This window comes from Chryseobacterium sp. LAM-KRS1, from assembly GCF_013184525.1.
GTDB lineage: Bacteria > Bacteroidota > Bacteroidia > Flavobacteriales > Weeksellaceae > Chryseobacterium > Chryseobacterium proteolyticum.
Genome location: NZ_JAAOIZ010000006.1, coordinates 1 through 115,343 on the forward strand (window position 1 = coordinate 1; position 115,343 = coordinate 115,343).

109 protein-coding genes and 1 tRNA gene (1 of these 110 running past the window's edge) are annotated in these 115,343 nt (G+C 35.6%); 56 read left to right on the top strand and 54 right to left on the bottom strand.

Going from position 1 to position 115,343, the window contains the following annotated elements:
* Window positions 1-325: 325 nt before the first annotated feature.
* The gene (locus tag G9C87_RS17435; protein ID WP_172283524.1) at window positions 326-1,954 is read right to left on the bottom strand and encodes an acyl-CoA carboxylase subunit beta; all 1,629 of its coding nucleotides are present in this window, start codon (window positions 1,952-1,954) and stop codon (window positions 326-328) included.
* Window positions 1,955-2,414: 460 nt separating this feature from the next.
* On the opposite strand from G9C87_RS17435, the gene G9C87_RS17440 reads away from it, so the two are divergent.
* From G9C87_RS17440 to G9C87_RS17450, 3 genes are read left to right on the top strand one after another with little or no spacing between them, the layout of a single operon-like run.
* On the top strand, window positions 2,415-3,293 hold the full coding sequence (locus tag G9C87_RS17440; protein ID WP_172283526.1) for a DMT family transporter: 879 nt from the start codon (window positions 2,415-2,417) through the stop codon (window positions 3,291-3,293).
* Window positions 3,294-3,306: 13 nt separating this feature from the next.
* A complete protein-coding gene (locus G9C87_RS17445) occupies window positions 3,307-4,389 on the top strand; it encodes a PorV/PorQ family protein (protein WP_172283528.1) in 1,083 nt (360 codons plus the stop codon).
* Between the two features lie 10 nt (window positions 4,390-4,399).
* Complete coding sequence (locus tag G9C87_RS17450) at window positions 4,400-5,155, top strand: hypothetical protein (protein WP_172283530.1); 756 nt, start codon at window positions 4,400-4,402, stop codon at window positions 5,153-5,155.
* A 111-nt stretch (window positions 5,156-5,266) separates the two neighbouring features.
* Here the strand turns inward: G9C87_RS17450 and G9C87_RS17455 are convergent, their stop codons facing one another.
* Window positions 5,267-5,836: a fasciclin domain-containing protein gene (locus G9C87_RS17455; RefSeq protein WP_172283532.1), complete on the bottom strand. Its 570-nt coding sequence runs from the start codon at window positions 5,834-5,836 to the stop codon at window positions 5,267-5,269.
* 254 nt (window positions 5,837-6,090) lie between these two features.
* On the opposite strand from G9C87_RS17455, the gene G9C87_RS17460 reads away from it, so the two are divergent.
* Together G9C87_RS17460 and G9C87_RS17465 are read left to right on the top strand one after the other, a co-directional pair.
* Window positions 6,091-6,660 carry an RNA polymerase sigma factor gene (locus tag G9C87_RS17460; protein ID WP_228457043.1) on the top strand — a complete coding sequence of 190 codons (570 nt, stop codon included), beginning with the start codon at window positions 6,091-6,093 and terminating at the stop codon, window positions 6,658-6,660.
* Between the two features lies 1 nt (window position 6,661).
* Entirely contained in the window at window positions 6,662-7,480 is an 819-nt protein-coding gene (locus G9C87_RS17465; RefSeq protein WP_172283534.1) for an anti-sigma factor domain-containing protein, read from the top strand.
* 71 nt (window positions 7,481-7,551) lie between these two features.
* Here the strand turns inward: G9C87_RS17465 and uvrC are convergent, their stop codons facing one another.
* Both uvrC and G9C87_RS17475 read right to left on the bottom strand, forming a co-directional pair.
* A complete protein-coding gene (uvrC, locus tag G9C87_RS17470) occupies window positions 7,552-9,342 on the bottom strand; it encodes an excinuclease ABC subunit UvrC (protein WP_172283536.1) in 1,791 nt (596 codons plus the stop codon).
* Between the two features lie 89 nt (window positions 9,343-9,431).
* On the bottom strand, window positions 9,432-10,196 hold the full coding sequence (locus G9C87_RS17475; protein WP_172283538.1) for a hypothetical protein: 765 nt from the start codon (window positions 10,194-10,196) through the stop codon (window positions 9,432-9,434).
* A gap of 123 nt (window positions 10,197-10,319) precedes the next feature.
* Between G9C87_RS17475 and hutH the strand changes: the two genes are divergently transcribed.
* The 4 genes from hutH to G9C87_RS17495 all read left to right on the top strand — a co-directional run bounded on the left by hutH (window position 10,320) and on the right by G9C87_RS17495 (window position 14,420).
* Window positions 10,320-11,807: a histidine ammonia-lyase gene (hutH, locus tag G9C87_RS17480; protein ID WP_172283540.1), complete on the top strand. Its 1,488-nt coding sequence runs from the start codon at window positions 10,320-10,322 to the stop codon at window positions 11,805-11,807.
* A gap of 10 nt (window positions 11,808-11,817) precedes the next feature.
* Entirely contained in the window at window positions 11,818-12,234 is a 417-nt protein-coding gene (locus G9C87_RS17485) for a DUF2059 domain-containing protein (protein ID WP_172283542.1), read from the top strand.
* Window positions 12,224-12,790: a GNAT family N-acetyltransferase gene (locus tag G9C87_RS17490; RefSeq protein WP_306614587.1), complete on the top strand. Its 567-nt coding sequence runs from the start codon at window positions 12,224-12,226 to the stop codon at window positions 12,788-12,790. Before G9C87_RS17485 ends, G9C87_RS17490 begins: the two co-directional genes overlap by 11 nt.
* Window positions 12,791-12,935: 145 nt before the next feature.
* Window positions 12,936-14,420, top strand: coding sequence for a S8 family peptidase (locus G9C87_RS17495; protein WP_172283544.1), 1,485 nt, complete (start codon window positions 12,936-12,938; stop codon window positions 14,418-14,420).
* Between the two features lie 107 nt (window positions 14,421-14,527).
* Here G9C87_RS17495 and ygiD read toward each other — a convergent pair whose 3' ends face one another.
* Together ygiD and G9C87_RS17505 are read right to left on the bottom strand one after the other, a co-directional pair.
* A complete protein-coding gene (ygiD, locus tag G9C87_RS17500; RefSeq protein ID WP_172283546.1) occupies window positions 14,528-15,355 on the bottom strand; it encodes a 4,5-DOPA dioxygenase extradiol in 828 nt (275 codons plus the stop codon).
* A gap of 76 nt (window positions 15,356-15,431) precedes the next feature.
* Window positions 15,432-15,944, bottom strand: a complete 513-nt coding sequence (locus G9C87_RS17505) for a YceI family protein (protein WP_172283548.1) — start codon at window positions 15,942-15,944, stop codon at window positions 15,432-15,434.
* A gap of 451 nt (window positions 15,945-16,395) precedes the next feature.
* Between G9C87_RS17505 and G9C87_RS17510 the strand changes: the two genes are divergently transcribed.
* The 3 genes from G9C87_RS17510 (at window position 16,396) to G9C87_RS17520 (ending at window position 20,756) form a co-directional block, all read left to right on the top strand.
* Complete coding sequence (locus tag G9C87_RS17510) at window positions 16,396-18,534, top strand: S9 family peptidase (RefSeq protein WP_172283550.1); 2,139 nt, start codon at window positions 16,396-16,398, stop codon at window positions 18,532-18,534.
* Window positions 18,535-18,571: 37 nt separating this feature from the next.
* A complete protein-coding gene (locus G9C87_RS17515; RefSeq protein ID WP_172283552.1) occupies window positions 18,572-19,642 on the top strand; it encodes an acyltransferase family protein in 1,071 nt (356 codons plus the stop codon).
* A gap of 88 nt (window positions 19,643-19,730) precedes the next feature.
* Window positions 19,731-20,756: an LLM class flavin-dependent oxidoreductase gene (locus G9C87_RS17520; protein ID WP_172283554.1), complete on the top strand. Its 1,026-nt coding sequence runs from the start codon at window positions 19,731-19,733 to the stop codon at window positions 20,754-20,756.
* A gap of 44 nt (window positions 20,757-20,800) precedes the next feature.
* Here G9C87_RS17520 and G9C87_RS17525 read toward each other — a convergent pair whose 3' ends face one another.
* Genes G9C87_RS17525 through G9C87_RS17535 form a run of 3 tightly spaced genes read right to left on the bottom strand, consistent with a single transcriptional unit; the run spans window position 20,801 to window position 25,544 of the window.
* The gene (locus G9C87_RS17525) at window positions 20,801-21,247 is read right to left on the bottom strand and encodes an STM3941 family protein (RefSeq protein WP_172283556.1); all 447 of its coding nucleotides are present in this window, start codon (window positions 21,245-21,247) and stop codon (window positions 20,801-20,803) included.
* Window positions 21,248-21,297: 50 nt separating this feature from the next.
* Window positions 21,298-24,336: an AAA family ATPase gene (locus G9C87_RS17530; RefSeq protein ID WP_172283558.1), complete on the bottom strand. Its 3,039-nt coding sequence runs from the start codon at window positions 24,334-24,336 to the stop codon at window positions 21,298-21,300.
* Window positions 24,333-25,544 (bottom strand): exonuclease SbcCD subunit D, encoded by a 1,212-nt coding sequence (locus G9C87_RS17535; RefSeq protein ID WP_172283560.1) that lies wholly within the window; start codon window positions 25,542-25,544, stop codon window positions 24,333-24,335. Before G9C87_RS17535 ends, G9C87_RS17530 begins: the two co-directional genes overlap by 4 nt.
* Window positions 25,545-25,756: 212 nt before the next feature.
* On the opposite strand from G9C87_RS17535, the gene G9C87_RS17540 reads away from it, so the two are divergent.
* On the top strand, window positions 25,757-26,005 hold the full coding sequence (locus tag G9C87_RS17540; RefSeq protein ID WP_172283563.1) for a VF530 family DNA-binding protein: 249 nt from the start codon (window positions 25,757-25,759) through the stop codon (window positions 26,003-26,005).
* Window positions 26,006-26,112: 107 nt separating this feature from the next.
* Window positions 26,113-26,613 carry a peptidylprolyl isomerase gene (locus tag G9C87_RS17545; protein WP_172283566.1) on the top strand — a complete coding sequence of 167 codons (501 nt, stop codon included), beginning with the start codon at window positions 26,113-26,115 and terminating at the stop codon, window positions 26,611-26,613.
* A gap of 59 nt (window positions 26,614-26,672) precedes the next feature.
* On the opposite strand, the gene G9C87_RS17550 is transcribed toward G9C87_RS17545, so the two are convergent.
* Together G9C87_RS17550 and G9C87_RS17555 are read right to left on the bottom strand one after the other, a co-directional pair.
* Window positions 26,673-27,050 carry a YchJ family protein gene (locus G9C87_RS17550; RefSeq protein ID WP_172283569.1) on the bottom strand — a complete coding sequence of 126 codons (378 nt, stop codon included), beginning with the start codon at window positions 27,048-27,050 and terminating at the stop codon, window positions 26,673-26,675.
* A gap of 112 nt (window positions 27,051-27,162) precedes the next feature.
* The gene (locus tag G9C87_RS17555) at window positions 27,163-29,304 is read right to left on the bottom strand and encodes a M3 family metallopeptidase (RefSeq protein WP_172283571.1); all 2,142 of its coding nucleotides are present in this window, start codon (window positions 29,302-29,304) and stop codon (window positions 27,163-27,165) included.
* Window positions 29,305-29,536: 232 nt separating this feature from the next.
* On the opposite strand from G9C87_RS17555, the gene G9C87_RS17560 reads away from it, so the two are divergent.
* The gene (locus G9C87_RS17560; RefSeq protein ID WP_172283574.1) at window positions 29,537-30,352 is read left to right on the top strand and encodes a head GIN domain-containing protein; all 816 of its coding nucleotides are present in this window, start codon (window positions 29,537-29,539) and stop codon (window positions 30,350-30,352) included.
* Window positions 30,353-30,355: 3 nt separating this feature from the next.
* On the opposite strand, the gene G9C87_RS17565 is transcribed toward G9C87_RS17560, so the two are convergent.
* The 5 genes from G9C87_RS17565 to G9C87_RS17585 form a co-directional block, all read right to left on the bottom strand.
* The gene (locus G9C87_RS17565) at window positions 30,356-32,242 is read right to left on the bottom strand and encodes a monovalent cation:proton antiporter-2 (CPA2) family protein (protein WP_172283585.1); all 1,887 of its coding nucleotides are present in this window, start codon (window positions 32,240-32,242) and stop codon (window positions 30,356-30,358) included.
* An 8-nt stretch (window positions 32,243-32,250) separates the two neighbouring features.
* Window positions 32,251-32,772: an NAD(P)H-dependent oxidoreductase gene (locus G9C87_RS17570; RefSeq protein WP_172283587.1), complete on the bottom strand. Its 522-nt coding sequence runs from the start codon at window positions 32,770-32,772 to the stop codon at window positions 32,251-32,253.
* 191 nt (window positions 32,773-32,963) lie between these two features.
* Window positions 32,964-33,770 (bottom strand): TPM domain-containing protein, encoded by an 807-nt coding sequence (locus G9C87_RS17575; RefSeq protein ID WP_172283589.1) that lies wholly within the window; start codon window positions 33,768-33,770, stop codon window positions 32,964-32,966.
* A complete protein-coding gene (locus tag G9C87_RS17580; RefSeq protein ID WP_194304275.1) occupies window positions 33,751-34,179 on the bottom strand; it encodes a TPM domain-containing protein in 429 nt (142 codons plus the stop codon). The genes G9C87_RS17575 and G9C87_RS17580 overlap by 20 nt, the downstream gene beginning before the upstream one ends.
* Entirely contained in the window at window positions 34,179-34,787 is a 609-nt protein-coding gene (locus tag G9C87_RS17585; protein WP_172283591.1) for a LemA family protein, read from the bottom strand. Before G9C87_RS17585 ends, G9C87_RS17580 begins: the two co-directional genes overlap by 1 nt.
* Before the next feature lie 73 nt (window positions 34,788-34,860).
* On the opposite strand from G9C87_RS17585, the gene G9C87_RS17590 reads away from it, so the two are divergent.
* Both G9C87_RS17590 and G9C87_RS17595 read left to right on the top strand, forming a co-directional pair.
* Window positions 34,861-35,361 carry a dihydrofolate reductase gene (locus G9C87_RS17590; RefSeq protein ID WP_172283593.1) on the top strand — a complete coding sequence of 167 codons (501 nt, stop codon included), beginning with the start codon at window positions 34,861-34,863 and terminating at the stop codon, window positions 35,359-35,361.
* A gap of 68 nt (window positions 35,362-35,429) precedes the next feature.
* Entirely contained in the window at window positions 35,430-36,002 is a 573-nt protein-coding gene (locus G9C87_RS17595) for a tetratricopeptide repeat protein (RefSeq protein ID WP_172283595.1), read from the top strand.
* 69 nt (window positions 36,003-36,071) lie between these two features.
* Here G9C87_RS17595 and G9C87_RS17600 read toward each other — a convergent pair whose 3' ends face one another.
* The 3 genes from G9C87_RS17600 to G9C87_RS17610 form a co-directional block, all read right to left on the bottom strand.
* Complete coding sequence (locus G9C87_RS17600; RefSeq protein WP_172283597.1) at window positions 36,072-36,704, bottom strand: trimeric intracellular cation channel family protein; 633 nt, start codon at window positions 36,702-36,704, stop codon at window positions 36,072-36,074.
* Between the two features lie 82 nt (window positions 36,705-36,786).
* Entirely contained in the window at window positions 36,787-37,260 is a 474-nt protein-coding gene (gene coaD / locus G9C87_RS17605) for a pantetheine-phosphate adenylyltransferase (RefSeq protein ID WP_172283599.1), read from the bottom strand.
* Window positions 37,261-37,262: 2 nt separating this feature from the next.
* Window positions 37,263-38,255 carry a D-alanine--D-alanine ligase gene (locus tag G9C87_RS17610; RefSeq protein WP_172283601.1) on the bottom strand — a complete coding sequence of 331 codons (993 nt, stop codon included), beginning with the start codon at window positions 38,253-38,255 and terminating at the stop codon, window positions 37,263-37,265.
* 156 nt (window positions 38,256-38,411) lie between these two features.
* Between G9C87_RS17610 and G9C87_RS17615 the strand changes: the two genes are divergently transcribed.
* The 5 genes from G9C87_RS17615 to murI all read left to right on the top strand — a co-directional run bounded on the left by G9C87_RS17615 (window position 38,412) and on the right by murI (window position 43,726).
* Window positions 38,412-39,521, top strand: a complete 1,110-nt coding sequence (locus G9C87_RS17615) for a PASTA domain-containing protein (RefSeq protein ID WP_172283603.1) — start codon at window positions 38,412-38,414, stop codon at window positions 39,519-39,521.
* Window positions 39,522-39,592: 71 nt separating this feature from the next.
* Entirely contained in the window at window positions 39,593-40,657 is a 1,065-nt protein-coding gene (locus G9C87_RS17620) for an RluA family pseudouridine synthase (protein ID WP_172283605.1), read from the top strand.
* Window positions 40,658-40,708: 51 nt separating this feature from the next.
* On the top strand, window positions 40,709-41,659 hold the full coding sequence (locus G9C87_RS17625; protein ID WP_172283607.1) for a type IX secretion system membrane protein PorP/SprF: 951 nt from the start codon (window positions 40,709-40,711) through the stop codon (window positions 41,657-41,659).
* A 50-nt stretch (window positions 41,660-41,709) separates the two neighbouring features.
* A complete protein-coding gene (gene hemW / locus G9C87_RS17630) occupies window positions 41,710-42,834 on the top strand; it encodes a radical SAM family heme chaperone HemW (RefSeq protein WP_172283617.1) in 1,125 nt (374 codons plus the stop codon).
* Window positions 42,835-42,895: 61 nt separating this feature from the next.
* Window positions 42,896-43,726: a glutamate racemase gene (murI, locus tag G9C87_RS17635; RefSeq protein ID WP_172283619.1), complete on the top strand. Its 831-nt coding sequence runs from the start codon at window positions 42,896-42,898 to the stop codon at window positions 43,724-43,726.
* A gap of 57 nt (window positions 43,727-43,783) precedes the next feature.
* On the opposite strand, the gene G9C87_RS17640 is transcribed toward murI, so the two are convergent.
* The gene (locus G9C87_RS17640; RefSeq protein ID WP_172283620.1) at window positions 43,784-44,383 is read right to left on the bottom strand and encodes a nitroreductase family protein; all 600 of its coding nucleotides are present in this window, start codon (window positions 44,381-44,383) and stop codon (window positions 43,784-43,786) included.
* 84 nt (window positions 44,384-44,467) lie between these two features.
* Between G9C87_RS17640 and G9C87_RS17645 the strand changes: the two genes are divergently transcribed.
* Window positions 44,468-44,815, top strand: coding sequence for a winged helix-turn-helix transcriptional regulator (locus tag G9C87_RS17645; protein WP_172283622.1), 348 nt, complete (start codon window positions 44,468-44,470; stop codon window positions 44,813-44,815).
* Here G9C87_RS17645 and rsmD read toward each other — a convergent pair.
* The 4 genes from rsmD to G9C87_RS17665 all read right to left on the bottom strand — a co-directional run bounded on the left by rsmD (window position 44,812) and on the right by G9C87_RS17665 (window position 47,192).
* The gene (gene rsmD / locus G9C87_RS17650) at window positions 44,812-45,390 is read right to left on the bottom strand and encodes a 16S rRNA (guanine(966)-N(2))-methyltransferase RsmD (RefSeq protein ID WP_172283624.1); all 579 of its coding nucleotides are present in this window, start codon (window positions 45,388-45,390) and stop codon (window positions 44,812-44,814) included. The genes G9C87_RS17645 and rsmD overlap by 4 nt on opposite strands.
* A 69-nt stretch (window positions 45,391-45,459) precedes the next feature.
* Window positions 45,460-46,176, bottom strand: coding sequence for a DUF3822 family protein (locus G9C87_RS17655; RefSeq protein ID WP_172283626.1), 717 nt, complete (start codon window positions 46,174-46,176; stop codon window positions 45,460-45,462).
* A gap of 18 nt (window positions 46,177-46,194) precedes the next feature.
* Window positions 46,195-46,689, bottom strand: coding sequence for a Smr/MutS family protein (locus G9C87_RS17660; RefSeq protein WP_172283628.1), 495 nt, complete (start codon window positions 46,687-46,689; stop codon window positions 46,195-46,197).
* Between the two features lie 8 nt (window positions 46,690-46,697).
* Window positions 46,698-47,192, bottom strand: a complete 495-nt coding sequence (locus G9C87_RS17665) for a metallophosphoesterase family protein (protein WP_172283630.1) — start codon at window positions 47,190-47,192, stop codon at window positions 46,698-46,700.
* Window positions 47,193-47,294: 102 nt separating this feature from the next.
* Here G9C87_RS17665 and G9C87_RS17670 point away from each other — a divergent pair, with 102 nt between their 5' ends.
* Together G9C87_RS17670 and G9C87_RS17675 are read left to right on the top strand one after the other, a co-directional pair.
* Window positions 47,295-48,839, top strand: coding sequence for a serine hydrolase (locus G9C87_RS17670; RefSeq protein ID WP_172283632.1), 1,545 nt, complete (start codon window positions 47,295-47,297; stop codon window positions 48,837-48,839).
* Window positions 48,840-49,329: 490 nt separating this feature from the next.
* Window positions 49,330-50,130 (top strand): aspartyl protease family protein, encoded by an 801-nt coding sequence (locus G9C87_RS17675; protein WP_228457044.1) that lies wholly within the window; start codon window positions 49,330-49,332, stop codon window positions 50,128-50,130.
* 42 nt (window positions 50,131-50,172) lie between these two features.
* Here G9C87_RS17675 and G9C87_RS17680 read toward each other — a convergent pair whose 3' ends face one another.
* Window positions 50,173-51,222 (bottom strand): T9SS type A sorting domain-containing protein, encoded by a 1,050-nt coding sequence (locus G9C87_RS17680; protein ID WP_172283634.1) that lies wholly within the window; start codon window positions 51,220-51,222, stop codon window positions 50,173-50,175.
* A 213-nt stretch (window positions 51,223-51,435) separates the two neighbouring features.
* On the bottom strand, window positions 51,436-51,912 hold the full coding sequence (locus G9C87_RS17685) for a SixA phosphatase family protein (protein WP_172283636.1): 477 nt from the start codon (window positions 51,910-51,912) through the stop codon (window positions 51,436-51,438).
* 114 nt (window positions 51,913-52,026) lie between these two features.
* Between G9C87_RS17685 and ruvX the strand changes: the two genes are divergently transcribed.
* The 5 genes from ruvX (at window position 52,027) to G9C87_RS17710 (ending at window position 55,559) form a co-directional block, all read left to right on the top strand.
* Window positions 52,027-52,443 carry a Holliday junction resolvase RuvX gene (gene ruvX, locus G9C87_RS17690; protein ID WP_172283638.1) on the top strand — a complete coding sequence of 139 codons (417 nt, stop codon included), beginning with the start codon at window positions 52,027-52,029 and terminating at the stop codon, window positions 52,441-52,443.
* Window positions 52,440-53,012 (top strand): peptide deformylase, encoded by a 573-nt coding sequence (gene def / locus G9C87_RS17695; RefSeq protein ID WP_172283640.1) that lies wholly within the window; start codon window positions 52,440-52,442, stop codon window positions 53,010-53,012. The genes ruvX and def overlap by 4 nt, the downstream gene beginning before the upstream one ends.
* An 80-nt stretch (window positions 53,013-53,092) precedes the next feature.
* Window positions 53,093-53,653: a DUF5606 domain-containing protein gene (locus G9C87_RS17700; RefSeq protein ID WP_172283642.1), complete on the top strand. Its 561-nt coding sequence runs from the start codon at window positions 53,093-53,095 to the stop codon at window positions 53,651-53,653.
* 251 nt (window positions 53,654-53,904) lie between these two features.
* Window positions 53,905-54,678 carry a nucleoside triphosphate pyrophosphohydrolase gene (mazG, locus tag G9C87_RS17705; protein WP_172283644.1) on the top strand — a complete coding sequence of 258 codons (774 nt, stop codon included), beginning with the start codon at window positions 53,905-53,907 and terminating at the stop codon, window positions 54,676-54,678.
* Window positions 54,678-55,559 carry an SdiA-regulated domain-containing protein gene (locus G9C87_RS17710; RefSeq protein WP_228457045.1) on the top strand — a complete coding sequence of 294 codons (882 nt, stop codon included), beginning with the start codon at window positions 54,678-54,680 and terminating at the stop codon, window positions 55,557-55,559. The genes mazG and G9C87_RS17710 overlap by 1 nt, the downstream gene beginning before the upstream one ends.
* A gap of 187 nt (window positions 55,560-55,746) precedes the next feature.
* Here the strand turns inward: G9C87_RS17710 and G9C87_RS17715 are convergent, their stop codons facing one another.
* The gene (locus G9C87_RS17715) at window positions 55,747-59,463 is read right to left on the bottom strand and encodes a metallophosphoesterase (RefSeq protein WP_172283646.1); all 3,717 of its coding nucleotides are present in this window, start codon (window positions 59,461-59,463) and stop codon (window positions 55,747-55,749) included.
* 26 nt (window positions 59,464-59,489) lie between these two features.
* Here G9C87_RS17715 and G9C87_RS17720 point away from each other — a divergent pair, with 26 nt between their 5' ends.
* Entirely contained in the window at window positions 59,490-60,668 is a 1,179-nt protein-coding gene (locus tag G9C87_RS17720) for a Pycsar system effector family protein (RefSeq protein WP_172283648.1), read from the top strand.
* Window positions 60,669-60,774: 106 nt separating this feature from the next.
* On the opposite strand, the gene G9C87_RS17725 is transcribed toward G9C87_RS17720, so the two are convergent.
* The 17 genes from G9C87_RS17725 to G9C87_RS17805 form a co-directional block, all read right to left on the bottom strand.
* Entirely contained in the window at window positions 60,775-63,075 is a 2,301-nt protein-coding gene (locus tag G9C87_RS17725; RefSeq protein WP_172283650.1) for a GAF domain-containing protein, read from the bottom strand.
* A 74-nt stretch (window positions 63,076-63,149) separates the two neighbouring features.
* Complete coding sequence (locus G9C87_RS17730; RefSeq protein ID WP_172283652.1) at window positions 63,150-64,529, bottom strand: NADH-quinone oxidoreductase subunit N; 1,380 nt, start codon at window positions 64,527-64,529, stop codon at window positions 63,150-63,152.
* Window positions 64,530-64,650: 121 nt separating this feature from the next.
* The gene (locus tag G9C87_RS17735) at window positions 64,651-66,144 is read right to left on the bottom strand and encodes a NuoM family protein (protein ID WP_172283654.1); all 1,494 of its coding nucleotides are present in this window, start codon (window positions 66,142-66,144) and stop codon (window positions 64,651-64,653) included.
* Window positions 66,145-66,146: 2 nt separating this feature from the next.
* Window positions 66,147-68,060: an NADH-quinone oxidoreductase subunit L gene (gene nuoL / locus G9C87_RS17740; protein ID WP_172283656.1), complete on the bottom strand. Its 1,914-nt coding sequence runs from the start codon at window positions 68,058-68,060 to the stop codon at window positions 66,147-66,149.
* Between the two features lie 3 nt (window positions 68,061-68,063).
* Window positions 68,064-68,393, bottom strand: coding sequence for an NADH-quinone oxidoreductase subunit NuoK (gene nuoK, locus G9C87_RS17745; RefSeq protein ID WP_172283658.1), 330 nt, complete (start codon window positions 68,391-68,393; stop codon window positions 68,064-68,066).
* 4 nt (window positions 68,394-68,397) lie between these two features.
* Window positions 68,398-68,895 (bottom strand): NADH-quinone oxidoreductase subunit J, encoded by a 498-nt coding sequence (locus G9C87_RS17750; protein WP_172283660.1) that lies wholly within the window; start codon window positions 68,893-68,895, stop codon window positions 68,398-68,400.
* Window positions 68,895-69,452, bottom strand: a complete 558-nt coding sequence (locus G9C87_RS17755) for a NuoI/complex I 23 kDa subunit family protein (RefSeq protein WP_172283662.1) — start codon at window positions 69,450-69,452, stop codon at window positions 68,895-68,897. Before G9C87_RS17755 ends, G9C87_RS17750 begins: the two co-directional genes overlap by 1 nt.
* A 138-nt stretch (window positions 69,453-69,590) precedes the next feature.
* Entirely contained in the window at window positions 69,591-70,652 is a 1,062-nt protein-coding gene (nuoH, locus tag G9C87_RS17760) for an NADH-quinone oxidoreductase subunit NuoH (protein WP_172283664.1), read from the bottom strand.
* 93 nt (window positions 70,653-70,745) lie between these two features.
* Window positions 70,746-71,744: a 2Fe-2S iron-sulfur cluster-binding protein gene (locus G9C87_RS17765; protein ID WP_172283666.1), complete on the bottom strand. Its 999-nt coding sequence runs from the start codon at window positions 71,742-71,744 to the stop codon at window positions 70,746-70,748.
* Between the two features lie 41 nt (window positions 71,745-71,785).
* A complete protein-coding gene (locus tag G9C87_RS17770) occupies window positions 71,786-72,667 on the bottom strand; it encodes a hypothetical protein (RefSeq protein ID WP_172283668.1) in 882 nt (293 codons plus the stop codon).
* Window positions 72,668-74,026, bottom strand: coding sequence for an NADH-quinone oxidoreductase subunit NuoF (gene nuoF / locus G9C87_RS17775; RefSeq protein WP_172283670.1), 1,359 nt, complete (start codon window positions 74,024-74,026; stop codon window positions 72,668-72,670).
* Window positions 74,027-74,038: 12 nt separating this feature from the next.
* Entirely contained in the window at window positions 74,039-74,548 is a 510-nt protein-coding gene (gene nuoE, locus G9C87_RS17780) for a complex I 24 kDa subunit family protein (RefSeq protein ID WP_172283672.1), read from the bottom strand.
* 105 nt (window positions 74,549-74,653) lie between these two features.
* Window positions 74,654-75,877: an NADH dehydrogenase (quinone) subunit D gene (nuoD, locus tag G9C87_RS17785; protein WP_172283674.1), complete on the bottom strand. Its 1,224-nt coding sequence runs from the start codon at window positions 75,875-75,877 to the stop codon at window positions 74,654-74,656.
* A gap of 71 nt (window positions 75,878-75,948) precedes the next feature.
* The gene (locus tag G9C87_RS17790; RefSeq protein WP_172283676.1) at window positions 75,949-76,443 is read right to left on the bottom strand and encodes an NADH-quinone oxidoreductase subunit C; all 495 of its coding nucleotides are present in this window, start codon (window positions 76,441-76,443) and stop codon (window positions 75,949-75,951) included.
* 6 nt (window positions 76,444-76,449) lie between these two features.
* Window positions 76,450-77,010, bottom strand: coding sequence for an NADH-quinone oxidoreductase subunit B (locus G9C87_RS17795; RefSeq protein ID WP_172283678.1), 561 nt, complete (start codon window positions 77,008-77,010; stop codon window positions 76,450-76,452).
* Window positions 77,011-77,104: 94 nt separating this feature from the next.
* A complete protein-coding gene (locus tag G9C87_RS17800) occupies window positions 77,105-77,476 on the bottom strand; it encodes an NADH-quinone oxidoreductase subunit A (protein ID WP_172283680.1) in 372 nt (123 codons plus the stop codon).
* A gap of 482 nt (window positions 77,477-77,958) precedes the next feature.
* Window positions 77,959-79,089 (bottom strand): GNAT family N-acetyltransferase, encoded by a 1,131-nt coding sequence (locus G9C87_RS17805; RefSeq protein WP_172283682.1) that lies wholly within the window; start codon window positions 79,087-79,089, stop codon window positions 77,959-77,961.
* A gap of 107 nt (window positions 79,090-79,196) precedes the next feature.
* On the opposite strand from G9C87_RS17805, the gene G9C87_RS17810 reads away from it, so the two are divergent.
* Entirely contained in the window at window positions 79,197-79,907 is a 711-nt protein-coding gene (locus tag G9C87_RS17810; RefSeq protein WP_172283684.1) for a zinc metallopeptidase, read from the top strand.
* Here the strand turns inward: G9C87_RS17810 and G9C87_RS17815 are convergent.
* From G9C87_RS17815 to rbfA, 7 genes are all read right to left on the bottom strand, one after another.
* Window positions 79,904-80,506, bottom strand: a complete 603-nt coding sequence (locus G9C87_RS17815; protein WP_172284173.1) for an IMPACT family protein — start codon at window positions 80,504-80,506, stop codon at window positions 79,904-79,906. The two genes, G9C87_RS17810 and G9C87_RS17815, sit on opposite strands and share 4 nt — an antisense overlap.
* A gap of 97 nt (window positions 80,507-80,603) precedes the next feature.
* Window positions 80,604-81,632 (bottom strand): bifunctional diaminohydroxyphosphoribosylaminopyrimidine deaminase/5-amino-6-(5-phosphoribosylamino)uracil reductase RibD, encoded by a 1,029-nt coding sequence (gene ribD / locus G9C87_RS17820; protein ID WP_172283686.1) that lies wholly within the window; start codon window positions 81,630-81,632, stop codon window positions 80,604-80,606.
* A 60-nt stretch (window positions 81,633-81,692) separates the two neighbouring features.
* On the bottom strand, window positions 81,693-83,495 hold the full coding sequence (locus tag G9C87_RS17825; RefSeq protein WP_172283688.1) for a DUF349 domain-containing protein: 1,803 nt from the start codon (window positions 83,493-83,495) through the stop codon (window positions 81,693-81,695).
* A gap of 75 nt (window positions 83,496-83,570) precedes the next feature.
* Window positions 83,571-84,308 (bottom strand): shikimate dehydrogenase family protein, encoded by a 738-nt coding sequence (locus G9C87_RS17830; protein WP_172283690.1) that lies wholly within the window; start codon window positions 84,306-84,308, stop codon window positions 83,571-83,573.
* Between the two features lie 61 nt (window positions 84,309-84,369).
* Window positions 84,370-86,157, bottom strand: coding sequence for an endonuclease (locus G9C87_RS17835; RefSeq protein ID WP_172283692.1), 1,788 nt, complete (start codon window positions 86,155-86,157; stop codon window positions 84,370-84,372).
* A 49-nt stretch (window positions 86,158-86,206) separates the two neighbouring features.
* The gene (locus G9C87_RS17840) at window positions 86,207-87,412 is read right to left on the bottom strand and encodes an ABC transporter permease (protein ID WP_172283694.1); all 1,206 of its coding nucleotides are present in this window, start codon (window positions 87,410-87,412) and stop codon (window positions 86,207-86,209) included.
* A gap of 3 nt (window positions 87,413-87,415) precedes the next feature.
* The gene (rbfA, locus tag G9C87_RS17845) at window positions 87,416-87,775 is read right to left on the bottom strand and encodes a 30S ribosome-binding factor RbfA (RefSeq protein ID WP_172283696.1); all 360 of its coding nucleotides are present in this window, start codon (window positions 87,773-87,775) and stop codon (window positions 87,416-87,418) included.
* Between the two features lie 91 nt (window positions 87,776-87,866).
* On the opposite strand from rbfA, the gene mce reads away from it, so the two are divergent.
* From mce to map, 12 genes are all read left to right on the top strand, one after another.
* On the top strand, window positions 87,867-88,265 hold the full coding sequence (gene mce / locus G9C87_RS17850) for a methylmalonyl-CoA epimerase (RefSeq protein WP_172283698.1): 399 nt from the start codon (window positions 87,867-87,869) through the stop codon (window positions 88,263-88,265).
* Between the two features lie 62 nt (window positions 88,266-88,327).
* Window positions 88,328-88,401, top strand: a tRNA-Ile gene (locus G9C87_RS17855).
* A 307-nt stretch (window positions 88,402-88,708) separates the two neighbouring features.
* Window positions 88,709-89,122 carry a hypothetical protein gene (locus G9C87_RS17860; protein WP_172283700.1) on the top strand — a complete coding sequence of 138 codons (414 nt, stop codon included), beginning with the start codon at window positions 88,709-88,711 and terminating at the stop codon, window positions 89,120-89,122.
* 554 nt (window positions 89,123-89,676) lie between these two features.
* Window positions 89,677-90,789 (top strand): hypothetical protein, encoded by a 1,113-nt coding sequence (locus G9C87_RS17865; protein WP_172283702.1) that lies wholly within the window; start codon window positions 89,677-89,679, stop codon window positions 90,787-90,789.
* Window positions 90,790-90,794: 5 nt separating this feature from the next.
* The gene (locus G9C87_RS17870) at window positions 90,795-92,330 is read left to right on the top strand and encodes a hypothetical protein (RefSeq protein ID WP_172283704.1); all 1,536 of its coding nucleotides are present in this window, start codon (window positions 90,795-90,797) and stop codon (window positions 92,328-92,330) included.
* A 1-nt stretch (window position 92,331) separates the two neighbouring features.
* Entirely contained in the window at window positions 92,332-94,071 is a 1,740-nt protein-coding gene (locus G9C87_RS17875) for a hypothetical protein (protein WP_172283706.1), read from the top strand.
* Window positions 94,059-95,120 (top strand): DNA adenine methylase, encoded by a 1,062-nt coding sequence (locus G9C87_RS17880; protein ID WP_172283708.1) that lies wholly within the window; start codon window positions 94,059-94,061, stop codon window positions 95,118-95,120. The genes G9C87_RS17875 and G9C87_RS17880 overlap by 13 nt, the downstream gene beginning before the upstream one ends.
* A gap of 594 nt (window positions 95,121-95,714) precedes the next feature.
* Window positions 95,715-97,007, top strand: a complete 1,293-nt coding sequence (locus G9C87_RS17885) for a hypothetical protein (protein ID WP_172283710.1) — start codon at window positions 95,715-95,717, stop codon at window positions 97,005-97,007.
* Window positions 97,008-97,018: 11 nt separating this feature from the next.
* A complete protein-coding gene (locus G9C87_RS17890) occupies window positions 97,019-97,603 on the top strand; it encodes a DUF6705 family protein (protein ID WP_172283712.1) in 585 nt (194 codons plus the stop codon).
* A 195-nt stretch (window positions 97,604-97,798) separates the two neighbouring features.
* Window positions 97,799-98,386 (top strand): DUF6705 family protein, encoded by a 588-nt coding sequence (locus G9C87_RS17895; protein WP_172283714.1) that lies wholly within the window; start codon window positions 97,799-97,801, stop codon window positions 98,384-98,386.
* Window positions 98,387-98,411: 25 nt separating this feature from the next.
* The gene (locus G9C87_RS17900; protein ID WP_172283716.1) at window positions 98,412-99,104 is read left to right on the top strand and encodes a hypothetical protein; all 693 of its coding nucleotides are present in this window, start codon (window positions 98,412-98,414) and stop codon (window positions 99,102-99,104) included.
* A 306-nt stretch (window positions 99,105-99,410) separates the two neighbouring features.
* Entirely contained in the window at window positions 99,411-100,175 is a 765-nt protein-coding gene (gene map / locus G9C87_RS17905) for a type I methionyl aminopeptidase (RefSeq protein ID WP_172283718.1), read from the top strand.
* A gap of 89 nt (window positions 100,176-100,264) precedes the next feature.
* Here map and G9C87_RS17910 read toward each other — a convergent pair whose 3' ends face one another.
* Window positions 100,265-102,445 (bottom strand): outer membrane beta-barrel family protein, encoded by a 2,181-nt coding sequence (locus G9C87_RS17910; protein WP_172283720.1) that lies wholly within the window; start codon window positions 102,443-102,445, stop codon window positions 100,265-100,267.
* A gap of 196 nt (window positions 102,446-102,641) precedes the next feature.
* Window positions 102,642-103,127, bottom strand: a complete 486-nt coding sequence (locus tag G9C87_RS17915; RefSeq protein WP_172283723.1) for a DUF4822 domain-containing protein — start codon at window positions 103,125-103,127, stop codon at window positions 102,642-102,644.
* A 133-nt stretch (window positions 103,128-103,260) separates the two neighbouring features.
* Here G9C87_RS17915 and G9C87_RS20955 point away from each other — a divergent pair, with 133 nt between their 5' ends.
* The 6 genes from G9C87_RS20955 (at window position 103,261) to G9C87_RS17945 (ending at window position 107,339) form a co-directional block, all read left to right on the top strand.
* Window positions 103,261-104,166: a helix-turn-helix domain-containing protein gene (locus G9C87_RS20955; RefSeq protein WP_172283725.1), complete on the top strand. Its 906-nt coding sequence runs from the start codon at window positions 103,261-103,263 to the stop codon at window positions 104,164-104,166.
* A gap of 69 nt (window positions 104,167-104,235) precedes the next feature.
* Complete coding sequence (locus G9C87_RS17925; protein WP_172283727.1) at window positions 104,236-104,886, top strand: HD domain-containing protein; 651 nt, start codon at window positions 104,236-104,238, stop codon at window positions 104,884-104,886.
* A gap of 48 nt (window positions 104,887-104,934) precedes the next feature.
* Complete coding sequence (locus G9C87_RS17930) at window positions 104,935-105,357, top strand: ester cyclase (protein ID WP_172283729.1); 423 nt, start codon at window positions 104,935-104,937, stop codon at window positions 105,355-105,357.
* 165 nt (window positions 105,358-105,522) lie between these two features.
* The gene (locus G9C87_RS17935) at window positions 105,523-106,173 is read left to right on the top strand and encodes a hypothetical protein (protein ID WP_172283731.1); all 651 of its coding nucleotides are present in this window, start codon (window positions 105,523-105,525) and stop codon (window positions 106,171-106,173) included.
* 57 nt (window positions 106,174-106,230) lie between these two features.
* Window positions 106,231-106,554 (top strand): hypothetical protein, encoded by a 324-nt coding sequence (locus tag G9C87_RS17940; RefSeq protein ID WP_172283733.1) that lies wholly within the window; start codon window positions 106,231-106,233, stop codon window positions 106,552-106,554.
* Window positions 106,551-107,339, top strand: a complete 789-nt coding sequence (locus G9C87_RS17945; protein ID WP_172283735.1) for a TatD family hydrolase — start codon at window positions 106,551-106,553, stop codon at window positions 107,337-107,339. Before G9C87_RS17940 ends, G9C87_RS17945 begins: the two co-directional genes overlap by 4 nt.
* Before the next feature lie 97 nt (window positions 107,340-107,436).
* On the opposite strand, the gene deoD is transcribed toward G9C87_RS17945, so the two are convergent.
* A complete protein-coding gene (gene deoD, locus G9C87_RS17950; RefSeq protein WP_172283737.1) occupies window positions 107,437-108,147 on the bottom strand; it encodes a purine-nucleoside phosphorylase in 711 nt (236 codons plus the stop codon).
* A gap of 311 nt (window positions 108,148-108,458) precedes the next feature.
* Between deoD and G9C87_RS17955 the strand changes: the two genes are divergently transcribed.
* The 6 genes in view from G9C87_RS17955 to G9C87_RS17980 are tightly spaced (each overlapping or abutting the next) and all read left to right on the top strand, a layout consistent with a single transcriptional unit that may run on beyond the window.
* On the top strand, window positions 108,459-109,109 hold the full coding sequence (locus tag G9C87_RS17955; protein WP_172283739.1) for a hypothetical protein: 651 nt from the start codon (window positions 108,459-108,461) through the stop codon (window positions 109,107-109,109).
* On the top strand, window positions 109,106-110,239 hold the full coding sequence (locus G9C87_RS17960; protein WP_172283741.1) for an AAA family ATPase: 1,134 nt from the start codon (window positions 109,106-109,108) through the stop codon (window positions 110,237-110,239). The genes G9C87_RS17955 and G9C87_RS17960 overlap by 4 nt, the downstream gene beginning before the upstream one ends.
* The gene (locus G9C87_RS17965) at window positions 110,212-110,955 is read left to right on the top strand and encodes a hypothetical protein (protein WP_172283743.1); all 744 of its coding nucleotides are present in this window, start codon (window positions 110,212-110,214) and stop codon (window positions 110,953-110,955) included. The genes G9C87_RS17960 and G9C87_RS17965 overlap by 28 nt, the downstream gene beginning before the upstream one ends.
* Window positions 110,946-113,330 carry a hypothetical protein gene (locus G9C87_RS17970; RefSeq protein ID WP_172283745.1) on the top strand — a complete coding sequence of 795 codons (2,385 nt, stop codon included), beginning with the start codon at window positions 110,946-110,948 and terminating at the stop codon, window positions 113,328-113,330. The genes G9C87_RS17965 and G9C87_RS17970 overlap by 10 nt, the downstream gene beginning before the upstream one ends.
* Window positions 113,320-114,981 (top strand): APC family permease, encoded by a 1,662-nt coding sequence (locus tag G9C87_RS17975; RefSeq protein WP_172283747.1) that lies wholly within the window; start codon window positions 113,320-113,322, stop codon window positions 114,979-114,981. Before G9C87_RS17970 ends, G9C87_RS17975 begins: the two co-directional genes overlap by 11 nt.
* Window positions 114,974-115,343, top strand: partial view of a tetratricopeptide repeat protein gene (locus tag G9C87_RS17980; RefSeq protein WP_172283749.1) — the 5' end (the start) only. The gene runs 650 nt beyond the window's last position; only the first 370 of its 1,020 coding nucleotides appear in the window; it begins with the start codon at window positions 114,974-114,976; its stop codon lies off the right edge, out of view. The genes G9C87_RS17975 and G9C87_RS17980 overlap by 8 nt, the downstream gene beginning before the upstream one ends.

The window sequence follows — 115,343 nt, forward strand, 5'->3', positions numbered from 1 at the left end:
GAACACAGAAGTTAAGCCCACCAGCGCCGATGGTACTGCGACAAGCGGGAGAGTAGGTCGCCGCCAGTTTTTATTAAAAGTCTCATACATGAATTTGTATGAGACTTTTTTGTTTTATATCTATACCTATACATATCTATACCTACTATACCACACCATAGCAATAAAAGATAAATGATCATTGATGAATGATAAAAGATCATCCATCAATGATCAATCATCAATCATTCTTTATCAGTTATGAACGATAGCTGGCTAATAAATACAAAAAAGCCCTACTTTTTTCAAATAGGGCAATAAATATATATTGAAAATTGTATCATTATCACACCTGTATTACTCCCAAATTAAATTTCTCCGTTATAGGGGAATGATTAGCAGCTTCAATACCCATAGAGATCCATTTTCTGGTATCTGTAGGATTAATGATGGCATCAGTCCATAATCTGGCTGCAGCATAGGTAGATTCGGTTTGTTTTTGATATCTTTTGGATATGCTATCTAAAATTTCATTATGCTCTTCTTCACTGATTTCTTTTCCTTGTTTTTTTAATGTTGATTCCTGGATTTGAGCTAAAACTTTTGCAGCCTGAGCTCCCCCCATTACGGCAAGATCGGCCCATGGCCATGCAACAATGAGTCGCGGATCATATGCTTTTCCACACATTGCATAATTTCCTGCTCCGTATGAGTTTCCGGTAATCACAGTAAATTTAGGAACTACAGAGTTGGCTACTGCATTCACCATTTTTGCCCCGTCTTTAATAATCCCTCCATGCTCTGATTTGGATCCTACCATAAATCCTGTAACATCCTGTAAAAAGATCAAAGGAATTTTTCTCTGATTACAATTAGCGATAAATCTTGTAGCCTTATCTGCAGAGTCGGAATAAATAACTCCTCCAAACTGCATTTCTCCTTTACCACTCTTTACTAACTTTCTCTGATTGGCCACAATTCCCACGGACCAGCCATCTATTCTTGCTGTAGCACAAATAATAGTTTTCCCGTAATCTGGCTTATATTCATCGAATTCAGAATTATCTACCATACATTTAATAATATCCAATGTATCATATTGTTCAGCTCTTGAAGCTGGCATTATCCCAAAAATGTTTTCAGGATTTTCTTTCGGTGGAAAACTTTCAATTCTGTCAAAACCTGCTTTTTCAGTACTTCCAATGGATTTCATGATATTTTTAATCCTGTCTAAAGCATCTTTATCATCTTTTGCTTTATAATCTGTAACTCCTGAAATAGAACAGTGCGTAGTTGCTCCGCCCAGAGTTTCATTATCGATACTTTCACCAATGGCAGCCTTTACGAGATAGCTTCCTGCGAGGAAGATAGAGCCTGTTTTATCAACGATCATTGCCTCATCACTCATAATGGGTAGATAAGCACCACCGGCCACACAGCTACCCATAACAGCAGAAATCTGTATAATTCCCATAGAACTCATTTTGGCATTGTTTCTGAAAATTCTTCCAAAATGTTCTTTATCAGGAAATATCTCATCTTGCATAGGCAAATAAACACCTGCTGAATCTACAAGGTAAATAATGGGAAGTTTATTTTCCATAGCAATTTCCTGCGCTCTGAGATTTTTCTTTCCGGTAATTGGAAACCAGGCACCTGCTTTTACAGAAGCGTCATTCGCTACAACAAGGCATTGTCTGCCCGAAACATAACCAACGACAACCACTACACCTCCTCCGGGGCAGCCTCCATGTTCCTCATACATCTCATAACCTGCAAATGCTCCCACTTCTATGGAATCTGCATCTTTATCGAGAAGATAATCAATTCTTTCTCTTGCAGTCATTTTTCCTTCTTCACGTAACTTTTGAAGTTTTTTCTCTCCACCTCCTTTTTTTATTTCGGCAAGTAAACGATTTATTTCGGATAATTTTAATCTGTTTTGATCTTCTCGTTTGTTGAATTCGATATCCATAAAATTATAATTTTTTACGCCTAAAGATACTATTTTTAAAGAGAATATAAATTTTATTAAAACACGTGTTTAATAGTTTGGTTTACAGAAAATTGTGAAATATTTAACAAGAAATTATTTTTAATTAATTGATATTTTTTCTAACTTTACGTAAGAGTATTGAGGAGTATTATTGCTCTTTAATTACTCTGTTCCTAGTTTATTTTTTTAATAGTTTATTATTTGAAAGCCCCGAAAGTTGTCCAAATTTTCGGGGTTTTTTGTATCTGTATTTTGCGGTTAGATATATTAAGATTTTTTTGATCTTCTCATCATTAAATATGATTCTTCATGAAGTTTAGTAAATGAAAATGGGAGTTTATTATAATAATATCTGTTTTTCTTATTCAAATCTATTTTTTATGAAAGGAATTGGAAATGCTATTTGTAAATTTGCATTTTAAAAATTTAAAGGTAGGTTATGCATAAATTAGCACTTTTCAGATTGCATTTAATAATTTTTTTATGGGGATTCACTGCAATCTTAGGGAAACTGATTCATGCCAATGCTCAGATTCTGGTTTTCTACAGAATGCTATTTGCCGCGATATTCCTATATGCTTACATAAGAATTTATAAAAAGGAAAGTATAAAAGTCTCAAAGAAAATATTTTTCCAATTGGCGGCGATTGGTACTGCAATGGCGGCCCATTGGTTTTGTTTTTTTTATTCCATTAAAGTTTCGAATGTTTCTATTGCATTAAGCTGTTTATCATTATCTACTCTTTTTGCGTCAATATTAGAACCTATTATTTTTAAAAGAAAAATAGATATTTCGGAAGTTATCATGGGAATTGTTATCGTGGCTTGCATCCTGCTGATTTTTAAAACAGAGTTTCAATATAAAGAAGGGATACTTTTTGGTGTCTTGTGTGCTATTTTTGGGACGATATTTTCCGTTTTCAATGGTAAGATGTTTGGGAAAACAAGTTCAGGGAATATTATTTTTTATGAAATATTCTGTGGATGGTCAGTTTTATTGATATTTTATTTATTTTCAGGGCAAATTTTTCAAATGAACGAAATAAACTACAGGGATTTGGCGTTAATATGCTTGTTAGCAAGTGTTTTTACCGCTTTTCCAATGTTGGAATCAGTGAATCTGATGAAGTATATTTCTCCTTTTACACTTATTTTAACAGTTAATTTAGAGCCAGTTTACGGAATTATACTAGCTTTTTTTATCTTTGGCGAATCGGAGCATATGAGCCCTATATTTTATATAGCATCATTGGTGATGATATTAGCAATTATAGCTAATGGGCTGATAAAAGCCAGAAAACAAAAAAAAACTAATTAAGCATCAAATTTATATGATGAAAAAATATCTACTATTCCTATTTTCTTTAGCATTTGGATTTTTTCAATCTCAGATCATTAGAAAATATTCCAATGAATTTTTAAATATAGGGGCAGGAGCAAGAGGCCTGGCGATGGGTGGAGCAGTTATTTCCAATCAGGATGACGTTTATTCTCCCATGTGGAATCCTGCAGGTCTTATGTCTATCGAAAGAGACTGGCAAGGAGCTGCGATGCACGCCGAATACTTTGAATCTATAGCAAAATATGATTATCTTGCCTATGCTAAAGTGATGGAAGAGGGAGTTTTCGGAGTCTCAGTAGTGAGATTAGGGGTAGATAATATCCTGAATACGACTCAAATGATCGATTCTGAGGGAAATATTGACTATGACAAAATCACCAAGTTTTCGCAGTCAGATTATGCTGCTATTCTGTCCTATGCATTTCATCCTGGCGGTAACACAAAATTGGATGTGGGTGTTAATGCCAAGATTGTTTACAGGAATGTAGGGAAATTTGCCAGCGGATATGGATTTGGTTTTGATGTAGGGGCAATTTATAAAGCTGATAATGGATGGAAATTTGGGGGAATGCTTCGTGACGCTACCACCACCGTTAACTTTTGGAGCATCAATCAGAAGGAGTTATCAACAGTTGTGAACGGAGAAGAGTTTAACCCTGCTCCAAAAGATAAAATGGAGCTTACTATGCCTAAACTTAATGTAGGAGCAAGTAAAATGTTTGAAATCAACAGCAGCGTTTATGTTTTACCGGAAGCCGGAATCAATGTGGATTTCGCTAAAACTGCAGCTTTAATTTCCACAGATTTTGCTAGTATAACCCCATATGCAGGAGCGGAATTGGGATATCAGAAAATGATTTTTGTACGTTTGGGAGTGAATCGTTTTCAGTCTATCACGGATATTGAAGATCTGAAAAGAAAGGTTTCTTTTCAGCCGAGTGCAGGTTTGGGAATCAGATACCGGGGACTTACTCTCGACTATGCTATTACTAATTCAGGAATCGGAGGATCGAATTTTTATTCCAACTTTTTTTCTCTTAAATTAGATATGGGAACATTTAGAAATGATTAAAAAATAAAATATGAAAAAGGGATTATTTGCTATATTGACAGTTTGTTCGATACTTGCGTTCGGACAAAAAGTATCTGACTATAAGTATATTTCTATACCTGAAAAATTCAGCACTTTTAAAGAAAGTTTCGATTTGGATATTGCTTTGGCGAAAGCTTTAAAAGGTAAAAAATATGTTGTTCTTCAGGGAAGCCGGGAGCAATGGCCTGCTGAAGCAAAAGAAAATCCTTGTAATATTGTAAATGCTGATGTCATTGATGATAGCGGGTTCTTAAGAAATAAAGTGATCGTTCAGTTTAAAGACTGTCATGATAAGGTATTACTGACCGGTAAAGGAGCATCAAATATTAAAGATTATAAAGAGGGATTTCAGGATGCATTAAAACAAACTTTTGTTTCTATTCCTGTTTCTTATCCAACGATAATAGCTGCTCCGGCTGAAACGAAGACCAATGAGCAGGTGCAGGTTGCTTCAATTCAGGATAACACTAATACAGCTTCATCAACAGGAAGTTCTGTAAACAAATATAGTAACGGAGCAGTAACCCTACAGAAAATTCAGATTGATAACAGTCAGTTTATACTTGTGAAATCGGATAGCTCTGTTCCTTATGCGACTTTTAAGGAAACAACAAAAAAAGAGGTGTTCAGAGTGAAGCTTGCAAATGGAGATAATACTATCGGTTATTATGAAAATGGAAACATTGTAATAGAAATTCCTACCGGAAATGGTAGTTATTCTAAAGATGTTTATGCAGGTAAATAAGAAAATGTAAAAACTTCAGAGGTTTTTAGGAAACTACATAAAATAAGTAACCCCTTACCAAAATAAAAATAGGTGAGGGGTTATTTATTAAACCATAAAAAAAACTAAGAATTAAGGCATCAGAACCGTATCTATTACATGGATAACGCCATTAGACTGATTAACATCTGCTATAGTAATTTTTGCACTGTTCCCTTTCGCATCTTTTACATAAAGGTCTTTGCCTTTTGTCCAGAAAGTAACATCTTCTCCTTCCACCGTTTTCATCATACTTTTTCCATTTCCTGCTTTTACAGCGGCCCAAATTTCCTTAGCATTAAACTTTCCTGCAAGTACATGATATGTCAGAATTTTAGTAAGCATTTCTTTATTCTCCGGCTTAACCAGGTTTTCAACTGTTCCTTTTGGAAGTTTAGCAAATGCCGCATCTGTAGGCGCCAGTACAGTAAATGGACCAGCTCCTTGTAGGGTTTCCACTAATCCGGCAGCTTTTACTGCTGCTACCAGTGTTTTGTGATCCTTGGAATTAACAGCGTTTTCAATGATATTTTTGGATGGATACATAGCGGCTCCACCTACCATTACTGTTTTTTCTTTCATCGTTTGTGCAGTTACCGTTCCGCTAAATGCGAATGATAATACAACCATTCCGAATACTGCGATTTTTGATCTTGTGTTCATTTCTTTGATTTTTTTAATTAAATAGTATTTGATTTCTTGTTATGATCATTTACGACATTCATCTTGTTTTAGATTTAAAGATTTTTATTTTTTTAGTCGGAAATAAAAATCCAAACAAACAGAACTAATGAAAAAATATGGATCTGTAGGAATTGATTTTAATATACCTTTCATATTCTTGTAATTTGTTAATTTCATATACGATGTAAAAGAACTTTTAGATTTTTGTTATTATATGTTTTATTTTATTACATTTGAATCGAAAAATATTCGCTATTAAAACAAACTATTCGGAGGAAGAACTTATCGTTTTATTGAAGGATAAAAACGAAGCTGGTTTTCATTATTTGTATGACCATTATTCCGGTGCACTATATGGTGTAGTACTTCGAATCGTACAATCAAAAGAATATACTGAAGAAATTATTCAGGATGTTTTTGTGAAAATCTGGAATTCTATCCAACAGTATGACACCAGTAAAGGAAGATTCTATACGTGGATGATCAATATTGCAAGAAATACAGCGATCGATTATCTAAAATCTAAAAGTTTTCAAAACGAATTAAAAAACCAACCAATTCCGGATTTCGTATATAACAGTGCTGAACTTTCTACCACAAACAATACCTCTGATTTTATTGGCTTTAATAATGTGCTTGAAAGTTTGGAAACTGATAAACAGGAACTTATTGATCTGGCTTATTATCAGGGATACACACAGAATGAAATATCTGATAAATTGAAAATACCCCTGGGTACGGTAAAAACGAAGATGCGGAATGCATTAATAAAATTAAAGGATTTGTTAAAAGATTATCAATAAATTGAACACTAAGGAATACATATCATCCGGAATTATAGAATCTTATATTCTAGGACTTGCTTCTCCCGAGGAGGCAGGCATTTTGGAGTGTGTGATGAAAAATAATGCTGAAGTAAAAGCTGCTTTTGATGAAGCACAAAAAGTACTAGAGGATCTGGCAACTGCTCAGGCTGTTGCCCCACCTAATGAGTTAAAATCTAAGATTTGGGAAAAGATTCAAAAAGAACAAACTTTTGAAAAAATTACACCTGCAGCGCAGCCAACGCAGCCTGTCGGAGATTTAACAAATGGATCGAAAGAAATTGCAAATACAAAAAATAATATCTGGAAAACTTATGCAATCGCAGCTTCGGTCTTATTTTTAGTAAGCCTTACCGGAAATTTGTTTTGGATGAATAATCAGTCTGAAAGCAAAAAAGAGATCGCAAAATTGGAAACTGAAAAACAATCTAAAGATGCGGCTCTGCAAAAGATGAATGAAAAATGGACGATGATATCCAGCCCTGATATGCAAATGGTTATGCTAAAAGGAGTGGAAAAACATGCAGATTCCAAGGCAATGGTTTTTTGGGACAAAAAGACCAAAGAGGTCTATCTGAACGCAGAGGCTTTGCCTAAAGCTCCGGAAGGAATGCAATATCAATTATGGGCCATTGCAGACGGTAAACCCATAAGTGCAGGAATGTATACAGAAGAAAAAGATAGTAAAATTGCTCTTTCTAACATACCGAAAGCGCAGGCATTTGCTATCACCCTTGAAAAAGCGGGTGGAAGTGATGTGCCAACTATGGAAAACATGTACGTAATGGGAGGTGTATAAATACCTTCTGATCAAAAATAAAAGCGCTCTTTTGTAATGTAACAAAAGAGCGCTTTTATTTTTAAATTTTGTTAGTCGTTAAAATACTCCCAAATAACCTTGGCTTTACTTTTACCCAATATTTCCTCTAATGTTTCCAGGTTGGATTCTTTGATCCTTTTTACTGATTTTAATCTGGATAGTAATAGTTCAATTGTTTTTTCTCCTACACCGGGAATTTCTTCCAGTTCAGATTTGATGGTAGAGTTTTTCCTTCTGGTCCTATGATGCTTTACACCAAAACGGTGAGCTTCATCACGAACCCTTTGGAGGATTTTAAGAGTTTCGGATTTTTTATCCAGATATAATGGGATAGGATCTTCGGGAAAGAAGATTTCTTCTAGTCTTTTAGCGATTCCAATAATAGTAATCTTTCCGTAAAGACCTAATAGCTTTAAACTTTTTACGGCTGATGATAGCTGGCCTTTTCCACCGTCAATCAGAATAAGTTGGGGAAGGCTCTCTCCTTCGTCTACCATTCTTTTGTAACGACGATAGATCACTTCTTCCATAGTGGCAAAATCATTTGGACCCTCTACGGTCTTCGGATGAAAGATGCGGTAATCTGCCTTACTGGGTTTACCATCTTTAAAAACAACACACGCTGAAACAGGATTGGTACCTTGGATATTCGAATTATCAAAACCCTCTATATGTCTTGGCTCTACAGGCATTCGCAGTAGCTTTTGCATCTCAGCCATTATACGGTTGGAATGTCTTTCAGGATCTACAATCTGAACCTGTTTTAGTTTTTCCAAACGGTATTCTTTAGCATTTTTCTCGGAAAGTTCAACGATCCTTTTTTTATCACCAACTTTAGGAACAATAAGTTTTACATTAGGGATTTCAACGGATAAATGAAAGGGAAGCAAAACTTCTTTAGAGTCGGAACCAAACTTCTGACGAATTTCAATAAGAGCTTCTTCCAGAATATCCTCATCTGTTTCTTCAAGGATCTTTTTGATTTCTGTTGTAAAACTCTGGATTATATTTCCATTTCTGATCTTAAAGAAATTCACATAGGCAGCTGTTTCGTCGCTGGTCATTCCGAAAACATCCACATCGTCAATATTGGGATTGACAACGGTATTTTTTGCCTGATAATCTTCCAAAATATCCAGCCTTTCCTTGATGATCTGTGCATCTTCAAACTGCAGATTAGCAGCATGCTTCATCATCTGGTTAATAAGGTAATCTTTAGCTTTTCGGAAATCTCCTTTTATAATACCGCGGATGGAGTCAATCTTTTCATCATATTCTTCTTTGCTTTCCAACCCTTCACAAGGGCCTTCACAGTTCTTGATGTGATATTCGAGGCAGACCTTATATTTGCCATCTTCAATTTTAGTGGGAGCAAGATTCAGATTACAAGTCCTGAGCTTATAAATATGTTTTATGGTATCCAGTAGTATTTTTGCAGGACGAACTTTGGCGTAAGGGCCGTAATATTCCGAACCATCCTTAATGATGTTCCTCGTGAGGAAAATTCTGGGAAATGCTTCATTTTTAATGCAAATCCAAGGATATGTTTTATCATCCTTGAGCATTACATTGTAAAAAGGTTTATGCTCCTTGATCAGGTTGTTTTCTAATAGAAGCGCATCATACTCGCTATTCACAATAGTGGTTTCCAATCGCTGGATTTTTCCGACCATTATTTTTATCCTGTACCCCGATAAATTTTTATTGAAATAGGAAAGAACCCTTTTCTTTAGGTTTTTAGCCTTGCCTACATACAATAACTGTTCATTTTTATCGTAATAACGATAAACGCCAGGCTCAGAAGGTAAAGTTTTGAGTTGTAATTCTAAAGAAGGATTCATATAACAAAATTACGGAATCCATCCGGGATTTAAAAGAACAAAAAAGCTGTAGAATTTTCTACAGCTTTTGAAGTATTATGTAAGATATTTTATCCGTTGCTCATTTCAGTATACTCATTGACCAAAAAGCTAAAATAATCCCATTCAGCAGATTTCTTAGGATATTTTTTCATGAATTCTGCATTGTCACCGAAAAGAAAATCATAATTGTCTTCAAAGTCATCCTTATGCAGCCAAAGTACTTTATCTCCCTTTTTAATATAATAGGATTTGATTACACCACCTCCGAGCTGAGGAGAACCTCCAATTGAAAAACCTCCAGTTTCTTTGGCTCTGGGATCATAGTACACGGAGATGATTTCACTAAAATCAGGATTGATCAATTGCATCAGAAATTCTTTATCCTCTTTTTTATTTTTCAGTGATACTGTTTGATTGACAAAGTGAATTCGTTCGCCGGTTGTGTTTTTAGTTAATTTTTTAGTTCCGAAATTCCGGATATTTCCCATGTATTTAGCAACTTTTGCTATTTTTTCGACGTTGCTAGGATAGACATACATTTCGCTGATCTGCTCAGCATTGAAGACTTCGTTCTTTTTTGAAATACTGTCTTTAATAGAAACTTCGTAGATCTGTCCTTTTTTGGTTTCTATTTTACTGCAAAAACCTTTATGAGAGCTTCCATCTTTTAAAATAATAGTAGAGGTTTTTCTGGGAGATGGTGTATTAAAACCTTCGTTGAAAAGGTAAGTTTCCATCTTTTTAATTTGTTCTTTGGAGTATTTCACTTTGTCCTGTGCAAAGGAAGCTGTGCCCATAAGGCATAATGCAAATAGTAGAGTTTTAGATTTCATTGGTTATTTTTAACGGACGTAAAAATAGCAAATTAAATTACTTTCTGCCGAAAAAATTAACGCTGTGAAATTTAGCTTTTACAATAGTCGCTAAATGTGTAATTTTAAAGAAATTTTTTAGAAATGATATACGGTGTAGATATTTTCACTTTCCATGATGTATTGGAAATCTGTAAAAAACCCAATAAAGCAAAACTTAATAAAGCAGCAAAAGAACAAATTTTAAAATCCCAGAAAAATGTTCAAAAAATTGTTGAATCTGATCGATGTGTTTATGGGATTAATACGGGGTTCGGTCCTCTTTGTGATACGAAAATTTCAGCTGATGAAACAGCTCAGTTACAATATAATTTAATCATTTCCCACGCAGTTGGAGTTGGAAAACCTATTGATAAAGAATTTTCAAAGATTATGATGATTGCAAAAGTTCATGCATTATCAAAAGGATTTTCCGGTGTTTCTTTAGAGGTTATTGAAAGATTGATTCTGATGTTGGAAAAAGATATCATTCCTGTTGTCCCTGAACAAGGTTCGGTGGGAGCATCCGGAGATCTTGCTCCTTTAGCTCATCTTGTTTTACCATTGTTGGGTCTTGGACAAGTTTGGGAAGGTGATGCCATCTATGAAACTTCTGAAATTTTAGAAAAACATAATCTGGATCCTTTAGCTTTAGGGCCTAAAGAAGGGTTGGGGCTTATTAACGGTACCCAATTTATCCTGGCTCACGCGATCAAAGGATTGGAGAAGTTTGAATACTTATTGGACCTTGCTGATATGACTGCTGCCATGAGTCTTGAAGCTTACAGAGGCTCTGAAAGCCCCTTTAAAAAAGAACTTCACGAGATCAGACCTTTTGAAGGAAGTAAAAAAGTAGCAGCAAGAATGCTGAAATTCCTTAAGAACTCTGAAAATATGAAAGCACATGAGGATTGTGAAAGAGTACAGGATCCTTATTCTATGCGATGTGTTCCTCAGGTACACGGGGCAAGCAGAAACGCTTTTGAACACCTGAAAATGATGGTAGAAACCGAATTGAATTCTGTAACGGATAATCCGATTGTATTGAGCGCTGAGGAATCCATTTCAGGAGGAAACTTCCATGGTCAACTTATGGCTTTACCATTGGATTATGCAACTTTAGCTGCAGCTGAATTAGGAAATATTTCTGACAGAAGAAGTTATTTACTTCTGGAAGGGAAATATGGCCTTCCAAGATTATTGACAGAAAGCTCAGGACTGAATTCAGGATTTATGATTCCTCAATACACTTCTGCTGCTTTGGTTACAGAAAATAAAACACTTTGCTTTCCTGCATCAGCAGATTCTATTCCAACAAGCTTAGGACAGGAAGACCATGTTTCTATGGGAAGTATTTCCGGGAGAAAATTCAATCAGGTTCTTGGTAATCTGGTCAATATCCTATCTGTTGAATTGATGTTTGCAGCTCAGGGGCTAGAATTCAGAAGACCGGCTAAATGCTCAAAAATTATTGAAGAGAATTTTAGTATTCTTCGTTCCAAAGTAGCAAAACTGGAAGATGACAGATTAATCGGTAAAGATATGTTGGCTATTGCAGAATTAATCAATGATAGAAAGTTCATTGTGAATTAGTAGTGTGAGGATGAAGAGAATAATTGCCGTAAGTATTTTGTTTTTAGGAGTAAATACCTTTGCTCAAATAAAAGAAGCGAAAATTAAAGAACTCGTTGCTCTTACGGGAGGTGATAAACTGGCTTCCCAAGCAGTAAGTGAAAATATAGGAAAATATCAACAGGCATATCCGGGGGTACCCCGAAAATTTTGGGAAGAGTTTTCAAAGGAAATGAGTCCCGAAAAGTTTGCAGAAATTTATGTGCCGATTTACAATAAGTATTACACCGAAACGGAAATTGATGAGCTGATAAAATTCTATAATACGCCACTAGGAAAAAAAGTACTGGAGGTTATGCCATTGATTCTAAAGGAAAGTATGGAAGCCGGAAGAAAAATGGGAGAAGAAACATCCGCTGAACTCATGAAGAAAATAGATGCTGAATAAGGATATCGAAAATCTATTATGGCATCTTCAGGATATTAAAAAAGGCTTTCTGAATGGAAGCCTTTTTTATTTTTTCAATTCGTTATCTCTTATATTTGCTGAAAAAATAATGATTATAAAAAGAGTAGATTCCTCTGATATCGATTTCCAGAATCTGGTGAAGTTCCTGGATGAAGATCTTGCTATTCGAGACGGTAAGGATCATGCTTTCTACCATCAATTCAATGGAATTGATCTCCTTAAAAACTGTATTGTAGTGTATGTAGACAGTATTGCAGTTTCCTGTGGTGCCTTTAAGATCTTTTCTGAAGATACGGTTGAAATCAAAAGAATGTATACGAGCCCGATGCAAAGAGGAAAGGGACTAGCCGGAAAAGCATTAACTGAATTAGAAACCTGGGCTAAAGAGTCCGGTTTTGATAGATGTGTTTTAGAAACCGGAATTATGCAGCCCGAAGCGATTGCTTTATATGAAAAAATGGGTTATAAAAGAATACCAAATTACGGACAATACATTGGAATTGAAAATAGTGTCTGTTATGAAAAAGAGATATAGAAAACAAGGGTATGTAAATCCTGGTTTTACTTTATTACAGGATGATTTGAGAAAATTAATATTCGGGAAATAGTAAATTAATATTCAGGGAATTACAATTCACGATAAAGTGTTATATTGGTGATACCAATCAAAAGTATAACATATGAGAAAAAATGTATTTTACCTTTTAGTCTTATTTTTCTTTATCGTATCATGTAACAGAGAAAGTATCCAAAATGAAACTTCCGGTCTTGAAGCTTATCAGAAAGATCCTCTGACAGCAAAACAAATTAACGCGGAAATCAATCAATCCATTAAAAGTAAAGGTTCCTTCAATTGGAGCCAGACTTCAGATCACTTCCTCTGGAGCGCCGTCTTTCGTGGAAACAGGATGGTATCCATTGGATTTGGTTCTTCCAAAGATGACTTCGATAGAAGTAAATCTCCTAACAGCAATGAAATAGAGAAAGAGCTCTTATCTGTCATCAAAAAGTATGAAGGAAAAGATGAAAGAGGATTTCTTCTTCTTTCTGATCAGTATCTTAATCAGATGGATGTTATAATTGAGAAGCAGGAAACACTTACTGAACTCAGAAAGATGAAAACTATCAGATATCTGGAGCCTGCAGATTATCATTATTTTGAATATGAAGCAGCATATAATACAAATGCAAAATCTTCAGGGAGCGGTTCTTCAGGATGTGGCTTTTCTTCAACAACACTCAATACAGCTGATTATACAAGCACAACCCCAAGTGCAAAAATTCCATGGGCTTTTACAAAACACAGTATTCCGAATGCCTGGAATTACAGTACCGGCGCGGGTATAACTATTGGTTTGATTGATACCGGAGTTTCCCCTGAGCAAACCTTGTTGGGAAATAGTTTTAATAACGGAGCATCTTCAGGAAGAACCATCAGTAAATTCGGAGTTTATAACTCAGATGGTTCAGCAGATCAGTGTGGTCACGGAACAAAAATGGCTTCTGTAATGACTGCGCCAAGAAATAATGCCGGATTACCTGTAGGGGTAGCTTATAATGCCAATCTTATCGCATACAGGGCAGCAGAAAATGTTGTGTTGGAAACCTCAAGTGAACAAACTGCTGTTAAAACTGCTTTTACTGAGCTAGGCAATAACAATAACGTAAAGATTATCTCAATGTCGATGGGACATATATTTTCTGTGGGAAAAATTGAGGATGGTGTAAAATATGCCTACTCTAAGGGAAAACTTATTTTCTGTGCAGGGGGGACGTCAACAAGCTTTACCAATTTTGTGGGGGTGATATTCCCTGCCTGGATGCCGGAGACCCAAGCAATAACAGGAGTAAAGGAAAATACTTCCAATAAAAAATGTGATGTTTGCCACTCCGGAAGTCAAATTGATTTTACATTTCAGATGGAAAGATCTTCAGGAAGTAATGTTCCGGTATTGAGCTATTATAACGGACAGTCTGACTATGTAGGAGGATCTTCTGTTGCAACTGCGGCAACTGCCGGTATTGCAGCTTTAGTCTGGTCAAAAAATCCATCATGGACGAGAGAGCAGGTACTTACAAAAATGAGGCAGTCTGCTACTTACTATCCAAATCCGGATTCCAGTTATGGTTATGGGAATATCAATGTTCTCAACGCGGTTCAATAACTCATATAGGATAATAAAAAAAGGAAATATCCGAAGATATTTCCTTTTTTTATTTTTGAAAGTATACACTTAAAACCAGACTGTTTTAAAGTTAAAAATACTATAATTTATCCCACTCTTACACTTGTCATACTTAGTGACCCACCTATCAGCTCGTCATTGAATAGGCGAAGTTCTTCAGAAGAATCTTTTAATCCTAAAGTATAGATCAGAGGTAAATAATGATCTGGTGTTGGGACAGCATATTGTAAAAAAGTACCTTGTTTCTGATAGTCAATTATGTTTTGAAAATTACCATCTAGGAGCCAGTTGTTGGTTTTTTCCCTGGCTTCAATTGCCCAGTCCCAGCCCGCACCCACCGTATTGATGTTTTGCCAGTCGATCAATCTCAGATTGTGAACTATATTTCCGCTTCCGATAATTAGGATGCCTTTTTCCCGCAGTTTATTCAACCGTTTTGCGAGATCAAAATGATATTGCGGAGGTTGAGTGTAGTCGATACTCAATTGAATAACCGGGATGTTTGCATCAGGGTACATATGCTTAATTACAGACCATGCACCGTGATCTAATCCCCAATTGTGATCTTCTAATACCACCGAAGGAGCTAAAAGTTCAATAGTTTCTTTTGCCAATTCAGGACTTCCGGGAGCTGGATATTCTACATCAAACAGTGCTTTCGGAAAACCTCCAAAATCATGAATGGTTCTTGGCATATCCATAGCCGTTACGTATGTACCTTGAGTATACCAGTGAGCAGAAATACATAGAATAGCATTGGGAGCTGGAATTTCACTAGCTGATTTTCTGAACCCCTGAACAAACTGATTTTCTTCAATTGCATTCATGGGAGAACCATGACCCAGAAATAATACGGGCATTCTCTCTGTGTTATTGAAATGGTCACTGATGTTTTGTAAATCGTTGAGGTTCATAATGGGGTTTTTAAAAAAGAAAAAGGTTCAAGGTTTTTAGAAATCCCTGAACCTGATTATAAGTATTATGATACAATTATGCTTGCTTTACAAACTGTAGTTCACCAGCTACTTTTACCTCATCGCTCACCATTACACCTCCTGCTTCAAGAGCTGCATTCCAGTTTAAGCCGAAGTCTTTTCTGTTGATTTTTCCTTCAAAAGAAAAACCAGCTTTTGTATTACCCCATGGGTCTTTATTGATACCCCCGAAATCTACATCCAAAGTTACAGGCTTTGTGATTCCATTGATCGTAAGATTTCCGGTTATATCTCCATTCAATGCCTGAGACTCAAACGTAATGGTAGGGTTTTGCTCAGCATTGAAAAATTCTTCAGACTTTAAATGGTTATCTCTGTCTACATTGTGTGTTGAAACAGAATTGGTTTGAATCGTTGCACTGGTTTTAGCATTAGAAAACGTATCATCATCAGCTTCGATTTCTGCATTGAAATTAGTGAAGCTTCCTTTAATACTGGAAATCATCATGTGTTTTACTTTGAAAGTAATTTCACTGTGTGCCGGGTCTAAATTCCATTTTGTTGCCATTGTGTTGTATTTTTTATTTGTTATTTATATTGCAAATGTACATGAAGGCTTAAGTAGAAACCATTGATATAGGATAAGAAATGAAGTTTCTTTTGGAGCTGTTTCCCGCTATCCATTTTTACTCCTCGCTCCAATTCTGTTCCATACCCTTGCTGCGGGGTAATCATTACTATCGGGGCTATGGTTATCCCTTTTGATTACCATTTAGTATTAAAAATGCTATCAAGATATTTTTCACAAAAAACAAATCCGATATCGTGCTTGTGAATTAAACTTACAGAACTTTTTTTCTATTCTTATTCATAATCGTATTACTCCTTCATTAATTTCCATATTAAGGTAAGAAATTATTCACTTAACATGATTATATCATTTTATGAATGTTTTTAATTTAACATTTTCTTAACGGCTGACTTTTATTTCTTATTTTTGATGGATTCAATTTTATATAATGAAATTACATAAGTTTACTTTACTGATGGTGGTTTTGGGCGGTTCTTTATATGCTCAGACCCAAAAATTTACAATGGCGGAGGCTGTAAATGGGCTAAGAACAAATCTGGCAGTTAAAAATATTTCTCAATTTTCATGGTCTGAAGATGGCAAATCATATATTCAGGCCGTAAAAGGAGGGTATTTAATTACGGATTTAAAAAACAATAAGCAGGATACCCTTATTTCATTGAATCAGCTAAACAAACAATTCTCTTCAAATAAGCTGAACGCGGTTCCACAGATTAAGTTTATCAATAATACCAATGCATATTTTAATGCCAATGACCAAATGTTCTGGGTGGAAAAATCCGGAAACGACTGGAAGGTAAAAAAAACTTCGGCACTGAATGAAAATGCTGCCAATGTAAAGGTTTTTGGAGATAATCAGACCGTGGCTTACACCGTAAAGAATAATCTTTATATTAACAGAAACGGAAAATCTGTTGCCGTAACCAATGATGCTGATGAAAATATCATTAACGGTCAGGCCGTTCACAGAAATGAATTTGGTATTGATACAGGAATTTTTCCAGCCCCTAATTCAGAATCTGTAGCTTTTTACAGAATGGATCAGACCATGGTTGCGGATTATCCCATTATCGATTGGTCTGTAACTCCTGCGGTGAATCATAATATAAAATATCCTATGGCTGGGAATACCTCTCATCAGGTAAGTCTTGGTGTTTATAATATCAAAAATCAGTCTACAACTTTTTTAAAAATTGACGGAGAAAAAGATCAGTACTTAACAGCGGTTACCTGGAGCCCGGATTCTAAATATATTTTTGTGGCTGTGCTGAACCGGGGACAGAATCATATGAAAATGAATCAGTATGATGCCGAAAGCGGAAATCTTGTAAAAACATTATTTGAAGAAACAAATGATAAATATGTGGAACCTCAGCATCCGCTTGTATTTTTTCCTAAATCCAACACTGATTTTATCTGGCAAAGTCAACGAACAGGATACAATCATTTATTTCATTTCAACTTGGAAAAAGGGTTGATCGCCCAGATTACAAAAGGAGATTGGTTGGTTACGGATATATTGGGCTTTAATGAAAAGAAAAAGGAAATCTTTTTTGTTTCAACAAAAGAAACCCCTCTTGAAAGACATTTGTATAAGATCAACTGGACAAACTTTAAAATGCAGAGACTGGATGATGCGGAAGGAATGCATACTGGAGTCCTGAGCAGTGATGGAAACTATTTATTTGATGTCTATACCAATGCCAATACACCCAGAGTCGGTAATATCATTAATACAGCAACTTTAAAATACAATAATGTTTTCACCTCTGAAAATACATTAAAGAACTATCAGCGCCCTGAAATCAAAAATGTGAATTTGAAAGCGGATGACGGAACTCCTTTATACGGAAAGATTATTCTTCCGACGAACTTTGATCCCAATAAAAAATATCCGGTGATTGTTTATTTATATAATGGTCCACACCTACAGCTGATTACTAATTCTTTCCCGGCTTCAGGAAATCTTTGGTATGAATATATGGCACAAAACGGATATATTATTTTTACTATGGATGGAAGGGGATCTTCAAACCGGGGATTAAAATTTGAGCAGGCTGTGTTCAGAAATCTGGGGACTACTGAAATGAATGATCAGATGAAAGGAGTTAATTATCTGAAGTCCCTGCCTTATGTAGATGCGGAAAGAATGGGGATACATGGATGGAGCTTTGGTGGATTTATGACTACAAGCTTTATGCTTCGTCAGCCTGACGTATTTAAAGTAGGAGTTGCAGGTGGGCCTGTTATCGATTGGAAGATGTATGAAATTATGTATGGTGAAAGATATATGGATACTCCGCAGGAAAATCCGGATGGATATGCAAAAGCAAACCTCTTGGACAAAGTCCAGAATCTGAAAGGTAAACTTCTTATGATCCATGGAGCACAAGATGATGTGGTAGTTTGGCAGCATTCTATTAAATTTATTAAATCTGCGGTAGATAACGGGGTTCAGCTTGATTACTTTGTATATCCTGGGCATCCCCATAATGTAATAGGAAAAGACAGGGTACATTTGATGCAAAAGATTACCGATTATTTTGATCAGAACCTGAAAAAGTAATCAAATTAACATACTAAAAACCACTTATTACAGTAGAATGAACTTTGAAAAAGGTAAGAGGATTCATTTTCATACTTTCGATTCACTAAGGTTTCTATCTTTTTTGCTGGTCTTTATACAGCATGCTCCTGTTCCGGAGGGTAGTATTTTACGATATTTTTCGAGAGGAGAAGTAGGAGTTTCTTTTTTCTTTGTATTAAGTGGTTTTCTGATTACGTACATTTTGATACTTGAAAAATTAAATAATCAGACAATTCCACTTAAAAAATTTTTTAAAAGAAGAATCTTAAGGATATGGCCATTATATTATGCAATGGTCATATTTGCTTTTTGTACACCATATATCATTAATTTTTTTCACCTGCCTTTTTCAAATAAGGGATATGAACCCAATTTGTTCCTTACGATTACATTTCTTGAAAATTACAAAATGATGTCTACGGGGATGCTTGCCAATGTTTCTCCGTTGCCGGTGATCTGGTCTCTTTGTGTAGAAGAGCATTTTTATATCATTTGGGGATGCATTATGTATTTTATTTCTTTAAAAAATATTCCGAAGCTTATTGTAGTTTGCATCTTCATTTCTTTTGTATCGAGGATTATTTATCACATGTTAGGTATCAGTTCACTGGATATATTTACCAACATCAGTTATTTTGCTTTTGGTGCTATTCCTGCCTATCTGTTTGTTTTTAAAAAGGATATCATCAGAAAATTGAGCATGATTCCTTCAATATACAAATATCTTTATTTTTTTATAGTTATTCTTGCCATAGCACTGCTTCCCGATATTATTTTCTTTAAACATATTCAGATAGGAATTATCATTTTTGGGATATTATTCTCTGTACTCATTTTATTTACATTGGGAGACCGGAATGTATTTAAAATCTCCGACCGTTCTATTTTTGGAAGGCTTGGAAAGTATACGTATGGTCTTTATCTTATACATACAATTTGCCTGGTCTTATTCGATAGAATCGGAAAAAAATATGATCTAAGTAATTATACAGTAATAATATCGGCACTTCTTTTCACCATATTTCTGGCCTATCTCTCTTATCATCTTTTTGAAAAGCAGTTTCTGAAACTTAAAAAATCAGTTTAATTTATTTTCTCTGCTTTTCGATCTTACCATTGATCAATGTTTTTGATTTTTGATTCCTGTAATTTTGATGTAAATAAAAAAATACAATATGGAATTAGGAATTGGAATGTTTGGCGACTTAGCTTTTGACCAGACAACAGGAAAATATAAAGATGCAGGAGTAAAGATCAGAGAAATTCTTGAGCAGGTAAAACTAATGGATGAGGTAGGAATTGATGTTTTTGCCATGGGAGAGCATCACCGCCCGGACTATGCAGTATCGTCTCCGGAAATGGTTCTGGCAGCAGCGGCAAGTATTACAAAAAATATTAAATTGGCTAGTGGTGTTACTGTTTTAAGTTCATCAGAACCTGTAAAAGTGTATGAAGATTTTTCAACATTGGATCTGATCTCTGACGGTAGGGCTGAAATATTTGTCGGAAGAGGAAGTTTTATAGAATCTTTTCCTCTTTATGGATATTCTCTTAATGACTATGATCAACTTTTCGATGAGAAATTGGAATTGTTATTAAAAATCAATTCTGAAGAGAATGTTACGTGGTCCGGAGAGCTTCGTGCACCTATGCACAATCAGACTGTATATCCAAGGGCAAAGAATGGAGGAAAGCTTCCTATATGGAGAGCCGTGGGAGGAACTCCGCAATCGGTTCTAAGCGCAGCAAAATTTGGAATGCCATTGATTGTGGCTATTATTGGAGGAATGCCGATACAGTTTAAAAATCTCGTGGAATTTTACAAGCAGGAATATCAGAAAGCAGGACATGATGTTTCCCAGATGCAGATTGCTATTCACTCTCATACTTTTGTGAGCGATGACCAAAAGGTTATTGATGGCTATTTTCATACTTACAAATCGCAGATGGACAGAATAGGGGCATCGAGAGGATGGGCTCCCTATACCAAAGCACAATATGATGGTGGGAGAAGCAAAGAAGGAGCTTTATTTATTGGAAGCTCGGATGAGGTATATGATAAGATTGCTTATATGAAGGAGATTTTTGGTATCACCAGATTTGTGGGACATATGGATGTTGGAGATCCGGAGCATAACGTGATGATGAAATCAATAGAATTGTTTGGTAAGGAAGTACTTCCGAAGGTCAAGCTATTATAAAAATAAACTCCATTGAATTTTCAATGGAGTTTTTATTTTTTAGTCTAGGAATTCACGGAATTTGTTTTGTAGTCATTCATAATTTCTGCCAGCTTTCCGGCAGACATTCCGTAAGTATCCGGAAAAGCTCCTGTCCTCGATTTTAGTTTAGAAATATCTATGTACTCAGAATCAAAATCAATCATTACCATATTGTTAATGAAAATTCTTTTAGTGGAAAAGCCATTAATAACATGCCAGGGGATGAAAGTCGACCTGAATAATGATCTCATCTCAAAACCCTTTCGGTCAACCCTTAAATAAGAAGAATTAGGAATAAGCATGATGACATTCACAATTACACAAAGCCCGAAAAAGATAATATTAGCAAGCCCAATCCAAAGGTTGGTGGTAACAATATAAAAGCCCATAATTACAAACAGTAAACTAATGATCAAAAGTATACTTTGCTTAAGCTTGCTGGGATAAAAAGTCACGGGAAGTTTCTCCATAATATTTCAAAAGTCAAATGTACTGCAAAAGGACTCAATAAACCTATATTTTAAAGCATTTCTATCAAACTTCCACGTTCCTCGTCTTTAACAATACTAAGTGATACCGGAATTTTTTCTTTAAGCTCTTCAACATGCGATATAATTCCAACAATCCTGTTTTCCTTTTGCAGTCCCATCAGTGTTTCAAAAACAATATTTACAGATTCCAGATCCTGGGTTCCAAAACCTTCATCTATAAAAAAGAAATTTTTATCAGCTTTTGTAGTAGCCTGTACACTTTCCGCCAATGCCAGTGCCAGGCTCAGAGATACCTGAAAAGCCTGTCCCCCGGATAAAGTTTTTACACTTCTCGATTTACCCTCGTTTAAATAATCAATAATTTCAAAATCATTGTTGTCATTAAGCTGCAAGCTTAGTTGATTTCTGGTCATTCTGTGGAACCTTACATTGGCATGATCACAAAGCTGTCTAAGATAGATGGAGGAAACATATTGAACAAATCCGGCTCCTTTAAACAGATTGGTCATTATTTTTAGATTATCGGACCGCTTTTGGAGTTCACTCAGGTTTTTAAGTAATGCCTCCTTTTTCTTATATTCTTTTTCCAGTCTTTCAATTTCGGAAGTTACTTTTACAACAGAATCATTAGCTTCCTTTAATTGCAGTTCAATGTCTTTCAATTGTTTCTCGGCAGCTTCAAATACCTCCTGATCATAAGAAAAATCCTTCAGCTTGATCTCCAGCTCCTGTATACCGTTTTTTAATGTTTCAAACTGAATACGGAATTGTTGGATTTGAGTCCTTGTTTTATGAACATCAATTTCGATCATCAAAATATTTTGGACGTCGGTAAGCAAACCAAAGCCTTGTTGCTGTAAAGCAACTTGTAATGCCTCTTCATTTAAGGATGTTTCTTTTGTTAATTCAGAAATTCGGATGTTTAATTGGCTCGCAATCGCTTTTTCTTCCGCGAGTTTGGGGACGATTTCTTTTTCCCGGTTGATTAAGGCTTGATATTCTTTTTCAACTGTCAGATTGGATTCAATTAATTTTTGGTGAAGCTTCATAACTTCTGAATGAGATTTATCCCGATAGTCATTCCAGTCCAGGCTCTTCAGATTGGATTGGTTCGTTCTGATCTGCTCCTCCTTCTTCGCCTCTTCTAGTTTGAATTCATCTAAAGCTTTTTTATATTTTTCAAGGATTTCCTGCTCTTTTTCAAAGGTTGTCCTTTCGTGTAAGATCTTCTGGTTAATTTCTTCAATTTGCTTTTCTATGGCAAAGGATTGTTGCCGTTTAAATTCGAAATCAGTTTCACTATCAGCACTAAATTCGTTCCATATGAATCTTTGAACATGGAGTTGACTTTCCTTTTGAAGCAGATCGAAAGATTCCTGTTCCGCCTTCAGCTGATCTTCAAAGATCTTTTTTCTATCCAGAATCTTTTCAATTTCTGCTATTTCTTTTTGGGTTTTGGAAATAGCATGATCATTTAATTGAATTTCTTCCTGAACTTCATTAAGCTCAGTATCGACATAATGAAATTCGATAATATGAGGATGTTCCAGAGAGCCGCAAAGAGGGCAGCTCTCCCCATCTTGGAGCTTTGTTGCAAAACGGGATAACTCCTTCTGAATCTTCAGGTGATCCAGTTTTTGCTGCAGATTTTTCCTTTTATTTTCTAAATTTTCTGTTTTGAGTTTGAAATCTTCTCTGAAATTTTCAGTATCAATTTTGTAAACTTTCAGATCATTAAGGATCTTAGAGATCAAATCCTGTTGATCCATCAGTTTTTGGCTTTGTTTCTGTTGCAGCTCTCTCAGGTTTCTGTTCTGGACAAACCAATTTCCGACGCTGACTAATACATTAGCCTCGATCTTTTGAGGCTTCAGCCTATCAGCTTCTTTAGTAAGGGTATTTATTGCTGATTGTCCAAGCTTTTGTTTCTCCTCAACTTCGAGAACTTTTTCAGCACCCTTTTGTGTTCTTTCCCGAAGTGTCTTAATTTCTTCGGAAAATTGTAGCATCTGTAAGATCAGGCCAAGATCATTTTCCTGGATTTTTAATTGATCTAAAGCATCAAATTGAGGTTGAAGAGCAACAAGCTTTTCTTTGATAAGGTTAAAGCTTTTTTCCGTTTCTTCAACAGACTTTGTCCGGATTTCCAACTCCTTTTGTCTCTCAGAAATTTCACCGGAAAGCTTCTTCTTTTCATTCAGTAAAGGATCGAAAATACGAAAGGCTGTATCATAAAGATCTGTTTTCTTTTCCAGCTCATCAATTTTTGCTTTCTCAGTTGAAATCTTTTCAAAATCTTCTTTTTTTTGACGTAAGTTTTCGAAGTCTGTTTTTAAAATTTTTAGCTGTTGATATTTTTCAGAAACTTGCAGGTGCTGTTTTTTTACGTCACTGAATTTTTGTTGTTCTGTTTTAAGATTTTCTTTTTGTAAACGTATGTGTTCCTCATCAATTTCCTCAAATCCTTTCAATTCACCCTGAAGCTGATCTAGTTCGGACCTGTTTTTGGCATTTAAATTCGAAACATTGTTTTGCAGGTCAAACCTTTGAAGATTGAAAATCTCTTTCATCATATTGGTTCTGTCTGCAGCACCTAATTCTAGGAACTCTTTAAACTGACCCTGAGGGATAATGATGGTTCTTTTAAAATTGGAATAGCTTAATCCGATAACTTTTTCTGCATCAGAATGATCGAGCGGGATCCATTTTTCATCTTTGTTTTCATAAAAAGTAACTGAAGAGGGCTTTACATCTTCAAATTTTTTTGAATTTCTTTTAAAATCCCTGGTTGCACGAAATAACTTATTTTCATGGTTGACGAAATCGAATGCTATATAAGAACTGTTGGATTTGAGATTCATCATATTGTAAGCTCGCTTATCCCGCATATTCAATCGTTCCGTTTCTCCATACAGAGCAAAAGAAATAGCTTCCAGTATCGATGATTTTCCGGAACCCACCGGACCAAAAATACCAAACAACCCGGCTTCCGTAAGGTTGGCAAAATTAATGGTCTGACGCTCCTGATAGGAATAGAGTCCTTCTATTGTTAGTTGAATTGGAATCATGACTGGGAATTTAAGATTTCGTTAAACAGGTTCATTAGTTCTTCATTAGCTTCCTGGCCAGCATTTTTAGACCTGAAATAATCTTTGAATAAAGTTTGTATATCCTGATTGAGATTAATTTCGTGCGGTTGGCTTTCACTAAAATCCTGATTTTTTACTTTAGGGATTAAGTGGATGATCCCTTGATGAGATTGGTAAATACGTTTTCTGTCCTCCGCTTTTAAAAAAGTATCGCTTTCCATGGTTAATTCGATCAGCATATCGGGATTTTCAAGCAACCATGAAACTGTCTTTTCGACAGAATCAAAAACCTTTCTTACCAATGGCTTGCCGGTTTTTAAAGCGATTCTTTCATAAGAAACCTCTTTACCCGGTTCTGCTTCGATGATATTTATATATTTTGTTTGCCCTGCTTCACTAAAACTATAGCATAAAGGTGAAGAAGAATAAACAACAGGTTTTTCTTTTGTTCCGATATTTTGAAAACTGTGTAGATGTCCTAAGGCCGTATATTGAATCTGGTCAGGAATAATATCTGAATAGATGAGGTCCGCGGCACCAATTTTAATGGGTTTCTCACCTTCGGGCTCTTCCAGAAGTTCTGCACCTCTTTTATTCATGTATAAATGAGCGCATAAAATATTAACACCATTCTCATCGCAAAATTCTTCTGCGAGCTTTTTCCAGCTTTCCGCTAAAATCTTATTAAGTTCTTCCTCTTTATTTTCACCAAAATATTCTTTTAACCGGATCTCATTGGCATAGGGAGTATGCATGATCCGAACAGGAAAGCTTATCTCCTTTAGGTGTAATTCAATCAATCCTTCAGCTGAATTTGAAATTTTAAAATTTTCTAATTCAAAGGGAGTTACTTTAGCCTTTGGATGACCTATTAAAATAATTCCACATTCTCTTGCAAGTGGATCCGGTGCATCAATTAAATTCGGAGAATCATGATTTCCAGAGATTGCAACGACCGGGCGCTTTCCATTTAATGATAAACGTTTTAAAGTCTTGTAAAACAACTCGACTGCTTCAACACTTGGGTTAAAATTGTCAAAAAGATCTCCGGCAACAATTATGAGATCTACTTTTTGGGCATCAGCTATTTGAACAATCTCATCCATTACCTGAACTTGTTCTTCCAGACGTGAAAACCGATCCAGACGTTTTCCTAAATGCCAGTCGGCAGTATGCAGAATTTTCATATCTCAAATGTAAGAAACAAAAAAGGGAAAGAGAAATTTAGAAAGGAATTCTATAATTTGAACAGGTTGATCTTACTTTTTTAGTAGAGGGGCTGATTACAAAATTATTTCTATTGTAAATTATGTCCCCGAATTAATGATTCATATAAAAGGTAGGTCAGGAATCCTCTTTCAAAATCTCACAGTATTATTAGTACTTTTGTAAAAAAAAGATGGAACAATCCAAAGACCCGCTGCACGGAAAAAGACTGGATACAATTCTTGAAGAACTTGTGGAATATTATAACGGATTTGAGAAGCTTGGAGAACAAATTAACATCAAATGTTTTACGGATAATCCGAGTATCAGCTCTTCTCTGAAGTTTTTAAGAAAAACGGACTGGGCAAGAGCTAAAGTTGAAAGTCTGTATCTCTTTGTATTGAGGCAGAAAAAAAGGGATCAGACAAGGGATAAAAACTAGAAAAACTCAATATGGATTGAAGATTTTCTCAGTACTTTTTCTGTAAATCAAAAGTAGTATATTTGTGCTGTTAATCGTGAAAGGACTCACGAAAAAAAGATAAAAATATGACAATCGAAAACAATCATGTTGTAGCTGTAAGTTATATACTTCACACTATCGAAGAAGACGGAAGTAAAATTCTTGTAGAAGAAACAACAGCAGAAAACCCACTTACATTTTTACACGGTGTAGGAATGATGATTCCAAAATTTGAACAAAATATCCTTGGTTTGAAAGCTGGTGATAAAGTATCCTTTACTATTCTTCCTGAAGAAGCTTATGGTGAAAGACAACCGGATGCCATTGCACAATTACCGATTGACATGTTTAAAGAATCCGGTGTACCTCCTGTAGGAGCTATTTTACCTTTGTCCGATAATCAAGGGAATAATTTTCAGGCATTGGTAGTAGAAGTTACTCCAGATGTTGTAATTGCAGATCTTAACCACCCTATGGCTGGAAAAGTATTAGATTTTCAAGTGGAAATTTTAAATACACGTCCAGCTACGGAAGAAGAGTTATCACATGGCCATTCTCATGGGATCGACGGAACAGATGTTCACTAAAAAATAAAAATGTCCGATTTTTTCGGACATTTTTTTTATAATCAGTTTAGCAAGTATTTTTAATCTAAAAATTCTCCGGAAACATAGTACCATCGATCGTGCATTTTCTGGAAAACAGAAAATTCATGATGAACTTGTGGATTTCCATCCTGATCAATGTAGTGGGCTTTAAATTCCACATGGTTTAAAGCAGGTGTCCGGATAATTTCAAGTTGTACCCATTCATTAATCTCTCCCCATTCCTGCAGATCTTTTTTATTGTGGTATTTACGTTTTCCGGGTAGAGTAGTTTCCATCAGATATTCACCATTGGGGATTGCGAAAGCCGAAAATCTGGAGCGCATTAATGCTTCAGCAGTTGGAGCATGCTTCTCTCCGGTGTGATGGGGTTTGCAACATTCAGCGTATAATTTACCCGAACAACATGGACAATTCATTTTTCAATTTTTTAAAATACAAAAATCACGATTTTTTATCATAATACCACAAATTTCACATTATGTATTTTACAAATAAAAAGCATTCATTAATTTGAATGCTTTTTAATTATTATTTAATAAACCCTCTGTTTCTCAATAAAGGTTTTATATCCGGATCATGTCCTGTAAAATCTCTGAATGCCTGGTTCAGGTCTACAGAGTTTCCTACAGAAAGAATGTATTTCCTGAAACGGTCTCCATTTTCTCTTGTTAAGCCGCCATTATTTTTGATCCATTCCCAGGCATCATTATCTAATGTTTCAGACCATAAATAAGCATAATATCCCGCTGAATATCCACCGCCCCAGATGTGCGCAAAATAAGGTGTATGATATCTCGGTGGAACAGTAGCCAGATTAAATCCATGCTTGGCAAGGGATTGTTTTTCAAACTCCAGGACAGGAATAAGCTGACTTTCATTTGTTACTGTGTGCCAATCCATATCCAGTTCTGCTGCCGAAACCAATTCGGTAGTCATGTACCCCTGATTAAAAGTTCCCGCTTTTTTGATCTTATCAACCAATGCTTGTGGGATAGGTTGCTTAGTTTCATAATGAAGGGCATAGTTTTTCAGAATAACAGGATCCAGAGCCCAATGTTCATTAATCTGTGAAGGGAATTCTACAAAATCTCTAGGGACATTAGTTCCGGAAAGAGAAGGGTACTTCTGGCTTGCAAACATTCCGTGTATTGAATGTCCGAATTCATGGAACATGGTAGAAACATCATCATAACTGATCAATGAAGGTTTACCGGGTGCCGGTTTCTGGTAATTGTAGCAATTTACAATCACAGGTTTTGTTCCTAAAAGGTAAGATTGCTCAACAAAGTTACTCATCCACGCACCTCCGTTTTTAGAATCTCTCGTGAAAAAATCAAGATAATAAATAGCAATTGATTTTCCGTCGTGGTCAAAAACCTCATATGTTACCACATCAGGATGATAGGTTGGAAGGTCAGTTCTTTTTTTGAATGTAAGCCCATAGAACTTTTCGGCAGCATAAAAAACTCCTTTTTCTAAAACTGTGGTTACTTCAAAATAAGGTTTGATTTGATTTTCATCCAGATCAAATTTTGCTTTTCTTACCTGTTCTGCATAGAAATTCCAATCCCAAGGCTCTACTTTAAAGCCTCCTTTTTGCTGATCGATAAGGTCCTGGATATCTTTTGCTTCACGTCTTGCAGTTTCTACTGCTGGAGTTGCAATCTGATTCATCAGTTTAGTAGCTGCTTCCGGCGTTTTAGCCATCTGATCCTGGAGTTTCCATTCTGCAAAGCTTTTTTTACCAAGGATCTGGGCTTTTTTAAGTCTTAGTTTAGCTAGTTTTTCGATAGTTTCCCTTGTGTCATTAGCATCTCCTTTTTCAGCTCTCAACCATGAAGCCTTGAATAGTTTTTCACGGGTAGCTCTGTTTTTAAGATTCTGTAATAGCGGCTGTTGTGTTGTATTTTGTAATGCTAATAAATACTTGCCGGGTTGTCCTGCTGTTTTTGCATCCGCTGCTGCTGCTTCAATTTCATCAGCAGAAAGGCCATCAAGTTCCTTTGCGTCCGAGAAGAAAACACCCCCCTGCTTTCTTGCTTCCAGTAATTTATTGGAGTATTGAGTGGAAAGCGAGGCCAGTTCCTGGTTTACTTGTTTTAATTTTTCTTTATCCGCCGCAGAAAGATTAGCACCAGCGATCTCAAAATTCTGCTTATAATATTGTAATAATCTCTTACTTTCAGAATCTAAACCATCCTCTTTAATAGATTGTATTCTTTTGTAAAGATTGTCATTAAGATACATTTTATCAGAGTGCGCTGCAAAAACCGGGGCGTATTCTTCATCCAGTGATTGTAATGTGGGATTCGTATTTGCGCTTGTTAAATTCGAAAATACAATCAGGGCTCTTTTTAATACCTCCCCGCTTTTCTCCAAAGCGACAATTGTATTTTCAAAAGTAGGTGTTGCCGGATTGTTTGCAATTTTAACAATTTCAGCATCATGCTGTTTTAATCCAAAATCAAAAGCAGGTTTAAAATCTTCATTCTTAATTTTATCAAATTCCGGAGCCTCATACTGAAGCTTACTTTTTTTCATAAATGGATTTGAAGAAAGAGAAGAATCTGGTACAGGAACTTCCTGTTGAGTATCGGTTTTTTTCATTGTAGTACAAGAGTAGTTAAATGCCAAGGCAGAAATTAATAATACCGATGAAATATTTTTCATAAAATTACTTATTATTGAAGCATAAAGATATTAAAAACTAAACTATAATAGCTGCTTTCCGGTAAAGTCTTTCCTGAAAATAACATGGTCGCAGAATTTAAATCAAAAATATAAGATTTTACCTTTGGTCAGTTTTAGGAATGTAATTAACTAAACAGTTGTAATATTTTTTATACTTTAGTTGTTATTAATATAAAAGAATACTAAAACTTAAATTAAAAAATTAATACATATGAAAACGACGACTCTTTTTATTTTTTCAACTTTAATAGCAGTGTCTGCATGTAATGAAAAATATGACAGGAAAAACAAGGAAAAAAGTGATTGGGTTTCAAAGGTAGTGGACAAAGGAAGCGGCCCTATCAGAGAGAAAGAATTTAAAGGCGAGTTCGATAAAATTGAGGTTTCTCAGGCTATTGATGCTGAGATTATAAAATCTGAAACTGAAAGAGTAGTGATCTCTGCACCAGAGAATCTTATTGATGAAATCCTTGTAGATAATACGGGTGGGAAACTTCATATCCATTATAAGCCGGGAATCAGAGTGATGAATCAAAATAATGTTACCGCTAAAATTTATGCCAAAGATTTTACCAAGCTTGACGCAAATTCTGCCGGAAAAATCACAGTTAAAGATAAATTTACCCAGGAGAAAACGGATATAGAAATTTCCAGCGCGGGAAGTGTTACCGGAGATCTGGAAGCGAATAATTTTGAAATTTCAGCGGGTAGCAGCAGTAGTTTTGAAGGGAAAATCTGGGCTGTTGACTTAGAAATTGATGCTTCTTCAGCTGCAAGCATCTCATTAACGGGGAAATCTAAAAATGCAAATATTACATCCTCTTCAGGAAGTAGCGTATCTGCAGAGCAGGTTCTTGCAGAAAATGTAAAAGCAGAAGCTTCCAGCGGAGCAAGCGTAGAGATAAGCGCTACATCCAAAATAGATGCTAATGCATCTTCAGGCGGAAGTATCGATGTTCACAAAAAAGGAAATGTAACTTCTGTAAATAAAGAAGAGAGTAGTGGAGGAAGCGTTAATATACACTAGATATTAATCTTCAGAATCCTCTTCTTCTTCTTCTTCAACGGATGAGGCACTTTCCCAATCTTTATTATCGAAACTAAGATTATCAAATGCCAATAGCTCCTCCTCTCTTTGGAGGAGTTCTTTTGTCGTAAACAGGAGCAGTTCATCTTCTTCTTTTATTTTTGCCAGCCTTCTGATAGATGCTTTATCTATGGCCATAAATCTCTGTCCGAGACGTCTGGCAGCATATTTTCTCATGCCTGTTTCATGAAGAACGTCTATAGCCATGTCTACAGCTGTGCCCAATGTTTCTCTGTAAATTTTATCAACACCTTTATTGAGATAGCTGTATGCATCAATTCTGTTTTTAGCTCTTACAAAAATTTTCACATCGGGATAATGCTCCCGGACAAGATCAGCAATAAACATATTATCATTAGGATCATCAAGGCAAAGGACCAGTATCTCGGCATCTTCAATTCCTGCCGCACGTAAAATCGGAATACGGGTGGCATCACCATAATAGACCTTAAAGCCATAGCTACGCAACAATTTTACCCGATCAGAATCTCTGTCCAAAACAGTTGCTGAAATCTTATTGGCTTTTAAAAGCCGTCCTACCGTACTTCCAAAGTGGCCGAACCCAACAATAATAATTTTCTTTTGTGCAACATCGCTCCCCAGAATATCAAAATCGTGATCAGTATCCGGTTCTTCTTTGATAAATTTAGGTGTGAAAAATTTGTCATTTACAATCAGAAGAAAAGGAGTAATACACATTGTAATGGCTGTTACTGCCATAAGTTGGTCATTTAATTCAGGACCGAGTAGGTAAAGATCAGATGCGTAATTTATAAGGACAAAAGCAAACTCTCCGACCTGAGAAAGGGCAAACGCATAAAACAGACTTTGAGGAGTGTCTATTTTAAAGAATTTTCCGATAGCATAGAGAACTATAAACTTTACGATCAAAACTGCAAAAACAGTAGTGAATATAAATAAAGGATCATCCTGGATGATATTGAAATTCATCGTTGATCCTACACTGACAAAGAAAACCGCGAGCAATAAACCTTTAAAAGGGTCGATCTGTGCTTCCAGTTCATGTCTGAATTCACTGTTTGCAAGCATGACGCCTGCAAGGAAAGCACCCAATGCCGGAGACAGACCAATGGCAACCATAAGTTCGGCAACCCCGATAACAAGAAATAGGGAAGAGGCTGTTAACAATTCGGTCATTCCGGATTTCGAAACATATCTTAAGAAAGGAACAAATACATACCTTCCCAACAGAATAAGGATTGCTACTCCAAAAAGTACCGTTGCAGCCTGTAGCCACTCAGGAAGTTTCTGAATAATCACCTGTATTTCATTGTTATGGTTTCTTGGTTTATAATGTGCTATTACAGGCAGTATGGCAAGAATGGGAATTACAGCAATATCCTGAAATAATAAAGTGGAGAAAGAGGCTTCTCCTGCTGTAGTTTTGAGGTTGTTCTTTTCCTGTAAGGTCTGCAATACAATAGCAGTAGATGACAAAGCGAAACACATTGCTACAGCAGTAGCCTGGTCTGCTCTCCATCCAACACTGATGAAAACCAGAATGAGCAGGGAGATGGTGAGAACCATTTGGGTTAATCCCAATCCTATAATCTTTTTCCGCATTTCCCAGAACTTCCTGGGTTCCAGTTCTAATCCTACTAAAAATAAAAGCATGATTACGCCAAACTCACTCGCATGCATGATATCATTGACATTCTTGCCTGTGAGCTTAAGTACGTAAGGACCAATAATGATTCCTCCTGCAATATATCCAATGACGGAGCTTAACCCAAATTTCCTGGCAAGTGGAACCATAATAATGGCTACACCCAGAAAAAGTAACGTGTTAATTGCTAAAGAAGATTCCATATATTATTTCATTGATTCAATAGTTCCATAAACTCTTTTTTATGAAGAATAATTTCCTTTTTCGTAAGCTTATTGGCTTCATAAACGATTTTAATATTTTTGATATTGGCTTTAAAAACATTTAAAGAAACAATTAATCCACTGATTAGCTCGTCAATCGTGTATTGATATGTTCCTGTTTTGGTAAAAGACCGTTCTTTCCCTCCTGTTGTGACCAGAATGTATACCTCTTTGCCTTCAAGGGGATTATATTCTCCTTCTTTAAGCCAGTCGCGATCAAAAACCTCATCAATCCATAATCTCAACAAAGGAGGCATTCCAAACCAGATAATCGGAAACTGAAAAATAAAACGGTCATAATTTTTCAGCCGTTTTCTTTCTCTAAAGGCAGCAATGTGAAAATCCGGATAATCTTCATAAAGATCACGAAGCGTGAAATGCTGATGACGAACATAGAAATTGATAAGCTCTACATTCGAGTTTGAATGTTCCAGATAAGGATGTGCAAAAACCACCAATGTCTTTTTCATAATCCTGTTTTCAGTAAATATATTAAAAAATTAATAGAAAAACGATAGTTTTTAAGAGGTTTTGTTAATTTATTAATACAAAAACTTAAATTTTTTATTAAAATAAAGCAATAAAATGTTCTTATTTTAGTGTTTTAAATAAAAAAAATCAGTCATTATATGGCTGATTTTATATTTTGTTAATGTGTATGTTACCACCCTCCGGATGCACCTCCTCCGCCAAAACTTCCACCTCCTCCGAAGCCGCCAAATCCACCTCCTCCGGAACTTCCGCCACCAAAGCCTCCACCGCCGAAGCTGCCCGGGAAAGGGAAGAATCCGCCAGGATAATTTCTGCGTCCTCTTCTGTTCAGGATTACATCGTCATCATCATTATTTCCGCCCCCACCTCCTCGGTTCCCGAAGAGAATAGCCAAAATAATAAATATGACGAAAGCAATGATAAGAACTCTCAATGCCTTTCCATTTCCTTCCCCTGTTGTTGGTTCATTTACAGGCTTAAATTTCCCCTGAACGGCTTCCATAATGGCTGAAGTACCGCGGTTTATCCCTTCATACCACAATCCTTGCCTGAAGTTAGGAGTTACAATATAATCCAGTATTTGTCCGGAAACTGAGGCGGTAAGATATTGTTCTACTGCTCTTCCCTGCTGTATAGACATCGTCCTGTCCTGAGTTGCTATAAGAAAAACAATTCCATTATCTACCCCTTTCTTTCCGATTCCCCATTTTTCACCAAACATTGTTGCCAGAAAATTGACATCTTCTCCTTTTGTACTTGGAATAATAATCACCTCAATTTCTGTAGATGTCGAATCTGCGAATTTGATCAGCTTATTATTAAGATCATCTTTTTCCTGTTGTGAAAGCAGGTTAGCTTCATCATATACAGGATATAAAACAGTTGGTTTTTTAGGAATGGTATATTGTGCTGATACAAAAGTGTAAAAGCAGATCAATAGAAATGAAAATACTGATTTAAGAGAACGTAATTTCATTGGGGAGTTCATTGGGATTTTCTCCTTCTACAGGAAAATATTTTTTTAATTCAATACCAGTCTCAAGAATGGCACTCTTCAAAGCTTTGTAATAATTTCCTTTGGCAAATTCAGAAGTTATATAGTCATGCAGGTGGTCCCAGAAATACTGATGTACTTTTTCATGAATTCCCGTATCACCAATAATGGTAAGGTATTTTTGTTCAAAATTAACATGGAAAAGTACTGCATTTCTATGCGTGGTTTTGTGCATACCAAGCTTTTTAAAAACTTCCAGCGCTGTTTGGGCATGCTGGGTTTCCGTATGGGAATCTATATGCACTCTGATCTCACCTGTAGAATTCTCTTCCGCAGACTGAATAGCTTCCACCAGGGAAGCTATTTGTTGATTTGTCAGGAAATTGCTCATTATTCAGAGAAAACTTCTGGTGCTTTATTAGCTCCGGCTTCTGCTTTGAAATAAGGTTTTTCTTTAAAGTTTGTAAAATTCGCCAAAATATTATTTGGGAAAGTTTTTATCGTAGTGTTATAATCTTTCGCAGCATCATTGAAATAAACCGTTTCAGATCTGATACTGTTTTCAATTGCGGTGTATTCTCTTTGGAAATTGATGTACTGCTGATCAGCCTTTAAATTAGGATATGATTCTACCACAGCCATTAATCTGCTTAAAGCTCCTGATAATTCTCCCTGTGCAGCCTGAAACTTCGCAAGGTCAGCTTCTGTCATATTGGTAGGATCAATATTTATGGAGGTTGCTTTCGAACGGGCCTCTATTACTTTGGTTAAAGTTTCCTGTTCAAATTTTGAATATGATTTTACCGTTCTTTCGAGGTTAGGAATCAGGTTGGCTCTTTTCTGATAAACAGTCTCTACATTAGACCATTTGCTGTCAACATTCTGTTCTTTTGTTACGAAATTATTATATCCGCTTTTTCCCCAGAAGAAGATTACGGCAACAATGATAAGGAGAGCAATGCCAATAGTTCCGGCGCTCAAACAGCCTTTATTTTTCATAGTTTATTTTTTTAAATTTTTTGTGCTAATCAAATATACAAATTATGTGCTAATTTTGTGGAAAATTATTTGAATGACAACAATTGTGGTAGCAATGGGGGAGAAAAATGAAATTGGTTTTAATAATCAGTTACTCTGGCATCTTCCGAAAGATTTAAAACATTTTAAAGATATAACTTCCGGACATCCGGTAATCATGGGAAGAAAAACCTATGAAAGCATCGGGAAGCCACTTCCTAACCGTACCAATATTGTTATTTCAAGAAAAAAAGATTGGTTTGAAGAAGGAATCCTGATCGTGGGCAGTATCAAGGAGGCTGTAAAATTTGCCAAGAAAATTGATGAGGAGATCTTTATAATAGGCGGAGGAAACATATATGAACAGACGATGGATGTTGCGGACAAGCTTGAAGTAACTTTAGTAAAAGCAGATCTTGAAGCGGATACCTTTTTTCCAAAAATAGATGGTAAAATCTGGGCAAAAACAAATGAAATTTGCCATGAAAAGGATGAAAAGAACCCGTATGATTTCTGTTTTCAAACGTTTGAGAGGATTAAAAGTAAACAGGATTAGAATTCTGACGGCTAAGTTCTAGCTTCTAACCTCTAAATTTTTTATCTTTGCACTTCTAAAATTGAATAATGAATAAATACATAAAAATTGTAATCGCAGCTCTTCTTATATTGGGTGGACTTGCCATGATGATTTTCACAAGAAATTTAGGTTGGGGAATTGTAATCTTTCTTCTTTCAGCTTTGCCGATCTTTCTTTTCTTTAAAAATGAATATATCCTTTTGGCTTTCTGGCAATTGAGAAAACAGAATATGGAAAAAGCTGTAACTTATTTAGACCATATCAGGAACTATCAGACACAGCTTCATAAATCTCAATATGGTTATTTCCATTATCTGCAGGGATTAACTCTGGCTCAGGAACATCCTACCAAAGTTGAGCCTTTAATGAGGAAAGCACTTGAGTACGGTTTAAATATGAAACACGACAGAGCAATGGCTACTTTAAATCTTGCTGCTTCTGCCATTTCTAAAGGAAGAAAACAGGAAGGGCAGAAATTATTGGAAGAAGCTAAAAGATTGGATAGTGCAGGAATGATGACAGATCAGATCAAAATGATGAAAGATCAGTTGAAGATGCCGACAATGCAGAAACATATGCATAACCCTAATATGAGACAAAGAGGAGGGAAAATAAGATAATCGATTCCTTACCATAAAAAATAAAGGCAGAAAGTTTACTTTCTGCCTTTTTATATTCTTTTGTATGATCTACATTTCCGAATTGTGGTCATATCCGTAGAACTTAGGCATCTGCCAGTGGTATTTTACCGCCAGTGTACGGATCACCACTATCAGAAGGATCGTAAAAATCTGGATAAAAGTGTAGGAAAGGTTAGAATATTTTGTCATTAGTAAAAAAGCAGCTCCGCCAAAAATACACGCTGTAGCATAAATTTCTTTTCTGAAGATCAGAGGTATCCTGTTGAGTAAAATATCCCGGATAATCCCTCCGAAACAACCTGTAATAGTTCCGAGTCCGATGCATATCAAAGGATGGATGTCTGCATTTAAACCTTTCTGGATGCCTATAATGGTAAATAAGCCGAGTCCCAGGCTATCAAAAATAAATAAGGTAACCTGAAAGTTTTTTTCAAAAGATTTAAAGACCATCGTAAATATGCTCGTCATAATAATAACAGCGCAGGTCAGCAAATCATGCATCCAGAATACCGGAATATCCAGAAGCAGATCCCTAACAGTTCCTCCTCCCACTGAAGTTACGAAAGCTATAATGAGAACTCCAAAAGGATCAAGTCGTTTTTGCATAGCAGCAAAGCTTCCCGACATCGAGAAGGAAATTGTCCCCAATACTTCTATGGCAAAATTGAACTGTTCGTGCATATATTTTGATTGATAGCTGATAATAGATTGATGATTCTTCCATAAGCAAATCCTTTACCATTTATCACTGATCAACCATTATTTATTTTTTTGTCTTCTCTACTCTTACCGCTTCAGGAACCAGAAGTTCATACTCTCCGTTGTGGTTTATGATTTCCCTTACAATGCTACTGCTGATAAAAGATTTTCCTGATGAAGTTAATAAAAATACGGTTTCAAGCTTCTTATGGGCCAAAGTTCGGTTGGTATGGGCAATTGCTTTTTCAAATTCAAAGTCTGCAGGATTTCTTAATCCGCGGATTATGTATTGTGCATTTTTTTCAAAACAATAATCAACAGTAAGGCCTTCAAAATAGTCAACCTCTACGTTGGGAAATTCTGCAACAGAATTCTGGATGAATTCCATTCTTTTTTCAAGCGGGAACATGTATTTCTTTTGGGAATTCTGTCCGATGGCAATAATTAATTTATCAAAAAGGGGAGCAGCTCTTTCTATAATGTCATAGTGACCTAGAGTAATAGGATCGAATGATCCCGGAAAAACAGCAATTTTCATAATTAGTTTGGTTTTTTCGCTAATGCTTTTTCAACTTCATTTCCACAAAGATCCATTATGGATATACCGTAATGTTTTGCCTGCTGTGGGAGAATACTTGCCGGAGAAAATCCCGGGTTTGTATTCATTTCGAGCATATAAGGAATGCCGTCCATCAATATATATTCACTGCGTGAAAAACCACTCATTCCTAAAGAGTCATAAGCCTTTTTTGAAATTTCTTCAACTCTTTTTGTTGTTTCTTCGTCAATTCTTGCAGGGGTTATTTCTTCTGAAGCACCTTCGTACTTGGCTTCATAATCGAAGAATTCATTGGTAGGAACAATTTCCGTAATCCCCAAAACAATTGTCTCTCCTTTAAAATCAATTACCCCTACAGATACTTCCATTCCATCCAGGAAGCTTTCTATTAAAATTTCATGATCTTCCTTAAATGCAACTTCTGTCGCCGGAAGTAATTCGGACTTTTCTTTTACTTTAGTAATTCCTAATGATGAACCGGATTGGTTAGGCTTTACAAATAGGGGAAGACCAAGATAGTCTACTATTTCATCAACATTGATATTTTCACCCTTTCTCAGATAAATACTTTTTGCTGATGGGATACCATATTTGGACAGAACTGCTAAAGTGTCCTTTTTATTAAAAGTTAAGGCACTCTGATAAAAATCACAACCCGTATAAGTTTGCCCTATAGCATCCCAGTAGGCCTGAAGTATGCCGTTCTCACCAGGTGTTCCGTGAATGATATTAAAGCATACATCAAACTTCAATTGTTCATTATTTTCCAATGTTACAGAGAAGTCTCCTTTATTGATCGGATATTCCTTTTCGTTCTGATCCAGAAAATACCACTTATCCTTTAAAACAACTACTTTATATACATCATACAGATTCCTGTCCAACGAATCATAAATTAATTGACCGCTTTTCAGGGAAACTACGTATTCATCAGAATATCCGCCCATAACTACGGCAACACTTTTTTTGCTCATAACCAAATAGTATCAATTAAGGCAAATTTAATCATTTTATGTAATGCAACAGGTGAAAATCCGAAATTTTGAAACCAAATATGAAATGTGATAAATAAAAAGTACATTCTAAAATTATTAGCTATATTTGCCATTATAATTAAAGTATTTTTAAGTATGCTTAAATCACTTTTCAACTGGAAAGTTTTACTGAATTTGTTAATAGCCATCGGTGTTTTTATAGGGTTGGTATGGCTTACATTTCGTTGGTTAGAATACCATACGAATCATGGTCAGGAAATTCCGGTTCCCAATGTTGTAAACAAATCCGTTCATGAGGCGGTAAAAATATTAGATGATGCCGGTCTGGGCTATGAAGTAGACAGTGCTGCTTATGATCCAAAATACAAACCTTTCCAGGTTTTAAAGATGTCTCCTACTCCTGGTTCCCATGTAAAGGATGGAAGAGCTATTTATCTGATCGTAAACCCGAGAAGCTGGGCTCCGGTTGCAATTCCTGATGTTATTAACAAATATTCAGGTCTGGCTTTCCAAAGGATAGATCAGGTAGGTCTGAAAGTGGGAGATACTATCTTCGAACCTAGCATCCAGAAAGATGCAGTACTTAGAATTTTATTTAAAGGAAACCCTATGAAACCAGGATCGCTGATTCCTAGGTTCTCAACGATAGATGTAGTAGTTGGTTCAGGACCCATGAGAAATATTTCTATTCCTAATGTAGTTGGCTTAACGGTAAAAGAGGCCAGAGCATTAATTACAAGAAGTATGTTTGAAGTAGGACTGGTAGAACATGAAGATGGAGGTAAAGATGAATCTGATATTATCTATTATCAGGATCCTGCTGCAGGAGATGTAAGAGATCAGGGAATGCAGATGGACCTCTGGGCAAGTAAAAAGACTCCGGCAGAATTGCGTTCCAAAATAGAAGAGCTGAACTCCGTATACCGTATGAAGGTAGATACTTCGTTGCCACCTATACAATATGAAGAAGTTCCTGTTCATCAGCAGCCTGTTTACGAACCAGTTCCTGTACCACCAGTGGTTCATAAAAAAATTGAACCTGCTAAAACGGAAGTTTCTAAAACTCCGGTTTCAAAACCTGCGACTGCTGATACGAAGCCGAAAACAACAACCGAAAGTAAACCGAAGAGTACAACAACCAATACTCCTGCGGGAAATAATAATGCTGGAAATAACAAAACAGCAACAAATGGTACACAACAACCAGCTCAAAAACCAAAGGCTAAGAAAGTTGTAGTAGAGTAGTTACCATTTATTATTAAAAATACAGGCTTCAACTTATCATGTTGAGGCCTTTTGTGTAAAAAATAAAAATCATGACAGAAGATAACGAGGATTTTTTTGATGAAGAATTATTGGATTCCAACAATATTGATATTGATGAGGAAAATAAAGGACTGTATGAGCATTTCAATATTACTGTCGATAAAAACCAGGAGCCTTTAAGAATAGATAAGTTTTTACTGATTTTCAGGCAGAATTCTTCAAGAAATAAAATTTCGCAAACGTGCAGAGCGGGTAATGTTGTCGTAAACGGAACTCCTGTAAAACAGAATTACCGTGTAAAGCCGGGAGATCAGATTTCTGTTCTACTGGCCCATCCTCCGAGAGAAAATGTAATTATTCCTCAGGATATTCCGATTAATATTGTTTATGAGGATGATGATCTTGTTGTTGTAGATAAAGAACCCGGAATGGTTGTGCATCCCGGATTTGGAAACTGGGATGGTACTTTGGTGAATGCTCTTGCGTTTCATTTTGCCAAAAATGGTGAGAAATCTGATCTGGATAGAGTAGGCCTTGTTCACAGGATTGATAAAGATACCTCGGGTCTACTGGTTATCGCCAAGAATGAATATGCATTAAGCTTCCTTGCCAAACAATTTTTTGACAGAAAGACCAAAAGATTATATTGGGCTTTTGTATGGGGGAACGTACAAGATGATGAAGGTACCATTCGGGGGCATATAGGGCGTCACCCAAAGAACAGGATGCAGATGTCGGTTTATGAGGACGGAAGCCACGGTAAGCATGCGGTTACGCATTATAAGGTTTTGGAAAGGTTCAGATATATGACCTGGGTAGAATGTAAACTGGAAACGGGAAGAACCCATCAGATCAGGGCTCATTTTAAACATATTGGCCATACGCTTTTCAATGATGAAAGATATGAAGGTCATACGCCTTTACGAGGAGTGAATTTACCTAAATATAAGCATTTTATTAAAAATGTTTTCGAAATCCTGCCAAGACATGCACTTCATGCACATACCTTAGGTTTTATACATCCTACCACTAAACAGGAATTGTATTTTGAAAGCCCAATGCCTCAAGATATGGCGGATGCTGTAAAAAAATGGAGAAATTATTTGGAAAACTAAAAATATATTGAGATTTTTTTTATATTTGTTGAATTGAAATCAAGATTTGTTATGAGAAAACTATATGCTATAGTGTGTTTGGCTCTTTTGTCAAATGCATACAAAGCACAAGAAACACTACCATATTATCAACAATATCTTTTGGATGGTGAGTTCCTGTTCAACCCGGCACAATACGGTAAAACAGATTATGTTCAGCTCAACCTCAATTATCAACAGCAATTTTCAAAATTTAATGAGTCTCCTAATGTGCAGTCAGTAGGGATCAATGCTAACATTTTTGATAGAGTTGGTGCAGGGATATCTGTTTTTAGAGATAGTAATGGTCCTATTTCAGCAGGAGGTATTACAGCGGGTGCTTCATATTTTATTCCGCTTAGTAGTGAAGGAGAGAGAAAAGATCAGTTCTCATTCGGTACCAGTGTTAGTTTTTACAATATGAATTTTGATTATACTAAAATCAATACTGAAGATGGGTATGATCCTTTATTGCAGGGTACGGAGAGTAATATTTTCATGGCATATGCCAACTTTGGTTTAGCTGCGACTTTTAGAAATATCTTTGCCGGAGTATCGGTTAATGATATTGCTTTGACGAATGACGAATCTATTGTGAATGGTCGTGAGCCTTCTCCTATCAAGTTCTTCTTAAACTTAGGATATGACTGGCATTTCGCAGATAATATGTACGTTACACCATCTGCATTAATCAATTTGAATACGAATTCTACAAGAACAATTGATTATAACTTGATGGCCACATTCTTTAATGATATCAATTCATTCTCTTTTGGGGTAAGTTACAGATCAGTTCAGAACAGATTTGATAACCAGCAATTAAGTATTTCACCACTAGTAAAAGTAAGATTCAATAAGTTTATGATCGGAGCAACTTATAATTTAGGTTTATCTGATATTCAGACTTATGGAGGAAACAGCTTTATGATCGGATTAGGTTATAACTTCGATAACTTTATTAATCATAGAGGATATAGATATTAATCAATTTAATTTAAATAAATTTGAGCTCTGAATTTTTCAGAGCTTTTTTTATGATTTATATTCACATTCCTTTTTGTAAACAAAAGTGTAGTTATTGTAATTTTCATTTTTCAACATCTTTACAGTCTAAAGATGAGGTGCTTTCTGCTATTAAGAAAGAACTTTTTTTAAGGAAAGATGAATTACATAATAAAACACTACAGTCGTTGTACTTTGGTGGCGGAACACCTTCAATCCTATCAGGAGATGAGATCAATTCAATTGTTGATGAGGTATTGAAGTATTATAGTTTTGAAAAGGATATAGAAATTACTTTGGAAGCCAATCCGGATGATCTGGATAAGACCTTCCTGAGTGATCTCTCAAAATCACCGGTTAACCGATTGTCAATCGGAACGCAAAGTTTTTTTGATGATGACCTTAGGTTGATGAACCGTGCTCATAATGCTTCACAGGCAGAGGATTCTATTAAGAGAGCACAGGATTTCGGTTTTGAAAACCTGAGTATTGATCTGATCTATGGATCTCCCACTTCTAATTTGGAAATCTGGAAAGAAAATCTGAATAAAACAATTGCCCTGGATGTTCCTCATATCTCTTCTTATGCATTGACCGTAGAGCCTAAGACGGCATTGAACGACTGGATTTTGAAAGGGAAAGTGGCTACACCAAAAGAAGAAGAGCAAAATAAAGAGTTCTACTATTTGTCAGACTTTTTAAAAGACAATGGTTTTGATCATTATGAGGTATCTAATTTTGCTAAACCAGGATTTTATTCAAGGCACAACTCGTCTTATTGGAAGTATAAAGAATATTTGGGACTAGGACCCTCAGCCCATTCATATAACGGAGCTGATGTGAGAAGCTGGAATATCGCAAATAATCAGCTTTATGTAAAGAAGCTGAATTCAAATTCTTTGGCTAAAGAAACTGAAATTCTATCGCAGGAAGACCAGTTTAATGAGATGATCATGATCGGATTACGGACGATATGGGGAGTGGACCTGGATAAACTGAAGAATAAGTTTTCTCCTGAAATAGTTGAGAAATTTGATCAGGAGATTAAAGAAAAGATAGCTGACGGCATACTTGTTATTGAAAATAATCATTTGAAAATACCGGAAAAGCACTGGTTTATGGCGGATGGAATTGCCTCAGATCTATTCCTGATTTGATTGTAAAAGTTTGATGTAATACTGGTGAAATTCATTATTTTTGTATAAAATTTCAACTCTTTTGAAAACAAAGAAACAAGATTATTCGCATCTTTCGGCTAAACAACCTATCGGAATTTTTGATAGTGGTGTAGGAGGTTTAACCGTTGCTAAAGAAATTAAAAGGCTTCTTCCTCATGAAGATCTTATTTACTTTGGTGATACCAAGCACCTTCCTTACGGAGAAAAGTCTCGTGAAGCTATTATAGAATACTCTACCAAAATCACAAATTTTTTATTGGAGCAGAATTGTAAAGCAATTGTTATCGCCTGTAATACGGCAACAGCAAATGCTCTTAATGAAGTGATGCAGACAGTTGCCGGAAGAGTTCCTGTTATTGATGTTATTAATCCGGTTGCAGAGAAGGTATCTTATGAGATCCACACCAATGTTGGCGTGATTGCTACAAAAGCAACTGTGAATTCAGGGCTGTACAAAAAAAGTATAAGAAAGCATAATAAATGGATAAAAGTGGATGAGTTGGCAACTCCATTGCTGGTTCCTGCCATTGAGGAAGGATTTAAAAACCATCCGATTACACATGCGATCATTTACAATTATTTAAGCAATAACAAGCTAAAAAATATTGAAACATTGATATTAGGTTGTACACACTATCCCCTGCTAATCGATGAGATCAAGCAATATTACGGAAACCGTGTTCGTGTTATTGACTCTCCGAATATCGTGGCGAGCCATTTGAAAATTATTCTTGATAAATACAATCTTTTAAACGATCTGAATGCCAAGCCAAGTTATCACTTTTATCTTTCGGATCTGACGAAGAATTTCGAAAAGATATCCAAAAAGTTCTTTGGTAAAAGTATAGACCTGGAATTGAAAGTATTATAATATAAAAAGCTGTTACAAGGAATGTAGCAGCTTTTATTTTAATCAACATTTAAAAAGTTATAGTTCTACTATTATTTTTTCTGATTTCAGTCTTTTCTTAGAGGTGATTGTCGGTTGATTAGTGTCCGTTCCGGATCTTTCTCCGATAGTGACAGCAAATAGAGTTTCATAAAGATCATTCTTCAGGATATTATCGTATTTATCCGTTTCAATTCCTTCCATAGGAGTGGAATCTATTCCCATTTCGGCGCATGCAGCAAGCAATACACCAAGAGAGAGATATACCTGATGGGCTAACCAAGCCCGTATTGCAATGTCACCTTTAGGTTTTACCATCGTTTTATAGTAATTAATTGATCCTTCAGGTAAATTTTCCTGAATTTGCTTTTCAAAATCTTCAACGTTTTTCAGCACCTGGAAGACAATGAGTTGACTGCTGTCCAATACTTTCTCCTTATTAAAATAAGAAGCTTCAGCCAATTGTTCTTTTATTTTCTGATTATTTACAAAAATAAAATTCCATGGCTGGCTGTTGATAGAAGAAGGGCTCAGGTTGAGGATTTCCTTTAATTCAAGAATTTGTTCTTCGCTTACTTTACCTTGTGGATTATACTTTTTCACAGTATACCTGGTTTTCATTTTGGTTAAAAAATTCATAATTTTGTACTATATTTTTTATAGTTGCAAAACTAATTTAAGTTTAATAAATTTGCAAGAACGGTCAAAAAGGATAGTAGTAAAATGTATACAATAGATAATAAAACGTACCCGTGTTGTACAAGTATCACCATGAAGTTTATTGGTGGGAAATGGAAAGCAGTGATTTTATACCATCTTATTGAGGGGGCAAAAAGATATAATGAGATCAGGAAAGATATTCCTACCATTACGGAAAGAACATTAAGCCTTCAATTAAAACAATTGGAGGAAGACGGTATTATCAGTAGAAAGGTTTATACGGAAAAACCACCGTTAGTAGTGGAGTATGCCTTAACTGATTTTGGAAAGACGCTTCTTCCTGTTTTGAATGAAATTACAAGATGGGGAGACGAAGCGATCGCCAATTCCAAAAAAATAACCAGGAATTAGAGTTCCTGGTTTTCTGTATCTGATTGAGTTGGTTCAAAAAAGCTGAAACTTACGTTTCCATATTTTCTGGTATCTATAAGATTCAGGTGTTCAAATTTTAAGCGGCTCTGATGCTCTATAATAAGAACTCCGTTTTCTTTCAGGTATTTATTGTTTAATACCAAAGAGATGATTTCATAGTATTTCTTCTCTTCAGTTTCAAAAGGAGCATCGGCAAAAACAATTTCAAAAGATTTTTTATTTCTGAATTTCTTGAGCCAGTCCACCACGTCCCCTCTTTGCACATTAACCTGTAACGACATGTCCAGTTCGGATGCCGTAGAATTAATGAAGCTTGTATGTTTGGGGTTCATCTCTACAGAAGTTACATCCTGACAGCCTCTGGAGGCAAATTCTAATGAAATAGAGCCTATTCCTGCAAAAAGATCAAGAACAGAGATCGATTGCATATCATATTTATTTTCCAGAATACTGAACAGAGCTTCCTTTGCAAAGTCAGTAGTTGGCCTTACATCAAAGTTTTTTGGGGCGGCAATTTTTTTGGCTTTCCATCGGCCGGAAATTATTCTGTACATGTTGTTAGATGTTAGATTGTTGGTAATGGATGCAATGTCAGGTAAGACCTGGCGTCTGCAACCTGTGACCTAATTAAGTATAAAATTCTTATTAGGAACGTTATCATATACAATTTTCAGGTTCTTTACGAATTTTTGTAATTCAGAAATGAATGTTTCATTTTCAGTGGTTTCACCATAAGCATAGAAGTTGGTTTCATTGATCCCAAATCCTATTTTACTTAATGTGAACATTACAAAATAAAGAAAATCAACCTCAGAATTAACATCCAGATTATTGTATAAGATCAGTTTTTTATTATCAAGGGCAAAAAATTCACATTGGTTATGATAAAGGTTAATGTGGATTTCTTTATTGTTTTTATGGCTGATTGAATTCAGGAATTTTTCTCCTGAAAAATTAAAGTGAACGGGAACGGCCAGCTCCTTTATCTTTTTATAAAAGTTTTTAGGAAAAGTATAATAGAACTGAATCCTGAACTTTTTATTAAGGGACAGCATCAGCTCTTCATTGTCCTTATCCACAGGAGCATTGAACGCAATAAGTTCATATCCCGCCTCATGTTCTGAAAATCCTTCAGGCATAAGGGTAAAATGGTTCAAGGCTGAAATGACAGAAATCTCATCGAACCTTTGCTTTATTAAAACTTCATCCAGTTTCTCAGCGATAAAATTTTTAGGAGACTCTTCATTAACGAAATAAGATTTCTCTTCCAAAATGCTTTTATTCCTCGCAATTTGGTAGATTAATCCGTCTTTTGTAAAAAGTAAATTAAGTACGTTCATATTTCTATTGCTGCAAATTTAGTGAAATTCTACCATTACCGCACCTGATTGATGGTGAAGTATTTCCTTATTGTAAAAATCCAGATCGGCCTGGCTTTCTAAAACATCTAAAACCATCCTTTGCAGAACACCGTCTCCAATGCCATGAACAATCTCCAATCGTTTAAGATGATTTTTCCGGCAGAAGCTCAAAGTATCGATTAATTTTTCCTTTTGGAGGAAAAGTCTCTCGAATCCGTCATAATCATTTGGGTTTTTAACGAGGTTATGAAAATGCAGGTCGAGAACCATATGATTTTTCTGATGTTTCTTTGAAGTGATTTTTTGGGGTTCAGCCTTTTTTACCACTTTTATATTATCATATAAGGAAGCATTTTTCGGAACCAGCTTTTCCTTTGGATACTGATGGGTAAAACCATATTCATCTTTAAGAACAACAATATTTCCTTTTACGGAAGTTATAACCCCGCTTAAATCTTCATCTACCACAGAAACCTGATCTCCAATCTTCATATGTATTTCTATTTTGGACCTAATTCAATAATTTCCAGATCTTTTACTTCTTCACCATCGACCACAAAACGCATCATTGTTCTCACTTTGTGCCACCCCTGTTTTCCGCATGCCCCCGGATTAAGGTGAAGTAAATTATTTTTTGCATCAAACATCGCTTTCAGAATATGAGAATGTCCTGAAATAAATAGCTTAGGAGCTTTTTCTCCAATTTCTTTTTTAGCTATTGCGGTATATTTTCCGGGATAACCTCCGATATGGATCATAAGAACTTCCAGATTCTCACAGAAAAACCTGTTTGCCTCCGGAAATTCGGACCGGATTTTTGCATTATCAATGTTTCCGTAAACGCCTTTTAGTGGACCGATTTTCTCAAGTTGTTCGATCACTTCAAGACTACCGAAATCACCACAGTGCCAGATTTCATCAGCGTCTTTGGCATATTCCAGGATCCTGTCATCAATATAGGAATGAGAGTCGGAAAGAAGAAGGATTTTAGTCATTATCTTACATTTTCTTTCAGGGATATTCTTCGTGTTTAAAATAAAGTTCAAATTTACTTAATAAATGTCGAATTGATTAACTTTGAGAAAATTTAAAAAATAATGAAACAGAAAATTTCTTTTTTCATTTTTCTTTTGACAGTTGGCTTGATGAATGCACAGGTTGAAGAAAAAAAACTGGATGAGCTCATTCAAAATACCTTAAAAACTTTTGATGTTCCGGGAATGTCCGTTGGAGTGATTAAAGATGGACAATTGATCTATTCGAAAGGATTCGGAGTTCGTTCTTTGGCTTCAAAACAACCCATGGACGAAAATACCCTTGTAGGAATTGCTTCAAATTCTAAGGGATTTACCTGTACGGCACTGGCAATTCTGGCAGACGAAGGAAAACTGAGATGGGATGATAAGGTTTCAAAATACCTTCCTGAATTCCAGATGTATGATCCGTACGTTTCTCAAAATGTAACCATCAAGGATCTGGTAACTCACAGGGCAGGATTAGGATTAGGACAGGGAGATCTCATGTTTTTTCCGGAAGGAGGAAGTCTTACGGTAAATGATATCGTCCATAATGTAAGATATCTGAAACCTGAAAATCCTTTCAGAACAACGTTAGATTATAATAATATCATGTTCATTGTTGCAGGGGAGGTTATCCACAGGATTTCCGGATTAAGCTGGGCAGATTTTATTGAGCAAAGAATTATGAAACCTGTCGGTATGAACTCCAGTTTTGGAAGCTATAACAGGGCAAAAGGGGTAACCAATAAGATTGATGCCCATGCTCCGGTAGATGGAAAAGCAATTGCTGTTCCCCACGACTGGAATGAAACAGGAAATGCAGCCGGAGGGATTATGAGTAATATCAAAGATATGACGACCTGGGCCCAGTTCTTATTAAATAATTTCACAACGAAAGATGGAAAAAAACTGGTTTCTGATAAACAGGTACAACAGTTATGGAGTCTGCAGATACCTGGTGGGGTAGCCCCTAAAAATCCTTATGATACAAGTTTTTACGGATATGGAATGGGATGGTTCCTGAGTGATGTTAAAGGACATAAACAAATTCAGCACACAGGATGGCTGATCGGCACCGTAACCCAGTTTACATTGATTCCGGATATGAAATTAGGGATTGTCGTTTTAACCAATCAGCAGTCCGGAGCAGCTTTTAATACCGTGACCAATACTTTAAAGGATTCTTATCTGGGAATTGCAGACCGGAACTGGCTCAAAACATACGGGGACAGAATGGCTAAAATGAATGCTGAATACGATAAACAAAAGAAGGAAGCTTTTGAAAAATCCGAAACATTTAAAAAGAATAAAAACCTACAGCCAAAAGCAGAACAGTTTGTTGGAAAATATAATGATATCTGGTTTGGGGATGTAGAAATTACCCAGCAGGGAAATGCTTACAGAATCACATGTGAAAATTCTCCGAGATTAAAGGGAGAATTGCTTCCTTATTCCAACAATTCTTTCATTATCAAATGGGATGATAGAAGTTATGATGCAGATGCGTATATTATCTTTAATTATGATGAAAGCGGGAAGGCTGAATCCGCAAGGCTAAAAGCTATTTCCGATGTGACGGACTTCAGTTTTGATTTTGATGATCTGGATTTGAGAAGAAAATAAACAGGTAAATTCTGGAAAGTGTATTTTAAAGTGCTTGTAACGAATTGTTTAAATAGAAAGACTGATCACAAGAGCTAATAAAAATACCATGAAAAATAAAATCTTTTATACAGTAGTTTTTACATTGCTTTTCATTCTGTCAGGATGTAATACTTTTTTAAGAGCACAAAAAAAAGTTTCAGTTCTGAAAGCAAAAAATGAAAATGCAATCATCTTCGATGGTACAAATGTGAAAATAAATTGAAAATTAGATCCGAATATTCGACCAGATATTTACTATGTAAATGTACCTTACAAAAAAAGCAAGATAAAACTTGTTACAGATCAAGGGGAGATTAGTTTCAAGACTCAATATGGAGAAAGTCATGATGTAATAGTATTACTTAATGATAAGGACAGTTGTTTTGTTCGGATCCTGGCAAAAGAAGATCCTACTTTTGTTTCATTGCAGCAAAATAAACCTCTTCCAATAGAAATTCCTTTCACAATAATGGGGTCCCGGATATATTTTAAGGGATTGCTTAATAAAGAAAAAGAAGTAAATGTCCAATTTGATTTAGGAGCAGGAACTTCATGTGTAAGTAAATTGTCTTCAGATAAATTACAATTAAGATTTACCGGGAAAACTATGGTTAGTAATACGCAGGGTGTGAATGAAGCACGTACAAGTAAAGAAAATATGCTGGAGATCGGGGATGCTATTTGGAATAATATACCTTTGACAGAAGTTGGAAATATGAAACCTGAGGAAGATCTTATTATTGGAAATAGTTTTTTTAGAGATAAAATAATTGAAATTGATTACGATAAAAAACTGATTACAATTTATAATGAATTGCCTGAGAAAGTAAAAGAGTTTAAAAGACAGGATGTATTTTATGAGCAGCATCGTCCAAAATTTAAAGCAGAATTTGTCCAGAATGAAAAGAAATATTCTTTTTGGTTTCTTTTTGATACAGGCCGGGAAGGAACGATGTTAATAGGAGATGATTTTACAAGTCAGGATAAAAACTGGAATAATCTCAAGGAGTTGCAAATTCTGAACGGGAGAAAGATTGTTAGATTAAATGCTTTCATTGGCGGAAGAGAATTCAAAGACATTGTGACCAATGCTGCAGATCCTTTAAATCCCACTGGAAGGCCAACACTATTCGGAAATCAGATTCTGAGTCAGTTCAATGTTATTTTAGATAACAAAAGTGGCTCAATTTATCTAAAGCCAAATGGGCGTTCTAAAGAACCCTATGCAGATTACAATAAGTATTTAAAAGAAGTTGTTAATCAAAAATAAAAATCCAAAAACTCTGAGATATCTCAGAGTTTTTGGATTTTTTTATTCTTTAATGAATTTTTTAATCAGATCTCCGGTCTGAATGATATAGGCTCCCTTTATCAGTTGACTTATATCGATATTATTTCTTTCGAGTTTTCCGGACAATATAAGTTTCCCTACCATGTCATATATTTTATATTCTTTTGATGGAGGGTTCATAACTGTTATGAAATCCTTAGCAGGATTGGGATAAATCTGTGTTTTATTTTTGTACTGTTGTTCAGAAACAGACAAAGCACCCAGATCTGCTTTTAATAATGAGCCTCCGAAGAAATCCGTAATAAAAATCGTGTTATTTTTTACGGCTAATCCTGATGGGTAGCTGAATTCACTGGAGACAATACCATCGGAAACTATTGGATTAGCCAGGGTGAAATTTAATTGGGATATTTTAGAAGCTCCTGCTTCAGAAATATATAATTGATTTCCATGAGAGGTTAAACCGGAAGGATAACTTAATCCCTGAGCTATTGTTATTGGAGAAGTAGAACTATTGAGTTTAAATTTTGAAACTCTTCCTTCAAACCGTTCAGTGTAGAAAATTTCATCTCCGATTATTTCCAATTCAAATGGAGATGCTGCGGATGTAATATCCACTAATTGTGGGATCGGTTGGCTTACATCTATTTTGGCAATCTTATTATCTCCCTCAAGAGCCATATACAGGTCATTTCCAACGAATTCAAGCCCTAGAGGACTGTTTACATTCGTCAGGATAACTTCAGGCGCCGGATTGGAAATACTGAGATTGATCCTTGAAATTTTATTTCCCCCAAATTCAGAGATATATAGATATTTATCTTTTAATGCCAGACCATAAGGTCTGTTTACTCCTGTAACCACATCCACTGGCGCGGCGCCAGGATTATCGAGGTTTATCTTTACCACTTTATCCAAAGCATAAATGCCGATATACATTTCATTGTCTTCAATGATCATGGGGTTGGGTGTATTCAGATTGGTAATAAATGGACTGGCCGAAACCTGTGCGTAAATTGTGTTCCCTGTAAGCAACAGGATCAACAGTAAGAAATAGAATTGTTTTCGCATTATTATTTTTATTTAGAATAAATATTAATAAAACAAAAATATTTTATTCTGAATACAATGACAAAAAGGGCAACATGATATTTGCCCATATATTAGAAACTGTTATGTATAAAAGCGGAACTGGAGATATGATCTTTATAAAAATTTTCTCATGCATTATGCATAAGAAAGGAGATTGTAAAAAGAATAAAACAATAAATTTTTAAAATAATTTTAGATTTTTCCAGGTTCGTAAAAAAATAAAAGCTTTTTCGTTGCTCCATCAAATTCCGACCATGAATCACAGTCTATTTCAAAACCGGCAACTCCGCAGGTAGGAAAATGAAAAATATCCTCTGATATAGAGTTGGCAAAATTGGAAATTCCGTTGTTGTGTGAAAAAAATGCTACCGAATTATGATGGTCATCCAGGTTGTAAATTACAGATTCAAAATTCCTTTCAGAAGGGTTGTATAGCTTTTCATCAGTCATGTAATTCAACTGGTATGTCTGATTGAAAATCTTACAGGTATTCAATGCACGAACCGCTGGGCTCGACACTAAATAATCTATAGAAATACTATTGTTTTTTAAGAATCTGGACATGTTCATTGCGTCCTCCAAACCCTTGTCTGCCAAAGGTCTGTCAAAATCTTCAGTTTCTTCCGGCCAGTCGCTCTTTGCATGTCTCACAAGAATGAGTTTCTTCATAATTTCGTTTTTTGGAAGATTAAAATTATAAAAAAAAATATGGAATGAAACATGATTTATAAAAAAAACTACGTTGTGAATAAAATCATTAAAATTTACTAAATTTGCAAACCTATGGGACAAATCCTTGCAATAGACTATGGAAAGGCCCGTTGTGGCATTGCAACAACGGATGACATGCAGATTATAGCGAGCAGCCTTGATACTGTAGAAACAAAACATATACTGCCTTTTCTGAAAAAATATTTCAGCGAAAATAAGGTAGATGATGTAGTAATAGGACTTCCGATAGATTTAAAAGGAAACGTATCCGAGGTGGAAACAGATATTTTACAATTCATTGATGAATTTAAAAAAGAATTTCCAACTATTTCCGTTTACCGTTTTGATGAAAGGTTTACTTCCAAAATGGCATCATTTTTTATTTCCCAGAGTGGTAAAAGTAAAAAAAAGAGAGAGGAAAAGGGTTTAATAGATAAAATAAGTGCAACCATCATATTGCAGAATTTTTTAGAACAAAGAACAAGATGATTCTACCAATAAGAGCCTTTGGGGATCCTATTTTAAGAAAAGTAGGCAAAGATATAGACAAAAATTATCCCGATTTACAAGAACTGATTGATAATATGTTCGAAACTATGAATAGTGCGAACGGAATTGGCCTTGCAGCTCCGCAGATTGGCCTTGATATTCGTTTATTCGTAATAGATGTAACTCCTTTGGCTGATGATGAGGATTATGAAGATATCAAGGAAGAATTGAAAAGCTTCAAAAAAGTTTTCATCAACGCTAAAATTCTGGAAGAATCCGGAGAAGAGTGGAAGTTTAACGAAGGCTGCCTTTCGATTCCGGATGTGAGAGAAGATGTAAAAAGAAAGAGCACAATCCTGATCGAATATTATGACGAAAATTTTGTGAAGCATACAGAAACTTTTTCCGATATTAGAGCCCGCGTAATTCAACATGAATATGATCATATTGAAGGGACATTATTTACCGATCACCTTAGTGCTTTAAAGAAAAAGCTGGTAAAAGGTAAATTAACAAAAATATCTCAGGGGGATGTAAGCATCAACTACAAAATGAGATTTCCGAAGTAACAGGTGTATTTAATTATAAACAAAAAATAATAGACAGTAAAAGGTTTCTACTGATTACTAAAAATTAAAAAAATAAAATTATGTTGTTAGAAAAAATAATTTCAATCTCTGGAAAGCCAGGACTTTTTAAATTAGTTTCTCAATTAAGAAACGGATTTATTATTGAAGATGTATCTACAAAGAAGAAAGTAAGTATAGGAAACTCAAGCCAGGTGAGCTTGTTGGATAACATTGCTATGTTTACATTTGATAAGGAGGTTCCTTTGTTTGAGGTTTTTGAAAATATTGCTAAAAACCAGGATTACAAAGAAACAATTTCTCATAAATCTTCTGACGCTGAGTTGAAAGAATTTATGGCAGCTTCTCTTCCTAATTATGATACGGAGAGAGTATATGCTTCTGACATCAAAAAACTAGCACAGTGGTATAATATCCTTCACAAGGCAGGATATATTACACCTGAAAGCTTTGTTAAAGCTGAGCCTGAAACTTTAGACCCGGCACAGGATGAAGTTGCTGTTACCGAGAAAGCAGCTCCTAAAAAAGCAGCTCCAAAAGCAGAAAAACCTGCTACTCCAAAAGCAAAAGCTTCAACAGGAGCAAAAGCTGCTACTAAAAGTACACACAGAAAAATGGGATAATCCCTTTGCCCTGATTTAAAATAAAGCCTTGTTGAGAATTTTCTTAACAAGGCTTTTTTAATAAAAAAAGTACCGGATAAAATTTTTAAAGCCAAAAAAAATTATTCAAAGGCTTCTCCTTAATTTTGCATCTAGCATCTAGCATCTAGCATCTAGCATCTAACATCTAACATCCAACTTTCCCCACGAAGTTTTGTACCCAAGTTAAAATAACCCTTACATTTGTATAAGATTGAATTCCCAATTGACCTATGAATACCAGACAAGAAAAATTAGACGCTTTCGGAAGATTATTGGACATTATGGACGACCTTCGTGAAAAGTGCCCGTGGGATCAGAAGCAGACCTTACAATCTCTTCGTCATCTTACACTTGAAGAAACCTATGAACTCTCTGATGCTATCTTACAGGAAGACCTGCAGGAGATCAAAAAAGAATTGGGAGATGTATTGCTTCACTTGGTTTTCTATGCTAAAATAGGTTCTGAAAAAGAAAGTTTTGATATTGCAGATGTCATCAATTCCCTTAATGAAAAGCTTATTTTCCGTCATCCTCACATTTATGGAGATACAGAGGTGAAAGATGAAGAAGAAGTAAAGCAGAATTGGGAAAAACTAAAACTGAAAGAAGGGAATAAATCCATTTTAGGAGGGGTACCCAAAAGTCTTCCAAGTATGGTAAAAGCTTACCGGGTTCAGGATAAAGTGAAAGGAATTGGATTTGAATTTCATGATGCGGAAGATGCATGGAAGAAAGTGGATGAGGAACTTGAAGAATTTCATGCTGAAACGGATCTTGAGAAAAAAGAGCAGGAACTGGGAGATGTATTTTTCTCCCTGATTAATTATGCACGCATCACCGGAATTAATCCTGATTCTGCCCTGGAGAAAACTAATTTAAAATTTATCTCAAGATTTCAGAAGATGGAAGAGATGGCGTCGGAAAGAAATCTGAATTTAGGAGAAATGTCCCTGGAAGAGATGGATTTGCTTTGGGATGAAGTTAAAATATTAAATAAAAATTAATGAAAATGTATATCTTTTGTATGGTAACCTCTCTTTTATTAATGGGATGTAATCCTAAAAATTCAGAACAAATTAAAGAAGATACTTTAAAAGTAGAGTTTTCATTACCTAAAAAATTAAAAGAAGTTTCCGGTATTACCTTGTCTCCGGATAAAAAGACAATATGGGCTATAGAAGACCAGGGAAATAAAAACCGGGTGTACGGACTGGACAGAAAGGGAGCATTTGTTTCGGATGTGCTGGTGGAGAATGCTGAAAATAATGACTGGGAAGAAATTACCAGCGACCGTGACGGAAATATCTATATTGGTGATTTTGGGAACAATGATAATGACAGACGCAATCTTTCTATTTTGAAAATTGATTTAAAAGATGCCTCTCAGACAACGACAAAAGTTACCCAGAAGACCAGCTTTCATTATGAAGGACAAACAGAGTTTCCGCCTAAAAAGTCAAACCTTTTATATGATTGTGAAGCTTTTGTTGAGATGAACGGAAATTTTTATCTTTTTACTAAAAACAGAAGCAAAGGTTTTGACGGGAGTTTTCTGATTTTCCGTGTACCCAATAAAGCAGGTGATTTTGAAGCAAAGCTAATGGGTAAATTCAAGCTGGATGGAAAGTATGCCGATGCAGCTATCACAGCAGCGTCAATCAATAGTAAAGGGGATCAGATCGTATTGCTGAATCATAAAAATGTGCGCATCCTTACAGGCTTTACTCCTGATGACTTTTCGAAAATTAAAGTTCAAAAAATTTCATTACACCATAATTCGCAGAAAGAAGCGGTTACTTTTGTGGATGATAAAAATCTTTTAATTGCTGATGAAAAGGATAAGAAGGATGGAGGTAATGTTTATCTTTTTACATTAAAACCTTAGAGATAATTTTCAGTTAAGCGGACGTGTGAATCAGCACTTCCTTTTAAATTGATCTTTCAAATATATAATATAAAAAAGTCGCGCAGAAATTTCTGTGCGACTTTTATTATTTTAATAAGGTATTCTAAAGCTCTCTTTTGTTTTGAAAAATGTAAAATTTTTAACAATAAAAATGGATAGTGCCGTTTTAGAAATTCATTCCTACGCCTGCAGAAATTCTTCCCCCGTCAGATCCATAGAAATAGTTTAATCTTGCGGAAAACATTTCGACAAGGCTTAACCATAAACCAACTCCTGCAGCCTGATGCCATTTTCTGGAATTCTCGTTATCATTCCAAACCCGTCCCAGATCATATCCAACCAATATACCCAGATTAGCCGGAATAATATTGTTTTTGATCCTTCCAAAGTCCCAACGGATCTCGGAGTTGTTAGTGAAGTACGATTTTCCGGAAAACCGGTCATTTCTGAATGCCCTTAAGCCATTATTACCTCCGATACTTGCTGCCTGATAAAACTCAAAATTATTGTTGTTGATCCACATTACGTTATTGGAATTCGAAAAAACAAAATTTGCTTTTTTATCAATTCTGTGGTGAATATTTAATGATCCGTTTACAAATAAAAAGTTTCTGTCGAAGTCCGAGAGATTGGTTTTCCAGTTCACGCTCGCGACAAATTCCAGGCCTAAGGTAGGAAAAGCGTTATTATCTAGGTTTTTGAAACTAAAGGTATAATTGGCTCCTCCGAATTGCTGACTTTTGAAAACACCAGGATTTACATCAGGAGATTGATCCACAAAGCGGTCACCCTTTCTCTGTACCTTATTGTCTTCAAAGGTAAGCTGAAACTGATGGCTTAAATTAAGCCAGCTCTTCTTTGAAATAGAAGGGGCAAAATTAAATTTTGAGATCCTGGCCCTGTTGTACTTTGCTTTAGTATCCTCACGGTCATATTCACTTTCATTGGATAATCCAAAGAAGTTTTCGGAAAAACGGGGAGTAGTATAGGCTGCATCAAGATTGAAATCCCATCCTGAAATTGCTTTCTTAAAGATACCTTTGTAAGCAAGGCTGAAACCTGCTGTATTGGTGTAAAAATTGGCTTTTAAACTATGTTTCTGTGTAAATGGATCACGAACGAAGTTGTTTACTGTATAATTGGCTAAAACACCGATAATCAATCCGTCATCCGGGTTGTAATCTGCATTGGGATAGCCGGCAAAGAAGTTATACTTCGGATGCTTGTAATTATAGGTGTTGACATCATAATCATCGGAAATATGTTTGGCCGCTGAACCTGCGTTATAGGTATTCTTTTGGGATTTAAAATCATAGATGCTGATCTTTTTTCCGTTGGAAACATTATATACATCGTGATTATCTCCTCCCACCAATCTGATATTCATTTTAGGTTTGCCGTTTCCTGACACGTCGTAAACATCATCATCTTCAAGACCGTAGATCCAAAGCTCTTTGGTTTTATTGTCGTAATATGTTTTTTCAAATACCAATTCAGGGTTTTCACCTTTATCGTCAAGTTTATACTGTTTAACATCAACGGAATTTGCATTTTTAACGATTACAAATTTATCCTGATTTACAGTTCCTGCTAACGGAACTTTTTCCTGTAAAACATCATAATACTGGACAGCGTAGTCCTGTAGTTTTTCTTTTCTTAATTTTAATTTTCTCTGAATATCCTCACTGGTTTCATCTCTAACCTCTTTCGGCAAATGATCGAATGCTTCATTGATATCAGCATCAGTAAGGTGCTCCTGAATATATTTTGCCTGTGCAACCCATTCTTCCTGTGTTGAACCTTTTAGGAAAACAAGATCAATAGGATAAGGTTCTGTACCCAGGAGTTTTACACTTTGAATGTCTTCCTTGAACGTTTTCATATGGCGGATAGCCGGAACGTTCATGATCAGTTTAAATGCAGCACCGTCATACTTGCTGAAAGCCTGGTCACGGTCTCTTGGAATCGGCTTATAGATGATTTTATCACCGTCTTTATATTCTGCCCATTTCCATTGATCAGAATGTCTGTCCCAATCTCCTAAAAGCATATCAAAAATTCTGGCTCTGATGTACGATTCTTTGTCGACAGAGTATTTATAATTTTTGGATAGGTTTTTCAGGACATCGTCGGTTGAAAGAATATCTCTTGCATTGTCCAGGGATTCAAGCGTTTTAGGATCTGAAGAAAAGCGTTCTTCGATCATGTACATTTCGTCACCGTAATGTTCATTGTAATCTCCAAGGGCCTGTTGTTTTGGAATATAGAATAATCTTGGATTGCTGTGCGTAATATTTACTTTTTCCGCCAGATTTCCAACAATAAATGGAGTGAACGGATGACTGGTTGTATAGAAGTCAAGCAGGAATTTGTCCGGAAAAGTGTCATACAGTTCCTCTCCGAAGGTACTTTTTTTAAAGGCCATGTTATTCAGAAAACGTACGGCACTTTTTTTAATGCCTCTCATGACGAATTCCTGACCATCTTTAGCTTTTAGTCTCAGGCTGTTGGACTGGTTTCCACCTCCTTCTCTGAAAGGGATATATCCACCGTCTAATTCTGAAATATTGGCAGTTTTAGCTTCGATAGGAATTCCATAATATTTTCTGTAATGGTCACCCCATAACCATCTGTAGAACTTCCTTTTTTCCGTTAAGTTTGACGGATACACCGTTGAGGTGATGGTAGCCGGAAAGGAATTAGGGTAGTTGTTGACAAAGGTTTCAGGTTTGGATATTACGTCGATATGGGCCAATGTTTTAATCTTGTTATTTTTAGTGGAAAAGTACTCAACATCACAGCTTTGATCTTTGCGGATGTTTAAAACAGCGAAACCACTTCCTCCGTAGGAAAAATCGGTCTGTTCAGCGATGGTTGCAGGATCTACTTTGGAGCCTCCGCCGCTGATGATCTGTTTGATATTCCTGTCGGTGTGGTATTGAAGGTTATGGTCATGTCCCGAAACAAAGATTACATTTTCTTTATCCTGGACGATACTCTTTAACCTGTTGGCAAGGTCGGCATAATGCTGGTTGTTGATATCCTCCATGCTGGCACCGGAGGTATTTCTCAGAATGTTAATAATTGTTGCAATGCCGGGAGCCGGAATATTTCCTTTAAATGGAAAAAGGTGAGACCTAGCAGAATTATATCCCGCATGAGTTCCACTGCTGATAACAGGGTGGTGTAAAGCGACAATAATCCTTTTTCCCTGATTTTTAGTAATCAAATCCTGGAATTCATAAAAAAGATCGTCCCGGGTTTTGATATTGCAGTTTTTATTCATTCCCGGATATTTGTCCCAGTTGGCTATAACCCACTCACTGTCGATAACGATTAACTTGATATCACTGGTCAGGCTTATATCATCAATAGGACAAGCATTTTTAGGTAAAAAAGCCTTTTTATCATTCAGATAATCTTTCACAAAATCTTCCTGTGCTTTTAATCCGTCTAAACCATGATACCAATCATGATTTCCGGGAATGACGAGGGTTCTTCCCTTGAAATTTTTTGTAATGGAAAGCTGATTTTCCATTTTTTCTTTGGCCAGAGGATACTCTTTATCTTTCTTTTTAGGCATTCCTGAAGGATAGATGTTATCACCCAAAAAGATCAGCATCGAATTTTTGTCGGCTGAGTCCAGTTTACCCTTAAGAATATCCAGCGTTTGCTTCGCCTGTGGCTCATCTGCGTTGCCCGCATCCCCAACCAGGAAAATTTTAAAGTCGTTTTCAGAATTTATAGCAGAATTTTTAATTTCCTGTAAGTTTTTTCCCTTTTTTACGTTATAGGTAGCACAAGAATATAAGAGTCCTGATACCAATAAGAATCTAAATGGGACTGAAATTATTTTTAGATGAGTTTTAAAGGATAAATTCATAAATTTACATTAACAAAAATTCAGTAATGGATATTTTACAAAAAGCTAAAAATTATGTTGAAAACTTATTCAAAGATAAGTTATCTTCTGTATATTTCTATCATAATTTTATTCATACCACATATACGGTTAACAAGGCCGAAGAAATAATGAAAAATACTCCTGTCTCCAAAGAAGACCAGGAGAAAGTGATATTAGCTCTGTGGTTTCATGATGCAGGATATATTGAATGTGCTCAGGATCATGAAGAGAAGGGAGTAGAGATTATGAAAAATTTTCTCATCAATGAAAATTATCCTGAAGATTATATCGAAGACGTTTCTAAATTGATTTTGGCGACAAAGATCAACTATGAACCACAGAATTTACTGGAGAAAATAGCAAAAGATGCCGATTGCAGTCATTTTGCAAGCCATGATTATAATGATATTTCAGATTCTTTAAGGAAAGAGTGGGAGCTTACCAATGTAAGATGCTTTTCTAATGATGAATGGAATGCCGGAAACCTTGAGCTTCTGAAAAACAAGCATAAATATTATACCGATTATGCCAAAGAAAATTGGGAGCCTTTAAAGAAAAAGAATATTAAGAAGATTGAGAAGAAGTTGGAAAAGGAAGAGGAGAAGAAGGAAAATTCCGATGCTAAAGACAATAAAAAAGAACCTAAAGAACCGAAATCCGACAGAAGTGTGGATACTCTGTTCAGGGTTACTTTAAATAACCATACCCGCCTTAGTGATATTGCAGACAGCAAGGCCAACATATTACTTTCTGTAAATGCGATTATCATCTCGGTTTGTCTTTCAGTTCTGGTACCAAAGCTGGATGCACCTAAAAACGCCCACCTGATTGTACCTAGTTTTCTGTTGCTTATTTCAAGTGTGATGACCATTATTTTTGCCATCTTATCCACAAAACCGAATGTGACAAAAACGAAATTTACGAACACAGATGTTAGCAATAGAAAAGTAAACCTCCTGTTTTTTGGAAACTTTCATCAGATGATCTTTGATGATTACCATAATGCAATGAAGGATCTGATCAAGGACAGGGATTATATCTATGATTCGATGGTAAAAGACCTGTATTACCTGGGAAAGGTGCTGGACAGAAAATATAAACTTTTATCGATTACGTATCAGATTTTCATGGCAGGAATTATAATTTCCGTACTTTCTTTTGCCTATGCATTCCTTACACTTTAATCGTGATTCAGGATGGCAGGATAATTCTATAGGGAAATAGGATTATTCCCACTATATTTTACAAGTGAACTGAAGGAAACCGGATGTTGTTTTGCGAAGAAAATCTTTAAGCAATCGAAACCCTTAGGGCTAATAATCCTGTTATCCCCTGGAGGTCTTCAACCTTTAAAAACTCAACATCAGACTGAAGGATTTCTTTTTTCTGAAGCTTACTGATGTATTGCAGGTATTCTTTCTGGTTTTCCATTCCAAAGTAAACAATAGTTATTTTTCCCGGACAGGTAATTCTTTCGGTTGAATTTTTTATATGAGCCTTATCGATTCTTTTTTTGATAATTTCATAATACGAATTGTAAGCACCATCTACATCGAAACGCTTTTCATCCATACGGAAGCGGATATCTATTTTTTCATTGTAAACGAAAATAAGTGAAGCGATATCCAATGGAATAGGAAGCTCTTCCTTAAAGGTTTTAATTTCCTGTTCCATTTTGCAGATCGTTTTCAGCTGCCAGTATCTTAATTGATGAACCACCTTGGATGTGTAATGAAGATCCGGAGTGATACTTGGTCCGATGAATAAATTATGCTCTACACCATCTGATTTAAACCTTTCGTAGTAATGAGGAAATATGGCTTGCGCTTTGATCTGATTCTCATCAAGTATATCGGCAAGTTTCCTGTTGATCAGAGTAATTGAATCATCAAGGCTTTTTCTGCTGTTGTAAAATAGATCGGTTTGAGTGAAGACTTGGGAAAAATACTCTGAAATCATTGTTTTTACCTCCTTAGTGGACCTTACCTCTAATTTTGCTTGAAGATACGGATGAATTTCATCCCTTAATAACCTTTGGAAGCGCTGTTCCGTATCGGCCTTGATCTCATTATTCAGTTCATTTTCAAAAATCTCCAAAGCCAGTAAATATTTCTCGGAATCTGAATTGACCAGAGTGAAAATATCATGAAGACAATCAATCTGCCTGTTAAGATCTTCCAACATAAGATTGAATCGTTTTTCGGAGGAAGAACGGATATCAGAGAACCCAAACAGCGGCGTAAGATTTTTAAAAGAAATCTGCTTTAAGGTATAGATCTTCTTAGCTAACGAAGCATTAAAATACTTTTCTGCCTCATTTCTGAACTTCCAGACCACACTGTTGTGGATGGACGTGTATTCCCGTTGAATGATTGCCTCAATCTGATAATTCTTTTCAAAACTGAATCTGTTCAGCGAAAAAAGAATCATATCACTGAAAAACTCCAGCTTTTTCAATTTTAAGCCATTCAGACTATTGGGAATAGGAGAGGTAAACTCCATAATGGCGAGTAATTCTCCATCTTTCATGATTGGAATTACCATGAAACTATTGATGTTGTTTTCCTTTAAGATGCTAAAGGAAGGCTGATCTTTTATTTCCTGCTCCATATTATTGACATTGGATATGACAATAGCCCTGGAGTTGTTATTTAAATTTTCAAAGGTGCTTTTCCGGGTCTCTTCATCAAAGGTATTGATCCAGAAATCAAGGATATGATTCGTAAAAAGATTTTCGTAAATCGGAACCTTTTCCAGCCTCTGGTCTTTTTTGTTGAAAAGCATCAGCCCGAAGTTCAATTCCGCGACATCAAAATAAGACTTAAATATCTCGATCAGGTTGTTATCCGGAGTAAGGTTTTCAGGATCAATCTGGATCATACTTGATTTAAGATCGGAAAGTGCAACTTCAGATGTACAGTCGACCAGAGAAACAATGGTAAAACCTTTTAAGACCCATGATTTCGATGGGAAATGTTTTTTCCACAGCTTGTAATCATCCAGGTTTTCAAGAAGCATGTCGATAACATCATCCGCCGGTATTTTAGCCTTTTCCGTAGGATAAATATCTGTGAAATCTGAATTTACTGTGATTTTATAATGCTTCATGATTCCCTGCTTATTGGGAATATCATAATACAATGGCATTGTACTTTTCACATCTCTCTTGAAATAACTTTGGAGGATAAGACAGCAGCAGAATACATAGAACTCATCATCACTGATATTCCTAAGCTCAATTTCAAAATCCTTACCGGCATCTTTTAAAATATTCTTGAATCGTTCGGTATAATTGAATGTCGTTTTTGAAAGAGGAATACTGGCGGCTTTTATCTCATTATTGGTTAAACCCGTTGGAAACAAGTCAGCCAATAAAAGCCTGATGAGGTCCTCGTGTTTTTCTAATAACGAAACATCCTGGAAACCGTCTTTGAGTTCCTTGATTTTTTTTGTTTTCTCGATAAGGGATTCCGCATAATTCACCCGGTATTCTAATCGGTCATTGTACCGGATATGCTCAAGAACATCCAAATACTTTTTGAATGAAATGGATACTTGAAAAGGGGCGTCTTTTTTGTAAAGATGTAACAATGCTGAAAATTATAAAGTAAAGTTATAAAAAAAGCACAACTTTATGTTGTGCTTTTATATTTTTATGATTTTGATTACAGTCCAAATTGTTTTGCGAACAGGTCAGGGAATACTCCTAAAATGATGATAGAAGCTATAATTACCACCGCTACAATATTGTACGTAATTGTTACTTTTTCTGAAGTTTTGAATGTTGTTTCTTTAAAGAAAAACATGGCTATGATTAATCTCAGGTAATAAGCAATTGAAACTGCAGAACCTAAAACGGCAACCAGCACTAAAAAGGCAGCTCCGTTCATTGCCTGGGAAAATAATGCAAATTTACCCATAAAACCGGCTGTTAAAGGAACCCCAGCCATTGAAAGCATGGAGATTGCAGCTACGGTAGCCAAAAGAGGCTCTGATTTTGCCAATCCTTTAAATGCTCCAAAAGAAGTTTCTCTTTTCAATTTTTCTACCCATATCAGACACATAAATACTCCTACAGTAGATAATGAGTAAGCAAAAAGATAGAAAGCCAGATTATAAGTAGAAAGATTCGTCATTCCAAAGAATACCAATCCGATATATCCTGCATGAGAAACAGAAGAATAAGCCAGCATTCTCTTCGCATTGGTCTGTGCAAGACCCATAACATTGGCCAGAAGCAAGGTTATGATAATGAATACTCCAAGTATATTAATCCATTCGTGGGTTACTCCTGCAAAACTTATATTCATTAATCTGAAGAATGCGAAAAATCCTGAAATTTTTACAACACTTGCCATGAAAGCTGTGATCAATGATGGAGAACCATAATATACATCAGGACTCCACATATGGAACGGTGCTAATGCTACCTTAAATGCCAATGCACAAAGCATCAGGATCACCCCTAAGATGAACATTACATCTTTTGGGTGAGCAGCTCCGAAATCATGGATTTTATAGATATCAAAAGTTCCTGTACTTCCATAGATGAACGTAATACCGAATAAAAGGAATCCGGTGGCAAACGCTCCCATCAGGAAGTATTTTATAGAGGCTTCGTTTGATCTTAAATCAGTTTTATTAGCTCCGGCCATCACATACAATGGGATGGAAAGGATTTCAATACCTAAGAACAGGGTTACCAGATTCTGATATCCGAAAAGAGTAATACCTCCGCACAAAGCGAATAGCATCAATGCATACAATTCGGACTGATGGCTTCTGTGATTACTGAATGCGAAACCACCCAGAAAGAACAATAGTAAAGTAGTTACAATTGAGATTTTTGTAAATAAGGCAGTATTAGAGCCATATTCATACATATGTCTGTAATGTTCGAAAAATGAACATTCAGGCAGGAAGCTAACATATAATGCAATGATTAACCCCAAAATCCCAATGTACCTTGCGAATTTTCCTTGTTCAAAAACGCCTGAAAATAACGCAGCAACTGCAGTTAGGAAAACAATAATTAAAACACTCATAATATAGATTTGAGATTCGAGATTCGAGATTCAAGATAAAAACACTGACTTCTCAATTTCATACTCTCTTAATTTTTTAAATTATTAAATTAATCTTTAAATTTTTGAATCTTTCAATCTTTTAATTAATCAAAGATGCATAGATAAACTTCAGCGAACTACTCACCATTTCGATTACCGGTTGAGGGAAAATACCAAGTAAGATCACAAAAACCGCTAAACTGGCCAGAACAGAAAATTCTACTCCTGAAAGATCTTTCGCTGTACTCAATACGGCTTCATCTCCTTTTCCGAACATTGCCTTTCCGTAGAATCTCAATAGATAAACGGCAGAAAGAATCACAGTTAAACCTGCAATAATAGCAGCTAATACATTAAAGTCAAAGATTGATTTAATCAAAATGAATTCCCCGATAAAACCATTAGTCAACGGAACGCCCATTGAACCTAAAAGGATCAGTAAAAACAATACGGCAAATTTAGGAGCTACTTTCGCTAAACCTCCCATTTGTCTGATGTCTCTTGATTTAAATCTTTTATATAAAATGTCTGCACAGTAGAATAAACCTACGACATTAATACCGTGAGCAAAAGTTTGTACCAAAGCACCTTCAGCACCTTCAGTAGTAAATGTTCCTCTTAGTGTAACAACAGCAGATGCAAAAATACCCGCTACCATCAATCCAACGTGAGAGAAAGATGAATAGGCAATGATCCTCTTCATATCATTCTGGATAATTGCGATCAATGCTCCATGAAGGATTCCTACTATCGCAAGGATAATAACGATCTGCCCTGAAATTCCCATAATAGGAATAGGAGTGATCGGTAATAAATAACGGATAACACCATACACAGCCATTTTAAGCATGATCCCTGATAATAACATCGATCCCTGAGTAGGTGAGTAGGTATAGGTATCAGGCTGCCATGTGTGGAACGGGAAGATCGGTAATTTCACTGCAAATGCAAAGAATATAAACCAAAATACAACCGTCTGCTGAGTTTCATTAAGTGATGCATTGTATAGATCTGTTAAGGCAAATGATGCAGAGTGATTATACACATAAATCAATCCGGCAAGCATGAATAAAGATCCTACGAATGTATATACAAAGAACTTTGTGGTGAATTCAAATCTTTTATTTTCCTGGCCCCAAAGTCCGGCAATGAACCAGATTGGAATCAGTGTTACCTCCCAGAAAATGTAGAACAATAATCCATCCAGAGATGTGAAAACTCCCACAAGTCCAAACTGCATCAACAGGATAAGACCATAGAATGAGTTTCTGTAATTGATGTTCTCATTAAATGAAGATAAAATAATGATTGGCGAAAGGATATTGGTCAGCAATAAAAGCAGCATACTCATCCCGTCAATACCGAAATGAAGCGAGCTTTTAATAAATTGTGACCATGGATAATTGATCTCATGCTGCAATACACTATCTACGGTCGGAGTAAAATCGAAATCCGAAAGTATATAAAATGTAAGAAGCATTTGTACCAATGCAATTCCTAGTGCCAAATATTTGCTGGATTTATTTTTCCAGGCAAAAACAAGTCCCGACCCTACTAGAGGTAAAAGCAATAATGTTAATAATAAACAAGACATTATTATTGTAATATAAAGTTAACAATCAGTATAATTCCCACAGCTAAAGACATGATAAGAATGTATGTCTCAACATTTCCGTTTTGAATACGTTTCATAGATTTACCGCTGTCCTCAGCTCCTTCACCTACGAAGTCTACAAAACGATCTAGAACACCCTTATCAAACATTTTACCTCCACGTCCTAATCCTTCAACAGTTTTTACAATTAATGCATTGTAAAGTTCGTCAATATATAATTTTTTAGCAGACAGCTTTTCCCAGCCTGTATAGCTTTCTTCCGGAAGGGCTCTCTTTTGCTTATTCACATACGTGTTTTTAACGATGAACCATACCGCGAAGAACATTACAACAGTGGCTGCTAATAATATCATTTCAGTATTAAAATCAACTCCTGAAAGCGTAGCTTCCATTTGTTTGAAACTTTCTTCAGTAAGAACCGGCTTCAGCCATTCCATTAATTTTGCATAATGACCGTGGCCGATAAAGTGAGGAAGGTTAATAAAACCTCCGATAACAGAAAGAATAGCCAATACGATCAACGGTAACGTCATGTTCATCGGGCTTTCATGCAAGTGGTGTTTCTGTTCCTCAGTTCCTCTGAACTCTCCGTGGAATGTAAGGTAATACAGTCTGAACATATACGTTGCCGTAATAGCTGCCAGAATGAATAACATTACCCAGTAGATTGGATTTTTTGCAAATGCAGCTACCAGAATTTCATCCTTGGAAATCATCCCTGAAAGTAAAGGGAAACCAGAGATTGCCAGTGTTCCGATAAGGAAAGTAGCATGGGTAATCGGAATTACTTTCTTAAGTCCACCCATAAAACGCATGTCCTGCTCATTACTCATAGCGTGGATCACAGATCCTGCTCCTAAGAATAACAATGCTTTGAAGAATGCGTGTGTCATTACATGGAACATCGCTGTAGTATAAGCTCCTAATCCCAAAGCAATGAACATAAATCCAAGCTGCGATACAGTAGAATAGGCCAATACTTTTTTGATGTCGTTCTGACGAAGTGCATAGAAACCTGCTAAAGCTGCAGTTAAGAATCCGATCAACAGAATTCCGCCCTGAACAGTTGGAGCCAAAGTAAATAAGAAATTAGATCTTACTACCAGGTAGATCCCCGCAGTAACCATTGTTGCTGCGTGAATTAATGCAGAAACAGGAGTTGGTCCGGCCATTGCGTCCGGTAACCATGTATATAAAGGAACCTGCGCCGATTTACCGGTAGCACCGATAAATAAACTCGCCGTAATAAAGATAATTACAGTTCCATCCAATTCAAATTTTGAAGCGTTTTGAGCTACTGAAAGATAATCAATAGCATTGGTCTGAGAAGCGATCATGAAAATACCGATCAATAAACCAAGGTCCCCAATTCTGTTCATGATAAACGCTTTTCTTGCTGCTTTACCATATTCTTCATTTGTGAACCAGAATCCGATCAATAGATAGGAACACAAACCTACACCTTCCCATCCGATAAACAGGATCAGGTAATTGCTTCCCATTACTAAAAGTAACATAGAGAAGATGAAAAGATTCAGATAAGTAAAGAACTTATAGAAACCTTTATCATGGCTCATATATCCGATAGAGTATAAGTGGATCAATGATCCGATACCTGTAATGATCATGATCATCATTAAAGATAACTGATCGATCTGGAAACCAAAGTTAATCTGAACTCCATTTACTCTGAACCATTCAAAAGCTTTTACGATAACCGGCTGGCTTTCAGAATTGAAATTCATGAAAATACTTACCGCGATACAGAAAGATCCGAAAACCGCTGCAGTTGCCAATCCTCCTACTACTATTTTTGGAAGATTTTTCCCGAATAAACCGTTAATAAGAAAGCCTAAAAGTGGTAAAAGTACTATTGCATACACTAAATTTTCCATTCTTTATCCTCTTAATTTATTAAATATACTAACATCTACAGAACGGGTATTTCTATATAGCATAGCAATAATTGCCAAACCTACTGCTACTTCAGCAGCAGCAACCACCATAATGAAGAAAACTAAAAGTTGTCCATCGCTGTTTCCTTTATACGCCGAAAAAGCAGCCAATAAAAGATTTGCAGAATTGAGCATAAGCTCTACACAACCCAAAATTACAATAGCGTTTTTTCTCAATAACACTCCTAATACTCCCAAACAGAACAATACTGATGAAAGAATAATGAAATAATTTAAAGGGACGCTTTGTATAAATGTATTTACTTCTCCCATAATTTTATAAATCTTTTTTACCGATTAATACCGCACCTACAATACCTGCCAAAATAAGGATGGAAGCAAGCTCAAACGGTAAAACATATTCATTAAACAAAAGTTTACCCAGATTTTTAGTAAGACCCACACCTCTGTCTACATTTTCCACTACAATATGGTTGTCCTGAACTCCTCTGAATACTCCTAAAATACCAATCAATAACAGACCGGCTGTAAAGACTCCAATAAATTTTAAAGTATTGTTCTTCTTACTTTCGTCTTCTTTATTAAGATTAAGCATCATCAGGATGTAAAGGAACAATACCATAATCGCTCCTGCATACACGATGATCTGAATAATGGCAAGGAACTGGGCATTCAAAAGAATGTACATCCCTGCAATGGAAAACATTGTAACAATTAATGATAAGATAGCATACAAAGGATTTTTTGCAAATACAAAGTATACTGCACCTGCCACTGCTAAAAAAGCCACCAAGAAAAATAAAAACTGATCCATTATTTTACCGCATTTTTTTGTTTCTCGGATTGTCTTGTCGTGATGTCAATCCTTTCGTTTATCTTTTCAACTAATTTATCTTTTCCATAGATAAAAGAACCTCTGTTGGTTTCCACATCTACCAATCTATCTGTTAAATAAATTGCTGATTTTGGACATGCTTCTTCACACATTCCGCAGAAAATACATCTCAGCATATTGATTTCATATACTGATGCATATTTTTCTTCTCTGTAAAGATGTTTTTCTTCCTTAGTTCTTTCAGCAGCAGTCATGGTAATTGCTTCTGCAGGACATGCCACCGCACAAAGTCCGCAAGCGGTACATCTTTCTCTGCCTTCCTCGTCTCTTTTCAGAACGTGCTGACCTCTCCAGATATCTGCTCTTGGTTTCTGTACTTCTGGATACGAGTATACTGCAGGAGCTCCTTTTACAACGGTTCTTACAGCATGCTTGAATGTAATCCCCATACCTTTGAAAATCGCCGGTAAGTAGATTTTCTCAGCAAGGGTCATTTCTTTATTAGAAACAACTTTTGATCTGTTAGTAAGTTTCATTTAATTATAGATTATAGATGGTAGACTAATTCTGTCTTTTATCTTAATTTTTAATATTTTATGTCTGAATAGAGCTGCTTAAGTAAAGATAAAATTTGATTTCACTTTCAAATCAGCTCATTTCAAATGTTCAATTTTTTAATGTCCGAATGCTAAAATCAAAGCTCCGGTAACAATCAGGTTCAAAACAGCCAATGGAATCAAAGTTTTCCATCCTAAGTGCATCAGCTGGTCATATCTGAATCTCGGTAGCGTCCATCTGATCCACATAAAGATCAGAATTCCGATAATGGTTTTAACTAAAAACGCTCCGATACTTAATATTCCTGCAATATTTTCTCCCCAGTTTTGTGTTACCCACTCAATTCCCGGATAGTTATAACCACCAAAGAAAAGAACAACCATAAATGCGTTGGAGATAAACATATTTACATATTCTCCGAACATGTATAAACCTAATTTCATGGAGGAATATTCCGTAGAATATCCTGTCACCAGTTCGGATTCACACTCCGGTAAATCGAAAGGGTGTCTGTTCGTTTCTGCTAATGCAGCAACAATAAAAATAAGGAAAGCCAACGGTTGATAGAAAATATTCCAGTTCATCCCGTCAATGTGGATAAGTCCCCACAGTTTTCCTGTTGTTTGAGCTTCAGTAATTACTTTTAAATCTAAACTTCCTGTCATCATGATGATAGAAAGCAGCGCCAATCCCATTGCCAATTCATAAGAGATCATCTGAGAAGAAGCACGGATAGCACCTAATAATGAATATTTATTATTAGAAGCCCAACCTCCGATCATGATCCCATAAACCCCAATGGAAGCCATTCCGATAATGAAAAGTACACCGACATCAATGTTAGCCACCTGAAGGTCGTAAGACATTCCTCCGATATTTAAACTTTTCCCCCAAGGAATAACAGCTCCTGTAATTAATGAAATAAACATCACCAAAGCAGGTCCCAATACGAAAAGGAATTTTTCTGCATTGGCAGGAGTAAAGTCTTCTTTAAAGAAAAACTTTCCACCATCAGCAAGAGGCTGCAGCAATCCGAAAGGTCCGGCTCTGTTCGGCCCGATTCTGTCCTGCATGATAGAAGCAACCTTTCTTTCTGCCCAGGTAGAGTAGGCCGCTATCGTTAGCGAAAGCAAGAAAAGCGCTAGTACAAGTATCAATTTAAATGTAATTAAATCCATTTTTATTATAGATGTTAGATATGAGATGTCAGATGCTAGATTTCAGATCTTTAATCTGATGTCTGTAGTCTGATATCTGAAATCTTATTAAAGTTATTTTTCGTCTTTTTCACTGATTTCTTTAGCCATAGGATTGTCTAAAACTCTTAGCTCATCCTTAGGTTTTTCATAATGGTTGAGTGAAATCACAGAATGTCTGTCGATATGTCTTGGACCTTCAATATTCCAGTCTTTCAATTCTTTTCTTTCAAAACGACATGTATCACAGATAAATTCTTCAACTTCTCCCCACTGGTCTTTTCTGGCTGTAACCCTTACCACTTCATCTCCTTTCAACCATACAACTGCTTTTCCTGAACACTTGTCACATTTACATGAAGCATTCATCGGGTTGGTAAACCAAACTCTGCTTGCAAAACGTGCGGTTCTGTCGGTAAGAGCTCCTACCGGACAAACGTCGATAACGTTCCCAATGAAATCATTATCCAAAGCTTTATTTAAATAAGTGGAGATTTCTGCGTGATCTCCTCTGAAAAGAATACCATGCTCTCTGGTTTCAGTAAGTTGATTCGCTGTAAGAACACATCTTGCACAAAGAATACAACGGTTCATATTCAGCTTGATATGTGGTCCCAAGTCATCCGCTTCGTAGGTGTTTCTTTCAAACTCCGTTCTGGTATTTTCCACACCATGTTCATATCCAAGATCCTGAAGATGACATTCTCCAGCCTGATCACAAATAGGGCAGTCCAGCGGGTGGTTAACCAATAAAAATTCAGTAACGGCTTTTCTACCTTCTTGAGCTTTATCAGAAGTAAGATTTTTCACTTCCATTCCGTCCATTACATTGGTTCTGCAGCTAGCCACCAGTTTTGGCATGGGACGAGGGTCCGCTTCAGATCCTTTAGAAACTTCTACTAAACAAGTTCTGCATCTTCCTCCACTGGTTTCCAACTTGCTGTAGTAGCACATTGCCGGAGGTACAGATTTTCCACCGATTTGTCTTGCTGCTTCCAGGATGGAAGTTCCAGGCAACACTTCAGTAGTCTGTCCGTCTATCGTTATTTTGAATTTTTTAACTTCTTCGCTCATATTATACGCTTTAAGCTTTCTGCAATAAGCAATAGGCTTTATTAATTATATTTTTTCGTATTAAATGTATATCCAATTCCGGCAAGGACTTGTCCAAAAACGAAATCTTGTCGTGCTTTATCTGGCTTATTATTCAACGTGGTTTTAATATCCCACATATTGATATATCCAAATTTTCCTTCCAGTCTTGCCATCCAGTGATTCCAGAACACAAGGTTTAAGCTGGTTCTTACATCAGTTCCCATACCGGCAACGTGAAAACGGTCACTTCTTTCATTACCAAAAAGTCTTACGTTACTTTTGGGAAACATTACCCCAATTCCGGCTCCATAAGACCATACCAGGTCAATATTTTTTTTATTGATAAGGCTCTGATACCTTTCAAGACCTAAGTTTTCATAGTTAAGTCCGTCCGTATGTTCGAAAGTAAGGAACTTTTCATCTGCCAGGTTTACCTGCCCGTTTTGAACCATACCTGCATATGTAGGATCTGAAATATGTCCCTTAAAATTAACGGTTTGGTTCTGATCCATAACATACTTCATATGATCAATCCCAAGAACAAGCGCTAAATTATCTTTTATGAAATAACCAGCTCTGAAGTTGTACTGAACCACTGTAAACCACGTAGGGTCAAAATATACAATTCCAAATTTTGTAGGTCTGTCATGAGCGGATACATTATTCAGCTGGAAATTATAACCATTTCCTGAAAAATTGATATCAGAATTACTGAAAGCAGCCCTGTTCCAGCCAAAGAAAACAAACATCTGACCTTTTTTGGATAGAGGGTCCGGTTTTTGTTTTTTTGGAGTTGCACCTGTAAATGTTTCCAGATTTCTTTCCACACTTAAAGTATCTTTTTCTTTTTGTCCGAAAACAAAACTCGACATCATTACGCCGATCACAAACAACTTCTTCATTTATACATTTTTTTCAACAGCCGGAATAGGATCAGCATAATTAGCCAGACCATAATTTTGAGTTAAACATAACTCTGGATTTTTGATATGCCATTCAAATTCATCTCTGAAATGGCGTATCGCTGCTGCAACCGGCCAGGCTGCGGCATCACCTAAAGGACAAATGGTATTTCCTTCGATTTTTCTCTGGATATCCCAAAGCAGGTCGATGTCTTCCATCTTCCCTTGTCCGTTTTCAATCTTTTTCAATATCTTATACATCCATCCTGTCCCTTCACGACAAGGTGTACACTGTCCACAACTTTCGTGATTGTAGAATCTCGCTAAAGTCATGGTATGTTCCACGATGCACTGATCTTCATCTAAAACAATGAAACCTCCTGAACCCATCATGGTTCCGGTAGCAAATCCTCCATCTGCTAAGGATTCATAGTTCATATATCTTGGTTCTCCGTTTACTGTTCTCAACAATAGGTTGGCTGGAACAATAGGAACCGAACTACCACCAGGAATACAGGCTTTTAACCTTTTTCCGTTTGGAATACCTCCACAATATTCATCAGAATAAATGAATTCTTCCACAGTGATCGTCATATCAATTTCATAAACTCCCGGTTTATTGATATTTCCACATGCAGAAATTAATTTCGTACCTGTAGATCTTCCCACTCCGATTTTTGCAAATTCAGCACCGGTAATATTAATGATCGGTACCACAGCTGCAATTGATTCCACGTTGTTAACAACCGTAGGTCTTTCCCAAAGTCCTTTTACAGCCGGGAATGGTGGTTTCAATCTCGGGTTACCTCTTTTTCCTTCCAGCGATTCAAGCAATGCTGTTTCTTCACCACAGATATAAGCTCCACCACCTCTCTGAACATAGATTTCAAGATCGAAACCTGTTCCCAAAATGTTTTTACCTAAAAATCCTGCTGCTTTAGCCTCTTCAATAGCTTCTTCCAAAATATCCGGGATCCATGAATACTCTCCACGGATGTAGATATAAGAAACATTTGAGCCTAAACAGAACGAGGAGATAAGCATTCCCTCAATCAATAAATGTGGAATAAATTCCATCAGATATCTGTCTTTAAAAGTTCCCGGTTCAGACTCATCTGCATTCACTACAAGGTGTCTTGGAACTCCTTCAGGCTTTGCCAGAAAGCTCCATTTCATCCCCGTAGGGAATCCTGCACCACCACGACCACGAAGTCCTGAAGTTTTTACTTCTTCCAAAATTTCATCGGGTGTCATCTTCAAGGCTTTTTCAGCAGCTTCGTAACCTCCCTGTTTGCGGTATGTTTCGAAATAGCGAATACCTTCTATATGTGCATCTTTAAGTAAAAGTTTTTTACTCATCGTATATTTTAATTAATCCAAAGCGATTTGTCCCTCTCTGCAAAGATCAAGGATTTCATCTACTTTTTCTATCGTTAAATTTTCATGAAAGAATTTCCCCAACTGCATCATCGGTGCATATCCGCATGCACCAAGACATTCAGCAGGTTTTAAAGTGAACATACCATCTTCAGTCGTTTCACCATCCTTAATGTTCAGTTTAGTCCTGATATGATTCAGGATCTTTTCACTTCCGCGAACCATACAAGGTCCGGTTCTGCAAACTTCCAAAACATATTTACCAACCGGTTTCATATTGAACATGGTATAAAAAGTAGCTACTTCATATACTTCAATTGGCGTAATACTCAATAATTCAGCAACGTAATCCATTACCGGGACATCCAGCCATCCTCCAAATTCTTTTTGTGCTAAATGCAGAACAGGAAGAAGGGCAGACTTCTGTCTTCCTTCAGGATATCTTGCGATAATTTTATGTACTTGTTCTAAACTTTCCGGTTTAAAAGCTATTGTTTCGCTCATTTTCTTTAATGTATTATTGTACAATGTACAATGTACTAATGACTTATTTTATTTTGGTCATTGTAAAAAGTCATAAATACATTTTACAATGATACTTTTTACATTTTATGCGTCTAATTCTCCCGCAATAATATTCATACTACACATGGTTACAATGGCATCAGAAATTACAGAGCCTGTAATCATTTCCGGATACGCCTGGTAGTAGATGAAACATGGTCTTCTGAAGTGTAGTCTGTAAGGACTTCTTCCTCCGTCACTCACTAAGTAGAATCCTAATTCTCCGTTTCCTCCTTCTACAGCATGGTATACTTCTCCTTTCGGAATTTCGGTTTCTCCCATTACAATTTTGAAGTGATAGATCAAGGCTTCCATTTTGTTATAAACGTCAGCTTTTTCAGGAAGATAGAAATCAGGAACATCAGCATGGAAATCCCCTTCCGGAAGATTGTTATATGCCTGCTCGATAATTTTAATAGATTCCCAGATCTCCTGTTGACGAACCATGAAACGGTCGTAGGTATCACCAGCTGTTCCCACAGGAATGATAAAATCAAAGTCCTGGTAAGAAGAATAAGGTTGTGCTACCCGAACATCATAATCTACACCTGCAGCACGTAAATTAGGACCTGTAAAACCATAGCTTAAAGCTCTTTCAGCTGAAATTGCTCCCGCACCAATGGTTCTGTCCATGAATATTCTGTTTCTTTCCAAAAGCTGGCAGAATTCAGCAAACTTCTTAGGGAAAGTTTTTAAGAAATCTTTGATCAGTTCATGACATTTCGGTGTAAGATCTCTTTCGAAACCTCCGATTCTTCCCATATTGGTTGTCATTCTCGCACCACAGATCTGTTCGTAAATATCATAAATACGTTCTCTTTCGATGAACATATAAGTAAGTCCGGTAATTGCTCCAGAGTCCATACCAGTTACTCCGTTACAGATCAGGTGATCTCCGATCCTTGCTAATTCCATAAGAATTACCCGGATATAATCCACACGTTTTGGAACTTCAATTCCTATCAGTTTCTCAACCGTCATATGCCAGCCCAGATTGTTAATCGGAGCAGAACAATAATTCATACGGTCGGTAAGGGTCGTAATCTGGGTATAATTTCTTCTTTCAGAAATTTTTTCAAATGCCCGGTGGATGTAACCTACGGTTTGCTCAGCATGAAGAATTCTTTCCCCATCCATCGTTAAAACGTTCTGGAAGATCCCGTGAGTAGCAGGGTGAGTCGGACCTAAATTGAGGGTATACAACTGACCGTCAATCTGCTCCTTACTTTCGTATTGGTTAAGTATATTAGATAATGAGTTATCTTTCATAATATATAATTGATAATTGATAAGCGATAATTGATCAATAACCAATCATCAGCAATCATTATATTTTTATTTTATCTTCCGAACATGCTATCGTTCTTGTCGGTTCTTGTACCATCCTCAAGACGATATTCCTTCAGCATCGGGTGGTAACCAAGATCTTCCATATTTAAAATAGGTCGTAGATCCGGATGTCCCTTGAATTTGATTCCAAAGAAATCATAGGTTTCTCTTTCCATCCAGTTCGCTCCGGCATATAGATCTGTAAGAGAGTCTACCTCAATATTCTCTCTGGACATAAATACTTTAAGACGGATTCTGAAATTCGTCATCATATTATGTAAATGGTAGACTACGCCGATTTCTTTCTCCGGAAATTCAGGATAATGAATTCCACAAATATCTGTAAGGAAATTAATTTCTAAAGACGAATCCTTAAGGTAATGAATCACTTTTTTGATGTCATCTTTCTTCACTTCAACGGTAAGCATTCCATAAGGCTCTGAACTGGAAATTACAGTTTCAGGAAACTCCCTGGTGATTGCTTCTAATACAAATTCGTTCGTCATTTCCGTTTAGTTGCTTATGTTGTAAGAGTCTAATAAATTCTGATATTCAGGCATATCTCTTCTTCTGATGCTTTCGCTTTCTGCAAGAGCCTGAACCTGCATTACTCCTTCAATGATCTGCTCCGGTCTTGGCGGGCATCCCGGAACGTATACGTCAACCGGAATAATCTTATCGATTCCCTGTAAAACAGAGTAGGTGTCAAAAATACCACCGCTGGAAGCACATGCTCCTACAGCAACCACCCATTTTGGCTCAGCCATCTGAGTGTACACTTCTTTTAGGACCGGGCCTAATTTCTTGGATATAGTTCCACAAACCATTAACATGTCTGCCTGTCTTGGAGAGAAAGAGTTTCTTTCCATTCCAAATCTTGAAGCATCATATGTTGGGTTAAGAGTCGCCATAAACTCGATACCACAACAAGAGGTAGCAAATGGTAACGGCCAAAGAGAAAACTTTCTTGCCATTCCGATTACACTGCTCAGTTTCGTTGCGAAAAATCCTTCTCCTTCAAATCCTTCGGGAGCAGGTGCATCTGTTCTTATTACTGGTTTTTTATCTGACATTTTATTAAATATTTAAAGATTAAAAATTTAGAAGTTTAAAAGCATGATAAAGCTTTAAATCCATCAAATAATTAAATCTTTTTAATGTTAAAATTTATTTATCCCAATCTAGCGCGCCACGTTTCCATACATAGATAAAACCTACGAAGAAAATAGCCACGAAGGTAAGGACTGCAAGGAATCCTTCGAATCCGAATTCTCTGAAGTTAACGGCATATGGATAAAAAAATACGATTTCGATATCGAATAGAACGAACAAGACAGCTGTAAGGAAATATTTGATCGAAAAAGGGGTTCTGGCATTTCCTTCAACAGGAACACCGCACTCCCAACTTTGATTTTTCACAGAATTTCCTTTCTTCTGACGAGGTCCTAAGAAATGCGCTCCAAGCAATGAAACAGCTACAAAACCAATGGCAACGGCAGCTTGGATAAGGATCGGAATATAACTTTCAGGTAAATTCATTTTTGCATTATTATCTCAATTTGCAAATTTAGCGAATAAACAAGAAAGCATGAAATTAATAACCTTAAATGTGGAGTTAAAATAGGAAAAACCGGTAATTTAGAATTAATAAAAATAACGGTTATTTCTGCATTTTTTTGAGTAAAGAGTAAGCCATAAATGAAATATAACCGAAAAGGATACTGGCGTAAATAATATTGATTACCGTGTTTGTTTTATCGTCTCCGTTTTGGAAAAAAAAGTTGTAAATAATAAACCCGGCAATTAAAATAGCGAAGACGATGAGATGTGGTTTCATAGGAGAGGAGTTATACGTTTGAGTAATTAATTGTGAGTGACGAGATTCGGGATGTGAAATTCGATTTATGGATGTATGTGTCGATGTTCAGGGTTGAAAATCATTGGTTTAAATTATCAAATTGAAACTTATGTTATGTTTATAACCGGAATTGAAAATCCGGCAATACGAACCTCGTACCTTATCAGCTATTGATCTTCAGTGAATAGGTTCTCCTTCTTTTATGATTAACCGGATTGTAATCCTGCCAAAGCAGTTGCACACTTTTGTTTTCTTCCAGTTCCGGATTGGTTTCTGCAAATTTGATTCCCATGCTGGTAAAACGGACGAAAATTTCCTTAAAAATAATAGCCGTAACTCCTCTTCTCTGGTATTCCGGATGAATACCGATAAGATAGAAATTAGCGCGGTCATTCTTTTTACCGGCCTGTAAAAAATGCCACCACCCGAACGGGAATAGTTTACCCTTTGATTTCTGTAACGCTTTCGAATAAGAAGGCATCGTGATTGCAAAAGAAATCAGCTGATCATTTTCATCAACAACACAGATCACGTAGTTTTTATCGATAAACGGGAAATATTTTTCTCTGTATGTTTTGATCTGTTCGTCGGAAATAGGAGTGTACGTGGAGAGGTGCTTGTAGGTTTCATCCAAAAGCTTAAACATAGGTTCCACATACGGAAGAATTTCCTCTTTAGATTTGAAGTTCAGGACTTTCAGTTTGTATTTTTGAGCGATCAAGCCGCTGAATTTTTCTACTTTTTCAGGAAGGACTTTAGGAAATTCCATTTCAAATTCCACCCATTCCTTTTCCTTGGTAAGGCCAAGGCTTTCAAGATGTTTAGGATAGTAATCATGATTGTAAATTCCGATCATGGTCGCCAGTTTGTCAAATCCCATGGTCAGCATTCCTGCTTTATCCAGGTTGGTAAATCCCATAGGACCTTCGATCATGTCTATATGATGCTCTTTTGCGTAGTCAATTGCTTTTTGGATCAATGCTTCAGAAACCTCTTTGTCATCGATGAAATCGATCCACCCGAAACGAACTTTTTTTATGCCCAGTTCCTTTTCCTCCTTGTGATTGATCATCACGGCAATACGTCCCACTACTTTTTTGTCTTTATAGGCAAGGTATTGTTTTGATTCCGAGTAATTCAGTGCTGGATTTTCTTTGGCGTCCCAGATCTTCATTTCATCTTTGATAAATGAGGGTACATAGTAAGGATTGTTTTTATACAAATCCATGGGGAACATCACAAACTGTTTTAATTCGTTCTGGTTTTTTACTTCTAGAATTGAAACTTTAGACATGGTTTTTCTGGGGTAATTAAAAGGCAAATATAAATAAATAAAATGTAATACTTTGGCACAGTTTTTACATCTTACAGGTTAAAAAATATCTATAAAATTTTATTAAAATGATTGGTTATTATGTAATTATTGGGATTACAATGCTGGTGAGTTGGTATGTTTCATCAAAGTTGAAATCCAAATTTGAGTATTATTCCAATGTACACCTTCGAAATGGCCTTTCAGGAAAAGAAGTGGCTGAAAAAATGTTAAGAGATAACGGAATTAATGATGTTCAGGTAATTTCGGTTCCCGGACAATTAACAGATCACTATAATCCAGCAGATAAAACGGTCAACCTTTCGGAAGGGGTGTATATGCAGAGGAATGCAGCGGCAGCCGCAGTGGCTGCTCATGAATGCGGCCATGCAGTACAGCATGCAGTAGGGTATTCCATGCTTCAGATGCGGTCAAAATTAGTTCCTATTGTGAATATCAGTTCTAATTTAATGCAGTTTGTCATTTTTGCAGGTATTGCCATTATGGCTGCCAGCAGAACAATTGAGAATCCAAATGGGAATACAACCGTCCTGGCAATTGGCGTAGCCTTGTTTGCCGTGACTACTTTATTTGCTTTTATCACCCTTCCTGTAGAATACGATGCAAGTAACAGGGCGATGAAATGGCTTAAAGATACAGGAACCGTAACTCCTGAAGAATATGTAGGAGTACAGGACAGCTTAAAATGGGCTGCCAGAACCTATGTAGTTGCAGCTATCGGATCACTGGTACAACTTCTTTACTGGTTGTCGATCCTGATGGGAGGCCGAAGAAATTAATCTTTAAATGTAAAGGATACATATTGCATCTCGGATAATTTATCTGAGATGTTTTCTTTTTGTGCCGTTTTTAAAGAGGCGGTAAGGATGCAGTTTTCATTCGCATCAAAATTCAGGACTTTTGCATCGAATTTTGACAACAGAGTGAAAATGGTATTTTGCTGATTAAAATTAAATCGGATTTCAACTTCTGTTTCCAGTTCCCGTATAATAATATTGGCTTCTTCAAGGGTTAACTTTGCAGACTCTTTATATGCTTTCACAAGACCTGATACGCCCAGTTTAGTTCCTCCATAATATCGGACTACAATCACGAGAACATTGGTGATCTCATGGGCTAATAGTTGATTGTAGATTGGTAACCCGGCACTTCCCGAAGGTTCCCCGTCATCATTTGCTCGGTAATTTTCACCATGAAGACCCATTCTGAAAGCGTAGCAATGGTGTGTCGCTTTAGGATGCTCGGTTATTACTTTTTCAAGCGCGTCCTTAAGTTCATTTTCGTTCGCAACGGGATAAGCAAATCCGATGAATTTGCTTCCCTTTTCCTTGATTAAAGTGTTTTCGATGGGTTTATCAATGGTTTTGTATTCATGCATCATTATGGCCGGCTTTAAAAGTACAAAAGTATAAAATGCTTTAGTTTGAAACCCTAATAGACTCGTATAATTTAACTACGGGTTCAGTTTAAAACACTTACACCATATGAGAAATATGAAAAGCTATCGTATTATCTCTTACGGTTTCGGTTTTAAAAGGTTCTGAATGGAATTCAGGGGCTTGTGTTCCCTTTTCAAGGATGAGATTTTCATTTTTGATAACGATAGCTTCGTCCCAAAGGTTGGCATCAATGAATTGCTGAAGGGTAAAACGCCCTCCTTCTATTATAACGGATTGGATCTGCTCCTGATACAGGATGTCCATCAGGTCAGAAATGAAATCATCCTTTCTGATTTTGATCCAGTGGATATTTTCTTCGTTTCCTTCTTTGATAGAATTAAGAACCAACGTTTTGGCTTCTTTGTTGAAAATCTTAAAATTATCAGGGACTTTCAGGTTGAGATCTATTAAAATTCTGACAGGATTTACTCCTTCGACATTTCTTACGGTAAGGCCGGGATTATCGTTAAGTGCGGTTTGTGTACCTACTAAAATGGCATGTTCATCAGCTCGTAGTTGATGGACAAACTGATTGACCAGTGAATTTGAAATTGAAATCGGTTTAAAATCTTTATCCAAAAATCCGTCTTTTGACTCAGCCCATTTTAAAATAATATAAGGTCTTTTCTTTTCATGGTACGTAAAGAATCTTTTGTTCAGCTCAACAGACTCTTTTTCAAGTATCCCTGAAATGACTTCTATTCCGGCATCCTGAATGATCTTTTTGCCTTTCCCGTTCACTTTGTCATGAGAGTCCATCGCCCCGATCACCACTTTTTTGAATCCCAGTTCTTTGATCTTTAATGCGCATGGTGGAGTTTTCCCGTAATGAGCACAGGGCTCAAGGGATACGTAAATGGTAGATTGAGGAATCAGATCCTTATTGATTACGGAATTGATTGCATTGATCTCTGCATGAGGTTCTCCGGCTTTGTGATGATAGCCTTCTCCAATAATTTCGCCGTTATGTACAATCACACTTCCTACAAGAGGATTAGGATATGTTCTGCCCAAAGCTTTTTGAGCGAGCTCGATACATCTTTTTATGTATAATTCGTCCTGCATAATATAAAAAAGGCGAAGACAAATTTCTTTGCTTCGCCTTGGGTGTTATTTTTTTATCTGTTATTCTCCGACAATAATGTTGTGAAGATTCTGTTTTAAAGTTTCCAGGTGAGCTTTCTTCTCATCAATCGTGTTGAACGTATCTGCTAAAAGAGGATTGTCCCTTGAAGGTTTATTGAAGAATGAAAGGTTGTTCTCTAATTTAACGATTTCTGATTCCAGGTCAGAGATCTGGCTCTTCATTTTTCTTGCCTTATCGGTTAATTGATTTTCAGAAAGACCGTCTTCTTTCAACTCCAGTTCATTGATCTTATTCAGCTTTAATTTTTCTCTTAAAGTTTTGTTGAATTCGGAGTTGATAGAGATCTTATCTCTAGGAACTTTTCCTACATTATTCCATGCTGTTTTTATCGTCTCTATTTTTTCAATACTTCCTTCATCGTTAGAGATCGTTTTCAGCTCTTCAAGAAGCTCTTTTTTCTGTTTGTAGTTCTCCTTCCAGTTATCTGTAGATGCATTGCTTTTTTCTCTGTAATTATTAAAGAAAGTATTGCAGGCATCACGGAACTCATCCCAGATCTTGTTGGTCATGCTTTTTGGAACATGGCCGATTTTTTTCCAGTCTTCCTGAAGCTTTTTAAATAATGGAACGGCAATATCCCATTCTTCATTATTCATATTGTCCTTGGCAGTCTGGATCAGTTTTAATTTTTCCTCCAGGTTGGTTTGCTGAGAACCCTTCAAAGATTTATAATAATTGTTCTTTGTCGTATTGAAATTCCTTAGAGTGGTTTTGAAATCATTCCAGTTTTGGTTGGATAACTTTCTTGGAACACTTCCCGTTTTCAAAAACTCTGAACGGAGATCCTCAACTCTTCTGATCGCATTTTGCCAGTAATTATGGTTAGGAGTTTCCGCAGGTTCGGATAATTTCTTTATCTCTTCGATAATCTTGTTCTTCTTTTCAAGATTGTCATTCTGTTCAGTTTCTATGGCTGCGGAAAGCTCAGATTTTCTTTCGTGTATCTTATTCGAAATTTCTTTGAACTCTTCCCATGTTTTTTCACGGAATTCTTCCGCTACAGGTTCTGCCTCTTCTTTCCAAAGCTTATGAAGATATTGCAGCTCATTCAGCGCTTTTTGAATAACGGGCTCATTTTCCAGTTCTTTAGCACGGGCAATAATATGCTGTCTTTTTTCAAGATTATGACCATATTCCTGCTCCAGAAATTCTTTATTTAAATCCAGCATTTGATAAAATTGATTCAGATGGTGGAAATAATTATTGTTAAGGATTTTAAATTCAGATTTTGCTACCTGTCCCGCGTTAGACCAGTCTTCTTTGATCTCGCGGATCGATTTAAATAAATTGGTATTGGGTTCGGAATTGGTGTAAAGGTTTTTAAGCCTTTCAATAATTCCCTGACGGTGTTCCAGATTCTTTTTTTGTTCTTCCTCCAGTCCTTTCTGGAAATTGTCATGCTTTTCTCTGAAGATATTAACCAAAGCCGAAAGCTTAGATTGAGAAGGGTGCTCATAGCTGAAATTTTCAGGAGCATTCCCGGCTTCTAGATATTCGTGCTTTTTGTCCTCCACTTCATCATGGATGTAATGACTTGCTTTTTCTTTTAACTGGTTGAATTTTTTTACATCCTCGCCCGCATTAGGAGCGTTGATGATTTTTTCCATTTCCTTCAATGCATCAGCCAAAGAAATATCAGTATCTGCTTCCTCTTCCAGATGTTCAGCATCATCATGCTGGTTTTCTTCCTGAGGTACAGTGTTTTCTGAAGTTTCTTCATTTGATCCTTCGATAGAATTTTTACTTTCTTCGTTTTCAGAAAGGTTATTTTCTGTTGTCATAGCAAATCTTTTATGTGAATGGCGTTTATTATCTGTCGCACGTAGCTAAAAAGCCAATTAATGCACTAATTTATGTTATTTTTTTTGAAAATTCCAAATTTCCCAAGCTTTTTCTGCTTGCTGTTCAAGCATATAATAGCCATTTACAGTCTTTGCTCCTTTTTCCGAAGCATTAATAATGAACTTCGTGTAATTGGGATTGTATATCAGATCGATGATCAAATGTTCGCGGGAAAGTCCCTCAAATGGGAATTTTAAGCAATCCTCAACATTCGGAAATGTACCCACGGGAGTGGTCTGGATGATCAGCTTGTGGTTGTTTACTGTTTCTGTATCCAGATTATCAAAATTTAATATAGACTTTCTGGAAACGGTCTGTGAAGAAATGCCATTTTTATCCAATACATATTGTACCGCTTTGGCGGCTCCGCCATCACCTAAAATCAATGCCGAAGTATGGTGTGGTTTTTTATGGAGAAGCAGGGTTTTTTCAAATCCGAAAGCATCCGTGTTATAACCCGTTTTCTTTCCATCTTCAATTAAAACACAGTTTACAGCGCCTATTTTTTCAGCTTCTTCACTCAAATTGTCCAGATAATTGATGATCTTTTCTTTATACGGGATGGTCACATTAAAGCCCAGGAGCCCAGGTGTTGAAAACAGGTTTTCAACCTCTTCGATTTCCTGAAGATCAAAAATACTATAGGAGATGCCTTTCAGCATTAGTTTTTGGAATTTATCTTCAAAGAATTTTTTGGAAAAAGAATAAGAAATATTTCTTCCTACTAAGCCTAATTTTTTATTGGAATCCATCTATCAAAAATAAAAAAAAGACCGAACAAATCGGTCTTTATAGATTAAAATATTTTTAAGATTATTCCACAATGAATTTTGCAGAAATGTTGTCTGTTTTTAGGATGTAATTTCCTTTGATCAGTCCATTTAAATGAATTTTGTTAGAATTTTTGAATGGATTGTTAATCACCCGGATCAGTTTTCCCGACAGATCATAAATCTCTGCTTTGGAAATTTTATTCAGCTGTTCACCTTTTACATAAAGCTCATTGTTCTTCACCGGGTTAGGATAAACCACAAATGATGATGAATTTTTATTTACATCAACAGTCGCTAATGTGGAATTACACGTCCAGCTAAGATCGTCCATGGCAATTCTGTTTGCTGGAGATGATGTTGTGATGATTTTGATCACAGCATTTCCGGTAACATTGATATTGTTGATCGTTGTTGTTTGTACGGAGGCACTATAAGGTATGGTACCTACAAGGTTTCCATTGATTTCAACATTTAATGTTCCGGCAGCTCCGCTATACTTCAACTGAGTCGTTAGTGTTAAGCTTTGTACTCCTCCTGAAATGGTAGAGCTTGTTAAGACTCCGTTTTTGATCGTGATGGATTTTCCATTGATCGTTTCATCAGTTCTCGCAGAGGTAGCGTTCCACGTAATTCCGTTGCTCGTCCATGTTCTATCGATATAAGAACTAGGATTAGGAGCGGTTGGTATGGCATCAAAAGTTTCGGTTCCGCAACTTCCTCCTGCCGGTGCTGCCAAGGTAGTCCCTTGTGCGATATTGCTCTGAGGAGATGAATTTCCGCCTGCATCCTTAGCAATTACATAGAAATCATACGTAGTAGACGGAGATAATCCGGAAACCACAGCCGTAGTTCCTGTTACGTAAGTTTTGAATGTATTGTTTGCATAAATATCATAGCCAATTACGCCTATATTATCGGTTGCTGCCGTCCAGCTCAATGACATGGAGTTAGAAGTAGGGTTGTTGGCTATCAGATTGGTCGCTGCTGTTGGCGCCTGGGTATCGATAACCGGAGTTCCCCAGATCAGTGCCACATATTCAGGGTGGTCGATATAAGGATTTCTGTTATTTTGATAAGCATAAGATGCATTATTTCTAGCAATTTCCTCCGGTGACACCGGATCTGCCGCATGCCATGCCAGCAACTGATTAAGTTCCCAGGATTGAAGCCCCGGGAAAGCAGAACCTCCCAGAATATTCCCTGTGCTGAAAGTAGAAAGCTGGGCTTCATATCTTGTTACGAAATAAAGGACCATTCTTGCTATATCGCCCTTAAAAGCATTGTTAGGTTCAAATACAATACCTGTATATCCCGCGGAAGCAGAACTTCCAAGCTTGGATCCGTTTTGGGAAACGAATGTTGGTACGTCTACAACTCCAAAAGGGTAATTAGATCTCATGCCGTTCACCTTATAATCCGTAGGGCGTATAAAATGAATGTCAGATTTCATGGGAAGGTTTTCACTGAAAAGACTCTGAGGAACAATATGCTCTCTGTTGTAGCAGGTTCCTTCAGGTCCATTGTTGCTGCCGCATTGATTGACTATAAAGGTATAGTTATAATTATCCGGTCCCGTAGGGTTTTCGGAATAGATGTCCAGAACGGTGCCATCCATCTCGTAAAAATTGTCTTTGTCGGTCGATTGATAGGCATCCCAAAGGTCGTTATAGGTATGTTGAACATATCCGGTAGAAATAATTTCCTTAAGTTGTGTTTTCAATGAAGGACCGGTTAATCCAACAGCCGAATCATAATAGCCTGCAGGTATTTGTGCTAATGTATAAAAACAAGCTAATACCAATAAAAAAGAAGATAAAATTCGTTTCATTATTTAAAAATTGGGTCGCAAAGGTAAAGAAAATACGATCTTACGTATATTAATTTTTAGTAATATATTCCTTGCTTATTTTTGAAAATACCCATGAAATAATGAAGCCGAATAGAGATGCCGTAACGGCTACAATGATATAATTTTTACCTACGATCTTTACCGGGAACGGCAATGTCTCGTTGGCTTTAAAAAATTCTGTAAACAATTGGAAATAGCACAATGCTGTCCCCAGAATCAACCCGGAAATAATCCCTGATATTACAATAAGAACCCCGGTGTAGAAATAAATTCTTCTCAGGTGGCTTAACGGGAATCCAAGCGAGATCAGTGATCTGGCCTGTTCTTTTTTATCCAGTTGCAGAATGATAATGGCTCCTGCCAGGTTAAAGGTCGTGATAAAAATAACCAACGCGAAGATCAAATAGATGAAAAGCTTTTCTGTATTGATCATTTTCCAGAAAGCAGCATTTTCTTCTTCTTTGGTCTTGATATCAATCCCTTTGCCTAAAGTAGAAAGTAATTTACCTTTAACGACATCTGCATTTTCAGGATTTTTTAACTTGATGACGATCTGGTAGGCTGAATTTTTGGGCAGGTTCAATAGTTGCTCCGTCAATTCAATCGGGGAAATGATGTAACTGTCCAGCTGATCTTTTCCCGGAAAAATACCGGTCACTAGAATGTCTTTTTTATTATAAATATCATCCTCTTTATTGATGATCCCAAGTCCTGGTTTTGGCATAAAGATGGTGGCATAATCCTTTGAAGAAGCTACGGGAATCGAAAGCCTGTTATCCAGTGAATTTTCCATCAATACCTCATTCGAATAATCGAAACTTGGGTAGCTGCCGTAAAATACGTCTTTATTGATGGGATTGACTACGGTGTAAGCTGAATCCACTCCTCTCAGATAGGCAATGTCTCCTTTACCGTTATAATTAATGTATACTTTTTCCTCAATGACACGGGAAAAGCTGGTAATATCTTTGTTTTTTTTAAGAAGATCTTCAATTTTCGGCAGGTTCTTTAAGGTCTTGCCTGCAGAGCTCTTGATCGTAAGATCCGCATGAAGATTAGAGATCAGATCTTTATTAAGATCCTCAAGGCCCGAGAAAACTGAAATAATGACAAACATTGCAGTAACGGCAACCATCATTGCTCCCACGGATAACCATGTGATGAAGGTAACGGCAGTGCTTCCTTTTTTTGCTAAAAGGTATCGGGAAGCAATATAGAATGCAATGTTTTTCAAAATTTATAATACAGGATTGTCTCCCTCGCCTCTTAATTCTTTTTCCAGTTTTTCAACATCATCAAGAGAAGTGTCAAGATAGAAACTAAGCTGTGGAATGATACGAACTTGTTTAGCCATTTTCTGGCCAATGAAATTTCTGTACTGAGGTTTGTTCTCCTCAATCTCCTTCATAATATCTGAACGGAATTCCTGAGGGAAAATACTTAAGTAGATCTTTGCTATTCCCAGGTCTGCAGTTACTTTAACATCGGAAACAGAAACCAGAATGTTCTGTTTGCTGTCAGCTGCCTGTTTGCGGAATAATTCTGCAAAATCTTCCTGTATAATCTGTGCTACTTTTCTTTGTCTGTTACTTTCCATAATTTATGCAAATTTAGTACTTTTGTTTGAATTGCTCATTTGAAATGTAATGGGTATTTCAAATTTACGATTTAATTATAGTATTTTACTTATGAAGTTAGAACATATCGGCATTGCCGTAAAATCTTTAGGGGTTTCCGATGAACTTTTTGAAAAGCTTTTAGGAAAACCTTCCTACAAAAAAGAAACCGTAGAAAGGGAAGGAGTAGTGACCTCGTTTTATGGAACCGGTGAAAGCAAAATCGAGCTTCTTGAAGCCAGCAACCCGGAAAGTCCCATCTCAAAATTCATCGATAAAAAGGGAGAAGGCATCCATCACCTGGCTTTTGGCGTTGAAAATATCGTCGAAGAAGTAAAAAGATTAAAAAAAGAAGGTTTTCAATTTATCTCCGAAGAGCCGAAAGAAGGTGCTGATAACAAATTAGTTGTATTCCTTCATCCTAAATCCACCAACGGAGTGCTCGTAGAACTTTGTCAAGAAAAGTCATAAAAAGTTTTGTAGTGAAAGAAATTTTACTATTTTTGCAAGCACAAAATTTAACCAAGTTTTGAGGTCCTATAGCTCAGTTGGTTAGAGCACCTGACTCATAATCAGGTGGTCCCTGGTTCGAGCCCAGGTGGGACCACTACAAAAACTCGACAAGCCCCTATTTATGGGGCTTTTTTATTTCCAAAAACTACAACGCTGAAATATACGCTTAAACTTCCTCGGAAAAGCCTTGCTAGATTGACTTCGCAAAGATGTGGTTCTATTTTAAAATAAAAATTAAAATGATTTTGTGATTATAAAACTACAGAAGTTATTTTCCTATTTTATATCTGTGTTGCCTTTACCTAAAGAGATTGAGAAAATTTCCATTTTCGTCAATCTTCCAAAATCTTTATATATCCTCGAATATTTTTATATTAGTTCCTTCTAAAAGTCTTGTTTATATGTCTAAACATCAGTTATCTCAAATATCTATTAAATCAGTTATCAAATTTTCTACATTACTACTAATTCTATTTGCTTCATTAGCACTCATCAACTGCAATAAACAATCAACCAATAACGAATTAGATACCTCATACTTCAATGAAGATGGAACAGAAAAATTTTTAGTCGAAAAAAATAAGTTCAGTAATTTCATTGTATTAAGCAGTTCTATAGGAAGAAATAACAATCCAATATCTACACTTTATGGATTCAAAGGCATTTTAAAAAATAATATCAAAAATATTTACAAATCTGCTACTATTGAAGGAGAAGTTATTCTTGTTCTTAATAATGGGAACGAACTTAATTGCAGAAGTACATCTGATTCTTTTGGATCCGGTTTTAAGTTCTATTGCAAACTCCAAGACTAAATACAACTGAAAACCGAATGAAAACTGGGTAATAGATGAATTGAAATCGTGTACTATTCCTGCAGAATATTACAGTTATCCAGTGAAATAGGTATTTACCCAGTACTATATCAATACCGAAGACCAAATCAATAATACTTCCGAGAAAATATTAATGTCTCAAAGAGATGTGACAGATCGGTGGTTAAAAGCAAAGAAAAAAGTTGAAAACAATATTGCAGATTCTAATGATTACTCTTTTAACATCTCTAAATATCTTGAAGCCAAGTGATGTTATTAAAATGCAAACGATAAATATAAATTAAAAACCAAATAAATTATGAAAGCGAAACTAAGTATGATTATTTAATTTTTTTTTAAAACTAATAATCATCAATTCGTTTTTGACAGATGATTACGGAATAAAAAAAAATAACATTTAATGCAAAAAAAATCGATATCGCGGGAATACTTAAATTTAATTATATATAATGTTGTAAAACAGTGGTTTAAAATTGTTTTAATAAAAAAGAATATTAAATAATTTTTCATCTAATTTTTATTAATTTTACTTCTTGAATTTTAATCAAGTGAGAGAGATAATTTATATAAAAAGTTTACATAGGCCCTATAATCAAAATTTAAATTCGGTAAAATGGGTGTGTGAATTCATAAGTCTCAAAAATAAAAAAAATGAGATATCCAAATCGGATTTTTATATTGAGTTTTATATATATATCATAAAGAAGTTATATAATCTTTATAAAAAAAATCCTACGGGATCACTAACTCATGGTATTCCATCATTTGAGTCAGTAAAAAAATCATACAATAGCATAATTAGAGTTCCAAAAGAGAGAAAAAAGAAAATAATCAATGAAGCTCTTACAAAAAGAAAAGATGATATCGAAAGGTCTATTTTTAGTACATATAAAGCCACTTCATATTTTATCAACCTTGCAAAAGACAAATTAAGTTTTGTAGATGGCGATAATCAGCTAACAGATATGGGTGAAATACTAATGAGTTTTAGAAGTAATTCTTTTAAACTCAGTAAAAAAGAAAGAGAGGTTATATTTAGTTCAATTGTTAAAAAAGATTTTCATTTCTTCATTTCACTATCATTACTACAAAAGTTTCAGAAAAAAATAAAGAATTTGAGTATTGAAGAAATACATTTTGACTTTCTTGTTGATAAATTTGATATTAAACATTTTAGGTATACCGAAGCTAGTAATGAGAAAAACTTTAGTAAAGTGAGAGAACATTGGATAAATGATTTAGATTTTCTTGACAAGAATTTTAATATAAAAAAAGCATTCCTAGAAATTATGAAACTGGATGGCTTTGGAGATTTGTATTTAAAAGTGAAAAATCAAGTTGATGATTATTACAAAGAAAAAATTGTTTCAAAAAGTAAATTTCAAAAGAAAATTGATTTTTTTGTAGAAGTTTATAAAACTACTTCAAAAAATGAACTAGGTTTTATATCCTTACAAGAAATTGCCAATAAAATGAAGATGGGAAAAAAAACATTTCAGAGTTTTATTTCGCAATTCTATGAAGTAGAAAAAAATAAATATAATATATTCTTTAATAACGTTGTTCAGGCAATATCCGGTAAAAATCAGTATTTTATTGGAAATAGACCTGTTGTAAATATTAAAATTAAAGAGCTTAATAAATAAAAGTTATGCCACAGTATCCATTATGGGATAAAATTCCCCAAAATCGATCAGAAAGTTTTAAAGCAGACATAAAAGAAGGTAAAGTACCAGAACTACCCTATTTTATTGTTGATCAAAATCAGGCTAAAGAGAATATTAAGGCAAAAATTGACAACATAAAAAAAGAAAGATTTCAAACCTCTATAATTACTGCAAATTATGGTAATGGTAAAACTAATATATTAAAGTATTTATCTCTGTACTATCGTGAACATGATGAGATTCAGGTTTTGTATTACAGAGCTGATGCTGATAATTTTGATATTATAATTAATTTATTAAGAATAATTGAAGATAATTATACTAATTATATTGTCGAGAGTATTCAAAAGCTGATAAATGAAAAATTTACTTATGCATCACTTGCCAATAATTATAATGACAATTTTGGATCAATCGAACAATATACAGAAAAGTTGTTCTCCTCTAATGATCCTGCTGAAATTAAAAACCTATTCTATTTAGGTACTGGAAGATTAAATAGTAAAAGATATTTTGATAAGCAGGACTTACGACCTTTAAGAGATTATGAGCGCAGGGAAATATTAGTTTTATTTTTAAATATATTATCGCAAACAGGCAAATACATTATTTTTTGTATTGATGAAGTAGAAAAGATTAGAGAAAAATCAAAAATAAGATTTTCTCATTTTCTAACTTCCTTAAGGGAATTAATTGATCTTTCCAACAAGATTAAAGGACATTATCTAATTCTTGCAATGACAGACAGTACGGATAGTAACATAATTCAAATAACAAATGAAGCGCTATACACCCGTATTTATAAGCATATCATTCCCATAAATCCAATTACTGAAAAGAATGATAAAATTACTCTAATTAACTATCTAAAAGAGGTTTTTGATTCTACTAAAGATACAGATACTATATTGAAAAGCTTGTCTAAAGAAACAGATGTGACAAGTAATAGACTATTAATACAAAGGATTTCTGATATTCTTTTTGGGAAAGCAGAAAAGAAAAATTTAGAAACGGCATTAAAGGATGAAGCTCTATTTGAACTCTTCACGAATACTAAAAAAGATTTGGACATCAATGTTGAGGCATTTAAAAATATACACCGTAAATTTTTTGACCCTTTAGAGTATTATTTAGAAAGTTTCAATATCAAAATTGAAGAATTTACAAGTCAATTAAGATACTATTATAATTATGAGACTGATACTCTTTGTTATTTTATATTCAATAATGATTTATCTATAATTGACAGTGAAGTACAAAAAATAATTAACTGTACAGAATACCTAAATTTTGACAAAACTATAAATTTCAAGAATATTTCAATTTTTGTTCCGACGTCAATGGAATTAAATTATTCGTATTTAGACAAATACCCTTTTTTCAAAAACTTTAAACTTATAATAATTGATATTGATGATTTTGAGGATCTTTTTACTTTATTAGAATTATATAGACAACATTTTGAGCATCAGATAAAACTTAAACCGATAATAGAAAATTATACTAATTCAAGTTTATAATATGTTTGATAATAATAATAAAATATTTGCTTATAAAATAGCATTAAAACTTGACCCGTATTTAGTAGCACTATTTAACTTATGCTATGACGTATATATTAAATTAGAGAATATAACTATTAATCAAAATGACATAGAATATGCAACACTATTATTCTCAGATGATTTTTATGAGCAATTAGGAGTAAATAAAAGCGAATATTTAGAGAAAGATGATGATGAGAAATATACATATACAAAAGACCAATTTTTTGATACTCTAGCTGTTAACTTAAACTCATACTATCTTAAAAGCGATAATTTTATAACTAAACTAAACTGCTCAGAACATCTTTTGTATTTTAAAGATAGTTCTATTGTTTATTCTACTATAGGTAACAACAAGGATACTAAGGAAATATTTAATAATATAAATAATAAGTTTAAGTCAATAAATGTAATAGCTGAAATTTTAAAATATTTAAATGATCAAAATCTAAGAGAATCAATACAGAGTATTTCAACAATCTATGAATTTAATAAAAATGGACAGTATATAAAAATATTGAATTCAGAAATTTTAAAACCTCAGTTATTTAACGTTAGAAAAGAGGAAGTTAACTTTGATTTACTAGATGAAGAACCATTCGATATTAATAATGTTTGGGTAAATTTTGATAATGATTTATGTAAAGATTTAAGTTTTGATAGTGAAAAAGATGAATATTATTTGGTTCTGGATAAAGAATCAAATAAAGTTGTTGGTCTTAAGGTTAATGATCAAATACTCCTGAAATATAATATTGATTTTTCAAAATATATTAATGATGTATTTAAGAATAAATATATTTGGCAACTATTTAAAGAGAACTTATTTAAAAAAAGAAGTCAAACCCTAATTCATGATTCGGATCTTATTACTGATTTCAAAGAAAAAAGCAGAGAGAGAGAATTCAATAAACTTTTATGTAATCTCCAACATAATTTATATATAAACAAGGAAATAAAAATAAAAAGAAAATATAAACCTTTTTTTGAAGAGTTTATTATAGTCAATAAGTTAGATGAATTAACCAATTTTAATTTTTTCCTTCCAGATGATAAAAAAGAAAAAGAGTTATTAGGTATTTATACTGAGAATAAAATAGGCTCAAAATATAATCTGATACATTACCTTAAACATAAGGATGAAAAACATTTAGATTCTTTTGTTAACTCTAATCCAAATATACGAACTAAAGAAAAAGTTAATATCCTTAAAGCTGAATTATCTTTTTATTTGGTTGAAAAATATTATGAGGATATAATTGAAGAAATTCTATTAGATCTTGGACTTGATTTTACGTCAAATGTTGAATTATCTATAAAAGGGGTTGTTAAAGCTGAATTTGATTTTGTTATTTTTAATAATAATAGGTTTTATATTTTAGAAGCTAAAACTACACTTTCGAAAGATAATGTCTATGAAACGTCCAAAAAATATAACGAATATATTGGACAGTTGAAAAAGGTGACAAATACTGAATTAACAGATTTTAGATTTTTATTAACCGCTCTATTAAGCAATACAAATTTGGATAATTATAAACATTTTTTTGATTCAAGAGAAAGTAAGTATAATACCACAAGGAGAGGATTTAAAGCTATACCCTATAAATTTAATTTACCATTTTTCAACCATCAAAAGCTGGAATTAGAGTGCATTGCCGAACCTGAACTTTTAAAACTAAAAGAATTTATAAGAAAAATATGCCAGATATAGTACTACCTCAAACTAGATATTATGGTTCAAAAAGAAAAATAGTAGATAAAATATGGAATATTATAATCAACAAAGCAAACTTAAAGTTTGATTCTGTTTTGGATGTTTTTGGTGGCTCTGCATCATTCTCATATTATTCTAAATTACATAGAAAACAGGTTTTTTATAATGATATCTTCCAGTTTAATTTCATAATTGGAAAAAAATTAATAGAACAGAATACAAATGAATTAACGTACGAAAATGCGATTAGATTATTTGATCGAGTGCCGGGATTTGAATATCAAAATCATATTTCTGAATTTTATAACGACATCTATTTTACAGATGAAGAAAATAACCAAATAGATATTTATATTCAAAATGTTTTGGCATTGGATAATGAAAATATACAATGTAGTGCCCTGTATATACTTTTTCAAAGTTGTTTAATGAAAAGACCTTATAATTTATTTCATAGAAAGAACTTAAATATGAGGTTAAATTATATAACAGGTAGTTTTGGAAATAAACAAACTTGGGAGAGAAGCTTTGAAGAACTCTTTATAAGATTTATTAAAGAATTAGATCAAGTTTGTATTGATAATGGAAGGGTGAATACCGCTCATAATTATAGTGCTTTAAACTGCCCTTGTGTAGCAGATTTAGTATATATTGACCCTCCTTATTTTAAAAAAGAAAGTAATACTTCGTACCACAGTAAATATCATTTTCTTGAAGGTTTAGTTAATTATTATGACATTCCGGATAATATAAACTTTGAGAAGAATAACAGAGAAATAATAATCAACGCATCTAAAGAGTTTGAAGACAAATTAAATTTTTTGAATGATTTAAGAACATTAGTTAACAATCATCTAGATTCACACATTGCAGTATCTTATAGAAATAATGGTATTCCATCTATTGAAGAAATAAATGAATTGTTGAGAAGTTTTGATCATTTTGAAGTTATAGAATATAACCTAGGTAAATATAGTTATGCACTAAATAAAAATAATGCATTAAATGAAGAAGTATTATTTATATGTAAAAATAATAATAGATAGCTGGTTATAATATCTTAAAGAATAATAATTTTCTATATGTAATCTCAAAGTTCTAATCGTGATACTACTTTTGTGTAAAATTATTGGAAGAAAGTAATTTATTTGATTGGAAAATTAGGCTTTAAACACGCTTAAACCCATCTACATCCACAGCACTCTACACAACTCCAATATTTTTATAGATAGTTGATATAAAGTAAATATAACTCAATCTAACTCCACATAAATACACCGGGGACATTACAGGTGGGACCACAGAAAAATAACCGCTTACAGTAATGTGAGCGGTTTTTTTGTGTCACAAAGTATTACGGGATTAGTTTTTAAATAAGAACATTTGGCTTTACAAAGAGTTAAAATCAAAAGCAATCGATCTGGTGGTTTAAATAATAATTATGCCCATCTATTTTCTAAGGTCAGTGAAAAGACAACGTTCATTAAGATTACAAAGCATTGTGTATTTTCTCAATCTTTTATGCACCTGAAATAAGAGTCTCACGTCAAATAAAAAATAATTCAAAACAATAAGGAAAACCCTAAGGTGTGAATTATAAAATATTTTTATATTAGCTACCTAAGAAATATAAACACTAAATGAAAAAGAAATTTACTTTCAAGCTACTGCTACTAATAGTCCTCTGCATCTCGCTGTATTCATGTGTTCATGATGAAGTCACCGCTTCATTTGAACCAAGTTCTAAAGAATATACTAACAAAAGCCTTTGGAAAGAAGACGAAAAGTATATTAAAAATGTTAAGAAAATTTTTGAAACCCACGCCGATAAGCAATATTTTTCCAATACTTATGGAGATGTATATTGGGACTATGCTATTACAATGGGCACATTTGATGAGAGTTTTCTCGAAGTTCCTATTGTAAAAAATGGAAGGATAAAGGAAATTCTAACAGTAGAAAGAAGAGCAGATAAAGTTTATTTTAAACGCAAAACAGAACAAAATTCTAACAAATTCTTCTATTTATTAGTTTTCAAAAACAAGACTGAGCTCAAAGGTACATTGAATGATCATAAAAATAATGCCATGTCTAAAGGTGGTGGATGTATTACTGTATCAATTACCTGGACTTGGACCAATGAAAAAACAGGACAGGTAGAAATGATAACTACAACTTCAGAAACAAGGTGCCTTCCTGTAACTGGTGGTGGACAGACAGATCCAATCGGAACATCTGATTGTTTGGAGGAAAATTGTACTGGTGGCGGTGGTGGATATACATATCCTACAGAATATATAGATAATAGCCCATGCGGAAAATTAAACGCTCAAAAAACTGACGCTAATTTTACAGCAAAAGTTGAAAATCTGAAAACAAAAACAGCTAGTTCTTTTGAAAGTGGTTATAGAGTAGGATCTCCTGTTCCAGGTTCTGGGCAAACTGGAGCACAATACCAGGAATTAAGTAATAAGCCTGGAACCCGACAGCTTGATTTTAAAATTTTTAATACAACTTATGGAATTATGCATTCTCATTATGATGGCTTAGTTCCTATATTTTCTCCAGGAGATATTAATACATTCATTCAATTACTGCAGAATGCACATACTAATAACATTCCTTTGAGTGAAGTCTTTATTTCCGTCGTTACTAGCCAGGGAATATATCAATTGAGAGGAGACGGCATTAATGTTGCTAATCTGACCATGTATACAGATGACCAAATTAAAGCTCTGGATACCGAATATTTAAAAATGATAGGTAACTCAAATATTTCAACAAGCGACCTGCAAAAAGGATTTTTAAACTTCATGAAAAAGAATATGAATATAGATGGAGCCAAACTTTTTGAAATAAATAATGATGGAGACAGTAAAGAACTACAGGTAAGTAGTAATAATAATCTAGTAAGTGCTAATTGTCCTAAATAAAAAGAAAAACAATGAAGAAAAAATTAATCATATTATTAATAACTAGCGTTAATTTTATTTCAGCTCAACAGATATTTCCTTTGAACACAAGTAAAATAGATTATCCAAACGGAGCCTATTATAAAGATTTAGATGGAGAACTTAATCAGTATGTTGGAACCTGGAAAGGTACTTGGAATGGAAAAACAGTATATTTACAATTGAAAAAAATAAAAGATAGATCCACGGCAAATGACGGAACATATTATGATTCTGATCAAATAGTTGGTGAACGAAAAATTATTTCTTCTAGTGGAGCAATTGAAATAGATAGGATAACTAATTTTAATCAATCTTCTCCAGAATTTTATGGTATTTTTGGGCAGTATAATAATTATTCACAAAAGTTTTTACTCTTTCATCCTGATAATATGTGTGGTAAAAGTGCTAATGTAAATATCACTTTTACGAATTTGGAAAAAACGCAAATGAAACTTCATTACGAATATAATCCCAGTGGAATAAATGAATCCTGTCAGTATTATAATCAAATTATGGTTCAGGGGCAAGATTGGCCATTTAACTTTCCTAAAGACATTGTTTTAACGAAACAGTAAAAAACGGGCTAGCCTTTTTGGTTAGCCTATTTTATTAAATAGATTTTAATAAGTTTAACCTATTTTTTATCCCGAATGTAGGAAAGGTCAATCTGCAAAGAATAGAAAATGATGGCTCAATAAAGAACATTACCCTGGATAATTATAATCAACCAACTTCAATAACCTGCTCTTAAATAGTAAACATAAAAATAAATGAAAACAATAAATATAAAAACAGCCATATTATTCACTTTTCTAGTGGGTCTATTATCTTGTCAGGCACAGCAAACATATCCGCTTCGTACTGCTGTAAACAATGTGCCTAACCTCTCGCATTTAAAAGATACAAACAATGAATTACCAGCCTTTACAGGAGTTTATTCAGCCTCCTATAATGGAAGACAAATTACCATTTACATTTCTAAAGAAGAAGATAAGCTTTTTGACCTAGTGGATAAAAAAGTATATAGAGATGTTTTATCCATAAGATATATTGTGAAAAATTCAACAGGTACAATACTGCAAGATACTAAAAACATGAATTTTCAGTCGAATCAATATACGCATACAATTTATAGTCAATTTATAGTTGATAATGGAGGTAAAGCAATATTTAATTATAGAGGGACTAATTGTCGCGTTGGATGGGGGAAAATTAATTTAAAAAAGATAAGTCCTACACAATTATCCTGGGAATATCGTCCTAATGACATTATACTTGATAGCAGTAAGTGTCCTCAGGGAACAGACATAAATATCTACTTACCTGAAACAAAAGATTTGATATTTACTAAGCAATAATTTCATCGTTTCAATAAATTTAACAATGGAGAAAAGGTTACTTCTACTATTCACACTCTATTTTTGTTCTTATAGTACAGGACAAGAAATAAAAATTCCAGATAATTTTAGTGAGTATTCTATTCCAAAAGTAGGATCTGAAGAATCGTTTGTTCTCAATCAATCTAAAGATTGCTATGCTGTGAAAAAAGAAAATAATCGTTTGATAGTAGAAAAGGCCAGTTATTATAAAGAAGATTCTGAATTAGAAATAGAAGGTGGAAAACTGATTGGAGAAAATAAAGGCGAATGGGGAGGAGCATTATACTTTCAGCCGAAAGGAGAGATAAAGAAATCTATAGAAATAAAATTTGGAAATGTGGTTGATATTTTTCGATTCCAAAATAAAATCTACTTTACCGAAGGCTCGGGTATATGGGGAAGCTTATATGAATTAAAAAAAGATTTCACATACAGAAAAATCGAATCCTTTGGAGATGCCTTAGAAGCATCAACTGTGTTTAATGACATTATTTATATTGTTTCTTTTCATGGTTTTTACAAAGTAGTAAATGAAGAAGCGATCCTTATTTTTAGAGAACAATTTTGGAGAAATCTATATCCAAATTCTGTAGTCGTATTTGATGAAGAAAATATTTTTATCGGTATGCGAAGTGGAATTGCTAAATTAAACATTGTAAAAAAAACAATTAATTTTTATCGAGAAAAAGAATTATAGATAAGTTATATTATCTATGTTAGACATAAGAAAATAAATGCCACCAGTTATATTGGGCACATAAATTAAACCGCTTACAGTAATGTGAGCGGTTTTTTTATACCTATCAATATTTTGTTTTAAATATCACAGAACAAAAAACGTAGATCAGGATTTGTAATCAAACATGACTTAAATTTATCTTCAACATTTTCACATAGGAATTTTTCCTGTCACACCATCCTATATTTTAATTGCCTAACTTTGTAGTTTCCAGTAAATTTTGTGAAACAACGATCCAAAAATAACCTACGTAAACAAATAACAATGTCAATAACAAACGAATCTGAATTAATAGGAATGCAAAAAGCAAGTGAAGCAGTTGCCTATACTTTAAAGGAAATGACCAACTATGCTCAACCTGGAATGACGACAAAAGAGCTTGATGAGTTTGGAGCAAAAGTACTTTCTGACTTTGGCGCTAAATCGGCCCCTTATCTGACCTATGGATTTCCAGGTTGGACATGCATCAGCGTAGATAATGAATTCTGCCATGGTATTCCAACGGAAGAAAGAGTTCTGAAAGAAGGAGATTTAATTAATATCGATGTTTCAGCAGAGCTAAATGGATTCTGGGCGGATAATGGAGGTTCGTTTATTATTGGGGAAGATGTTCATCAGCATCAGAAATTAGTGGATGCTTCTAAAAATATTCTTGAAAAAGCAATTAACAGTATTAAAGGTGGGATTAAAATTGCAGATATCGGATGGCTTATGGAGACTGAGGCTAAGAAAAGAGGTTTTAAAGTGATTAAAAATCTTGCAGGGCATGGCATCGGAAGAAGTCTGCACGAACAGCCGGATGATCTGCTGAATTATAAAAACCGTTATGATTCCAGAAGATTCAAAAAGAATTCGGTTGTTGCTATCGAAACATTTATCTCAACCACTTCCAGCCTTGCCGTTGAGTTGAATGACGGATGGACCATGGTAGGAAATAAAGGTGGGTACATGGCACAGCATGAACATACAATCATCGTGACTGATGGGAAGCCGGTAATTTTAACAGAGATGAACGGGATTCTTAATTAAGAATAACAGAGTTCATTTCCGGACAGATAAAGAAAGGACTTTTTGAATTTCAAAAAGTCCTTTTCTATAAGTAACAATTAAAATGGTATTTACTTTTCGCCGCCGCCACCGCCGCCTTTTTCGACATCGGTCTTTGTATTGGTTTTTACTTTCTGGTTTCCGAAACGTTTCACAAAAGACAGTGAAACTCCGTACCAATCGGATTGGGTGGAATTTCTGAAAGTTCCCACAGGACTGAAGGTCGTGGAATCAAAGTTCGGTCTCTGGAAAATATTCATCAGCTGAAGGCTGACTTCCATTTGTTTTTTTGGGAATATTTTTGTCATGGAAATATTGTGGAATACATTCGTTTTATTGGCGTAAGAGTTCCCGTTATTCTGATTGGATATTTCCACCCAAGCACTTAGATTAATATTCTTGTTAAACAGGTTGGTGTACGAAAGGTTGGTTGATCCTCCCCAATAGCTGATGTAGTCTCTTGCTTTCAGGTTATTTCTTTGATTAAAATCACTGTTGTCAATATAATACCAGCCAAAGCCTACATTTACATTTAACTTATTCTTCAGAAAAGTCTGGTTGGTATTGGCAAACAGGTAGTATTTCTGAACCTTTCCGCTAAAATTGCCGGGATAGGTCACTGTTATTTCTTTTGTAGGGTTGTCGGGATCTCCAGGTGTATTAACTACCTGAGTACTATACGTGGTCCAGTAATCTTGTTTGGTAAACATGTACCTGGCAGAAAGGAAATATTTTTTCAAGATTCCGAACTTCAGATAAAGCCTGTCGCTTGGGTTGGGTTGTAAGTCGATATTTCCTCTGGAGTAGATTCCATCATTATTAGGTAGAAGGAAAGGGTTGAACTCAGCATACCACGGACGCCAGATATTACGGTTGTAGGTAAGGCTTAGATCGTACTTGTCTGAAAAAGAATATTTTAACAATAGATTCGGAAGGAAAGTACCATAGCCGTCTTTTCTTGAAGTTCCTGCAATATCCTGTCTTACTTTGAAATCAATATATTCATAGCGTATCCCGACTCTGGTTTCCAGCTTCTTGAAAAAGGTTTTACTGAAATTGGCATAAAGGGAACTGATATTATCTTCATAATGGAATTTATCAGTTTTTTGAAGCAGATCCAGCTTGTTCCCCGTCAAATAATAAGGAGCAACGTTATTATTGAAATCTATTTTTCCTCCGGCTTCAAATGTGGCTCCAGACTTTCCAATGGATTGCGTATAATCAATTTTGATATAATAGTTACGCATCTGATTGTTGGAATTAACTCCTATTTGATCCGGAATCGGTTTATTGCTAAATGTTTTCAGGAAATCATTAGAATCTTTTTGAGAGTCGTAGTTCGTCCCTAAATTGACATCTAAGATCCTGTTTTTTTCTTTATCATAATACTTGTAAAACAGATTGGTTCCCAAAGTACGATTCATACCCGCTAAGTTTTGGCTCTGATCATACGAATACTTGAACTGGTCATTGGCATAATTGCTTGCCTCCGCTTCTGATGAAGACGTTCTTTTACTTTGATAATATTCCACAATAAAACCGATGTTGTTTTTATCGTTCAGCTCATATTCTGAAGTGGAAGAAATGGAGGGACTTTTACTTTTATCTGTGTTTAAAGTATTGATTGTGGTAATATCATTATTTTCATACAGGGAATTAACAATCGAATTGGTTTGTACCCATGTATTGTCACTATAACTTCCAATAAACGTTTGTGTAAATTTTTTCTTATGGTAATTCAGGTTGAAGTTGGTGTATTGCGAATTTTTTCTGTTTTGTCTGTTATTCAGGGTGATGCTTCCTTTCATTCCTTCATCATCCCGCTTTTTCAATACAATATTAATGACGGATCCTGTCGTTTCATAACGCGAAGAAGGGCTGGTGATCACCTCGATTTTCATCAGATTATCGGCGGGAATTGTTGCCAGATATTCTTTTAGTTCTTTTCCTGTAAAAACAGATTTTCTGTCATTAATATAAACCGTAACGTTCTCGCCTTCTGCTTTAATAGCATCATTATTATCTATACTTACTAAAGGAGTCATTCTCAGTACATCCCAGGTGGTATTTCCGGCCAGAATGGAGCTGTTGGCTACATTAAAAACCGTCCTGTCAACTTTGGATTCCACTGTCGGTTTTCTTACCACTAAAGTAACTGCTTCTATGTCTTTTAGTTTAACGGTATCTTTTTTGGCCTGAGCCAAAGCTAAAGAAGCGGTTAATAGGGCGATTGTACATGTTATTATTTTCATTTTCAAGGGGCGTTTCAATTGATAAGACAACCATAGGGTGACATATGTTACATCCATATTGGGAAAAAATGAAAAAAAATCAAGAAAATAAATATATTCCAAAGTATGTAAAGCAGAGCTGTCCTATTTTGGAAGAGAAATGAGTAAAAAACAAAGCCGGCTCATTGAACCGGCTTTCACTTATTATAAAAAGAGCCTAAGGCTCGGGATGAGTTGTTGGAGTGTGGATGATGTCATAATATACAGATGGGGCATTAGCATCAGGAAATATTCTGTAAGTAAATTCCTGTTCCGTTAAAACTGTAATTTTTACTATTCTTGTAAAAAGTACGTTTCCGTTCGCATCTTTTGCTATAATAGTTCTGGTTGCTCCGTCTGCAGAAACGGACCAGTCTCCATGCATTTTAGGAGAATCATCAAGATTATACATCGTAAATGTACCATTTGCTTTAAAATAAGCAAAGCCTACAAAGTTCGTTACATGAGTGTCCGTTAAAGGAACCGGCTGTCCATTTTGGTTTTTAGCATGGGTTGTTTCCCATGGAGTAGACGAAAGTATCTGTGAAGGGGTGAGAACGGTTTCCTCAAAAGTAGTTTCGTCATTATTGTCGGAGCATGAAATTACAGTTATCATCATCAATACAGACAGTCCGTAAAATAGCTTTTTTAAAATGTTCATCATGAATAGGTTTTAAACAGGACAAACTTATCGTTTATAAAAATCAAAAGATTGTATAAAACATTCCTTTTGTTGTAAAAAAGCATCATTGATTGTTGCTATTTTGTGATTCCGGAAATAGTATGGCAGATCTGTTGTGAACTTTTTTGATATTTGTACTTTTGGAACCATTAGAGAAGCATATAATATGTATGATGAAGTGCTCATCTTCGATAAGGAAATAAAGGATTCTTTTCAGGTGGTTAAGCTGGATCATTCGGTTCTGGAAAAAACGGATGTAGTCAGTGTTACCTATAACAGAGTGCTCATTGTTTACGAAGGAAACGGAAGCATCATTATTGATGGGAAACAATTTCATATTCAGGGGCCGGAGGTATTTGTCATATCGAAAGGACAAATATTTTCTTTTTCCCATCCCATCCAGTTGTCCGGATTTGAAATAAGCTTTGGCGATTGCTTTTGGGAAAAGACGCCTTCGAGTGCCTCCAATTGTAAATTGCTGCTTTTTAATGATGCTGCCCTTCATCAGAATTTTCCTTTACAGGAAAAGGACTTCACTGAACTGATTGGGGTTTGTGAGATTCTTTTTAAAGAATATGAAGGTGCCGATTATCCCAATAAATTAGATGCTATGGCAGCCTATTTAAAAATTCTGATGATTAAGCTGGCCAATGCAATGCCTTCATTTCAGGATGGAATTGACGATTTCGACAATCAGGTCTATCGCCGGTTTCTGGAATTACTCAGTCAGCAATATAACAAGATGCATGATGTATTGTACTATGCAGAACAGCTATCCGTTTCACCCCGTAAATTATCCGATATATCAAAAAAGAAAAGCGGTAAAGGAGCTAAAGAGGTCATTGCCGGACAAGTGATCGCCGAATCAAAAAGGTTATTGCAATTTTCTGCTAAAACAATAAAAGAAATTGCTTATCACCTAGCATTCAGTACGCCTGAACAATTCAGTCATTTTTTCAAAAAACACACAGATAGTTCACCATTGGAATACCGTAGGATGTTTGTAAATATTGGCAGGTAATAGGTATATTCTGACATTCCGGAGCAAGAAGGACAGGCCTATTTTTGTATTGATTAAAATATAAAAAATATGTCAGTCCAAAGATTAAAAAGTGTTGCCGGAATTATAATTCCGGACAGTAAAATTGCTACAGAAGCCACTGAATTGCTGTTAGAGCATGGAACGGAATTTATTTATAACCACTCATTACGGGTTTTCCTTTTTTCTTCACTTAACGGAAAACGAAAAAATATGGAGTATGATGCAGAGCTTTTGTATATAAGCTCAGTTTTTCATGATCTGGGTTTAGTGCCCCATTACAGCAGTCCCGATTTGAGATTTGAAGTAGACGGAGCTAATGCAGCAAGGGATTTTCTGAAAAGCCACGGTCTTCCGAAAGATCAATTGCAGCTGGTTTGGGATACGATAGCATTGCATACAACCATTGGGATTGCAGAACATAAGGAGAATGAAGTAGCTTTGATGTACTCCGGAGTAGGGCTGGATGTAATGGGAGAAGGGTATGAGCATCTGAGTGATTCACACCGGAATGAGATTGTAAAGGCATTCCCCCGGAATGATTTTAAGAATAAAATTATTCCAACGTTTTTTGATGGATTTAAACATAAAACCGAAACCACTTTCGGAAATATAAAAGCAGATGTCTGTGCATTTATGATTCCAAATTTTGAAAGGAAAAATTTCTGCAACTGTATTCTGCATTCTCCTTGGAGCGAATAATGTTTTATCCTAAATTTACGTATCTAAGAAAAAAATCAATAATAAGATATGGATTTGCAACAGGAAAAAAACAAAGAAATAGTAAAACGCTTTAATATAGAAGTTATTGAAAAGGGGAACGTTGAAACCTTTGAAGAACTCATGGATGAAAACTTCACCAACCATTCTGCCCCACAAGGTGCTGATAATGGAAAACAGGGAATGATCAATACTTTCAATGGAATATTAAGACCTGCCATGCCAGATATCCAGGTAACTATTCTTCAGCAGGTTGCGGAAGAAGACCTCGTTACGACCAGAAAAAATATATCCGGAACTCACACCGGAAATTTTATGGGAATTGCACCTTCAGGAAAAAGAATAAGTATTGATGTCATTGATATTGTCCGTCTTAAAAATGGAAAATATTTTGAGCATTGGGGAATTAACAATTTATCGGTAGTCCTGGCACAGCTTAAAAGCAATGAGTAACCCATCAAAAGAATAAATTAAAAAATCCCTGTCACTGATAGGGATTTTTTAATGAACAAAAGATCATTTACTGTATTTTAAATTTTTCATTTTTACGATCAACAATAATGTAGAGTGTACTTTTATTGCTGAAAAAAATCTGCTATTTTGGTTAAAAATTTTTAAATGAGCGGAATTCAGCCATGTTCTTTGTTTTTTTCGGGCTCCTGGAAAGAAAAATATGGTGCCATTGTTTCGGAAGAACATCTTCGGACTATCGATCAAAACATTCAAAGATGTAAGGATGGAACTTTAGATTGGCATCTTCCTTATTTTAATGAAGAAATTCTGATTGACCGGAAGCAAAGTTTCGGGCACTTTATCCATATTCTGGAAGCTAAGGATCAAAATGAAGAAAAAGCAAGACAATTGGAAGAGATCCCCTTTGAATACTGGCTTGATGTTATGGGGCAGAGACTTACTTCAGCAAGCGTTCGTGATGAACAAGCCATTCCACCTCTAAAAGATGCTTTGATTGGTAGTTGTCAGGTCCATTTTAATAAAGAAATCACCATTGCACAGAGGGCATGGGAAAAACATGTGGGAAGAACGGACGACCGGTTCTGGGGTGAGGTAAAAGGCAGTAATTTTCAAAAACAGGAAAAGGTAATGGCTAAAATCCATTATATCATCGAGAATAAAACCTGGTGGAATGTATTCTTTCATTATAAGCATGGGGTTGTCTACGAAATAAGGGAAAAAGAAGGACACGGCATTCGTTGGGCAAGCGGAGGAACGCAGCTTATTGGTTTTCTGGAAACTTTTATCAATGAATAATATATTGTGTAAAAAGATTGCGTAGCAAATGCTTTATTTTGCCAAAAACTCATTTGAATGAAAAATATCTATAACAAAGGAGCTTTTCGGGCTTTTGAATATGGGAAAATAGGACCTTACCTGAAAAAGTATGGGAACAAAAAGTGGCGGAGAACTGAGCAATCCGATATAGATGACCAATTATCTGAATCCATACCATTCCGGAAAGTAAGAAGACAAAAACAAAAGCTTGTCTGGGTGAAAATAACCAAAGAAATTAATGGAACAAAATATTCCAGGTACAAGAAATTCCATAGTGAAAGATCTTTTAGAAGTGCCGTAAACAGTCCCCATGTAATAAGATATTTTCATATCAATAACAAAACAAAAAAAGAAAAATGAATACCTACATTGATATTGGCATTAATCTGACCAATAAACAGTTCTATAATGAACAAGACGAAGTGATTAACCGTGCTCTGGACAATGGCGTAGACTATATGATCCTTACAGGAACAAGTGTGCGTGGAAGTAAAGAATCTGCAGATATAGCGCAGGATTATCCGGATATTTTATTTTCAACGGCGGGCATTCACCCTCATGATGCTAAATCATTTAATGATCAAAGTATCGGCGAACTCAGAGACCTTCTAAAACAGGACCATGTGGTTTCAGTGGGAGAGTGCGGATTGGATTTTGACCGTGATTTTTCACCAAGGCCTCTACAAGAGAAGTGTTATCGTGCACAACTTGAACTGGCAATTCAAATCAATAAACCTTTATTCCTTCATGAGAGATCTGCATTTAAAAGATTTACCGAAATTACAGAGGATTACCTTTCCCAACTTCCGGAAGCAGTCGTTCATTGTTTCACCGGGACTTTAGAAGAAGCAAAAAGCTATTTGGATAAAGGTTTTTATTTAGGATTTACAGGAGCAATCAGTGATGAAAAGAGATTTAAACACTTTGAGGAAGTGATCAGGTATGTTCCATTAGAAAGAATGATGATTGAAACGGATGCCCCGTTTATGCTTCCGAAAAATATCTCAGCGCGAAGTCAGAACTGGAGAAATGAACCTGGCTTTCTACCTTATGTAGCGCAAACCATTGCTCAGATCAAGAAAATAAGTTTGAAAGATGTAGCAGAGGAAACAACAGCGGTCGCCAGGAAATTTTTCAGGATATAAAAAAGAGCTCTACTGAATAAGTGAAGCTCTTTTTTATGGTTGAAAAGCAAATTGCGAATCGCAATATTGCTTTCTATAATTAGGGTGATATAAGGTTTTAAATAACTTTCAATGCCGATTCCAAAGCCAGCTCAATCATCGGTTTCAACGCTGTCTCTCTTTGGTCTGCTGAAATTTTTTCGTGAGTCGGAATGATATCCGTTACCGTAAGAATTGTGGCTGCATTTTTCCCTAAATGTTTAGCATTGGCGAATAATCCAAAGGCTTCCATTTCCACAGCCGGGCAGTTGTATCTTGTTGCAATCTCAGGAACGGTTAAATCCTTTCGATAGAAAATATCACTGCTGTGAATAGTAACAGCCTTGGTTTTCAAAGAAGATTCTTCTGCCGTTGCATTGATCACATCAAAAATATTTCCCTGATGAGAAATAATATCTCCTTCTATTTCCCATGCATATTTTGCATAGGTACTTTCACTTGCCGCATGTTCAACATTTAGAATATCAAATACTTTCAGATCTGTGGTGTAAGCTCCACAGGTACCGATACGGATGATTGTATCTACATCATATTCGGTGTACAATTCATAGGAGTAAATACCGATGCTTGGAAAACCCATTCCACTTGCTCCTACGCTGATTTCTTTTCCTTTATAAAGTCCGGTATAATACAAAATACCTCTGGTTTTGCTTACCAGTTTTGCATTTTCTAAAAAGTTTTCGGCAATATATTGTGCACGAAGCGGATCCCCCGGCTGCAATATTACTTTCGCTATTTCTCCTTTTTTTGCACTAATGTGAATACTCATAATGTTATTTTGAATGACGGCAAAGATAGCAACTTTTACTTTTATTGCTTTTTAAGTTAATCGCAAAAACGCAAAGGTTATTTTATTATTTTATGTTTTCAGAGCACTGGAAAATCCTAGATTTTCAAATGTTTATGAACAAAAATACTTTATTATCAACTTCGTCGGTTTTAAAAATCTTTATATCCTCTAAAAAATTTGTTTTATGCCTTTGTATTCCCGTGGCTGACCGAAGACAGAGGCATTAATTAATTCTTAATCATAATGATATTAAAGTTTTATTCTCAAAAAAATAATTTTACTTTTGTTATATGACCGAAAATACTCCTTTCCTTGATACTTTATTTCTTCTCCGTAAAGAAGAATGTATCACCGTTTTTTCAAATATTCAAAAAATTTCAGAGAAAGAAGAACAGGATGCCGCGGATTATTTTGAATCAGAATTTGAAAAAGAAAGACTCGAGTTTTTGACGGATCATTTGGAGTATGATAAAGAGGCTGCAGTCTGGGCTGCTAAGGTCCTTTATTATGCTGCTCAATTGTATTTAATAAGGGAAAACACGGCAAAAGACCTTGATCAGTTCATCCCTGAATTTAGAGGAATGAAAAATTCCGAAGCACTTTTATCAGCAGATCTTTCGCTGAGATTTTTACCCCAGATAATTGTAGTTCTTCAGAATTTGGACCCCGACGATCCTTTGATAAAAAAATTGGAAAGTATTTTGCTGCAATTCCATTACTCGGGTGTAGGGTATGATCTTGATCTCGAAAATATGAATTGGCAGGAAGAGTTGAAAGAACCGACATACCGGAAGCTATATCTTGAAAGGATTGTTGAAAAAAGAGCTCAAAGGTTGGCTGAAATACCCTTTATTAACAAGTTGTTGGTTGCTGAATTTGGCTTACATAAAGACGGGTTCTGGCGAGAATTAAAAATTATAAACGAAGAAGAAAATAAATGATTCCGAATATTTCAAAGCTTAATGCGGTACTCAATTACGTAAAAGACACTTTTGTAGGTAAAAACGATGTGGTCGATCTGCTGGGGATCTGCCTTCTGGCCAGAGAAAATGCATTTTTATATGGTCCGCCGGGAACGGCAAAATCAGCTATTGTAAGAACCTTGTCCCAAACGGTTAAAGATGGGAAGAATTTTGAGTATTTGCTGACCCGCTTCACGGAACCGAATGAAATTTTCGGTCCTTTTGATATCAGGAAATTAAAAGAAGGCGAACTTCTTACCAATACAGAAGGGATGATGCCCGAGGCTTCAATGGTTTTTCTGGATGAGATTTTTAATGCCAATTCAGCGATCCTCAATTCGCTTTTGATGGCTTTGAATGAAAAGATCTTTAAGAGGGGAAAGGAAACCAAGCATCTGCCTGCACTCATGTTTGTGGGAGCAAGCAATGTTTTACCTGAAGATGAAGCTTTAAATGCTTTATTCGACCGTTTTCTTATCAGGATCAATGTAGATTATGTGAATCCTGAGCTGCTTCAACAGGTTCTTTTAGCAGGAAGAAGATTAGAAAATGCAGAGGACAGGGATATTCCTGAAATTAGGGCCGAGGAAATAAGAGAGCTTCAGAACCTTTGTAAAACAGTGGATCTGAAACCTATTTATGAAGTTTACCTCAATACTGTGATCAGTCTCCGGAATACCGGAATTGCAATTTCCGACCGTAGAGCGGTAAAGCTTCAGAACCTTATTGCTGCAAGTGCCTTGATTTGCGGGAGAAGTGAAGCAATACTTTCTGACCTTTGGGTATTGAAACATATTTGGGATACGGAAGAGCAGATTGAAATTCTGGAAGGGATCATTAACAGGACCATCGAAAAGGATGAAAACCCGCAAAGCCATCCTCAGGCATTGCACAATAAAATGCCGAATCCTGAAGAGGTAATGAAGGATGTGAAGATCTTACAGGAAAAATGGGATAGCGGATCTGCAACATTTGAAGAACAAAATGTGATTAAAGATAAACTGAGATATCTACAAACCCGCTGTGACTGGATTAAAAATCCTGAACAGAAACAATATATTCAACAGGAAATAGAAGTCTTATGGCAGAGGATCTTACAGAGCATGTAATTGATTTTTGGGCGGAATTGCCTCGTGCTGATGAAGATTTTTTAGGTTCGATCCGGAACTGGAAAAATCTTCAGATTGCTTTGGAGGATGAGACAATCTGGCTTAAAGGATTTACTGAAGAGCAGGCTGCTTCTCCGGAGGTGCAACAATTGCCCAATTTCATTTTATATGAGCTCCGTAATGGTTTATTATTTAAAAAGAAAGCCTTAGTTCCTACCCGGAAAGTAAGAACTGCATTATTATGGTCTCCTATTGACCAGGCATTGCGTCTGGTTCTGCCGCCATCCAATCAGAATTTTTTTGGAATTAATGAAAAAATCAGGATAAGGCTAAAACCTGAAACTACAGAACAGCCTGCCATCGCTTTATTAAGTCCTATGTCGGAGATTGGAGCGGTTATTCCGACCTTATCTACATTCAAACTTGAAAGAAATGAATGGATTATCATTGGAGACAGGGCGCTATTCCTGGGTACACCTTTACTGGGGCTACCGGGAAAAACCTATTGGGAGAAAGATGGACATCTTTTACCCACCGGATTTGATTTTGAATTTAAGAATGTAAGTGCTTTACTTCAAAGAAAATATAATGAGAACATGAGCTATTGGCTTTTATGGAATGAAGACGGAAGTTATCTGTCCATTGCTAAGAAAGATCTGAAAAAGCTTTCCATAAGCTCATACCGGCTCACTCAAAAAGCGAAAGAATGGAGCTAAATGAATACTTCCAGTCCTACGAAGGATATTTTTGGGAATGGAATACAGATGAAGATGTGCGTGATGAGACAGGTTATCACGAAAATAACCTTGTATCCATTCCGAATGTGGGAGCCATTGCATACCGGCCTTACATAATTGAAGTCCTGAAAGAATTACATCTGCAGGGAATCCCTCCCTTTGGAGCTTTGTTGTTAGTACTTTATGCCACCCAGGAAGGCTATCTTAATTTCAATGCCGTTTCGTATTATTTAAAAAAGCTTGAAAAGGAAGCCAAAGTAAATATTGAGGTGGATTGCATTATCAATTTTCTAGGAAACCTTAATAAATTAGGTAAATCTTATAAAAAAGGGCAAAACAGAATTCTTTTGCTGCAAACATTATTTCACAATGCCCATAACAGGATCTCTGCACCATCCGGTTCATTGCTTCTGAAAAAGTTTGCAAAAAATCCTTATGCTCTGGTCAAAAGTGCTGAAAAAATACCCGTAACATCCTCATCTCTGGTAAAGGATACCAGAGTTCTTGTGTGGCTCAATGAAAAATTTCCTTCGGTAGAGTCAATTATTTATGCGATGAAAGGCTTTGGCACTGAGCCGGAGCTGGATGATGAGGTTGCAGAAGAGGAGATAACCGTAGAATCCAATAATGATTTTATCCAGGATTTAATAGAAGAGCCTAAAACATTTCAGGTAGGAAGCCTGATCAAAAGAATCTGGAGTGGCCTCAAAATTCCCATGCGTCACCTTTCTCCCGGTGAACAGCCGATAGGAGGAATTTCTGATATGACCAATAAGGGGGAGCTCCACAGAATGCTTTTGTCGGAATTCGCAAATGAAGATGAGGTTTTTATGAGCAGAATAGCCAACAACGAAACGCTTTATATTCAAAGGGAGATACCTCCTGAAGAAAATGTTTTTGAAAGAATAATTTTAATAGATACCTCTCTGAAAAACTGGGGAACACCGAAAGTATTGGCCTATGCATCCGCAATTGCGGTCATTAAGCATCCGAAGGCTCATTCGGAATGTAAAGTTTTCGTTCTGGGGCAAACAAGTGTTCCTGTTTTTCTTGATAGCGTGGAAAATGTTGTGGATCATCTAAACCAGGTAAGCTCAGCTTTGGATGTTTCCCAGGCTCTGGCTAAGTTTTTCCAGGATGAGCACACGGAAAAAGATCTTGAAGTATTTTTTATCACCAACCAGGAAAATCTCATGAATGAAGGGTTGCAAAAGGTAATTCATGAAAACAGGGACAGGCTTAAATTTATAGTAACGACATCTGTTGATGGCGAGGTTAATTTCTTCAAACATCATAAAGGAACAAGGAAACACATCCAGAAAATTGTACTTCCGCTAAAAGACTTATGGGCTAACCCACCACAACGAAAACAGAAAGCTGATCAGGATTCTGTGAATGGCAAAAAAACGGATGTTCCGAAGAACTATCCTATTCTTTTTCCTACACCCATGAACAAAATAGCTTCCTTTTTGTATGAAGGGGAGTTCTTTATTTTGAGCAATAAAAAGCAGCTGCTTAAAACTTATTTGTCAGATAATTATTATAATAAGGATTATTATGACCGATACAGAATACATAGGGGCTGTGAGGTTTTAATTGAAAATATTTCGGTAAGACCCCGTGGGCAGTTTGCTCTGGCTAAAAATAAGCAACAACAATTTATCCTTTGCCAGTACCAGCCTGATAAGCATATTATTTCAAAACTTAATCTTAATACCAAAGAATATTCTGAGCTCAATCTAACCGGGAAAAACATACCCAATGATTATCGGCTGATTTATTTTAACAAAAGTTTTTATCTGCATCATGCGGAATCCTCCTGGATCTATCATATTAATATTGATGGAAATATTTCATTTGAATCGGTGAAGAATGATAAAGAGATAGCCCGGAATCATTCAAAAGTAGAAACTGAAATGAAAAAGCTGGCGAATAGCGGAATAAAGATTTTAAATAACTTTAATAATATCGGAATCAACACTGAAAACAGCCTCGTCATATCAAATAACAGGCTGGCGAAAGTTTATGACAATTCTCTGACATTATACCGAAATAATCGCAGGATAAAAATAATTGCGAATCAATACAAAAATAAATTTACTTTTTCAGACGGAAGTGAGATTATCACGGATTCCCGTGGGATATTAACTTTCAAAAGCAGTAATAAAAATATTCCGGTATTTTATATCCCTTCTACGGAACATGGCTTTTTGTCTCTGGCAACCCATACCGAATTTGGAGGAGCAGAATATTACCTTCCTGAAACCACCTTGCTTAAGATGAGAACAATGGGGGATATGTGTTCAGATTATCTGGAGCCTTTTATCAATCAAATTCTGGAATATGGAACTTAGAATAAAACCTTTTCCAAAGAATGATTATCCCCGGAAGGGACTTCTGATCAGGAGTTCTTCACCATCCGTATGGCTCAGTGAAATGGATGCTTTGGGAATTGACCTAGACCAGGTAATGACATTTGCGATTCCTTCCAAAGAACCTAATATTCTCTATGGCTGTTTTATTGTTTTTAATAATGAGGCCCCCCGGGAAGTTGGTAGGAATTCTTATTTTCAATGTATAGATGAGATTTTATTTATCCCTGAATACACTACATTTTATCCTAAGGTCACTCCTGAAGACTGGCTCCATATTGATTCTCAGTTTCTGATTATCCATCCCGAATTCGGAATGGTAAAATTAAGAGAAGAAATAGATTGGGGTGCAGTGCTTGAAGAACCACAAAAGAATGGATCTTTTGTCAGCAAACCATTAAACGGAGTTTATATTCCAAAAGAAATCAAAAGTTTTGCAGTGGAAATTGATGATGAAAAAATGATGGAATCTCTGCGGACCTCAACAACGGAAGAAGAATGGATGAAAAACCTGCCTTTTGATCTGAAAAAAGTGATGGCGGGAAACAAAAAAGAAATCGAAAAATATCTAAAGTATATAGAAAAATATCCTGATCGGGCTATAGATTTGGGCGTGCCTCTGGATATTATGGGAACTTCGCGAGGAGATGGTTCGGGAAAGTTCAAATTTAATAACAATTGGCTGAGCCGGTTATGGGGAGGAAACGAGGCAAATGGTAAACAAAGGGATTACCGGTGGGCTCTCCTTGCATTATGGATCATAATTATTGTCGGGAGAATTATGATAGGCTTTACTAAAGAAGAGGGAACAACAGAAAGCCCTGTTTCTTCAGGAAATGTATTCTCAAAGGAGGCTTTGAAAAATCAGAATCCCGGCAAGTTAGCCTTTGAATCCGGTCTCACCGAAATAGATATGAAGATTGATTCCCTGTATCATAATGAAAGAAAGGAATTAATGAAAGACTATGCCGCAGCTTCCAAAGGATCCGACGCGAAGGAAATGAATAAGGTGGAAAAGAAGCTTGAAAATTACAAGGCAAAAGAAAGTAAGACGCGGGATTTTCTAAAGAAAATTTACAACAGGAAAATAGCAAAACATATTGCAGACAAATCCAGGGATTACCAGCGTAAAATTTCCGATTCCATTAAAAATAAAAATCATGATAAACCTGTTGATCAGGGAATTGTAAGAAGTATCTGGAGAAAAAAGCAGGTGTTAATGGAAGATTCTCTTGGAAGGCTTTATGGAACTTTAGAAAGTGCAGAACCCCATTTTTCATCCGGTCAAAATGTAAATACAAAAGAAAGTTTGGGTGATGAAAGCCCACCATCTAAAGACATTTCATTCTCCGAGATTATTTGGCTGATCATTCTGATTATAGGAAGTGTAGGGCTTTATTCTTATTTCTTCCGGAAGAAAACCTTGAATATCGGAGGCGATAATGTACCCGGTGGTATTAAAATATTTCTGGTTCTTATTTTGATAGGAATGCTGATTTATCTTTTTTATCCGTTGATCGGGATGTACGGGTACAACTGGTTTGTATGGTTCCTGGTTATTTGTGTCATCTTATTGGTATATCGTTTATTCAGCGAGGACAAAACCATTTTAAAATCCGATAAAGATGAATAAGCAGAAGTTTATAGATAAATTTATCAGAGCATTTTTAATACTGGTACTTCTTAAAGTGCTGGGGCTTGTAGCGCAACTTTTTCATCAGAGTTTCTGGAGTGTATTAGGCACCTTGGGTATTTTTATCGCAGTGGCTATCATAATTTTTGTGGTAATGATCAGCCTGAAGGATAAAGAAAAAAATGATCAACGTTCCGGAAGGCGAGGAAATTCGGGAGGAAACTTTTACCTTGAAAATTCTCTTTTTGACAGAATCCGTAGTAAATATGAAGAGCTGGCAGAAAAATATATTACAGAAGGAGATTACAAAAAAGCCGCAAAAGTTTATATGAACCTTCTCCAGGATAATTACAGGGCAGCAA

Bases quoted from the DNA above. Each gene is read 5' to 3' on its own strand.
- G9C87_RS17435 (WP_172283524.1), bottom strand. From the start codon at position 1,954: ATGGATATCGAATTCAACAAACGAGAAGATCAAAACAGATTAAAATTA.
- G9C87_RS17440 (WP_172283526.1), top strand. From the start codon at position 2,415: ATGCATAAATTAGCACTTTTCAGATTGCATTTAATAATTTTTTTATGG.
- G9C87_RS17445 (WP_172283528.1), top strand. From the start codon at position 3,307: ATGATGAAAAAATATCTACTATTCCTATTTTCTTTAGCATTTGGATTT.
- G9C87_RS17450 (WP_172283530.1), top strand. From the start codon at position 4,400: ATGAAAAAGGGATTATTTGCTATATTGACAGTTTGTTCGATACTTGCG.
- G9C87_RS17455 (WP_172283532.1), bottom strand. From the start codon at position 5,836: ATGAACACAAGATCAAAAATCGCAGTATTCGGAATGGTTGTATTATCA.
- uvrC (WP_172283536.1), bottom strand. From the start codon at position 9,342: ATGAATCCTTCTTTAGAATTACAACTCAAAACTTTACCTTCTGAGCCT.
- G9C87_RS17475 (WP_172283538.1), bottom strand. From the start codon at position 10,196: ATGAAATCTAAAACTCTACTATTTGCATTATGCCTTATGGGCACAGCT.
- hutH (WP_172283540.1), top strand. From the start codon at position 10,320: ATGATATACGGTGTAGATATTTTCACTTTCCATGATGTATTGGAAATC.
- G9C87_RS17485 (WP_172283542.1), top strand. From the start codon at position 11,818: ATGAAGAGAATAATTGCCGTAAGTATTTTGTTTTTAGGAGTAAATACC.
- G9C87_RS17490 (WP_306614587.1), top strand. From the start codon at position 12,224: ATGCTGAATAAGGATATCGAAAATCTATTATGGCATCTTCAGGATATT.
- G9C87_RS17495 (WP_172283544.1), top strand. From the start codon at position 12,936: ATGAGAAAAAATGTATTTTACCTTTTAGTCTTATTTTTCTTTATCGTA.
- ygiD (WP_172283546.1), bottom strand. From the start codon at position 15,355: ATGAACCTCAACGATTTACAAAACATCAGTGACCATTTCAATAACACA.
- G9C87_RS17505 (WP_172283548.1), bottom strand. From the start codon at position 15,944: ATGGCAACAAAATGGAATTTAGACCCGGCACACAGTGAAATTACTTTC.
- G9C87_RS17510 (WP_172283550.1), top strand. From the start codon at position 16,396: ATGAAATTACATAAGTTTACTTTACTGATGGTGGTTTTGGGCGGTTCT.
- G9C87_RS17515 (WP_172283552.1), top strand. From the start codon at position 18,572: ATGAACTTTGAAAAAGGTAAGAGGATTCATTTTCATACTTTCGATTCA.
- G9C87_RS17520 (WP_172283554.1), top strand. From the start codon at position 19,731: ATGGAATTAGGAATTGGAATGTTTGGCGACTTAGCTTTTGACCAGACA.
- G9C87_RS17525 (WP_172283556.1), bottom strand. From the start codon at position 21,247: ATGGAGAAACTTCCCGTGACTTTTTATCCCAGCAAGCTTAAGCAAAGT.
- G9C87_RS17530 (WP_172283558.1), bottom strand. From the start codon at position 24,336: ATGATTCCAATTCAACTAACAATAGAAGGACTCTATTCCTATCAGGAG.
- G9C87_RS17535 (WP_172283560.1), bottom strand. From the start codon at position 25,544: ATGAAAATTCTGCATACTGCCGACTGGCATTTAGGAAAACGTCTGGAT.
- G9C87_RS17540 (WP_172283563.1), top strand. From the start codon at position 25,757: ATGGAACAATCCAAAGACCCGCTGCACGGAAAAAGACTGGATACAATT.
- G9C87_RS17545 (WP_172283566.1), top strand. From the start codon at position 26,113: ATGACAATCGAAAACAATCATGTTGTAGCTGTAAGTTATATACTTCAC.
- G9C87_RS17550 (WP_172283569.1), bottom strand. From the start codon at position 27,050: ATGAATTGTCCATGTTGTTCGGGTAAATTATACGCTGAATGTTGCAAA.
- G9C87_RS17555 (WP_172283571.1), bottom strand. From the start codon at position 29,304: ATGAAAAATATTTCATCGGTATTATTAATTTCTGCCTTGGCATTTAAC.
- G9C87_RS17560 (WP_172283574.1), top strand. From the start codon at position 29,537: ATGAAAACGACGACTCTTTTTATTTTTTCAACTTTAATAGCAGTGTCT.
- G9C87_RS17565 (WP_172283585.1), bottom strand. From the start codon at position 32,242: ATGGAATCTTCTTTAGCAATTAACACGTTACTTTTTCTGGGTGTAGCC.
- G9C87_RS17570 (WP_172283587.1), bottom strand. From the start codon at position 32,772: ATGAAAAAGACATTGGTGGTTTTTGCACATCCTTATCTGGAACATTCA.
- G9C87_RS17575 (WP_172283589.1), bottom strand. From the start codon at position 33,770: ATGAAATTACGTTCTCTTAAATCAGTATTTTCATTTCTATTGATCTGC.
- G9C87_RS17580 (WP_194304275.1), bottom strand. From the start codon at position 34,179: ATGAGCAATTTCCTGACAAATCAACAAATAGCTTCCCTGGTGGAAGCT.
- G9C87_RS17585 (WP_172283591.1), bottom strand. From the start codon at position 34,787: ATGAAAAATAAAGGCTGTTTGAGCGCCGGAACTATTGGCATTGCTCTC.
- G9C87_RS17590 (WP_172283593.1), top strand. From the start codon at position 34,861: ATGACAACAATTGTGGTAGCAATGGGGGAGAAAAATGAAATTGGTTTT.
- G9C87_RS17595 (WP_172283595.1), top strand. From the start codon at position 35,430: ATGAATAAATACATAAAAATTGTAATCGCAGCTCTTCTTATATTGGGT.
- G9C87_RS17600 (WP_172283597.1), bottom strand. From the start codon at position 36,704: ATGCACGAACAGTTCAATTTTGCCATAGAAGTATTGGGGACAATTTCC.
- coaD (WP_172283599.1), bottom strand. From the start codon at position 37,260: ATGAAAATTGCTGTTTTTCCGGGATCATTCGATCCTATTACTCTAGGT.
- G9C87_RS17610 (WP_172283601.1), bottom strand. From the start codon at position 38,255: ATGAGCAAAAAAAGTGTTGCCGTAGTTATGGGCGGATATTCTGATGAA.
- G9C87_RS17615 (WP_172283603.1), top strand. From the start codon at position 38,412: ATGCTTAAATCACTTTTCAACTGGAAAGTTTTACTGAATTTGTTAATA.
- G9C87_RS17620 (WP_172283605.1), top strand. From the start codon at position 39,593: ATGACAGAAGATAACGAGGATTTTTTTGATGAAGAATTATTGGATTCC.
- G9C87_RS17625 (WP_172283607.1), top strand. From the start codon at position 40,709: ATGAGAAAACTATATGCTATAGTGTGTTTGGCTCTTTTGTCAAATGCA.
- hemW (WP_172283617.1), top strand. From the start codon at position 41,710: ATGATTTATATTCACATTCCTTTTTGTAAACAAAAGTGTAGTTATTGT.
- G9C87_RS17640 (WP_172283620.1), bottom strand. From the start codon at position 44,383: ATGAATTTTTTAACCAAAATGAAAACCAGGTATACTGTGAAAAAGTAT.
- G9C87_RS17645 (WP_172283622.1), top strand. From the start codon at position 44,468: ATGTATACAATAGATAATAAAACGTACCCGTGTTGTACAAGTATCACC.
- rsmD (WP_172283624.1), bottom strand. From the start codon at position 45,390: ATGTACAGAATAATTTCCGGCCGATGGAAAGCCAAAAAAATTGCCGCC.
- G9C87_RS17655 (WP_172283626.1), bottom strand. From the start codon at position 46,176: ATGAACGTACTTAATTTACTTTTTACAAAAGACGGATTAATCTACCAA.
- G9C87_RS17660 (WP_172283628.1), bottom strand. From the start codon at position 46,689: ATGAAGATTGGAGATCAGGTTTCTGTGGTAGATGAAGATTTAAGCGGG.
- G9C87_RS17665 (WP_172283630.1), bottom strand. From the start codon at position 47,192: ATGACTAAAATCCTTCTTCTTTCCGACTCTCATTCCTATATTGATGAC.
- G9C87_RS17670 (WP_172283632.1), top strand. From the start codon at position 47,295: ATGAAACAGAAAATTTCTTTTTTCATTTTTCTTTTGACAGTTGGCTTG.
- G9C87_RS17675 (WP_228457044.1), top strand. From the start codon at position 49,330: ATGGGGTCCCGGATATATTTTAAGGGATTGCTTAATAAAGAAAAAGAA.
- G9C87_RS17680 (WP_172283634.1), bottom strand. From the start codon at position 51,222: ATGCGAAAACAATTCTATTTCTTACTGTTGATCCTGTTGCTTACAGGG.
- G9C87_RS17685 (WP_172283636.1), bottom strand. From the start codon at position 51,912: ATGAAGAAACTCATTCTTGTGAGACATGCAAAGAGCGACTGGCCGGAA.
- ruvX (WP_172283638.1), top strand. From the start codon at position 52,027: ATGGGACAAATCCTTGCAATAGACTATGGAAAGGCCCGTTGTGGCATT.
- def (WP_172283640.1), top strand. From the start codon at position 52,440: ATGATTCTACCAATAAGAGCCTTTGGGGATCCTATTTTAAGAAAAGTA.
- G9C87_RS17700 (WP_172283642.1), top strand. From the start codon at position 53,093: ATGTTGTTAGAAAAAATAATTTCAATCTCTGGAAAGCCAGGACTTTTT.
- mazG (WP_172283644.1), top strand. From the start codon at position 53,905: ATGAATACCAGACAAGAAAAATTAGACGCTTTCGGAAGATTATTGGAC.
- G9C87_RS17710 (WP_228457045.1), top strand. From the start codon at position 54,678: ATGAAAATGTATATCTTTTGTATGGTAACCTCTCTTTTATTAATGGGA.
- G9C87_RS17715 (WP_172283646.1), bottom strand. From the start codon at position 59,463: ATGAATTTATCCTTTAAAACTCATCTAAAAATAATTTCAGTCCCATTT.
- G9C87_RS17720 (WP_172283648.1), top strand. From the start codon at position 59,490: ATGGATATTTTACAAAAAGCTAAAAATTATGTTGAAAACTTATTCAAA.
- G9C87_RS17730 (WP_172283652.1), bottom strand. From the start codon at position 64,529: ATGAGTGTTTTAATTATTGTTTTCCTAACTGCAGTTGCTGCGTTATTT.
- G9C87_RS17735 (WP_172283654.1), bottom strand. From the start codon at position 66,144: ATGTCTTGTTTATTATTAACATTATTGCTTTTACCTCTAGTAGGGTCG.
- nuoL (WP_172283656.1), bottom strand. From the start codon at position 68,060: ATGGAAAATTTAGTGTATGCAATAGTACTTTTACCACTTTTAGGCTTT.
- nuoK (WP_172283658.1), bottom strand. From the start codon at position 68,393: ATGGGAGAAGTAAATACATTTATACAAAGCGTCCCTTTAAATTATTTC.
- G9C87_RS17750 (WP_172283660.1), bottom strand. From the start codon at position 68,895: ATGGATCAGTTTTTATTTTTCTTGGTGGCTTTTTTAGCAGTGGCAGGT.
- G9C87_RS17755 (WP_172283662.1), bottom strand. From the start codon at position 69,452: ATGAAACTTACTAACAGATCAAAAGTTGTTTCTAATAAAGAAATGACC.
- nuoH (WP_172283664.1), bottom strand. From the start codon at position 70,652: ATGGATTTAATTACATTTAAATTGATACTTGTACTAGCGCTTTTCTTG.
- G9C87_RS17765 (WP_172283666.1), bottom strand. From the start codon at position 71,744: ATGAGCGAAGAAGTTAAAAAATTCAAAATAACGATAGACGGACAGACT.
- G9C87_RS17770 (WP_172283668.1), bottom strand. From the start codon at position 72,667: ATGAAGAAGTTGTTTGTGATCGGCGTAATGATGTCGAGTTTTGTTTTC.
- nuoF (WP_172283670.1), bottom strand. From the start codon at position 74,026: ATGAGTAAAAAACTTTTACTTAAAGATGCACATATAGAAGGTATTCGC.
- nuoE (WP_172283672.1), bottom strand. From the start codon at position 74,548: ATGAGCGAAACAATAGCTTTTAAACCGGAAAGTTTAGAACAAGTACAT.
- nuoD (WP_172283674.1), bottom strand. From the start codon at position 75,877: ATGAAAGATAACTCATTATCTAATATACTTAACCAATACGAAAGTAAG.
- G9C87_RS17790 (WP_172283676.1), bottom strand. From the start codon at position 76,443: ATGACGAACGAATTTGTATTAGAAGCAATCACCAGGGAGTTTCCTGAA.
- G9C87_RS17795 (WP_172283678.1), bottom strand. From the start codon at position 77,010: ATGTCAGATAAAAAACCAGTAATAAGAACAGATGCACCTGCTCCCGAA.
- G9C87_RS17800 (WP_172283680.1), bottom strand. From the start codon at position 77,476: ATGAATTTACCTGAAAGTTATATTCCGATCCTTATCCAAGCTGCCGTT.
- G9C87_RS17805 (WP_172283682.1), bottom strand. From the start codon at position 79,089: ATGTCTAAAGTTTCAATTCTAGAAGTAAAAAACCAGAACGAATTAAAA.
- G9C87_RS17810 (WP_172283684.1), top strand. From the start codon at position 79,197: ATGATTGGTTATTATGTAATTATTGGGATTACAATGCTGGTGAGTTGG.
- G9C87_RS17815 (WP_172284173.1), bottom strand. From the start codon at position 80,506: ATGCATGAATACAAAACCATTGATAAACCCATCGAAAACACTTTAATC.
- ribD (WP_172283686.1), bottom strand. From the start codon at position 81,632: ATGCAGGACGAATTATACATAAAAAGATGTATCGAGCTCGCTCAAAAA.
- G9C87_RS17825 (WP_172283688.1), bottom strand. From the start codon at position 83,495: ATGACAACAGAAAATAACCTTTCTGAAAACGAAGAAAGTAAAAATTCT.
- G9C87_RS17830 (WP_172283690.1), bottom strand. From the start codon at position 84,308: ATGGATTCCAATAAAAAATTAGGCTTAGTAGGAAGAAATATTTCTTAT.
- G9C87_RS17835 (WP_172283692.1), bottom strand. From the start codon at position 86,157: ATGAAACGAATTTTATCTTCTTTTTTATTGGTATTAGCTTGTTTTTAT.
- rbfA (WP_172283696.1), bottom strand. From the start codon at position 87,775: ATGGAAAGTAACAGACAAAGAAAAGTAGCACAGATTATACAGGAAGAT.
- mce (WP_172283698.1), top strand. From the start codon at position 87,867: ATGAAGTTAGAACATATCGGCATTGCCGTAAAATCTTTAGGGGTTTCC.
- G9C87_RS17860 (WP_172283700.1), top strand. From the start codon at position 88,709: ATGTCTAAACATCAGTTATCTCAAATATCTATTAAATCAGTTATCAAA.
- G9C87_RS17870 (WP_172283704.1), top strand. From the start codon at position 90,795: ATGCCACAGTATCCATTATGGGATAAAATTCCCCAAAATCGATCAGAA.
- G9C87_RS17875 (WP_172283706.1), top strand. From the start codon at position 92,332: ATGTTTGATAATAATAATAAAATATTTGCTTATAAAATAGCATTAAAA.
- G9C87_RS17880 (WP_172283708.1), top strand. From the start codon at position 94,059: ATGCCAGATATAGTACTACCTCAAACTAGATATTATGGTTCAAAAAGA.
- G9C87_RS17885 (WP_172283710.1), top strand. From the start codon at position 95,715: ATGAAAAAGAAATTTACTTTCAAGCTACTGCTACTAATAGTCCTCTGC.
- G9C87_RS17890 (WP_172283712.1), top strand. From the start codon at position 97,019: ATGAAGAAAAAATTAATCATATTATTAATAACTAGCGTTAATTTTATT.
- G9C87_RS17895 (WP_172283714.1), top strand. From the start codon at position 97,799: ATGAAAACAATAAATATAAAAACAGCCATATTATTCACTTTTCTAGTG.
- G9C87_RS17900 (WP_172283716.1), top strand. From the start codon at position 98,412: ATGGAGAAAAGGTTACTTCTACTATTCACACTCTATTTTTGTTCTTAT.
- map (WP_172283718.1), top strand. From the start codon at position 99,411: ATGTCAATAACAAACGAATCTGAATTAATAGGAATGCAAAAAGCAAGT.
- G9C87_RS17910 (WP_172283720.1), bottom strand. From the start codon at position 102,445: ATGAAAATAATAACATGTACAATCGCCCTATTAACCGCTTCTTTAGCT.
- G9C87_RS17915 (WP_172283723.1), bottom strand. From the start codon at position 103,127: ATGATGAACATTTTAAAAAAGCTATTTTACGGACTGTCTGTATTGATG.
- G9C87_RS17925 (WP_172283727.1), top strand. From the start codon at position 104,236: ATGTCAGTCCAAAGATTAAAAAGTGTTGCCGGAATTATAATTCCGGAC.
- G9C87_RS17930 (WP_172283729.1), top strand. From the start codon at position 104,935: ATGGATTTGCAACAGGAAAAAAACAAAGAAATAGTAAAACGCTTTAAT.
- G9C87_RS17935 (WP_172283731.1), top strand. From the start codon at position 105,523: ATGAGCGGAATTCAGCCATGTTCTTTGTTTTTTTCGGGCTCCTGGAAA.
- G9C87_RS17940 (WP_172283733.1), top strand. From the start codon at position 106,231: ATGAAAAATATCTATAACAAAGGAGCTTTTCGGGCTTTTGAATATGGG.
- G9C87_RS17945 (WP_172283735.1), top strand. From the start codon at position 106,551: ATGAATACCTACATTGATATTGGCATTAATCTGACCAATAAACAGTTC.
- deoD (WP_172283737.1), bottom strand. From the start codon at position 108,147: ATGAGTATTCACATTAGTGCAAAAAAAGGAGAAATAGCGAAAGTAATA.
- G9C87_RS17955 (WP_172283739.1), top strand. From the start codon at position 108,459: ATGACCGAAAATACTCCTTTCCTTGATACTTTATTTCTTCTCCGTAAA.
- G9C87_RS17960 (WP_172283741.1), top strand. From the start codon at position 109,106: ATGATTCCGAATATTTCAAAGCTTAATGCGGTACTCAATTACGTAAAA.
- G9C87_RS17965 (WP_172283743.1), top strand. From the start codon at position 110,212: ATGGCAGAGGATCTTACAGAGCATGTAATTGATTTTTGGGCGGAATTG.
- G9C87_RS17970 (WP_172283745.1), top strand. From the start codon at position 110,946: ATGGAGCTAAATGAATACTTCCAGTCCTACGAAGGATATTTTTGGGAA.
- G9C87_RS17975 (WP_172283747.1), top strand. From the start codon at position 113,320: ATGGAACTTAGAATAAAACCTTTTCCAAAGAATGATTATCCCCGGAAG.